Here is a 115,343-nt window from a genome sequence, read left to right as displayed (position 1 = left end):
CGAGTCGGCGGGATCCCGCGGCCGCCACGGCTGGCCGTTCAGCTCGCCGCGCTGCACCCGGCTTTTGCTGGCGCCGAACAGCGCTTTGCACAGCTCGGTTTTGCCCGCCCCGGCCAGCCCGGCGATCCCCAGAATTTCCCCCTTACGCAGGCGCAGCGAGATATCCTGCAGCAGCGCCTCATCGTGCAACCCTTCCACCTGCAGCAGCACTTCTTCACCGTGCGGCGGACGCGGCGGCGGGAAGATATCGCTCAGCTCGTGGCCCAGCATCTTATCGACAATCTGTTCCCCGCTCAGCGGCGCCATCGGGCCGCTCTCAATCAGACGCCCGTCGCGCAGCACCGTCAGGGTGTCGCAGATCGCCTTCAGCTCGTGGATGCGGTGCGAAATAAACACCACCCCGATCCCCTGCTGCTGCAGACGGCGTACCACCGCAAACAGGCGTTCGCTTTCATGCTGATCCAGCGGCGCGGTGGGTTCATCGAGGATCAGAAAGCGGCAATGGTGCGACAGGGCGCGGGCCAGCAGGATCTGCTGTTTTTCGGCGAGCGTGCAGCTGTCAATAGAGCGCCTGACGTCCAGCGCCACGTCCAGCTGCGCCAGCGCCTCGCGCGCCAGCTGCCGAACCCGCGACCAGCAGAAGGTCGTCCCCGGCTCCGCCAGCCTGTCCAGCATGATGTTTTCGGCAATGCTCAGGCCCGGCACCAGCGCCACGTCCACCTCCTGCTGCACCAGGTGGATCCCCAGCTGTTTGGCATCCCGCGGCGAACGAATGGTGACCGGCTGGTTATTGATCGTCACTTCGCCCTGATAATGGGCGTGGGTGCCGCACAGTACCGCCATCAGCGTCGACTTACCCGCGCCGTTGGCGCCGGTCAGGGCATGCACCGACCCGCCATGAAGGGTGAAGGCTACCTTGTTCAGCGCCTGAAAGCCGGAGAAGGCCAGGCTAATGTTATGCATCTCAAGGCGATTCGCGCTCATCACTGCTCCCGTGCGGCAATTAATCTTCTGATTTAACGAATTTTTCATAGCCGCCGCTGGCTGACAACTGCGTAAAAAGCATAAGATACAACGAAATAATATTAGCCATCTGGATGTCCAGACATAACATCAGGTTAGCCCAACACCTATAAGGACAGCTTTCATGAGCAACAGCGAGATCCGCGTCGTGCCCGGCCCGGCCAACTATTTCTCCCACCCTGGCAGCCTTCAGCGGCTAAGCGATTTTTTTAACGCCGACCAGCTGTCGCGGGCGGTGTGGGTCTATGGCGAGCGCGCCCTGGCCGGCGCCGAACCTTTTCTGCCGGCGGCCTTCCACCTGCCGGAAGCGAAAAAGATCCGCTTTACCGGCCACTGCAGCGAACGCGACGTGGCGGGGCTGGCGCAGGCCTCAGGTGACGATCGGGCGGTAGTGATTGGCGTAGGCGGCGGCGCGCTGCTCGACAGCGCGAAAGTGCTGGCCCGCCGCCTGGGGGTTCCGCTGGTGGCCATCCCGACCATCGCCGCCACCTGCGCGGCATGGACGCCGCTGTCGGTGTGGTACAGCGACGCCGGACAGGCCCTGAATTTTGAGATCTTCGATGACGCGAATTTCCTGGTGCTGGTCGAGCCGCGCATCATTCTCAACGCCCCGGCGGAGTACCTGCTGGCGGGCATTGGCGACACCTTAGCCAAATGGTATGAGGCAGTGGTGCTGGCGCCGCAGCCGGAGGCCCTGCCGCTCACCGTGCGGCTGGGGATTAACGGCGCGCTGGCGATCCGCGACGTGCTGCTGGCCAGCAGCGAAACGGCGCTGGCGGACCAGCGCCGCGGCGAGCTGAGCCAGGCGTTTCGCGATGTGGTGGATGCAGTTATCGCCGGCGGCGGGATGGTTGGCGGGCTGGGGGAACGCTACACCCGGGTCGCCGCCGCCCATGCGGTGCACAACGGGCTGACGGTGCTACCGCAGACGGATAAATTCCTCCACGGCACCAAAGTGGCCTACGGCATTCTGGTGCAAAGCGCCCTGCTCGGTCAGGATGAGGTCCTTGCGCAGCTGGTGCAGGCCTGGCAGCGCTTTAACCTGCCGGCGACGCTGGCGGCGCTGGAGGTCGATATCACTAACCGCGCAGAGCTTGACCGGGTCATTGCCCATACCCTGCGCCCGGGCGAGTCGATTCACTATTTACCGGTGACGTTAACCCCTGAGGTTCTGCGCGCGGCGTTTGAGAAGGTGGAATACTTCAGCCGTTAATCACCCCGACCGTCTATACCTAATGATGATTCTCACCACTCTCGCAACGAGGTCATCATGCAGATCGATTTAACAGGTAAGAAGGCGCTGGTTACCGGCGCCAGCCGTGGGTTGGGTCGGGCTATCGCCCTGTCGCTGGCGCGCGCCGGCGCCGACGTGGTTATTACGTATGAAAAATCGGCCGATAAAGCCCAGGCGGTCGCCGAGGAAATAAAGGCGCTGGGTAGGCACGGTGAAGCGGTGCAGGCCGACAGCGCCAGCGCGCAGGCGATTCAGGATGCCGTCACCCATGCGGCGCGTTCCCTCGGCGGGCTGGACATTCTGGTCAACAACGCCGGGATCGCGCGCGGCGGCCCGCTGGAGTCCATGACGCTGGCGGACATCGACGCGCTTATCAACGTCAATATTCGTGGGGTGGTTATCGCCATCCAGGAGGCGCTGGTGCATATGTCAGACGGCGGGCGCATCATCAACATCGGCAGCTGTCTGGCTAACCGCGTGGCGCAGCCGGGCATCGCGGTTTACTCGATGACCAAGTCCGCCCTCAACTCCCTTACCCGCGGCCTGGCGCGCGATTTAGGCCCCCGCGGGATCACCGTTAACCTCGTCCATCCCGGCCCGACCAACAGCGATATGAACCCGGAAGATGGCGAGCAGGCCGATGCCCAGCGTCAACTTATTGCGTTAGGTCACTACGGCCAGCCGGAAGACATCGCCGCGGCGGTCACCTTCCTCGCCAGCCCGGCCGCCGGGCAGATCTCCGGCACCGGGCTGGACGTGGATGGCGGTTTGAACGCCTGATCGCACATTTTCTGCAAGCCTCTGTCGCCCGGCAGAGGCCTTTTCGAGCCGCCTCGACGCGTTGCGTTTTGCCGCTTACCTGCGTTTTTTCTCCGCTCTACCCTACCCCATAAGAAATTCGGAATTTATCTAATAGTCTTATTATTTCCTTATATTTTGTGTGGTCGTACAGTGGAGGTACGGATGAAGATTGTCTGGTCAAAAACGGCAGATAAGCCATTTTCTAAAATCGATAGTGGCGGTTAAACGCCGAACCACCACCACCTACCTGCATGAGGAGCATGCCGAATATGACTATTCAGTACATCAAGGATGAAGAAGGAAAAGACCAGTATGTCGTCATTCCTTACAGTGATTACTTTCGTATGCGCCTGGCTCTGCTGGAGTACGACGACGAGGATGAAAGCGACTGGGAAGATATTCCTTATGAATCAGACATCTATGATAACGTCATGCTGCCAGGCGAAGTATGCGACGTGATGCATAAAGAAAACGTCAGCCTGCAGGCTGCGTGGCGCATCCTGCGCGGGATGTCCCAGCAGGAGGTCGCCGAAAAGCTCGGCATCAGCCAGTCCGCCGTGTCACAGCTGGAAGCGCTGGACTCCCGTCCGCAGAAGCGCACCCGCGAGAAGCTGGCGGCGCTCTACGGCTGTAAGCAGGAGCAGATCAGCCTCTATCTGCCGAAAGAGGGTTAACAGCACTTCGCCCCGCCCTTGCCGCCGTAGCGGGCGTCCTGGCGTTCGCGGAAAAATGCTTCGTAGGTCATTGGCGTCTGATCCGGATGGTTGACGCGCATGTGCTCGACGTAGTTGTCGTAATCCGGCACGCCGATCATCATTTTGGCGGCCTGGCCCAGGTACTTACCTGCTTTGGAAAGGGTGTCGAACATAATTCTGATCTCACAGAAAAAGTACGCCGGGTAAGGCGAAGCCGCCACCCGGCACACAGGTTAATGCGCCCCTTTCGCCTGGGTCACTATCGCGTCCAGGTTTTCAGGCATTGGCTCATACGGTGTCTCTTTCGCCGTCGGTTTATTCTCTTTCAGCGCCGCCAGCGCGGTTTTAATCGAGAACAGCGCCAGCACCACCACCACGATCATAAAGAAGATGGTCAGCCCGGCATCGAGACGGTTGTTAAACACCAGCTGCGCCAGCTGCGACTCGGTATACTGCGCCGGGATTTTGCCGCTGTCGATCATCGCCTGGAACTTGTTGGCAATCGCCAGGAAGCCCACTTTATTGTCCGGGCTGAAGGCCTTCTGCCAGCCGGCGGTGAGGGTACAGATCAGCAGCCAGGCCGTCGGCACCAGCGCCACCCACGCATAGCGCTGACGTTTCATCTTGAACAGCACCACTGCGCAGAGCATCAGCGCCATCCCCGCCAGCATCTGGTTGGCGATACCGAACAGCGGCCACAGGGTGTTAATGCCGCCCAGCGGATCGACCACTCCCTGATGGAGGAAGTAGCCCCACGCCAGCACGCACAGCGCCGTCGCCAGCAGGTTAGCCGGTAACGAGTCAGTACGCTTCAGGTTCGGGGAGATCACCCCCAGCAGATCCTGCAGCATAAAGCGCGCCGCACGGGTGCCGGCATCCACCGCCGTCAGGATAAACAGCGCTTCAAACAGAATGGCGAAGTGGTACCAGAACGAGACGTCCATCAACCCGCCCAGCGCGCCGTGGAGAATGTAGGCCATGCCCACCGCCAGCGTAGGCGCCCCGCCGGCGCGAGAGATGATGGACTGCTCGCCCACCTCATTGGCGATATGCGTCAACGTTTCCGGGGTAATCGCAAAGCCCCAACCGCTCACCACCTGCGCCGCCGAGGCCACCACATCGGTGGTTCCCGCCGGCGCCAGCACCGCCATCGGGCTGTTCATCGCGAAGTAGACGCCCGGGTCAATGATACAGGCGGCCACCAGCGCCATAATCGCCACGAAGGATTCCATCAGCATGCCGCCGTAGCCGATAAAGCAGGCCTGATTTTCATTCGCCAGCATCTTCGGCGTGGTACCGGAGGCAATCAGGGCGTGGAAGCCCGACACCGCGCCGCAAGCGATGGTGATAAACAGGAACGGGAACAGGTTGCCAGTCCATACCGGGCCAGTACCGTCAATAAATTTGGTCAGCGCCGGCATGGTCAGGGTCGGACGCATAATCAGAATGCCGATCGCCAGACCGACGATAGTGCCGATTTTCAGGAAGGTGGAGAGGTAGTCGCGCGGGGCCAGCAGCAGCCAGACCGGCAGCACCGCGGCGACAAAGCCGTAGCCCACCAGCATCCAGGTGAGCTGGACGCCGGTAAAGTCAAAGAACGGCGCCCAGGTCGGGCTTTCCGCTATCCAGCCGCCGGAGATAATGGCGAACACCAGCAATATCAGCCCAATCACCGACACTTCGCCAATGCGCCCCGGGCGCAGATAGCGAATATAGATCCCCATAAACAGCGCCAGCGGAATGGTAAAGGCCACGGTATAGGTTCCCCACGGGCTGTGGGTCAGCGCTTTCACCACGATCATCGCCAGCACCGCGAGGATAATCACCATGATCATAAAGGTCGCCACCAGGGCAATCACCCCGGCGGTCGCCCCCATCTCCTCTTTCACCAGTTCGCCCAGCGAACGGCCGTCGCGACGGGTGGAAACGAACAGCACCATAAAGTCCTGCACCGCCCCGGCCAGCACTACGCCGGCGAGGATCCAGATCATCCCCGGCAGATAGCCCATCTGCGCGGCGAGCACCGGGCCCACCAGCGGCCCCGCGCCGGCGATGGCGGCAAAATGGTGACCGAACAGCACTTTTTTGTCAGTCGGGACATAGTCGAGGCCATCGTTATGCCGCACCGCGGGCGTCATGCGCGTCGGGTCGACGCCGAGCACGGTTTTGGCGATATACAGGCCGTAAAAACGATACGCGATCAGATAAACGCAGACTGCCGCGACGACAATCCACAGCGCGTTGATCTGCTCACCCCGGTTTAAAGCAATGTAGCCGAGGGCAAAGGCTCCGATCACGGAGAGCAGTGCCCAGATAAGGTATTTCCCTGAATTATTCATTGTTGTGGTCCACCGGTAGGGTAATCAGGATGTTACAGTTTGTTTCTAGAACACAACGCAGAATTTAACAACATCGAAACAGCGCAGATGCCGTCCACCCACAGAGATTTGTCTCACATTGCTAGCGAGATCACTTAAGGCAGGAAAATGAATGAAAGGATTATCGTGAACGGTGCCGTTTGTTTGTCGGGTGGCGGCTAACGCCTTACCCGACCTACAGATCCGTAGTCCGGCTAAGCGCAGCGCAAGCCGGGGAAACAGCGGCTTCCTGACCCAGAAACCGTAGCCCTGCTAAGTACAGCCGAGCAGGGAGATTCCCGGATGGCGGCGCGCTGCGCCTTATCCGGGCTACCCATTGCGCCGATACGTAGCCCGGCTCAGCGCAGCGCAAGCCGGGGAAAGCGTGGCTGCTTAGCCCAGCACCGCGGTGCCCAGACGACAGGTGCAGCAGCGCCGCCCCTTCTCGTCATACACCACAATCTCCCAGCTCTGGCTCTGCCGGCCAAGATGCAGCGGGCGGCACTCGCCGCGCACTTTCCCGCTGGAGACCGCCCGGTGATGGGTGGCGTTCAGCTCGGTGCCCACCACGCACTGCCCCTCTTCGGTCATCAGCCAGCCGGCCATCGACCCCAGCGTCTCCGCCAGCGCCGCTGAAGCGCCGCCGTGCAGCAGGCCAAACGGCTGATGGGTGCGGGCATCCACCGGCATCTCCGCCTCCAGCAGCCCCGCCTCCAGCCGGGTGTAGACGATCCCCAGATGCGCCACCAGGGTGTTTTCGCTGCTGGCGTTCAGCGCCGCCAGCGTGAGCGCTCGTTTCCAGGCCATTTACGCCCCCAGCGTCGAGCCGCCGTCCACCACGATATCCTGCAGGGTGATATGGCTGGCATGAGCAGAGGCGAGGAACAGAATGGTATTAGCAATCTCCTGCGGGCGGGCAATTTTACCCAGCGGGATGCCGAGCTTAAACTGCTCGCCGAAACCGCGGATCCGTTGCTGCTCCGCATCGTCGCTGACCCACAGCGTGCGCTGCATATCGGTATCGGTAGAACCCGGCGAGACCAGATTACAGCGCACCCCGCTGCCCGCCAGCTCAAGGCCGACGGTCAGCGCCAGGCTTTTCAGCGCCGCCTTCGAGGCGCCATAGGCGCTCATGCCGATGCGCGGCGTGTGCGCGGCATCGGAGGCGACGGTGACGATGGCCCCGCCCCGCTGGCGACGGAACTGGGCCATCGTCTGCTGAAACAGGTTGAACGCCCCGCCGACGTTGACCGCGAAGGTCTGCTGCCAGTCTTCCGCGCTTAGCTGGTCGGTGGCGCCCATGCGCAGGATCCCGGCGGCGTTCACCAGCACGTCTAACCGCTCGGTATTCGCCAACAGGCGGCTGCACACCTCGCGCACCCGGTCGGCATCGGCGACGTCCAGCGTTTCGGTCGCAAACGGGTAGCGTTCGCCGTCAAAGGCGAGGTCGAAACCGGTGACGTTGGCGCCGGCCTCCACAAAAGCCAGCGCGGTGGCATAACCGATCCCTTTACCTGCGCCGGTCACCCACACGGTCTGACCGCGAAAATCCAGCGCCGCCATTATCGCACCTCGCGGGAAAGCAGCGCCCACCAGGCGTCGATGGTCGGGTTTTTCGCCAGCATCACGAAGTCGATATCGCCGTGCACTTTGCGCCAGCGGGCGGCCAGGGCCATCATCCGCACCGAATCCAGACCGTAGTCGATCAGATTTTCATCATCCAGCGGTTCGTCGGATTCGTCGAGCAGCGGCAGGATCAGCGCGCGCAGCGCCGCTTTGGAGACCGGCAGCGGCAACAGCGCTTCGGTCATCACCACGCGGCCGGAGCGGCCGGCGACGTATTTCAGCGCCATCAGGTGCTCTTCGCGGCTGAAGTCCGCCAGCGCGTCGGCGACAAAGAACGGTTTGATATCGCGCATAAAGGCGTCGGTGGCGGTGGTCATGCAGCCGATATGGGCATACACGCCGGTGATGATCAGCTGGTCGCGGCCGCTCTCCTTCAGCATCGCCTCCAACGGCGAGCGATGAAACGCGCTGTAGCGCCATTTCACCAGCACGGTGTCGTCTTCATCCGGCGCCAGGGCGGCAATCACCTGCTGCTGCTCCGGCGAACGGGTCAGCCCCGGCCCCCACATATCATTCAGCAGCGCGCGATCTTCATCGCTCTGCTCTTTCGGCTGGGCGGTGTAGTACACCGGAATGCCGTTCTGTTTGCAGAAGTCGCGCAGGGCGGCGATATTGACCACCACTTTCTCCATCATCGCGCTGTTTTCGCCCCAGAAATTGAGGAAATACTCCTGCATATCGTGGATCAGCAGCGCGGCGCGGGAGGGCTCAAAGGCCCAGCTGACTTTGTTCGCCGGGATATCGCTGGCTTCCGGCAGCGCGTAAGCCTGTAATTTAGGGATTGCCATTTTCTGTTCTCCTTCAGCCCAGCTTGCCTTCGGCCAGCCACTGACGTAATTGTTTCTTATCGACTTTGCCCACCGGCGTCAGCGGCAGCGCGGCAACGCACTCCACGCGGTCCGGCAGTTTAAATTCAGCCACTCCCTGCTCGCGCAGGAAGCGGCGCACCGCGACGGCGCGCAGCGGCGAGGTCGCCACCAGGTAAGCGCAGCTCTTCTCGCCCAGCAGGTTGTCCTCAATACTGACCAGCGCGGCGTGGATCACCGCCTCATGGCGCAGCAGCAGGTTTTCGATCTCTTCGGCGGCGATCTTCTCGCCGCCGCGGTTGATCTGGTCTTTTTCCCGGCCCTGGACGGTGATATACCCGTCTTCATCGATCGATATCAGATCGCCGGAACAGTAAAACCCGTCGGCGTCAAAGGCTTCCGCGTTATGCTGCGGGCTGTTGTAGTAGCCGCGGAAGGTGTACGGCCCGCGAGTCATCAGACGGCCCACTTCGCCGCGCGGCAGCGGGTTGCCGTCGGCATCCGCCACCCACACTTCATCATCCGGGCACATCGGGCAGCCCTGGGTATGAATGATCCGCTCAGGGCTGTCGTTAAGGCGGGTGTAATTCACCAGCCCCTCCGCCATGCCGAACACCTGCTGCAGCTGGCAGCCAATTTCCGCCGGGATGCGCGCGGCAAGGGTCGCCGACAGGCGCGCGCCGCCGACCTGCAGCAGCTGCAGCGACTGCAGCTGGGCATTGCCGCCCCATTCATGGATCGCCTGCAGCCACAGGCTGACCGCCGGCGGCACCAGCGAGGCGACGTTGATCTGATGTTTTTCAATCAGCGGGAAACAGAGGGTGGCGCTGGGGTCGGCGGCGAGGATCACCCGCCCGCCGGCGAGGAAAACGCCCAGCGACCCCGGGGAGCTCATCGCATAGTTATGCGCCGCCGGCAGCGCGTTGAGGTAGCGCGTCTCAGCGTTAATCCCGCAGATCTCGTTGCTGCGGCGAATGCTGTAGTCGTAGTCGTTATGGGTACGCGGGATCAGCTTCGGCGTCCCGGTGCTGCCGCCGGAGAGCTGGAAAAAGGCCACTTCGTCGGCAGGGGTTGGGTTAGCGATAAAGTTATCCGCCGGGCGGTTAATCTCCGTCGCCAGGTCGCGCTCGCCGCCGTCGTTACGCAGCAGCGCCACGCGCAGGGAGGGATGTTCAGCGATAAACGCGTGAAGAAACCTATCGTCGGCAAACAGCGCGTGCTCGCGGTCGGCGATCAGCAGCGCCGGTTTAATCTGCGCGGCGTAGGCGTTAAGCTCGCTGCGCTGGTGGCTGAACAACGCGTTCACCGGCGCGACGCCGATACGCAGCAGCGCGAAGAAGGTGATGTAAAACTCGGCGACGTTGCCGAGCTGCACCAGCGCGGTTTCCCCGCGCTTCAGTCCCTGACGCTGCAGAGAGCAGGCAAGGTTGTCCACCCGCTGGTTAAACTGGCGGTAGCTAATGTGTCGATCGCCATCGATAATCGCCACGGCGTCGTTTTCCGCGTGACGGGTGATCAGATTGGTTAATGGCAGATCCTGCCAGTAGCCTTTTTGGCGATAGCGGGCCGCGAACTCATCCGGCCAACGGGTAAATGCAATCATCCTTGCCTCTTAATTCAAGCCAAATACGTTAAGCATGGTGGTCAGTTTGACGCCGGTTTCGCGCCATTCGCCCAGCGGCGAGGAGGCTGGAACGATGCCCGCGCCGGCAAACAGGCGCAGCGTACGCTGCTGCAGACGCGCGCAGCGGATGGTCACCACCCATTCGCCGTTGCCTTCATCGTCACACCAGCCGACGATACCGCCGAACAGCTGGCGGTCGAAGGGTTCCAGGTCGGCAATCAGGCGCTTCGCCGCCTGGTGCGGGAAGCCGCTCAGCGCCGGAGTCGGGTGCAGCAGGCAGGCCAGCGACATGGCGTTTTCTTCCGCCAGCGCCGTGCCCTCGATCGGCGTCGCCAGATGCCAGAGCGTCGGGGTGGTGATCAGCTGCGGCGATGCCGGCAGCGACAGCTGGCTGCTGCGCGGGCCCAGCACGCTCTTCATCGCCTGGGTCACCAGTTCGTGCTCGTGGCGATCTTTGCCGGACGCCAGCAGCCTGTTGCCCGCTTCGCGGTCCAGCACATCGTCCGGCTGGCGGCGGGCGGAGCCGGCCAGCGGCAGCGAGCTGAAGTGCGGTCCTTCTTTACGCAGCAGCATCTCCGGGCTGGCGCCCAGCAGCACGCCGCCGTCGGAGAGCGGCACATGGAAGTTGAAGCTGGCGGGGTTCTGGGCGATCAGTCGCTCCATCAGGGCGCCGCTATCGACAGGATCGCGGGTGGTGATATCGATAAGTCGTGATAGCACCACTTTGTCCACTTCCGGCGTGGCGGTCAGCGCGGCGGCGCGTTCCACCATGGCTAAAAACGCATCCTGTTCCGGGATCTCCCGGCGCTCCACCACCTCCATCGCCTCCAGCGGCGCGGCATAGCGGGCGGAACGCTGTTTTTCCGGGCGCGAGAACGCTTCCCAGCGCTCCGGGATATAGAGCTCGGAAGGCTGACAGGTGTCGAACGGGATGGCCCCAACCATCACCGGCTTGCGGATCCCCGCCGCCCGGGCCTCGGCAAAGGCGGCGGCCATCTGCTGCTGGAACTCGCCATTCAGCGCATCGCCGCCGTCGGCGGGCGCTGAGAAGCGGCGGAAGCAGCCTGAGGTGCTAAAACTGCGGTACGGCGACATAAAGAAGAAGCTGTCCGGCGACAAGGTCCGGGTAGATTTCTGTACATCCTCAGCCAGTGACGTTTCCATATCATCCTCCAAAAACGATAAATATATTACGAATAATTATCATTTGTATTTTGGTTGGCTAACCTAAAAGGTATTGCCCGTCATGTCAACCGCGTTACGTCATCGCGCCGCCACTTTGGCTTGCATCCTGTCGGCGCAAAGTTGAAAATGAGACGCATTTATTACCCTTCGAATCAGGATGCGATGACGTGAACTTCTCTTCTTTTTACCGCCGCGGTGCGCTGGCCGGGATGCTGTTGTTTTTAGGAATTACCTCAGCCCAGGCGGCGGACTGGCCGCGCCAGGTCACCGACAGCTACGGGACGCACACCCTGCCGAGCCAGCCGCTGCGCATTGTCTCCACCAGCGTGACCCTCACCGGCTCGCTGCTGGCGATCGACGCCCCGGTGGTCGCCAGCGGCGCCACCACCCCGAACAACCGCGTGGCCGATAGCCAGGGCTTTCTGCGCCAGTGGAGTGAGGTCGCCAAAGCCCGCAAGCTGACGCGGCTGTACATCGGCGAACCGAGCGCGGAAGCGGTGGCCGCCCAGATGCCGGATCTGATCCTGGTGAGCGCCACCGGCGGCGACTCCGCCCTGCCGCTGTACGATCAGCTCAAAACGATCGCCCCGACGCTGGTCATCAACTATGACGATAAAAGCTGGCAAACGCTGCTTACCCAGTTGGGACAGATCACCGGCCATGAGCAACAGGCCAGCGCGCGCATCGCCGACTTCAATAAACAGCTCGTTTCGTTAAAAGAAAAAATGAAGCTGCCGCCGCAGCCGGTCACCGCCCTCGTCTATACCGCCGCCGCGCACAGCGCCAATATCTGGACGCCGGAATCGGCCCAGGGGCAGATGCTCGAACAGCTGGGCTTTAGCCTGGCGACGCTGCCGGGCGGCCTGCCCGCCAGCCATAGTCAAGGCAAACGCCACGATATCGTGCAGCTGGGCGGGGAGAACCTGGCCGCCGGTCTGAACGGCCAGAGCCTGTTCCTGTTCGCCGGCGACCAGAAAGATGTCGATGCCATTTACGCCAACCCGCTGCTGGCGCATCTCCCGGCGGTCGAAGGCAAACGCGTTTACCCGCTGGGCACCGAGACCTTCCGTCTTGACTACTACAGCGCCCTGCTGGTGCTCCAGCGTCTCTCCAGCCTGTTCGGCTAACGCGGGCCGTGCCATCGGGACGGGAACGCAGCCTGAACGCTTTGCCGGGCGGCGCTGCGCTTGCCCGGCCTACTGAGCTTGCACCGGCTTGCCGTATCGTAGGCCCGGTAAGGCGCAGCCGCCACCGGGCATCAGGACGGGTACGCGGTCGGAACACCTTGCCGGGCGGCGCTACGCTTGCACCGGCCTACAATGCTTACGCCCTCCAGGCCAGACCTTCGGCCCGGTAAGGCGCAGCCGCCACCGGGCATCAGGACGGGTACGCGGTCGGAACACATTGCCGGGCGGCGCTACGCTTGCACCGGCCTACAATGCTTGCGCCCTCCAGGCCAGACCCCAGGCCCGGTAAGGCGTAGCCGCCACCGGGCATCAGGACGGGTACGCGGTCGGAACACCTTGCCGGGCGGCGCGGCGCTTGCCCGGCCTACTGAGCTTGCACCGACCTGCCGTACCCCAGGCCCGGTAAGGCGCAGCCGCCACCGGGCATCATGACGAGTATGCGGTCGGGACGCTTTGCCGGGCGGCGCTGCGCTTGCACCGGCCTACTGAGCTTGCACCGGCCTGCCGTACCCCAGGCCCGGTAAGGCGCAGCCGCCACCGGGCATCATGACGAGTATGCGGTCGGAACGCTTTGCCGGGCGGCGCGGCGCTTGCCCGGTCTACTGAGCTTGCACCGGCCTGCCGTACCGTAGGCCCGGTAAGGCGTAGCCGCCACCGGGCAATCACACCGTACTCAGCTTTCGTTGACTATTTCCGGGCGCTGGAAACGGCGCAGCTCGCGTAGCAGCCCCACCAGCAGCACGCCGACGAGGGCCAGCGCCCAGCCGCTGGCGCTGGCGGAAGCGACCGGCGTCATCACCGCCCCTAACCCGCCGAGCAGCGCCGCGCCGATGGCGTCGCCGGTAACGTTCTGCGCGGTCCACAGACCGTTAATTCGCCCGAGCATATGTTCCGGCGTCTGGGTCTGGATCAGGGTGTACTGCAGCAGCGAGCTAATAGCGCTCAGCCAGCCAAACAGCGCCAGGCACAGCGCGCCCAACGCCCAGTGCGGCATCAGGCTGAACAGCGCAATGGCGACAAAGGAGCACACCGTCGTCGCCAGCATCAGCGCACCCGGCCGCACGGTCTGGGCCAGCTGGCCGCTGGTCAATGCCCCCAGCGCCGCGCCGAGCGGGATCGCGGCGTACAGCAGGCCAATCTGCCCTGCCGACATCTGCCAACTCCCGGCCAGCGCCGGATAGAGGACCCGCACCGCGCTGGCCATGGTCAGCAGGCCGCCGAGCAGCGCAATCCCGCCGATAAGCGGACTCTGGCAGAGGAAGGTCAGCCCCGCCAGCAGGGAACGCAGCGGATGCTCGCGCGGCTGCGGAGGCGGCGGCAGCTGTGGCAGACGCAGCAGGGTTAAGGTGGTGATAAAGGTCCCCGCCGCCGCCAGGCCGAAATTCCAGGCCACGCCGCCGGAGGCCAGCAGCAGGCCGCCGATCATCGGCGAAATCACCGAGCCCAGGCGCACCGTGAGCATAGTGATGGCCCCGGCCTGCATCAGATTTTCCCGCCCCACCAGCGCCGGCGTCGCCGCCAGCAGCGCGGTCACCCCCAACGAAGCGAAGAACCCATCCCAGATCCCCAGCAGGTAGATCGCCGCCAGCGACGGCTCCGGCAGCAGGGCGTTCAGACACAGGCCGACAAAGCCCACGCCGCAGGTGCCGCGCGCCAGCAGGATCAGGCGTTTGCGCTCATAGCGGTCGGCCAGTACGCCCCCCACCATCAGGCCAATAAACATCGACGCGCCGGTCAGCGTCACCGACAACCCGACCTGCCAGGTCGAATGGGTCATCATCTGGATCTGCACCGGGATGGCCACGCCCAGCAGGCCAAGCGACAGAATAGAGATAAAGCGAGCGATAAAAACGGCGCGAAACGCCGGGTGAGTTTTCAGCAGGCTGAGGTTGAGCAGCCAGGATTGTCGGTTCATTACAGCGCCTTGTCGTTATTTTTAATACCCTTTTTACTGTGGGTCATGCTACCATAGCTGAATAAAATCGATAACGATAATTACTATCATTATCATATCAGGGATGTCAGTTATGTCGTTTTCTACGACCGCGGTACGCTCTGTCGCCGTGCCCGGATTGTTGCTGTTACTCGCCTTAGCCGCCGCGCTTAGCCTGACCATCGGCGCCAAATCGTTGCCGATCGGCACGGTATTCACCGCCTTTAGCGGAACCTGTCAAAGCGCCGACTGCACCATCGTGCTGGACGCGCGCCTGCCGCGCACCCTGGCCGGTCTGCTGGCCGGCGTCGCCCTCGGCCTCGCCGGCGCGCTGATGCAAACGCTCACCCGTAACCCGCTGGCCGACCCCGGCCTGCTGGGGGTCAACTCCGGCGCCAGCTTCGCCATCGTCCTCGGCGCGGCGCTGTTCGGGATCACCTCCCCGCAGGAACAGCTGCTGCTGGCGTTTTGCGGCGCGCTCTGCGCCTCGCTGCTGGTGGCCTTCACCGGCAGTCAGGGCGGCGGCCAGCTGAGCCCGGTGCGCCTCACCCTCGCCGGGGTCGCCCTCGCGGCGGTACTGGAGGGGCTGTCCAACGGCATCGCCCTGCTCAACCCGGACGTCTACGATCAGCTGCGTTTCTGGCAGGCCGGTTCGCTGGATATCCGCACCCTGCAAACCCTGAAAATTGTCCTGCTGCCGGTGGCGATGGCGGGGATCGCCGCCCTGCTGCTGAGCCGGGCGCTTAACAGCCTGAGCCTCGGCAACGATACCGCCACCGCCCTCGGCAGCCGCGTCGCCCGCACCCAGCTGATCGGCCTGATTGTGATTACCGTCCTGTGCGGCAGCGCCACCGCCGTGGTCGGCCCGATCGCCTTTATCGGCCTGATGATGCCGCATATGGCGCGCTGGCTGGTGGGGGCTGATCATCGCTGGTCGCTGCCGGTCACCCTGCTGGCCACCCCGGCCCTGCTGCTGTTTGCCGACGTGATTGGCCGCCTGCTGGTGCCCGGCGAACTGCGGGTATCGGTGGTGAGCGCCTTTCTCGGCGCGCCGGTGCTGATCTGGCTGGTGCGGCGCCAGCCGCGCGGAGGTGACCTGTGATTGCCCCGTCCCGCCGCCTGATAGCCAGCTGTCTGCTGCTGTTGGCCGCCAGTCTGTTGATTTCCCTGCTCGGGCTGGCGCAAGGCCCGGTGCCGCTAACGATTGACCAGGTCTTCTCCGCCCTGTTCGGCGACGCGCCGCGCAACGTCGCGATGGTGGTGAACGAATGGCGGCTGCCGCGGGTGTTAATGGCGCTGCTCATCGGCGCCGCGCTCGGCGTCAGCGGCGCCATTTTCCAGTCGCTGACCCGTAACCCGCTCGGCAGCCCGGACGTGATGGGCTTTAACACCGGCGCCTGGAGCGGCGTGCTGGTGGCGATGGTTCTCTTCGGCCAGAACCTGACGGCGATTGCCCTGGCGGCGATGGCCGGCGGGGTACTCACCTCGCTGGTGGTCTGGCTGCTGGCCTGGCGCAACGGGATCGAGACCTTCCGCCTGATTATTATCGGCATCGGCGTACGCGCCATGCTGGTGGCCTTCAACACCTGGCTGCTGCTGCGCGCCTCGCTGGAGACCGCCCTTTCTGCGGGCCTGTGGAACGCCGGATCGCTTAACGGCCTGACCTGGGGTAAAACCTGGCCGTCGGCGCCGCTGATCCTGCTGATGCTGGTGGGCAGCGCCCTGCTGGTTCGTCGGATGCGGCTGCTGGAGATGGGCGACGATACCGCCTGCGCGCTGGGCGTGCAGGTCGAGCGTTCGCGCCTGCTGCTGATGCTGGTGGCGGTGGTGCTCACCGCCGCCTCGACGGCGCTGGCCGGGCCCATCTCATTTATCGCGCTGGTGGCGCCGCACATCGCCCGCCGCCTGAGCGGCACGGCCCGCTGGGGATTGACCCAGTCGGCCCTGTGCGGCGCGCTGCTGCTGGCGCTGGCCGATTACGGCGCCCAGCGGCTGTTTATGCCCTGGCAGCTGCCGGTGGGCGTACTAACCGTCAGCCTCGGCGGTATTTACCTTATTGCATTATTGATTCAGGAGTCCCGCAAAAAATGAGTGCTGTCCCCTCCCGTTTGCGCGGCGAGCAGTTAACCCTGGCCTACGGGAACAAGACCATCGCCGAGTCGCTGAACGTGACCATCCCTGACGGCCACTTCACCGCCATTATCGGCCCCAACGGCTGCGGCAAGTCGACGCTGCTGCGCACCCTCAGCCGTCTGATGACGCCGGCCAGCGGCCATGTCTGGCTCGACGGCGCGCAGATCCAGCAGTACGCCAGTAAAGAGGTCGCCCGCCGCATCGGCTTGCTGGCGCAAAATGCCACCACTCCTGGCGATATTACGGTGCAGGAGCTGGTGGCCCGCGGGCGCTACCCGCACCAGCCGCTGTTCACCCGCTGGCGCAAAGAAGATGAAGCGGCGGTGAATAATGCGATGCGGGCCACCGGGATCAGCGACCTGGCGCTGCAGAGCGTCGATACGCTTTCCGGCGGCCAGCGGCAGCGGGCGTGGATTGCGATGGTGCTGGCCCAGGAGACGGCGATTATGCTGCTGGATGAGCCGACCACCTGGCTGGACATCAGCCATCAGATCGACCTGCTGGAGCTGTTGAGCGAGCTGAATCGCGAGAAGGGCTATACCCTGGCGGCGGTGCTGCACGATCTTAACCAGGCCTGCCGCTACGCCACCCACCTGATCGCCCTGCGCGACGGTAAGATCGTCGCCGAGGGGGCGCCGAAGGAGATCGTCACGGCGGATCTGATTGAACGGATTTACGGTCTGCGCTGCACGATCATTGAGGATCCGGTGGCGCATACGCCGCTGGTGGTGCCGCTGGGCCGCCGGTAATTTCCCCTTTCCCCGGCTTGCGCGACGCTGAGCCGGGCTACCTGCTGTAGCCCGAACTCAACCGTTATCCCAGAATCTCCCTGACCACCGGGCCGATGGCTTCAAAGGCCTGCGGGGAGATAATGTCGACGTGGGCGCAGTTCTGGCTGAACACCTCCAGCTCGCCCACCCACGGGCCCCATACGACCTGCGGATCCATCCCCGCCTGCCGCGTCTTCTCCGCCACGAACAGCGTCGCCTTGCCGTCAAACTTCGCGCTGTGCGCGGTGGTTAACAGCCGCACCGCGTCGGCATAGTTGCCTTCGATGGCGCTGAACAGCTCGCCGGAGGCTTGCCCCTGCTGGGCGGCGAGGAACGCTTCGCGCTCGCGGGCAATTTCCGCCAGCACCGCCGGATCCAGCCCGTTCGCTTCTTTCTCCGCCCAGTTTTGCGTCTCCGGCGGCCAGGTATCCAGCAGGCCGAGGAAGGCCACCGCTTCGCCGCGCTGGCGCAAGCGGGCGGCAATGCCCTGGGCTAAGGTACCGCCGAGCGAATAACCGAACAGGTAATAAGAACCGTGCGGCTGCTGCGCCAACAGCGTTTGCAGATGATGCTCGCACACCTCGTCGAGGCTGGCGGCGCCGGCCATCGGCCCCTGCGGGCGCGGCGACTGAATACCGGTAATCGACCAGCGCGGGCTGAGATAGCGCGCGAGCACGCTGAACTGCCAGGCGAAGCCGGAGGCCGGATGGAAACAGAACAGCGTTGGGCCGTCGCTCTCGCGCAGCGGCAGAAGCGCATCCAGCCCCAGGCGCTGAGCCTGCTCATCGCTGAGATCGGCGGCCAGCAGCGCGCTCAGTTTGCCCACCGTCGAGGCCACCATCACCTGCCCCGGGGTCACCTGCCGCGCCAGCTGGCGGCTGAGCTGCGCCGCCAGGCGCATCGCCAGCAGCGAATGGCCGCCGAGGGCGAAGAAATCAGCGTCGATATCATTCACCTCGCAGCCCAGCAGCTGACTGAAGGCGGCTGCGACAACGGTTTCCATCCCGGGCTCCGGCGGCCGGCCGCTGCGCTCGCCGCCGAGGGTCGGCAGCGGCAGCGCTTTGCGGTCCAGTTTGCCATTGGCACTGAGCGGCAGGTCGGGGAGCTGCATCAGCACCACCGGGACCATATGCGGCGGCAGCTGTTCCGCCAGCCGCGCTTTCAGCGCCGCGGTATCCAGCGGCAGGCCGGAGTCAGAGACCAGATAGCCCACCAGCTGCCGGGCATCGCCGCCGGTCGCCGCCGCCTGGTTGAAGACACAGGCGTGACTCACCGCCTGCGCCACGTCCGGCAGGGCCGACATCACCCGGTCAATCTCGCCAAGCTCGATGCGCTGCCCGCGGATCTTCAGCTGATCGTCGCTGCGGCCAAGATACTCCACCGCGCCGTTCGCCAGCCAGCGCGCCACGTCGCCGGTGCGATACATCCGCTCGCCGGGGGCAAACGGGTCGGCGATAAAGCGGCTGGCGGTGAGGTCCGGACGCCCCAGATAGCCCTGCGCCAGCTGAATGCCGGTGAGATAGAGATCCCCGGCCACCCCCGGCGGCACCGGGCGCATCGCGGCATCAAGAATGCGCAGCCCGGTGTTCCATACCGGCCAGCCAATCGGCACGCTGCTGCCAGTCACCGCCGCCAGCTCAGGCCCGCAGGCCGGATACCAGCTGACGTCCACCGCCGCTTCCGTCGGGCCGTACAGGTTATGCAGCGGCGCGCCGGTCAAGCGCTCCCATTCGCGGCACAATTCTGTCGGCAGCGCTTCGCCGCTGCAGAATACCCGCCGCAGCGTGCGGCAGGCGGCCACGCTGTCGGCATCCAGCGAGGCGACAAACGCCGCCAGCATCGACGGCACAAAGTGGGTGGTGGTCACGCCGTAGTGGGCGAAGAACTGCTGCATCGCCTGCGGGTCGCGGTGCGCCTCCGGCTCGGCCATCACCAGCTGCGCGCCGGCGATAAACGGCCACCAGAACTCCCACACCGAAACGTCAAAACTGCACGGCGTTTTCTGCGCCACCACGTCGTCGGCAGATAACGGATAACGATCCTGCATCCACAGCAGGCGGTTGACGATGGCGGTCTGGCCGACCATCACCCCTTTTGGCCGCCCGGTGGAGCCAGAGGTAAAGATGATATAGGCGGTATGCTCCGGTTTTGACAGCGCCAGCGGCGCGTCATCCGCAACGGCCAGCGGCTGCTGGTAGCAGAGGCTCTCCAGCCCGGGGATATCGCTGAAGCGGGCCAGCTGATCCTCCGTGGCGATCAGCAGCGACGGCCGGGCGTCTTCCAGCATCATCCGCAGGCGGTCGTCCGGGTAGCCAGTGTCCAGCGGCAGCCAGGCGGCTCCCGCTTCGACAATGCCATGCAGCGCCAGGGTCAGGAACACCGAGCGCGGCAGGGCCACCGCCACGCTGTCGCCCGGCTTCACGCCGCGCTGACGCAGCAGCTGCGCGAGCGCCACCACCTGCTGACGCATCTCACGATAGCTGAACTGCCAGTTAGCATCCGCCAGCGCCGGAGCATCCGGGGTCTTCCGCGCCTGGTCGGCCACCAGCGCGCTGAGGGTGGTGGCGGGCAGCGGCATAGCGGTATCGTTGACCGCCGCCAGCCGGGCCTGCTCGTCGGCGGAGAGCATCTCCGCTTCGCCGCAGCGTAGCGTCGGATCGGCGGCAAACTGCGCCAGCAGCGCGGTCAGTCGCGCCATGTGGCGACGCAGCTCGGCTTCATCGTACCGGGCCTTGTTAGCGAGGATCTCCAGCGACAGCCCGCCGGTCTCATCCGGGAACAGCGCCAGCTCGAGGTCGTTGACCGGGCCGGTGGCGAGGGTGTGAGTCACCGCCTCGACGCCGTCGATATCCACCTGGTAATCAAAGACTTTGACGTTCAGCACCGGGCCGAACAGCGGTTCGTCCCCGGCCGCTTTGCCGCTGTCGCGGACGATCTGCTCGGCGTCATAGCGCTGATGGCGGCGCATCTTTTTCAGCTGCGCGGCGAGGCGCATCGCCAGGTCCGCCAGCGTCTCCTGGGCGTCAATATGCACCGCCAGAGGCAGGACGTTGAGCACCGGCCCCGTCGAGGTCAGCGCCGCTGAGCCCATCCGGCGCATAAAGATAAAGCCCGCCGCGTAGTTCATCCGGTTGCACAGGCGGCCCAGCCACAGCGTGGTGAGCGCCAGCGCCAGGTCAGCGGGCTGACACTGCGGCGCATGGCCGGCCAGGCGGCGGAAGGCGTCGGCGTTCATCGCCAGCTTCATCCGCCAGATATCGCTCCCGGCGGCGCGCCCGCCCAGCGGGGCGGCAGAGAGCGAGGCGGGAGCCGGTAACGCCTGGCGCTGGGCCTGCCAGAAGGCTTTATCCCGCTGCCAGGCCTCGCTGCCGGCGTAGCGCTGGTACTCGTCCACCACTTCAGCAAAGGGGGTGAAAGGCGATTCCGGGGTGGCTTCTCCACGCTGCCAGGCGCGGTAAATGGCGGCGATCTGTCGGGTAATCGCCGGGAAACTGAAGCCATCCACCAGCAAGTGGTGATAGCGCTGATACCAGTACCAGTGGTCGTTGCCGACGCGCAGCAGCTGATGGCACACCAGCGGGTTGCCGCCGTCGACGCGCAGATCCTGCGCCAGATCCGCCTGCATCCGCTCCGTGGCGGCGCGGTGCGGATCCGGCGCCGTACGCAGGTCAACGATCGGCGGTTCGCCAAAGGTGCGTTCCGCCGCCAGCCACTGCCAGACTTCCCCTTCCTCTTCCTCAAAGCGCAGGCTGAGGGTATCCGCCTGCTGCAGCCCGGCGACAATCGCCTTACCCAGCAGCGCCGGGTCGAGCGCGCCGCGCAGTTCAACATAGTGGGCCACGCTCCAGGCGCCAGGCAGAGTGGAGAGGCGCTCGGCCATCCAGATCCCCGGCTGCGCGGCAACCAGCGGTAAACGAGTGGTCATGGTCAGCTCCTTATGCCGCATGATGGGCGGGGGTCAGTGTCGGCCAGTTGGCCGCCAGCCAGGCGTTGCACGCCTCGACCGACTGCGGAGGACACACCACCGTCCAGCCGGCAGGCAGCGCGCAATGCCCCGGCCACAGGCTGAACTGCCGCTGGTCATTGCGCAGAATGTAAAACTGCCCTTGCGGATTGTCGAAGGGGTTACTGAATTGCATATCAAACTCCTGTCGTAAAGCGCTGTGCTAAGGGGGCGACAGCAGAGGCTGCCAGAGCTGGATCAGCCCCGCCGTCAGCCCGCCGCGCCAGCAAAGCGCATCATGCCCGCCGTCAACCTGACGCCAGAAAATCGTCTGCTGCGTTGTGGTAAGTTGCGCCAGCAGCGCCTGGTTGGCGCGAAAAATAATCGGTTCACGCTGGCCCGCTTCCAGCCAGATGCGCAGCCCGGCCGAGGACGCCTCGCCCTGGCGGAGACGTTCGCCGATAAAGCCCGTCCCGCTGCCATCGCGATGCGGCCACCAGTAGGAGCCTGACTGGCTGAGCACGCAGCCAAAGCGCTGCGGCCAGTTGAGGGCGGCGAACATTGCCGCCAGGCCGCCGAAGCTTTGCCCGGCCACCACCGTCCGCTCCGGGCGGTCGCTGAACGGGACGTGACCACGGACCAGCGGCAGGAGCTCCTCCTGCACCGCCAGCCAGAAATCGCGATGACAGGGCAGCTCAACCCCGCGGCGCTGGTTGTCGATCGCGTCGATCAGCAGGTAGACCGCCGGCGGCAGCCTCCCCTCGCGGGTCAGCGCGGCCAGCGGTGACCACACCGGCATGCTTTCGGCCCAGAACTGGCCGTCAAGCAGGATCGCCAGGGGCCGCGTTTGCGGGTCGACGGCCTCGCCGGGGGTGTAGATCCAGACCCGGCGATGGTTGCCCAGACGCGCGCTGCGCCACTCAAGGCAACGGGCGGGAGGATGCGCCTCATTAAGCAGATCCCAGCCGGGTTGCGCCGGCGCCTGCGGCATCTCCAGGGCGGAGACGCCATGGCCGCGTCCGCCCCGCCAGCTGTGCGGGTTCAGCGGATCGGCTATCGCCCGCGGCAGCAGTTTGCGCCAGCCTTCGCGCAGCAGCGCGCGGTCCGGCTTATCGGCGCTGAACACCTCAGGGGAAAAATCATCGTCACGGTCGGAGGGAATAAAGCAGTAGCTGCCGCGCCAGGTCGGCGACAGCGTGGTTCGCCAGCACCAGGCGTCGGTCCCGGGCAGACGTTGCAGCGATTGCGGTCGCGCATTTTGATGGTGGTCGGTCACGCCGGTGATATAGAGCCATACCCGACGGCGTGGAGAACGCGTTTCATCCCCCGCCGGATCCCGCCACCAGAACGTCACCTCGATGGCGTCATCCACCGCCCGGGACTGCGGTCCCTGCAGGGTTCGCCACCACTCCTCGCTTCCTGTCGTTAACATTCAGTCATTAACCCTATGTATCGCGTGACTTTTTTAATTAATTGTCATTCTTTATTGATAATATTATTGATAACTATTTGCATTTGCAATAGCGTATTAGCGCGCCGTGGGAAGCGCGTCTTTCACAACACATGTCGAAGAGAGCTTATTCAGCTAGCGACGGAGTGCCTTTGCCCTCTTCCGGCAACATTTATGCCGCCTCCCCTCCCGGTGGGAAGGGGCGTTTGGGGAACGTGGCGACAAAAAAGCAGGAATAACAATGAATAACAGGATCAAATCCCTGGCCTTGCTGGTCAATCTGGGAATTTACGGGGTTGCTTTTCCGTTAAGCGCAGCGGAAACCGCCACCGACGATAAAAACAGCGCCGCGGAAGAGACCATGGTGGTCACCGCCGCCGAGCAGAACCTGCAGGCGCCGGGCGTCTCCACCATCACCGCCGATGAGATCCGCAAACGTCCGCCGGCGCGCGACGTCTCGGAGATCATTCGCACCATGCCGGGGGTCAACCTGACCGGCAACTCCACCAGCGGCCAGCGCGGGAATAACCGCCAGATTGATATCCGCGGCATGGGCCCGGAAAATACCCTGATCCTGATCGACGGCAAGCCGGTCACCAGCCGCAACTCCGTGCGTCTCGGCTGGCGCGGCGAGCGCGACACCCGCGGCGACACCAGCTGGGTGCCGCCGGAGATGATCGAACGCATCGAAGTGATTCGCGGCCCGGCCGCCGCCCGCTATGGCAACGGCGCCGCCGGCGGCGTGGTGAATATCATCACTAAAAAAACCGGCGATGAGTGGCACGGCTCCTGGAACACCTATATGAACGCCCCGGAGCACAAAGACGAAGGCTCCACCAAGCGCACCAACTTCAGCCTCAGCGGCCCGCTGGGCGGCGATTTCAGCTTCCGCCTGTTCGGTAACCTCGACAAAACCCAGGCCGACGCCTGGGACATCAACCAGGGCCATCAGTCCGAACGTACCGGGATCTATGCCGACACCCTGCCGGCCGGGCGCGAAGGGGTAAAAAATAAAAACATCGATGGTCTGGTGCGCTGGGAATTCGCCCCGATGCAGTCGCTGGAGTTTGAGGCCGGCTACAGCCGCCAAGGCAACCTCTATGCAGGCGACACCCAGAACACCAACTCCAACGACCTGGTAAAAGAGAACTACGGCAAAGAGACCAACCGTCTGTACCGCAACACCTACTCGGTCACCTGGAACGGCGCCTGGGACAACGGGGTGACCACCAGCAACTGGGCGCAGTACGAACGTACCCGCAACTCGCGCAAAGGCGAAGGCCTCGCCGGGGGGACCGAGGGGATCTTCAACAGCAACCAGTTTACGGATATCGATCTGGCGGATGTGATGCTGCACAGCGAAGTCAGCATCCCGTTCGACTATCTGGTTAATCAGAACCTGACGCTGGGCAGCGAGTGGAACCAGCAGCGCATGAAGGATAAGGCCTCCAACACCCAGGCGCTGTCGGGGGGAGAAATTCCGGGCTACGACAGCACCGGCCGCAGCCCCTACTCGAAGGCGGAGATCTTCTCCCTGTTCGCTGAGAACAACATGGAGCTGACCGACACCACCATGCTGACCCCGGCGCTGCGTTTCGATCATCACAGCATCGTCGGCAACAACTGGAGCCCGTCCCTCAATCTGTCTCAGGGCCTGTGGGACGACTTCACGCTGAAGATGGGTATCGCCCGTGCCTATAAAGCGCCGAGCCTGTATCAGACCAACCCGAACTACATTCTCTACAGCAAAGGCCAGGGCTGCTACGCCAGTAAAGACGGCTGCTATCTGCAGGGGAATGAAGATTTAAAAGCCGAGACCAGCATCAACAAAGAGATTGGCCTCGAGTTTAAACGCGACGGCTGGCTGGCGGGCGTCACGTGGTTCCGCAACGACTATCGCAACAAAATTGAAGCGGGCTACGCCCCGGTTTATCAAAATAATAAAGGCACCGACCTCTACCAATGGGAAAACGTGCCGAAAGCGGTGGTGGAAGGCCTGGAAGGTACGCTGAACGTCCCGGTGAGCGAGACCGTGAACTGGACCAACAACATCACCTACATGCTGCAGAGTAAGAATAAAGAGACCGGCGATCGGCTGTCGATTATCCCGGAATACACGCTGAACTCCACGCTGAGCTGGCAGGTACGCGATGACGTTTCGCTGCAGTCGACCTTTACCTGGTACGGCAAACAGGAGCCGAAGAAGTACAACTATAAGGGTCAACCGGTCACCGGCAGCGAGAAGAACGAGGTCAGCCCCTACAGCATCCTCGGCCTGAGCGCGACCTGGGACGTGACCAAATACGTTAGTCTGACCGGCGGCGTGGATAACGTCTTCGACAAGCGCCACTGGCGCGCGGGCAACGCCCAGACCACCGGGGGCGCCACCGGCACGATGTACGGCGCCGGCGCCGAGACCTACAACGAATCGGGCCGCACCTGGTATATGAGCGTCAACACCCACTTCTGATAGCGGGTTCTCCCTCCCCCGCCCTTGCAGGATAAAGGGCGGGGACAACCGCGGTATACTTGCCTTATGCGCATTCTTCACTCCACCCTGCCGCTGGCCGGCTATCGCTTGCAGCACGTCGACTTCGACCCGGCGACTTTTCAGGCTGCCGATCTGTTGTGGTTGCCCTATCACGCCAGCCTGAGCGGCTGGAGCCGCAAGCGGCAGGCGGAGCACCTGGCCGGGCGCATCGCCGCGGTGTACGCCCTGCGCGAGGTGGGAGAAAAACAGCCTCCCGCGATTGGCGATCGGCGCCAGCCGCTGTGGCCCGCGCCCTGGTTCGGTAGTATCAGCCACTGCGGCCAGCGCGCGCTGGCGGTGGTCGCTGACCGGCCGGTGGGCGTCGACATCGAGCGCCGGTTTACTCCACAGCTGGCGGCGGAGCTGCAGAGCAGCATTATCAACGAGGCGGAAAAAAAGGTGCTATTGCACAGCGGCCTGCCCTTCCCGCTGGCGCTGACGCTGGCCTTTTCGGCGAAAGAGAGTGGGTTTAAGGCCTGGTCCTCTCACGCTTTAGCCCTGCCCGGCTTCCACAGCGCCCGGATTGTGGCACTCACTGCGCAGGAGATCCATTTACGTTTTACCGCCAGCTTCTCCGTACAGCTTGCTCATTTCACCTTGCAAATCAACCATCTGATAGAAGACGATTTCGTTATTACCTGTACCTGCCCGCCTCGCGAAGCGTGATCCTTTTCGCTTTTTAAGAAATTACCTGTGCAAACCGTAGACAGTTCTGGCTGGCCGCTTTATGGTTACATTGAATAATAAATCATTATTGAATATATATTCAATGCGGAGATAATAATGAAAACTACCCTGATAAAGTCTGTTCTGTTTGCCTCCATGATGGCCGCATCTGGCTCACTTTTCGCCGCCGATAATGGCCTGATCGCAATCATTACCCCTTCACATGATAATCCGTTCTTTAAAGCCGAGGCTGACGGCGCAGCGGCGAAAGCGAAAGAGCTGGGTTACAGCACCCTGGTCGCCTCACACGACGATGACGTCAACAAACAAAACCAATTGATTGAAACGGCTATTGCGCGGAAAGCCAAAGCCATCATCCTGGATAACGCTGGCGCGGATGCCACCGTCGGCCCGCTGGAAAAAGCAAAAGCGGCAGGTGTGCCGGCATTTTTAATCGACAGAGAGATCAATAAAACCGGCGTCGCCGTGGCGCAGATCGTCTCTAACAACTATCAGGGCGCCCAGCTTGGCGCGGAAAAATTCGCCAGTCTCCTCAACGGTAAAGGCAAGTATGTCGAACTGTTAGGTCGTCAGTCCGACACCAACGCCAGCGTCCGCTCGCAGGGTTATCACGATGTGCTGGACGACTATCCGGAAATGAAAATGGTCGCCCAGCAGACGGCGAACTGGAGCCAGACGGAAGCCTTTACCCGTATGGAAGCTATTCTGCAGACGAATCCGGATATCGTCGGTGTGATTTCCGGCAACGATACCATGGCGCTGGGGGCGGAAGCGGCGCTGAAAGCCGCAGGTAAAAACGACGTGATTGTCGTCGGCTTCGACGGCAGCGACTACACGCGCGACTCGATACTCAAGCAGGGCAACATTAAAGCCACGGTTCTCCAGCCTGGCTGGAAGCAGGCGCAAATGGCCGTGGAACAGGCGGACTTTTTCCTCAAGAACGGGAAAGCCCAGAAAGAAGAGAAGCAGTTGATGGACTGCATCCTCATCGATAGTGGCAATGCGAAAAAACTCAACATGTTCAACCTCAGCGAGTAAGGCGGAAATGATGCGGTTAAAACAATGGGGCGCCGTGCTGATGGGCTGCGCCGCCCTGTTGCTGACGGCCTGCACGGTGGTGGACTTAGATGAGAATGGCAAGCCAGTGCTGCCTGCCGACCCGAACGCGAAACCCAGCTTCGACCATCTCACCCCGCAGCAGATCGCGCAACAAACCTGGCAATCTCGTGTGATTGACGCAGCGAACCAACATGCGCTGGACGCGACTGCGCTGGAAAAAGTGCGCCAGGCGTCTGGCGCTACGCCACAGAGCGTCTTTGTCCGCCTGAACAGCGAGGTGACCGGGATTGACGTCGGCAACCCACGCGAGCAAAAGCTCAAACTTACGCTACACGGCCAGCCGTTGGTCGTGCAATTAGGTCCTGTCATGCGAGGCAATGCCATCCGCGATGCCAGCGGTTTCAAATTTGAAGACTTTACCAACCAGGTGCAGTTTGCACAGCTTTCACGCGCCTACAACCGGGAGGCGATAAAATCGTTGCCGACAGTGGACGCGAGCTGGACAGGCAAGCCTGTCGATATTCTCTTTGCGGTCACGGTTATTAACGGCAGTCTGCAGGATGCGGCCGCTCTTCAGCTAAAACAGGAGGCGCGCTGATGGCCAGTTCACCCGCAGAGGATATCATTTTACGCACCCGTGGTATTTCGATGTTGTTCCCCGGCACGGTGGCGTTGGATAACGTCAACTACAACGTCTGGCGCGGCAAAGTTAACGTGATCATTGGCGAAAATGGCGCCGGTAAATCAACGCTCATGAAAATTCTCGCCGGTGTGCAACAGCCGAGCCTGGGTGAAATGGAGCTCAACGGCAACATAGTCCATTTCTCCAGCACCCGCGAGGCCGCCGCCCACGGCATTGGTATGGTCCACCAGGAGCTGAACCTGTTTGAAAATCTTAGCGTCGCGGAAAATATCTTTCTTGGTCGCGAGCTACAGCGCGGGCTGACGCCAATTAACGAAGCAGAGCAGGAACGACAAGCCGCGGAGCTGTTGCAGCGACTCGATCAGCCGATCTCGCCGCGGGAGCTGGTGGGTAACCTGAAGGTCGGTCAGCAGCAGTTGGTCGAAATAGCCAAAGCGCTGGCGGAAAATGCGGACATTCTGATCCTTGATGAGCCCACCTCAGCCTTAAGCAAAACCGAGGTGGATATTCTGTTTCGGGTCATCCGCGAACTGACGCGTCAGGGGGTGTCCATTATCTACATCTCACACCGTCTGGAGGAGCTGATGGCCATCGGCGACGTCATTACCATACTCCGTGACGGCAAATTCCAGGCGGAGGCCAGGGTGAGTGAAATTGATGTGCCATGGATCGTCCGTGAAATGCTGGGCAGCGATCCGGTAAGCCATTTTCTTCCCCCGGATCGCCGCTTCGGCGCCCCACTGCTGGAAGTGGAGAACCTGACCTGCGTGAATGCCGCGGGCAATACGGTGGTGGATAACGTCAGTTTTAAAGCACATGCCGGTGAAATTATTGGGATCTACGGTCTGATGGGCGCCGGACGAACCGAGCTGTTTGAATGTCTGCTGGGGACAGCGCGCCACTACTTTGGCAAGATCTGGCTGGACAGCAAACCGGTTCCCCAGCGGTTAACCACGGCCGAACGTATCCGCATGGGCATGAGTCTGGTGCCGGAAGATCGTAAGCGGACCGGGATTTTTCCCATCTCGTCAGTCGCCAGCAATCTGACCATTGCCAGCCTGTGGCGTCGTCTTCAGCGCGGGTTAACCATTGCCAATAAAGAGGAAGAGGCCGTCGTCGCCAGCACGATTGGCAATCTCTCTATTAAGGTCTCATCACCAGAGGTCGAGATCCAGGCGCTCAGCGGCGGCAATCAGCAAAAGGTGGTTATTGGCCGTTCGCTGTTAACCAATCCGAAGGTGCTGTTTCTTGACGAGCCTACGCGCGGAATCGACATCGGCGCCAAGGGGGATGTGTTTCGCATGATGGTGCAATTGTCGCAGCAGGGAATGGCGGTGGTGTTCTCCACCTCCGATTTAAAAGAAATCATGGCGGTCTCTGACCGTATCCTGGTGATGTCAGGCGGCAAACTGACCGCCGATATCGTTCGTGACCAGGCCGAAGAGTCGGCGCTGGTTTCAGCAAGCGCTCAGGGGTTCTAAGATGAAAATGACACAATCGGTCGCACTGGCGCCGCGCGGCGGAGCCTCTCTCTCCCGTGAAAATATCCTGCTGTTGTTATTAAAACTGCGCACCTTTATCGCGCTGTTCCTGATTGTCGGCTTCTTCACGATGACCGTGCCCGGTTTTTTATCCGCTGGCAGCATGGTGATTATGATTAAACACATTGCGATTAACGCCTTTCTGGCGTTGGGGATCACCTTTGTCATTATCACTGCCGGTATCGACCTTTCGATTGGCGCTACGCTCGGTCTCTGCGGAATGATAGCCGGCTGGCTTATCACCAAAGGGATCGTCTTGCCGATGTTCGGCATCGCCATTTTTCCAAGCGTGTGGGTCATTGTGCCCCTGGTGCTGCTGATAGGCGCGCTGATTGGCGCCGTTAATGGCTGGATCATTACCCGCTACAATGTGGCGCCGTTTATCTGCACCCTCGGTACCATGTATGTGCTCCGCGGAGCCGCGATGCTGACCTCTGATGGCCAAACCTTCCCCGGGCTCGCGGGCAATCCGCAGCTGAGCAACACGGGTTTCGATGAAATTGGCGCAGGTGCGCTCTTTGGCATCCCGTGGGCCATCTGGCTGATGATCCTGCTGGCGCTGATCATCGCCTATATCGCGCGGCGTTTGCCCTTTGGCCGCCATGTTTATGCGATCGGTGACAATGAGCGCGCCGCCGAGCTCTCCGGCGTGAAAGTGAAGCAAATTAAAGTGCTGGTCTACACGCTGTCCGGTTTTTGCGCCGCCATTGCCGGGATAGTGGTCTCCGCGCAGCTGCTGGCCAGCCATCCGGCTAACGGTACCGCTTTTGAGATGAATGCTATCGCCGCCGTCGTACTGGGCGGAACATCGCTGGCCGGCGGCCGGGGAACCATCCTGGGTACGCTGATTGGTGCGTTTGTCATCGGTTTTCTCGCCGACGGACTGGTGATGATGGGGGTGAGCGAGTTCTGGCAGATGGTCATCAAAGGGATCGTGATTATTGTGGCGGTCATTATCGATCAGATGCAAAACCGGATGCAGCAGAAGGCGGCGGTGGTCGCCCAGAAAGCGGTCATGGAGAATAAGTAACCGCAAGACCTCCTGTGGCTCAGGCCACAGGAGGCGAGACTGACTCACGATGCGCCTTTCTCCGAGGCGCTTCGCAAAACCTCATCGAAAAATCCTGCCCGACGGCAAGCGGTGGTAGCATCCCGCCACTCTGCTCTGCCAGGCAAGGAAGCCATGAAAAAACGTCCTCACTCGACCCCGCACGACAGTCTGTTTAAGCGCTTTCTGCGCGACAGCGAAACCGCACGCGATTTTCTGGATATTCATCTGCCGCCCGCGCTGCGGCAACTGTGCGACTTAAGCACTCTGCACCTGGAATCCGGAAGCTTTGTTGAGGACAACCTGCGCGCCAGCTATTCCGATATTCTCTACTCTCTGCAGACCAGCAAGGGAGAGGGCTATATCTATGTGGTCATTGAGCATCAGAGCACCCCGGACAGCCATATGGCATTCAGACTCCTGCGCTATGCCCTCGCGGCCATGCAACAGCATCTTGATCGCGGCCATAAAGCGCTGCCGCTGGTAATTCCCATGCTGTTTTATCATGGCAGCATTTCTCCCTATCCCTTTTCACTGTGCTGGCTGGATGAGTTTCCACCTGACTCACCGGCAAAACAGCTTTATCTCGGGGCCTTTCCGCTCGTCGATGTGACCGATATTCCCGACGACGCCATATTACAGCATCGGCGGATCGCGCTTCTGGAACTGGTCCAGAAACACATCCGTCAACGCGATCTCAGCCATATCCTCCAGCAGTTGGTGGAGGTGGTGCTGATGGGATACACTGACCACCAGCAGTTCAAAACGTTATTTACCTATATGTCGCTGCATGGCAATAGCGCCGACCCGGATAACTTTATCGACCAGCTGGTCGAACGTCTGCCGCAATATGAGGATACCCTGATGACGATTGCCGAGTACCTGAAGCAGAAAGGTCGCGAAGAGGGAAAACAACGCTGGTTACAGCAAGGCCAGCAAGAGGGGCTTCAGGAAGGTTTACAGGCGGGCGAGCATCGCGAAGCCTGCCGCATCGCGCTGATGATGTTAGAGAACGGTATGGACACTGAAACCGTGTTGCGGATGACTCGCCTCAGCGCGGACGAACTGGCGACGCTGGCGCGCCAGGCACGCCAGTCTCCCCCCCCGCTTAGCCCTTAATTAACGCGCGCGCGGTCGGGAAGTCGGTGATCAGGACATCAATATAGTCGCCCTGCAACGCGCCGCGGATGGCGTTCTCTTTGTCCACGCCGCCGGCCAGCGCAATCACCTGCGGACAGCGACGAATTTGCTCAAGCTCCATCCCGATCACCGGATCCTCATCCTGGCTCAGTACCGGTTTGCCCGCCGCATCATAGTAATGCAGGCAGATATCCCCCACCGCGCCGCGCTCCGCCAGCAGCTGGAGCATGCTTTCATTATAATAGTTACCGGAGTTTTTCAGCAGCTGCGAAGGCTCCAGTTCACCAATACCGACGATGGCCACATCCACTTCGGCAAATTTCGCCACCACCGCCGCGACGTCCGGGCTGTTTACCAGACGGCTGCGCTCCTCCACGGAATGCTCAATACTCTGCGACGGCAACAGCCACGCCGGGCAGCCTAAATGTGCCGCCAGCTGCTGGGTTAAAATGGTAGCCTGCACGTTGCCGTTGGGACCGACGCCGCCCAACAGCTGAATCACCCCGGCGGCGCGAATGTTCTGCGGATGCATCTCATCCACCATGCAGCGGATCGTACTGCTCCAGGACGAGATCCCCACGAGGTCTTCCGGCCGCAGCCGCGTTTCGACATAGTGCGCCGCCGCGCTGCCGATGGCATGCTTTACCTGGCTGTAACTAGCATTCTCGCCCACATCCACGACTATCGCTTGTCGAATGCCAAAACGCTCCTCAATCGCCTTTTCCAGATCGACAAAAATGTTTGTCGGCTGGACCACGGTAATTTTCACCAGCCCCTCTTTCTGACAGCGGGTAAGCGCCCGTGAAACAAAAGACTGGGACAGATGCAGCAGCGAGGCGATCTCGGACTGCTTTTTATTCTCGCTGTAGTAAAGCGTGGCGATCTTCACCAGCAACCGCTGTTCATCCTGCTTCGACATGGCATTCCCCTCTGTTTTCTGCTCGTTATTTTTATGCATCATTGAATAGATAACAAGCGCAGCGCCCTTTTCCCGACGATCCAAATGTGATCGTTTTCTCCTTTTTTAGAAAATAGGCCGTACAAATCGTGGACAAACCCCGTCACAGGGCATATCTTACCTATGTGAATAATAAATCAGTAGTGAATATATATTCAATCACTTATTAATACCTTGTTTTGTCGACGATAAAAGGTAGTCAGGATGGAAAGTGTTTTTTTACCCTGCTGGAATATTTATTCATACAAGAATTTACTTTCAAGAGGTGTTTTATGAATCCGTTTTCACTCTCCGTTAAGGAGTTAGAACAAAAAGCACGCGCCATCCGCCGCCGCATCATCGTCTTAAATGCGGAAAGCCCGGCAGGCGGCCACACCGGTGCAGATTTGTCACAAGTCGAACTTCTGACCGCCCTCTACTTTCGCATCCTTAACTGCTCTCCTGCGCTAGAAAAGAGCGACGAGCGCGATATTTATATTCAATCGAAGGGGCACGCTGTCGGCGGTTACTACTGCGTGTTGGCCGAGGCAGGCTTTATCCCCCTTGACTGGCTGGCAACCTATCAACACGCCGACTCGCATCTGCCTGGACATCCGGTGAAGCACAAGACGCCGGGTATTGAGCTCAATACCGGCGCATTGGGCCATGGTCTGCCCGTGGCGGTAGGCATTGCGCTGGCAGCGAAACGCGATAACAACCCGCGTCGCGTATTTGTCGTCACCGGCGATGGCGAACTGGCGGAGGGCAGCAACTGGGAGGCCGCGCTGGTCGCCGCCCACTACCAGCTGGATAACCTTATTATTATCAACGACAAAAATAATCTGCAGCTGGCCGGTGCGACCAAAGAGATCATGAATACCGACCCGCTGGATGAAAAATGGCGCGCTTTCGGCATGGAGGTCACACAGTGCAACGGCAACGATATGGCGGAGGTGGTCGCCACCCTTGAGCGCTTGCAGCTGAACGGGAAACCACACGTCGTGATTGCCAATACCACCAAAGGCGCAGGTATTTCTTTTATTCAGGGAAGGCCCGAGTGGCATCACCGGGTACCGAAAGGAGAAGAAATTGAACTGGCGCTGGAGGAACTGAAAGATGAGTAATAGCGAACATCTCGCCACGGTGATGGTGAATGCCTTTATTGATGCCGTAGACCGCGGCGTGGATCTGGTGCCAGTAGTGGCTGACTCCACCTCAACGGCGAAAATTACCCCATTTATCAAAAGATTCCCTGGCCGGCTGGTCAACGTCGGCATCGCCGAGCAGACGCTGGTTGGCGCTGCCGCCGGCCTGGCGCTGGGGGGGAAAGTGGCCGTGACCTGCAACGCGGCGCCATTCCTTATCTCACGTGCCAATGAGCAGATTAAGGTCGACGTTTGCTACAACAACACCAACGTCAAACTGTTCGGGCTGAACGCGGGCGCCAGCTACGGTCCGCTGGCCAGCACTCACCATAGCATTGACGATATCGCCGTTCTGCGCGGTTTTGGCAATATTGAAATTTACGCGCCGTCCAGTCCCGGCGAGTGCCGACAGATTATCGATTATGCCCTTGCCCACATCGGGCCAGTGTATATCCGCCTCGATGGTAAAGCGCTACCGGAACTGCATGACGAACATTACCGGTTTATTCCGGGCAACATTGATGTGCTGCGTTCGGGGCGCGATGTTGCGTTGGTTGCCATGGGCTCAACGGTACATGAAATAGTGGAAGCCGCCGCACAACTCGCTGCAGAAGGTATTGACGCCACCGTTATCAGTGTCCCATCTATTCGTCCTTGTGATACCCAGGCGCTACTAAAGGCAATACAGTCCTGTCCGGTCGCGATCACGGTGGAAGAACACAACGTCAACGGCGGCGTCGGGAGTCTGGTGGCGGAAGTGCTGGCCGAGGCCGGGTGCGCTATCCCGTTGAAACGCTTAGGTATCCCTGACGGGCAATACGCCATTGCCGCCGATCGCGCCGCCACGCGCGCGCGCCATGAAATCGATGCCGCCGGGGTGGCGAAGCACGCCCGCAAGCTGCACACAAAAAAAGCATCCTGAAAAATAACAAGAACATCTTACTGGAGAGAACGCAATGTCCCGTATTCCTCAACAACTCACCATGGGCGTCATTATTGGCAATCGGGGATTTTTCCCCAGCTATCTGGTCGCCGAAGCGCGCGAACAGGCGGTAGCCCTGTTTAGCCGCCTTGGGATTAACACCATTATGCTTGATCCATCCCAGACGGAACTGGGTGGCGTGGAAACCCGGCAGGATGCCAAAATTTGCGCCGAGCTGTTCCGCACCCACCGCGACAACATTCACGGTGTCGTGGTGCTGTTACCCAACTTTGGTGATGAAAAAGCCATCGCCGAGACGCTGCGCCTCTCCGGTCTCAACGTCCCGGTGCTTATTCAGGCCGAAGAGGATAATCTGGATAAAATGGGGTTGTCGACGCGCCGCGATAGCTTCTGCGGCAAAATTTCCCTTTGCAACAACCTGCGCCAGTACGGTATCCCGTTTACGCTGACCACCCAGCACGTTTGCGCACTTAGCGGCGAGGTGTTTGAGCAGGATCTCCGGCGCTTCACGCAGATATGTCGCGTGGTAAACAGTATGCGCGGTGTACGCGTTGGCGCGATTGGCGCCCGTCCTGCGGGCTTTAACACCGTGCGCTACAGCGAAAAACTGCTCGAACGTTTGGGCATCGCAGTGGAAACGTTAGATCTATCCGAGGTATTTACCCGGATTAAGTGCCTGCGTGATGACGATATTCGTGTGGATGAGAAGCGCCGCCTGCTGATCGATAATGCCGACGCCAGCGGTATTCCGGCAGATAAACTGAATACTATGGCAAAACTGTTTGTGGTCCTGAGCGAGTGGATTGTTGCCAACGATATCGACACCACCGCGATTCAGTGCTGGACCTCGCTACAGGAAAATCTGGGGATTAACGTCTGCTCCATCATGAGCGTGATGTCCGGACAACTGATGCCAAGCGCCTGTGAAGTCGATGTCATGGGCGCGCTCTCCATGTACGCGCTCGCCAGCAGCAACCTGAGCCCCGCCTCGATCGCGGACTGGAATAATAACTTCGGCGACGATCGCGATAAATGTGTGCTGTTCCATTGCGGGAACTTTGCCTCGGCCAGTCTCGAGTCGCCGCACATGGGAACGGCCGATATTATCGGCACCACCGTCGGCAAAGAAAACACCTGCGGTGCCGTGCATGGTCGCATGAAAAGCGGCGCGCTGACCTATTTTCGCCTCAGCACTGACGACCTGACTGGCGAAATCAAGGCCTACGTCGGCGAAGGCCAATCGGTTGACGATCCCCTGGATACGGTAGGCTGTCGGGCGGTCATTCAGGTTCCCCACCTGGAAAATCTGCTGTCGTGGATCTGCCGTAACGGCTTTGAGCACCATGTCGCGATGAACCATTCTGCCAGTGCTTCAATTCTGCACGAGGCGTTTACGCGATACCTGGGCGTGTCGACCTATCTCCACCAGTAAGGCCGGAGGCCGCTATGTCGGTAAACAAGGATATTATTATTGCCCTCGATGAGGGCACGACCAATGCCAAAGCCGTTGCCTTCGATAGCCACGGGCGGGTGATCGCGCAATTTTCCCGCGCGCTTGAGATCGCTACGCCTCAGGAAGGATGGGTAGAACAGTCAGCGGAGCTTCTGCTTGCCGCGTCGCTGGAGGTGATTTCTCGCACAGTGGCCGCCGTTGGCGCGGAGCGTGTGGCTGCCCTGGCGATCAGCAACCAGCGCGAAACCGTCGTGGGCTGGTATCGGGAAACGGGCGAGGCCATAGCGCCCGCCCTGAGCTGGCAATGTTCACGTAGCGCCACATTTTGCCGCTCGCTGCGTGAACAAGGTCATGAGCCGCAGATCAAGGCGGTAACCGGCCTGCCAATCGCCCCGCTCTTTTCCGCCTCGAAAATGCGCTGGCTGTTGGACCACACGCCGGATGGCCTCAACCGGGCGAAAGATGGCGAGATTTGCCTCGGTACGGTGGATAGCTGGCTACTCTGGCACCTGACGCAAGGCCAGCAATTTTGTTGTGATTACGCGAACGCGTCTCGTACGCAGCTCATGAATCTGCAAACAGCGGACTGGGATACCGATATGCTCGCCCTGTTTGGCATTCCGCGTGCAGCACTCCCGGTGATAAAACCATCGAGCGGCCTGTTTGGTTACACCGCTGGTTTAGCCACCCTCCCTGATGGGATCCCGGTAATGGCGATGATTGGCGATTCGCATGCCGCCCTTTTCGCCCACGGTCTGGGCGCCGCCGGTTGCGTTAAAGCTACTTACGGTACAGGAACCTCGGTGATGGCGCCCGTCGATTCGGTGGCGTGTCACGTCAGCAATCTCGCCACCACGGTGGCCTGGCACGACGGAGAAAGGCTGGTCTATGCACTAGAGGGGAATATTCCCCATACCGGCGATGCGGTGGCGTGGATGGCCGACAGTACGGGCTTGAGCGAACTCTCTCCCGTTGAGCTGGCCCAGGCGCTGAATGCTCTGCCTCGCTCGGTAGACTCCACCTTAGGCGTCTTTTTTGTACCCGCCCTCACCGGCATGGGGGCGCCCTGGTGGGACGATAATGCCCGCGGACTGATCCATGGGTTAAGCCGGGGGGTGAAGCGTGCCCATCTCATTCGTGCCGCGCTCGAGTCCATTACCTACCAGATTGCCGATGTAATCACTGCGATGCGTGCCCATCATGGCTTTACGCTCAACACGCTGCTGGTGGATGGGGGCCCCACCAAAAACGACTGGTTAATGCAGTACCAGGCCGACCTGCTGGGTTGTCCGGTGATGCGCAGCGATGTGGCCGAGCTGTCAGCGACCGGTGCGGCACTGCTGGCGCGTAAAGCGTTGCACAAGCTGACGGTGGCAGAGCTTCAGCCCTTTTTGCCAGAACACATCACTTATGCGCCAGACCTGCTCCGGCATCATCGCCTTGTGCAGCGATGGCAGTCCTGGCAACACGCGGTGACGCTGGCAAGACGCTGAGCGCAACCCAGCCGGGCGATAAGGTCTTCGTCCGGCTGCAATCCAACGCGCCATCCCCGCCGTTAACTCAGCGGATACTGTTGAAACGCCGGCAGCGCCTCTCCTTTCTCCGCCAGCGCGCGGATATGCGGAAACGCCGTTGCCGGCACCACCGTCGGGATCATTAACTGGATAAAGGACCAGACCACCGTGCTGGTGACCAACACCTGGTCCGGCTGCGCGGCGGCAACGCGGTCTGCCAGCCGGGCGTCCCATTCCCGACAGGCGGCGAGCAGTTGACCGGTCACCCGGGCTATCCACGGCTGATGCTGCTTCTCCTCCGGCCGCAGACGGTGCTCATAAACATGCTGGACCGCTTTTTCACTGGCGGCGAGGATCACCCCCAGCAGGTGCAGGTCGCGGGCCAGCGCCTCGGGATGCGCGGGAAGCAGCCGGCGTCCGCCGGGATGGGTCGTTTCGAAATAGTGGAGGATCAGCGTGGAGTCCATCAGCTGTGTCCCGTCATCGAGAACCACCGTCGGCGCCTTGACCACCGGATTAATACGGGAGAATTCATCAAAGCCGCTAAAGACCGACAGCGGCAGGCTCTCAAATTCCACGCCATAGAGCGCCAGAGAAACCGCCACGCGTCTTACATAAGGTGAATCCATCATACCAATGAGTTTCATCGTCACTCCTGCCTGCGATAAAGGGGTTGCTGGCTTACCTTACTGGAAAACCCGCCCCGCGAATATCAGGGGATGCTTACCGCAAAGGTTAGAAAAACTAACAAATTGGCGCCACGGGATAGTCCGCCTGTCTCCCCTGTGCTATACCGACTGAGAGCGCCTGAAGCCCGTCCACTGTCTGCTCGCGGCGGCTTTAAAACCCGCTAACCCGGTAGTAACGTTAACGTATTGACGCCCTGACAAGAGAGATCACCATGGCAGATTTTCCCCCTGTCGCCAGCCTGCGCAGCTTTGAGGCGGTGGCGCGCCTCGGCAGCGTGACGCAGGCCGCCCACGAGATGAGCGTGACCCATTCGGCGGTCAGCCAGCACATCAAACAGCTGGAAGCCCTGGTCGGCGTCACACTGTTTGTCCGCCACGGCCGCGGGGTGCGCATCACGGAAGAGGGGCGGCTCTATGCCCTGCAAATCCGCGAGGCGTTACAGCACATCGCCGACGCCACGCGGATGGTGCAGATCAAACCCCGCACGATGGAACTGACCCTGGCGACGCTCCCCTCCTTTGGCTGCCACTGGCTGCTGCCGCGGCTGGCGCGCTTTCAGGCGCGGCATCCGCAGATCGCGGTGCGCCTGCTGACCAGCCTGGCGGTGGTCAACCTGCAGCAGGAAGGTATCGATCTGGCCATTCGCATGGGGCAAGGCGACTGGGAGGGGATGGAAAGCCGTCATCTGTTTGCCGATGAACAGCTGGTGGTGGCCGCGCCGCACTATCGCGGCGGCGACCTGCCGACCACCCCGCAGGCGATCGCCGCCAGCGATATCGTTTTTTCCATGGAGTCCTGGAACGCCTGGTGCAGCCAGGCGGGGCTGGAAAAGACAATCATCCCTGCGGGCCTGCGCCTGAACGACTCCAACCTGGTGCTGGAGGCGGTTCGCCTGGGAGCGGGCGTGGCGCTGGAGCGGCGCTCGCTGGTGGCGGGGGCGATAGCCCGCGGCGAGCTGGTGCAGCTCACCGCCGTCACCGTCCCCTACCCCTGGCACTACTGGCTGACCGTCTCCCCGCAGGCGGAGAACCGCCCGGAAGTCGCCCGGTTCATCGCCTGGCTGGAGGAGGAGATCGCCCTCTGGCGCCAGCAGCTCAGCGCTTAGCCTTCCGCCGACGGCGGCAGGCCCGCCCGGGCGGCGTGCTCCTGGGAGAGACGCCAGAAATCGTGCCCGGCGGGATACTGATAGAGGCGCAGGGAAAATTGCCCGGCCACCGCGGTAATGTACTCAAATATCGCCGACTGGGTATTCTCGTAGTCTTTCCACAGCGTCGAAGAGGTAAAGCAGTAAATCTCTAACGGGATACCCGACGGCGACGGTTTCAGCGTCCTCGCCACAATATACATCTCCTTAATAATATCCGGTCGCTCGGCGAGATAGTGCATCAGGTAGTGGCGAAACAGGGTCAGGTTGGTCAGGCCGTTATCGACAAACCAGCGGTCCGCCACGCCGCCGGGATCGCGACCGTCAAGCAGCGTGGTCAGAGGCTCGCTTACCCCGCGGATGGTCAGCATCGAGGAGAGCATCTCCTGGTTGAGAAAACGCACCGAGTGCTGATCGATGGCGATGCTGCGCATGATCCGCCGCGCCCCGGAGGAGAACATCGCCTGCCAGTTGGTATAGGTCTCGGTGAGGAAATTCTTGGTGGGAATACGGGAAATGGTATTGTCCCAGTTACGGATAGTAATGGTGTGCAGCGCGATATCCGTCACCTCACCGCTGAGGTTCTTGTCAGGCATTTCAATCCAGTCCCCAAGCTGGAGCACGTCGTTGGACGACAGCTGAACGTTCGCCACCAGCGACAGCAGGGTATGCTGGAAGACGATCATCAGCACCGCCGCCACCGCCCCGAGACTGGAGATAATAATGATCGGCGATTTGTTCGACATCACGGCGAGGATCATAATCGCCGCCAGGATGTGGACTAAGATTTTGCCTATCTGGATATAGCCCTTAATGGAATGATTTTTACGTTTGGTTTTTCGCAGATAAGAGCTGTTGACAATATCCAGCATCTCGTTGAAAAACACCGACATAAAAATAAAAAACAAGATCCCGCAGATGGTATTAATCGCCGTCACCAGCGATGCCGGCATCGCCGGCATAAACTGCAGAACGTAATAGACGATAATAACCGGAATGAAATTGGACAGCTTTTCGGCGATGCGTCGATCCTTCTCCAGCGGCACGTCCTGTTTATGGCTACCAAAGAAGACCTTACGCACCACTTTAATCAGCAAGAACTTGCATAAAAGGTGGGCAAATATGCCAGAGAGCAGCAGCAGAATAAGGTTAAATCCCACCGCCAGCGCCGGATTACTCTCAATAAACGTCAGTAGATGATTCACATACGCCATGCTTTATCGCCTGAATAACTATGCCATTTCGCTAACTGCTTTATCACAAGGGCATATATTGGAAAATTTTAATCAATCCGCATCATGGCATATCGCTTAGCGTAACGTCCATGCGCGCACCGCTGCTAATCATTCGCGGGATTTATGTCATAGTTTGCATTAATCATTATCTACGCTCACTATAAAGAGGCTTGTTATGAGGACGGAATAAGTCCAGGAGGAAACATGTTTAAAACGCTTACCGCTATTATCGCCTTAGCCGCCTCCGCCAGCGTCATGGCGCAAGGCGACGTCACGCTGAACAGTCTGGCCCACGATACCGCCACCCGGGCGTCGTTTAACCAGATGGTCAAAGGCCATCAGCTGCCCGCCTGGGTGACCACCGGCGGCACCGGGTCGCCGGCGCAGACGGTGAAGCTGGGTAGCGAATCCTGGCAGGTGTTAAGCGCCTGCAAACCCCACGACTGCGGCCATGAGCGTATCGCGGTGATCTGGTCGGAAAAAACCAAACAGATGTCAGGCGTATACTCGGTGGTCGATGAAAAAACCGACCAGGAGAAGCTGACCTGGCTTAACGTCAGCGACGCCCTGTCCATTGATGGCAAAACCGTGCTGTTTGCCGCCCTCAGCGGCAGCCTCGACAACCATCCGGACGCTTTTAACTACCAGTAACGGCCCGTCGCCCCCGTCAGTCTTTCCCCGACGGGGGCTCCCCTGACTAGCCATCCGGGAACATCACGCTGTTCCCCGGCGCTTCCCTGTGCAGATGGATAAAGTTCAGGTGCCGCTCGTACTGGTCGAGAATATCGGTGATCACCTGCTCTTTGCTGTAATCCATCAGGTCGTTACCCTGGCTGCCCTCCAGCAGGAAGGTCTCCAGCCGGTAATAGGTGGATTTCCCGCTGCGCGCCCGATAGGTAAAGCCCGGCACCGAGTACTGCTGCGGCCAGATCTTGTAGATAAAGTTCTGCTCGTCGCCCATGTGCACCAGCAGATCGAGGTGACCAAGGTTCTCGCCCTCTTCCGGCGGCAGGCTCTTCAGTTCCACCGCGGCGCCGCGCAGCCGTAGTTCCTGGGCAACCTCCTCCATCGCCGGGAAGCACACCGTCTCCATCATCTGTTTGGTATAGCGCGTGCCCGGGTAATTCATCAGCCGCGACAGGCGCTTCTTCCAGCTCAGCCGATCCTGCAGGCCGAGCGGGCGCGGGGCAGTGTCGCGGCTGGCGCTGACCCGGCGGTAATCTTCCACCTTCAGGGACTTATACAGTCCGGCCATCACGAAGAAAATCACAAAGCTGAACGGCAGCCCCATGATCACCGTGGTGTTCTGCAGCGCCGAGATGCCATTGGTCATCAGCATCCCGAGGGTCAACAGACCGATAGCCACCGACCAGAAGATGCGCAGCCAGTTCGGGGAGTCGCTGTTGATGTCCTTCAGCTTCGAGGTAAAGTTTCCCAGCACCAGCGCGCCGGAGTCGGCAGAGGTGACGTAGAACAGCAGACCGGTAATGGTCGCCACCGACGCGCTAAAGGTAAACGCCGGATACTGCGCCAGCAGGCTGTAGAAGCCGCGCTCCGGGTGGAGCATCGCCTCCCCGGCAAAGGCCGCGTCGCCGTGGATGATCTCATACAGCGCGCTGTTGCCGAACACCGACAGCCACAGCAGGGTAAAGGTGAACGGAATAATCAGGGTGCCCATCACAAACTGGCGGATGGTGCGCCCGCGAGAAATGCGCGCCAGGAACAGGCCAACGAACGGCGACCAGGCCACCCACCACGCCCAGAAAAAGAGCGTCCAGTTGTTCATCCACTCCACCGGGCGGTCGAAGGCGAAGCTGTTCAGCGTCATGCCCATAAAGCGGTTGACGTAGTCGCCGACGTTCAGCACTAACGCATTGAGCAGGAAGGAGGTATCGCCCATGAACAGCACGAACAGGATCAGCCCCAGCGCGAGGGCGACGTTCAGCTCGGAGAGCACGCGGATGCCCTTGTCCACCCCGGAGGTGACCGAGATGGTGGCGATGATCACCGACAGCGCTATCAGGGCCGCCTTCGCCGCCAGCGAGTCAGGAATATCGAACAGCACGCTCAGACCGTAGTTGAGCTGCACCACGCCAATGCCGAGGGTGGTGGCGATGCCGAAGATGGTGCCGATCACCGCCGCGATATCGACGCTGTGGCCGATGGGGCCATTAATCTTTTTCCCGAAGATAGGATAGAGCGCCGAGCGGATGGTGAGCGGCAAATTATAACGATAGCTAAAGTATCCCAGCGCCATGCCCATCAGGGCATACATCGACCAGCCGGTGAGTCCGTAGTGGAATAGTGTCCACACCATCGCCTGGCGCGCCGCCTCGATGGTCTGCCCCGCCCCTTCCGGCGGCTGCATATATTGCGTCACCGGTTCGGCGACCGAGAAGAACATCAGGTCGATGCCGATCCCGGCGGCGAACAGCATCGCCGCCCAGCTCAGCAGGCTGAACTCGGGCTTAGACTGCTCCGGCCCGAGCTTCACCGAGCCGAAGCGCGAACAGGCAATGCAGACGACGAAGACGATATACAGCGTCGCCGCCAGCAGATAGTACCAGCCGAAGGTTTTCGACACCCAGTCCAGGGTGCGCCCAATCCACTCGGCAGAAAAATCGCGAAAAAAGATCGTCATCAGGGAAAACAACAAAATCAGTCCGGCCGAGGTATAAAAAACCACCGGATTGATTTTGTCCTTTTCTCTGTTTTGCGAAAGATCTGTCATCCAGTATCCCCACTGTTTTTGTAACTATTAAAATTCAATAACGTAACAATTAAGACACATTTTATATTGAACGTCCAATCAAAAACCGCTTTAATAGTTAACCAACGCTGATGAATGGAGTGGCAAAAATGCCCAAACTGGGGATGCAGCCAATCCGGCGCAGGCAACTGATCGACGCCACGCTGGACGCAATAAATGAAGTCGGAATGCACGACGCGACCATCGCGCAGATCGCCCGGCGGGCGGGCGTATCGACGGGGATCATCAGTCACTATTTCAAAGACAAAAATGGTCTGCTGGAAGCGACCATGCGCGACATCACCAGCCAGCTGCGCGACGCGGTGCTTAACCGTCTGCACGCCCTGCCGGACGGCAGCGCCGGAGAGCGTCTGCAGGCGATAGTCGGCGGCAACTTTGATGAGACGCAGATCAGCAGCGCGGCGATGAAGGCCTGGCTGGCCTTCTGGGCCAGCAGCATGCACCAGCCGATGCTCTACCGTCTGCAGCAGGTGAGCAGCCGCCGCCTGCTGTCAAACCTGGTGTACGAGTTCCGCCGCGAGCTGCCGCGCGAGCAGGCCCAGGAGGCCGGCTACGGGCTGGCGGCGCTGATAGACGGCCTGTGGCTGCGGGCGGCGCTCAGCGGCAAACCGCTGGATAAGACGCTGGCGCAGTCGCTGACCAGCCACTTTATTCGTCAGCATTTACCGAACCCATAACCGAGGAGGCGTTATGTCCCGAATGGCAGAACAGCAGCTTTATATTAATGGTGGTTATACATCGGCCACCAGCGGTCGCACCTTCGAGACCATCAACCCTGCCACTGGCGAGGTGCTGGCGACCGTTCAGGCTGCCGGACGCGAGGATGTCGACCGCGCCGTTGAGAGCGCGCGGCGCGGGCAAAAAATCTGGGCGGCGATGACCGCCATGGAACGCTCGCGCATCCTGCGTCGCGCCGTCGATATCCTGCGCAAGCGCAACGACGAGCTGGCAAAGCTGGAAACCCTCGACACCGGTAAAGCGTATTCCGAAACCTCAACCGTGGACATCGTCACCGGCGCCGACGTGCTGGAGTATTACGCGGGGCTGATCCCGGCGCTGGAAGGCAGTCAGATCCCCCTGCGCGAGACGTCGTTCGTCTACACCCGCCGCGAACCGCTGGGTGTGGTGGCCGGGATCGGCGCGTGGAACTATCCGATCCAGATCGCCCTGTGGAAATCGGCGCCAGCGCTGGCCGCCGGCAATGCAATGATTTTCAAACCGAGCGAAGTCACCCCGCTCACCGCCCTCAGGCTGGCGGAAATTTACAGCGAAGCGGGCCTGCCGGACGGGGTGTTTAACGTCCTGCCGGGCGTGGGTGCGGAGACCGGCCAGTACCTGACTGAACATCCGGGCATCGCTAAAGTCTCCTTTACCGGCGGCGTCGCCAGCGGCAAAAAGGTGATGGCCAACTCCGCAGCCTCATCGCTGAAAGAGGTCACCATGGAGCTGGGCGGTAAATCGCCGCTGATTATTTTCGACGATGCGGATCTCGATCTCGCGGCCGACATCGCCATGATGGCCAACTTCTTCAGCTCCGGCCAGGTGTGCACCAACGGCACCCGAGTGTTCGTTCCCGCGAAGGTTAAGGCAGCGTTTGAGCAGAAAATCGTTGAGCGCGTGGGCCGCATCCGCGCGGGCGATCTGTTCGATGAAACCACCAACTTTGGCCCGCTGGTCAGCTTCCCGCACCGTGACAATGTGCTGCGCTACATCGCCAAAGGCAAAGCAGAAGGCGCGCGCCTGCTGTGCGGCGGCGACGTGCTGAAGGGCGAAGGCTTTGACAACGGCGCATGGGTGGCCCCGACGGTGTTTACCGACTGCACCGATGAGATGACCATCGTGCGCGAGGAGATCTTCGGCCCGGTGATGTCCATCCTCAGCTACGCGTCCGAAGAAGAAGCGATCCGCCGCGCCAACGATACCGACTACGGTCTGGCGGCGGGTATCGTCACTGCCGACCTGAACCGCGCCCACGGCGCCATTCATCAGCTGGAAGCCGGCATCTGCTGGATCAACAGCTGGGGGGAATCCCCGGCGGAGATGCCGGTCGGCGGCTATAAGCACTCCGGTATTGGCCGCGAGAACGGCGTGATGACCCTGCAGAGTTACACCCAGGTGAAGTCCATCCAGGTTGAGATGGGTAAATTCCAGTCCATATTTTAACCGGGAGGTTTTTTTGCAATTTGACTACATCATTATTGGCGCCGGCTCCGCCGGCAACGTTCTGGCGACACGACTGACTGAAGATCCAACCACCACCGTCCTGCTGCTGGAGGCCGGCGGCCCGGACTACCGGTTCGACTTCCGCACCCAGATGCCCGCCGCGCTGGCTTACCCGCTGCAGGGCAAACGCTACAACTGGGCCTACGAGACCGAACCGGAGCCCTATATGAACCACCGCCGCATGGAGTGCGGGCGTGGTAAAGGGCTCGGCGGCTCCTCGCTGATTAACGGCATGTGCTACATTCGCGGCAACGCTCTGGACCTCGATAACTGGGCCGCCGCCCCGGGACTGGAACACTGGAGCTATCTCGACTGCCTGCCCTACTACCGGAAAGCGGAAACCCGCGATATCGGGCCCAACGACTATCACGGCGGCGATGGCCCGGTGAGCGTCACCACGCCGAAGCCGGGCAATAATCCGCTCTTCGAGGCGATGGTTGAAGCCGGGGTGCAGGCGGGGTATCCGCGCACCGACGATCTCAACGGCTACCAACAGGAAGGCTTTGGTCCGATGGACCGCACCGTGACGCCGCAGGGCCGTCGCGCCAGCACCGCCCGCGGCTATCTCGACCAGGCGCGCGGTCGCCCCAACCTGACCATCCGCACCCATGCGCTGACCGATCACATTATTTTTTCCGGCAAGCGCGCGGTGGGCGTCGAGTGGCTGGAGGGGGAAAGCACTATCCCGTCAAAAGCGACGGCCAACAAAGAGGTGCTGCTGTGCGCCGGGGCGATTGCCTCGCCGCAGATCCTGCAGCGCTCCGGCGTCGGCAACCCCGAGCTGCTCAGGCAGTTCGATATCCCGGTGGTCCACGATCTCCCCGGCGTGGGTGAGAATCTGCAGGACCATCTGGAGATGTACCTGCAGTACGAGTGCAAAGAGCCGGTGTCGCTCTACCCGGCGCTGCAGTGGTGGAACCAGCCGAAGATCGGCGCCGAGTGGCTGTTCGGCGGCACCGGGATCGGCGCCAGCAACCAGTTTGAAGCGGGCGGTTTTATCCGCAGCCGCGCCGAGTTCGCCTGGCCGAACATTCAGTACCATTTCCTGCCGGTGGCGATTAACTACAATGGCTCCAACGCGGTGAAAGAGCACGGCTTCCAGTGCCACGTCGGCTCGATGCGCTCCCCCAGCCGCGGCCACGTGCGTCTGAAGTCGCGCGACCCGCACGCCCATCCGGCGATCCTGTTTAACTATATGTCCCATGAGCAGGACTGGCAGGAGTTCCGCGACGCCATTCGCATCACCCGGGAGATCATGAACCAGCCGGCGCTGGACAAGTATCGCGGCCGCGAAATCAGCCCGGGTATTGACTGCCAGAGCGATGCCGAGCTGGATGAGTTTGTGCGCAACCACGCCGAGACCGCCTTCCACCCGTGCGGGACCTGTAAGATGGGTTACGACGAGATGGCGGTGGTCGACGGCGAAGGCCGGGTCCACGGTCTGGAAGGAGTGCGGGTGGTCGATGCGTCAATTATGCCGCAGATCATCACCGGCAACCTGAACGCCACCACCATTATGATCGGCGAGAAGATGGCTGACGCCATTCGCGGCCGCCAGCCGCTGCCGCGCAGCACCGCGGCGTATTATGTCGCTGGCGACGCGCCGGTTCGCCGCTAATCGTTTAGGCCGGATGGCGGCTATGCCTTGCCCGGCCTACGATCCGGGCGGCCAGCGGTTAATGTAGCCACTTACGCTACCGGTATCGGCGGCGTCAAAATCGCAGAGGCGTTCCCGGAAGGTCGGGACAGCCTCTGATGTTAGCGAAACGCCTCCAGGCGTTTGATCTGCTGCCCGTCGGCAGCAAAGTTCTCCGCCGCCAGCCACGCCCGCAGCGCCGCATCGCGCGCAGGCCACTCGCCATCGATGATGGACAGCATATCGCTGTCGCGCGTCCGCCCTTTGCGCACCAGCCTCTGCCGCAGGCGCCCTTCCCAGCTAAAGCCCAGCCGCTCGGCGGCCCTGCGCGAGGCGACATTCATCGAATCGCATTTCCACTCCAGTCGACGGTAGCCATGATCAAAGCCGTTCTTCAGCAACAGCCAGACCGCTTCGGTACCCAGCGGGGTGTTTTTCATCCGTCGCGACCAGGTGACATGGCCGATCTCAACCGTGCCCATTTCCCGTTCGATCGCCATATAGCTGACGATACCCACCGCCTGCTCGCTACGCAGGTCAATCACCGCGTAGGGCACCAGAGCATCATCATTCACCTTGCCCGCGATCCAGTGGGCGGTCGCCGCCACGCTCTCCGGCCGCGTAGACGCCAGCCACGTCCAGTCGCTGTTGTCGCCGAGCGCATAGGCGGCAAACAGATCCGCCGCATGACGGTCAACGTCCAGCGGCTCCAGTTGACAAAAACGGCCATTTAACGCCGTTCGCCGCAGGACTCGCGCCCCCTGCCAGCCAGGGACAAGATCGTTCACCTGCTGGCCAAACTCATTGATTTCCGGCACACCCACCTCCTCGCAATAGACAATGCGTTATAGCAAGAAGCCAGCAGCCGAGAAAGGCGCTTCTGCACGCCTGGCAATAACCTGTCGTTCTTGATTATGCGTTTTTAGCATAAGGATATCCTTATTTTGACTTTACGCCTTTTGGCAAGCGGCCTAACGTAGCGAAGCATAAAAAATTAAAATAACCATTTTTCAGGGATTGCATATGACCAAGAAACTGTTGCCTTTACTGGTACTGACGGCGCTCTCCGCCGCCGTGCATGCCGCCACGCCGCCCAACACGCTGGTGGTCGCCCAGGGTCTCGACGATATCGTCAGCCTCGACCCGGCGGAAGCGAACGAACTCTCCAGCATTCAGACGGTGCCCAGCCTCTACCAGCGCCTGGTACAGCCGGACCGCAACAACCCTGAAAAAATCGTGCCGATCCTCGCCGAAAGCTGGCAGGCCGACCCGGCGACGAAAACCCTGACCATCAAACTGAAGCCGGATGCCAAATTCGCCTCCGGTAATCCGCTGCGCCCGGAAGATGTGATTTTCTCTTACACCCGCGCGGTGACGCTGAATAAATCGCCGGCGTTTATTCTCAACGTGCTCGGCTGGCAGCCGGACAACATCGCCAGCCAGCTGAAAAAGGTTGACGACCATACCCTGACGCTGCACTGGACTGCCGACGTCAGCCCGGCGGTGGCGCTGAATATTCTCTCCACTCCCATCGCCTCTATCGTTGATGAAAAACAGGTGGCGCCGAACGCGAAAAATAACGACTTCGGCAACGACTGGCTGAAGATGCACTCGGCGGGCAGCGGGGCCTATAAAATGCGCGTCTACCAGCCGCATCAGGCCATCGTGCTGGAGGCCAACGCCAGCTCCCCCACCGGCGCGCCGAAGATCAAGAGCATCATTATTAAAAACGTCCCCGACCCGGCTTCCCGCCGCCTGCTGATCCAGCAGGGGGATGCCGACGTGGCCCGCGATCTCGGCGCTGACCAGATTGCCGCCCTGCAGGATAAACCCGGCGTGAAGGTGCTGAGCATCCCGTCCGCCGAACAGAACTATCTGGTGTTTAATACCGCCAACAGCGCCAACCCGCTGCTCAATAATCCGGCCTTCTGGGAGGCGGCGCGCTGGCTGGTCGATTATGAGGGCATCACCAAAAATCTGCTGAAAGGCCAGTACTTTATTCACCAAAGCTTCCTGCCGGCCGGCCTGCCGGGGGCGCTGGAGACCAATCCATTCGCCTTCGACCCGCAAAAAGCTAAGGCTATCCTTGATAAAGCGGGCATTAAGGATGCGCACTTCACCCTCGACGTGGAGAACAAACCGCCGTTTATCACCATCGCCCAGTCGCTGCAGGCCAGCTTTGCCCAGGGCGGGGTGAAGGTGGATCTCCTGCCGGCCGCCGGCAGCCAGGTCTATGCCCGGGTGCGCGCGAAGCAGCATCAGGCGGCGATCCGCCTGTGGATCCCCGACTACTTTGATGCCCATTCCAACGCCAGCGCCTTCGCGTGGAACGATGGTAAATCCAGCACCGTGGCCGGGCTCAACGGCTGGCAGATCCCTGAGCTGAATAAAGCCACCCTCGCCGCGGTGGCGGAGCCGGACCCGGCGAAACGCCTCGACCTGTACAAAACGATGCAGGAAACCCTGCTGCAGCATTCGCCATACGTCTTTATTGACCAGGGGAAAATCCAGATCGTGGTGCGCGATAACGTGAAGGGCTATCAGCAGGGGCTGAACGCCGACATGGTCTGGTACGATAACGTGACCAAGTAAGCGGGTTATGTTACCGGGCACGGCGGTCTCGCCCTGCCCGGATGACCGTTTTTCCACCCGGACCCGGTGGGCGTCGCGCCGCCGGGAACCATGTTGATATACCAGGAATTTCCATTTTCCATGCCATCGTTTTCCACTCATCTTACCCGCCTGCTGCAGGGGCTGTTGACGCTGCTGCTGACGCTGTTCGGGCTGCTGCTGGTCACCTTCTCGCTCTCCGCGCTGTCGCCGGTCGACCGCGTACTGCAGATCGTCGGCGACCATGCCAGCCAGTCGACCTATGATCAGGTTCGCCATCAGCTGGGCCTCGACCAGCCGCTGCCGGTGCAGTTCTGGCACTATCTGGTCAACCTGGCCCATGGCGATCTCGGTATCGCCAGCGCCACCGGCCAGCCGGTGCTCCACGATCTGCTGGCGGTCTTCCCGGCGACCCTTGAGCTGGCGACCCTGGCGCTGATCGTCGGCGCGATACTGGGCATCGTCGCCGGGGTGCTGTGCGCCCGTTACGCCGGTTCGCCGTGGGATCTGGCGGTGCGCACCTTTACCCTGTTGGGCAACTCGGTGCCGATATTCTGGCTCGGCCTGCTGATGCTGGCCCTGTTCTACGCCCGGCTGCAGTGGGCGCCGGGCCCGGGTCGTCTCGACGATATTTATCAGTACACCGTCGAGCCGCGCAGCGGTTTTGCGCTGATCGACACCTGGCTCTCCGGCGATACAGCGGCTTTCAAAAATGCTATCGGCCATCTGCTGCTGCCGGGGCTGGTTCTGGCCTATTACTCGCTGGCGAGCATCACCCGTCTGACCCGCTCCGCCTGTCTCAGTGAAATGAACAAAGAGTACATTCTGCTGGCGCGGGCCAAAGGGGCCGGTGAGATGACGATTCTGCTGCGCCACGTCCTGCCCAATATCCGCGGCACCCTGCTGACGGTGACCGCCCTCGCCTGGACCTCAATGCTCGAAGGGGCGGTGCTCACCGAAACCGTCTTCTCATGGCCGGGGATCGGTCGCTACCTCACCACCGCGCTGTTCGCCGGGGATACCACGGCGATCATGGGCGGCACGCTGCTGATCGGCGTGAGTTTTGTGCTGATCAATAACCTGACCGACCTGCTGGTGCGGTTAACCGACCCGAGGGTGCGCTGATGCCGACTTATCTGTTTTTGCGCCGTCTGCGCCGCTCACCCGCCGCCTTCAGCGGCCTGACCCTGGTGATCCTGCTGGTGTTGACCGCGCTGTTCGCTCCGTGGCTGGCGCCGCACGATCCTAACTGGCAGGATGCCGCCGCCCGCCTGCAGGGCCCGGGCGCGGGGCACTGGCTCGGCACCGACAGCTACGGCCGCGATCTGCTGTCGCGCCTGCTCTACGGCGCCCGTCCGGCGCTGGGTCTGGTCGCGCTGGTGACCGCCATTACCCTGCCCGTCGGTCTGCTGGTGGGTATTCTCTCCGGCTACTATGGCGGGTGGCTGGAGCGGATACTGATGCGCTTTACCGACGTGGTGATGTCGATGCCGCGGCTGATCCTCGCCTTCGCGTTCGTGGCGATGCTCGGCCCGGGGCTGGTCAACGGCGCGCTGGCGTTAGCCCTGACTACCTGGCCGGCCTACGCCCGTCAGGCGCGCAGCGAAATTCAGCGCCTGCGCCATAGCGACTATCTCGCCGCGGCGGAGATGCTGGGCATCCGCGGCCGGCGGCTGCTGGTCGGCCATATTCTGCCGCTGTGTCTGCCGTCGGCGATTGTCCGGCTGGCGCTCGATCTGGCTGGCATTATCCTCGCCGCCGCCGGGCTCGGCTTTCTCGGCCTGGGCGCCCGCCCGCCGATGGCGGAGTGGGGAGCGATGATTGCCGACGGGATGCAGGTGATTTTCGATCAGTGGTGGATCGCCGCCATCCCCGGCGCGGCGATCCTGCTCGCCAGCCTGGCGTTTAACCTGCTGGGCGATGGCCTGCGCGATATTCTGGAGCCGCAACATGACTGACATCCGACTGACCGTCCAGGGACTCGCCGTCGACTACCCCACCGCCCGGGTGGTGGACAACGTCAGCTTCACCCTCGGCAACGAGCGGCTGGCGCTGGTGGGGGAATCCGGCTCCGGCAAATCGATGACCGCCCGGGCGCTGATGGGCCTGGTGCGCAAGCCCGGGGTGGTGAGCGCCGAACGGCTGGAGGTGCTGGGGCGCGATGTGCTGACCCTCAGCGCCCACGGCTGGCGCGAACTGCGCGGCAACGATATCGCCATGGTGCTGCAGGATCCGCGCTATGCGCTGAATCCGGTGCAGTCCATTCAGACGCAGCTGGAGGAGGCGTTAACCCTGCATCAGCGTCTCCGCCGCCGCGCTCGCGCCGAGGCGGTCAAAGACGCCATCGCCGCCGTCGGTCTGGATCTCCCGGTCCTCAGCCGCTATCCCGGCGAGCTCTCCGGCGGGATGGGGCAGCGGGTGATGATCGCCCTCGCGCTGCTCAATAACCCGAGGGTGCTGATAGCCGACGAGCCGACCTCGGCCCTTGACGCCCGCCTGCGCAACCAGATCCTCGAGCTGCTGGTGGAGCAGTGCGCGCAGCGGCAGATGGCCATGTTACTGATCAGCCACGATCTACCGCTGGTGGCCGCGCATTGCGATCGCGTGCTGGTGATGTACCAGGGGAGACAGGTCGATGAGATGCCGGCGCGGGCGCTGCCGACCGCGACGCACCCTTATACCCGCACCCTGTGGACCTGCCGGCCAAATGCGCAAACCTACGGTCAGATGCTGCCGACCCTCGACAGAACCCAGGACTTTACGGAGACGACCCATGGCGATCGTTAATCTTAAGGATCTACAGGTAACATTCGGCGCGAAGACGGCGGTTTCCGCCGCCAGTTTCCGTGTCGACGCCGGGGAAACCTTCAGCCTGATCGGCGCCTCGGGCTGCGGCAAATCGACGATTTTGCGAGTGCTCGCCGGATTACAGCGCGAATGGCGCGGCAGCGTGGCGCTGCTGGGCCAGGCCATCGCGCCGGGCGCCCGCTTTCAGGGCGAGCTGCGACGCAATGTGCAGATGGTATTTCAGGATCCGTATGCTTCGCTGCATCCCAACCACACCCTGTGGCGCACCCTGGCGGAGCCGCTGCAGATCCACGGCATCCGCGACGTTGCCCCGCGGGTAACCACCGCCCTTGAGCAGGTGGGTCTGGCCGCCGACGCCGCACGCCGCTATCCGCACCAGCTCTCCGGCGGTCAACGGCAGCGCGTGGCCATTGCCCGTGCCCTGCTGCTGCGTCCGCAGATCCTGCTGCTGGATGAGCCGACCTCGGCGCTGGATATGTCGGTGCAGGCGGAAATCCTCAATCTGCTTAATCGCCTGAAACAGGAGCACGGCATGACCTATCTGCTGGTCAGCCACGATGCCGACGTCATCGCCCATATGTCCGATCGGGCGGCGTTTATGGCGGAGGGTGTGATCCAGCGCTTTTTCGATCGCGAAGCGCTGCTCAACGGGGAACACCGGATGAAGTGAGGTCAGCGGAGGAGCCATCGTTTTGTCGGTGGCGCTTCGCTTACCCGGCCTGGAGGGTTCGTGCGACCTGTCGTTGATTTACCCACTTGTGCGACTGAAACTGCCGGTGCTGACGGCCTCAAAATCGCTGAGACGTTCCCGGAAGGCCGGGGCAGCCCGCATGGATGCGGGCTGAGGGCCGTGTTTTGCACGGACGCTGCCTCGGCCCGACCCGAAGCCTGCAGGGATAAGTCGAAGGGACCGCGCAGCGGCGATTTTGCTGGCCGGAGCCCGGGGGTACAGGGGGCGGCGGCGACTGGCCGCCCCCTGTGCGCTCCCTGCGCCGTAAGAGACATAACGCAGAAAATTAACCGGGAGCGCAATCTGCCCGGAATTAACATAGAAGTTGTAGCCCTGCCAGGCGCAGTGCGAACAAGGACATTTCCGGTTGTGCCGTTATTTTGCCGGGTGGCGGCTGCGCCTTACCCGGCCTACGTTCTTACGACCTGTCGTTAATTTATTCACCATTGTTGCTGAAACTGCCGGTACTGGCGGCCTCAAAATCGCTGAGACGTTCCCGGAAGGCCGGGGCAGCCCGCATGGATGCGGGCTGAGGGCCGTGTTTTGCATGGACGCTGCCTCGGCCCGACCCGAAGCCTGCAGGGATAAGTCGAAGGGACCGCGCAGCGGCGATTTTGCTGGCCGGAGCCCGGGGGTACAGGGGGCGGCGGCGACTGGCCGCCCCCTGTGCGCTCCCAGCGCCATAAGAGACATAGCGCAGAAAATTAACCGGGAGCGCAATCTGCCCGGAATTAACATAGAAGTTGTAGCCCTGCCAGGCGCAGCATGCACAGGGAAATTGACGCTGGTACCGTTATTCCGCCGGGTGGCGGCTGCGCCTTACCCGGCCTACGTTCTTACGACCTGTCGTTAATTTATTCACCATTGTTGCTGAAACTGCCGGTGCTGGCGGCCTCAAAATCGCTGAGACGTTCCCGGCAGGCCGGGGGTACAGGGGGCGGCGGCGACTGGCCGCCCCCTGTGCGCTCCCTGCGCCGTAAGAGACATAACGCAGAAAATTAACCGGGAGCGCAATCTGCCCGGAATTGACATAACGCAGACGATTAGCCGGGAGCGCAAACTACGCTGAAGCCACAGATAACATAAAAAACCACACGGCAGCGCTTCCCCTCCCCCTGGCCCTCTCCCGGAGGGAGAGGGAACCGTCCGGCGGTCGCTTCCGCTACCCTCCCCTACTTCGCCAGGCTGGCAAAGCGGGCGAAGACCGCATCAAAAATCCCCAGCCCCTGCGCCACCTGCTCAGCAGTAATGGTGCACGGCGGTACCACATGAATGCGGTTCTCCACCACAAAGGCCAGCAGCCCGGCTTCGGTCAGGGCCCCTTTGATCGCGGCCATGTCGGCGGCGGTCAACGGCGTTTTTTGTTCACGGCTGCTCACCAGCTCCAGCGCCTGGAACAGGCCGCGACCGCGCACCTCGCCGATAATGGCGTGCTTCTCCGCCAGCGCCTCGAGACCGGGGCGCAGCACCTCGTTGCCGATATAGGCCGCGTTCTCAACCACCTTCTCCTCTTTCATCGCGTCGATAGTGGCGACAATCGCCGCCATCGCCAGCGGATGGCCGGAGTAGGTCAGCCCCCCGGCGAAGAAGTGATCGTCAAAATAGCGGGCAATCGGCTCGCTAATCAGCACCCCGCCCGCCGGCACGTAGCCGGCGTTAACCCCCTTGGCAAAGGTCACCAGATCCGGCACCACGCCATCCTGTTCGAAGGCGAACCAGCTGCCGGTACGACCAAAGCCGGCCATCACCTCATCGAGGATCAGCACGATGCCAAACTCGTCGGCCAGCGCGCGCACGCCCTGCATATAGCCTACCGGCGGCACGAGGATCCCGGCGGTGCCGGGGATAGACTCCAGCAGGATCGCCGCGATAGCCGTCGGCCCCTCGCATTCAATGATCCGCCGCAGATGGGCCAGCGCGCGCTGGCACTCCTCCTCCTCGGTTGCGGCGTTGAACTCGCTGCGGTAAAGGTAAGGATTGAAGAAGTGCACATGGCCGCGGGAAAACTCATTCGGCACCCGGCGCCAGTCGCCGGTGGCGGCGATCGCGCTGCCGGTGTTGCCATGGTAGGAGCGATAGGCCGACAGCACCTTGTCGCGTCCGGTATACAGCCGCGCCATGCGAATCGCGTTCTCATTGGCATCCGCCCCGGCGTTGGTGAAAAACACCTTGCTGAAGCCCGCCGGCGCCAGGTCGACGATGCGCTTCGCCGCTTCGCCGCGGGCAAGGTTGGCGGTAGCGGGCGCAATGGTGACCAGGGTCTCCAGCTGCGCCTTCATGGCCGCCAGCACCCGGGGATGTTGATAGCCAATGTTGACGTTCACCAGCTGGCTGCTGAAGTCGAGCCAGGTGTTCCCCTCATAATCCCATAGCTCGCAGCCTTGCGCCCCGGCGATGACCAGCGGGTTGAGATTGCCCTGCATCGACCATGAATGAAACACATAGGCGCGATCCAATTGCCGAACTTCGTCATTGCTTACCGCGACCTCGTTGTGAATTGCCAGCTTCATACCCTGCCCTCTCTCATGTCGTAGTGGTTGACTTCATCATTGGCCGCGGCCGCGCAAATGGGATAGAGCCAGTGTGCGCAAAACGATGTGACACGGTGTCACATCCCCGCCCGTCGTCTGGCCCTGTGCCTTGCCGTCCGGCGTTTTTATAGTGAAGGGACAACCGCACAGGAGAATGAGATGGCAACGAGCAACGTAGTGTTTATCACCGGGGCGACCTCGGGTTTTGGCGAAGCGGCAGCGCAGGTGTTTGCCGATGCGGGCTGGTCGCTGGTGTTGAGCGGGCGCCGCTATCCGCGACTGAAGGCCTTGCAGGACAGACTCGCCGCCCAGGTGCCGGTGCATATTATTGAGCTTGACGTTCGCGACAGCGAGGCGGTGGCTGCGGCGGTGGCGTCGCTGCCCGCCGATTTCGCCGATATCACCACCCTGATCAACAACGCCGGGCTGGCGCTGTCGCCGCTGCCGGCGCAGGAGGTGGCGCTGGAGGACTGGAAAACGATGATCGACACCAACGTCACCGGTCTGGTGACGATGACCCACGCCCTGCTGCCGACGCTGATCCGCCATGGCGCCGGGGCGAGCATTATCAATATCGGCTCGATCGCCGGGCAGTGGCCCTATCCCGGCAGCCATGTCTATGGCGCCAGCAAGGCCTTTGTAAAACAGTTCAGCTATAACCTGCGCTGCGATCTGCTTGGCACCGGCGTGCGGGTCACCGATCTGGCGCCGGGGATTGCCGAGACCGAATTTACCCTGGTGCGCACTAAGGGCGACCAGGCGGCATCGGATAAGCTCTATCGCGGCACCACGCCGCTGAGCGCGCGCGATATCGCCGAGCAGATGTTTTATATCGCCACGCTGCCGGCGCATATGAACATTAACCGGGTGGAGGTGATGCCGGTGCGCCAGGCGTGGCAGCCGTTCGCCATCGACCGGGATTAAGCGAAACCCGACGCTCCCCCTGCCGGCGCTGCCGGCAGGGGGCACAGGCCGGTCTAGCGGCTGCTTTGCAGAAACTGCCTGACGCGTTCGGAGTCAGGTTGCGTGAAAAACTTCTCCGGCGGCGCCTTCTCAATCAGCAGCCCCTTCTCCAGAAACACCACCTCATTGGACACCTGGCGGGCAAAATCCATCTCGTGGGTCACCACCACCATGGTGTAGCCCTCGGCGGCAAGGGCTTTCATCACCCCTAACACCTCGTTCACCAGTTCCGGATCCAGCGCCGAGGTCGGTTCGTCAAAGAGGATAACTTCCGGCGACATCGCCAGCGAACGGGCGATCGCCACCCGCTGCTTCTGCCCGCCGGAGAGGGTGATCGGGTAGACATCGGCTTTGTGCGCCATGCCGACTTTCTCCAGCTGCTGCATGGCCATGGCCTGCGCCTCGTCTCGTTTCATGCCCTTAACGCGCAGCAGCGCCTCGCTGACGTTCTGCTGCACGGTCAGGTGCGGCCACAGGTTAAAACTCTGAAACACCATCCCCACCCGCTCGCGAATTTTCGCCAGCTGGCGGTGCGACATCGCCCGGCCGCGCTGCTCATCAATCCCCAGCCGCTGACCGCCGATATGAATTTCGCCGCGGTCCGGCTGTTCCAGCCAGTTCATACAGCGCAGCAGGGTGGATTTTCCCGACCCGGACGAGCCGAGAATACTCACCACGGTCCCCTTCTCCACCGTCAGGTTAATATCCCGCAGGACTTCCACATTATCGAACTGCTTGGAGACGTTTTTGACGCTTACGGCAATAGACTCAGGCATGGCTCATTCCTCTTTTGGCTCCCCAGGCGGTCAGGCGCTTAATCAGCAGCTCCAGCAGAATGCTGATCGCCCAGTAAAGCCCAATGGCAACGATAAAGGCGTTAAACGGAATAAAATAGGTCGCCTGGACGCTGTTGGCGGCGGCGGTGATCTCCTGAACGGTAATAATGCTCAGGAAAGCGGTGTCCTTCAGGCAGATAATCAGCTGATTGCCGATCAGCGGTAAGGCGGAAGAGACGATATTGGGTAAAATAATCCGCCGAAAAATGGCATAGCGAGAAAAGCCCTGAGCAATGGCGGCTTCAATATACCCGCCGGAAAATACCCGCCGCTGACTGCGCAATATTTCAAAAAAATAGGCGCCATGATAAATAATCAGGGCCAGTAAACCGGCGGTCCACGGCTCCATGCTAATACCGAGCTGCGGCAGTCCGTAATACAGCAGATAGGCGAGGATCAAAAAAGGGATCGCGCGCATCAGGCTGACGAAACCAATGATAACCCGGTTAAGGACTTTCTTTTGATATTCGCTAAAATAACACAGCGCAATACCGATAATAAGGGCCGCGAGGGCGGCGGTAATAAACAGTTCGAGGGTCGCGAATAACCCGGCAATAAAGCTATCGCGTACCGACCAGATAACGCCCCACTGATTCATAATACCTCCCGTTGCTAGCGCGCCAGGCGCCTGGCTTTCCGTTCCGCGATCCCCTGCAGCTTCAATAAACAGCCGATGATCGCCACATACAGCAGGCCGGCGGCGAGGATCGGCGACAGCGGCTCGTAGGTGACCGAGGAGATACGGTTGGTCACCCGGGTGAGATCCACCACGCCGATCACGGCGATGGCCGGGCTACCTTTGATCAAAAACGACATCTCATTGACCAGCGCCGGCAGGCTCTCGATCCACATCTGCGGCAGCATGATGTAGCGGAAGTAGGTCCAGCGGCGCATTCCCACCGATTCCGCCGCCTCCCGCTGTTCGCGCGGAAAGGTGCGGAAGGCGTTGCGCCAGATCTCAGCGTTAAACGCCGAGGTGTTAAGCGTCAGCGCCACGATGGCGGCCACGTTCTTGTCGAGGTTAATGCCCATCGTGGGCAGGGAAAGGAACAGAAACAGCACCAGCGTCACCAGCGGCGTCGCGCGGGCCAGGCTGATATAGACCACCAGCAGCTGGTCGATAACCGGCAGGCGCAGCATCCGCACCAGGGCGATCAGCAGCCCCGCCACCACCCCGAAGGCGATAGCGATGGCCGAAATCCAGAGGGTCGTCCATGCGCCTTCGATTAATAACTGCCAGGAAATTGCATCCATGAGGCCCTCCTTCTCAGCAACAGGCGGCGGTCGCCCGCCGCGGAACATTACAGACCGGCAAGCTTATGAAACTGTTCCGGGCTGGTGATCGCCTCGGTGGGCAGGTTGTCATAGGTTTCGCCAAACCACTTTTTCTGCAGCTCGGCGAGCTTGCCGGTCTCCTTCATGTGGTTCATAAACTTGGTCATATAGGCCAGCAGCTGCGGCGAGTTTTTCGGGATCGGCCACGCCATATAGCCCGGTCCGGAGACGGCCAGCCCTTTGGCGAAGACCTTCGGTTTGGCTTTCGCCAGGTCGTTCACCGAGATCACCACGTTAATCACGTAATCCAGCCGCTTATTCGCCAGGTCGGCGTAGGCTTCCGGATAGGAGGGGTACTCCACCACCGGCCCCAGCTTGCCGCCGGTCTTCTCCAGCATCGCCTTCAGCTCCGGCAAACGCGCCAGCAGCGCGCTGCCCGCCTGCACGCCCACTTTTTTGCCGCTGAGATCGGCAATGGTGTTTAGCGAGGTATCGCCAGCGCGTTTGACGAAATAGTGCTGCGCGGAGGCCCACGGCGGGGTGAAATCAAAGACCTTCAGCCGCTCATCGGTAATAACCGCCCCGGTCAAGGCCATATCGTATTGTCCGGTGGAAACCGCCGCTAATAATCCGGTCCACGGTAATATGCTCTGGTCGACATGAAATTTGGCGTATTTACGTAACTCCTCAAGCATATCTTTGTTAAAGCCATCGGCCTGACCATTATTCATAAAGTTAAATGGCGCATAATCATCTTCCGTCGCCACTTTCAGGGTGCCGGATTTTTCTATTTCCGGCAGATCGGCCGCGACGGCGTGATAAGAAAAAGCAACCGTTAATACAGCGCTCAGACACATTGATGCCAATGATTTTTTCATTATTTCACCCCTGATGGATGGGCCAGACGGGTTCATTCCAGAACGCGAAAAGGTTTATGCAAAATAGAGGCCGGGAGGTTCCGGTCCGCGGCGGCTGAATGCGTTTTTAATGTGGGAGCGTTTTGCAATTCCGTATAGAGCCAGATGGGCCGCATCGCTGTGTCAGATGGCGGAAGGGTGGTATGGAATTTGCTGAGCTTATGGGGTGGTCGCGATGCGTTATTGCCAGAGGAGCCCCGTATGATCCGTCACCTGTTACACGTTGATTTTGAGCCTGGCCGCGGTTTGCAGGAGCAGGTGCGAGAGACGCTGGTGAATGCCATTCTCAGCGGGATCTTCGCCGCCGACACCCCGCTGCCCTCCTGCCGCCAGCTGGCCAGCCAGCTACGCGTCTCGCGCAATACCACCGCCCTGGTGTTCGAAAGCCTGGTCAACGAGGGCTATCTGATAAGCCGCCCGCGAAGCGGTTACTACCTGCATCCCGACTATCACGACGCTTCGCCTCCTGCGGTCGAGAGTGCACCGCAGCGCGAAGCGGCTGCACCACGCTGGGGCGACCGGCTGCAGATGACCCCCAGCCAGCAGGAGTCGATCCTCAAACCGGCGGGCTGGATGCACTACCGCTACCCGTTTATCTACGGCCAGCCCGATACCCGACAGTTCCCGCTGGCCACCTGGCGCTCGGCGGCCAACTGGCTGCACGGCGGGGTGCGCGATCCGGCGTGGGTGGTCGACCATATTGACCAGGATGTGCCGATGCTCATCGAGCAGATCCGCACCCGGGTGCTGCCCAAGCGCGGCATTGTCGCCGCCCCGGACGAAATTCTCATCACCCTGGGCTCGCAAAACGCCCTCTACCTGCTGACACGGCTGCTGCTCTCTTCCACCACCCGCATTGGCGTCGAAAACCCCTGCTTTCGCGAAGCCATCAACACCTTTCTGCTCGCCGACGCCGAGGTAGCGCCGCACCCGGTGGATGAAGAGGGGATCGTGCTTAATGAGCGTCCCTGCGATTACTACTATGTCACCCCCGGCCACCAGGTGCCCACCGGAGTGGCGATGAGCAGCGCGCGCCGCCGCCAGCTGCTGGAGTATGCCGCCCGCCATGACGCGGTGATCATTGAAGATGATTATGACTCGGAGAGTAACTTTACCCAAAACCCGCTGCCGGCGCTGAAGGCCAGCGATCGCAGCGGCCGGGTGGTGTATGTCAGCAGCCTGTCAAAGGCGCTGTCGCCGGGGCTGCGGCTGGGGTTTATGGTCGCCGACCCGGACCTGATCGACGAGGCGCGCGCCCTGCGCCGGCTGGTCTATCGCCATCCGCCGACCAACATTCAGTACCAGATGGCCCACTTCCTCGCCCAGGGCCATTATGAAACCCATCTGCGGCGCTACCACTACGACTCCGCCCAGCGCTGGGAGCGCCTGCACGCCGCCCTGCAGCGCTACCTGCCGTCGTGCCGCGCGCTGGCGGGGAGCGAACACGCTAACGCCTTCTGGCTGCAGACCCCGGCGCAGATCAACACCCAACAGCTTACCTGGCGCGCCGCCCACGCCGGCGTGCTGATTGAGCCCGGGGCGCGCCATTTTCTCAACGCCGCGCCGCCGGATAACTACTTTCGCATGGGATTCCACGCCATTAACCCCGACGCCATCGCCCGGGGGGTGGAAGTCCTGCGCGGCCAGCTGGAGCAGATGGGTTAGCGGGATTGCTCATACTCGACGGCGTCACGCACGTTGAGCAGCGCCGGGCGCAGGCTGTCGAAAGGCACCGAACCGAGCGCGATGCGCAGCGCCTGTGGGATCGTGGCGGAGACGCAGAACGGCTCGGCGGTCGACACCGAAATACGGCGTTCCATCAGCGCATTCGCCAGCCGGTCGGCCCGGCTCTCTTCGCCCAGCGGCAGCCAGACGAAGTACGAATCGGGATGACTCACGACGGGAAGGCCGCAGAGCACCTCGCGGGCCACCTGCTGCCGCTGTCGCGCATCCTGTCGTTTCTGCGTTTCAAAGCGGGCCACCGTGCCATCTTCAATCCAGGCGCAGATCAGCGAGCTTATCAGCGTCGGCGTATTCCACGTCGTGGCCCGGATGGCGCGCTCAATCTCCGGTCGATAGCGCGGCGGAGAAATCACCACCCCCACGCGCAGTCCGGTGGCGATATTTTTTGAAAATCCGGTGACATACACCGTTCTTTCCGGCGCATAGCTGACCACCGGCGGCGGCGGACGGCTCACCAGCCGGGCGTAGGCGGCATCTTCGATAATCAGCAGATCGTGCTGGCGCGCGAGGTCGGCCAGCGCCTGCCGCTGCCCGGCGTTGAGCACCCAGCCCAGCGGATTGTGCAGCGTCGGCATGGTATACACCGCCCGCACCCGCCGCTGCTGGCACAGCGTGTGAAGCGCCTGCAGGTCCGGCCCCTCGGCCCGACAGGGGATCGCCGCCAGCTCCAGATGATAGAGCGCCGCCAGCACCTTGAAGCCCGAATAGGTCAGCGCATCCACCGCCACCACATCCCCCGGACGTAACAGCCCCATAACGGTCACCGCCAGCCCGTGCTGCGCGCCGTTGACGATCAGGACATTTTCCGCGTCCGGCGCAAAGTGCCGGCAGGTCAAATGGCGGGCGATGATTTCCCGCTCGGCGAGCCGCCCGGCGTGAGGCTGATAGCGCAGATGCGAGTCAATATCGCCCGCCATCGCCAGCTGCCTGAGCGCCTCGCGCAGCGCATCGCCCTGCGCCGGCAGCGAAGGGTAGTTGAAGTTAAGATCCACGACGTCGGCGGCCACCGCCTGCTGGTCGACCCCATGCCCCGGCGGCAGCGAGAGGTCCCGCACGAAGGTGCCGCGCCCGGTTTCGCCACTGACCAGCCCCATCTCCTCCAGTTCACGGTAGACGCGGGTGGCGGTGGCCAGCGAGAGGCGTTCCTCGGCGGCCAGGGTACGGTGCGTCGGCAGACGGGTGCCGGCGGGCAGCTGCCCGCTGCGGATCGCCTGCGCGTATCGGTCGACAACGGCTTTGTATCGGGCTTTCATCGTGAAATGTATCTATGACAATAATTTGATTGTATCAGATTGGCCACATTACCATCGCCGCTGACGATGCTCAAGCGGGCGCAGCCCATTCAGATAACGCGAGGTTAACGTGGTAGATTCAACACTGGATAAATCGGCGCCCGGCCCCTGGTCCGGATGGCTTCATGGTTTACTGGGGGTGATCATTTTCAGCGGTTCGCTGCCCGCGACGCGGCTGGCGGTGCAGGATATGGATCCGTTGTTATTGACCTTTCTGCGCGCCTCCATCGCCGGGCTGCTTGCCGTCGCCCTGCTGGTCGGCTTTCGTCAGAAACGCCCGCGCCTGGCGCAGCTTGTGCCCCTGATCATCGTCTCATCCGGGGTGGTGATCGGCTTTCCCCTGCTCACGGCGCTGGCCCTGCAGCGCATCACTTCGGCGCATTCGATTGTGTTTATTGGCCTGCTGCCGCTGATGACCGCCCTCTTCGGCGTACTGCGCGGCGGCGAACGTCCGCGGCGGGCTTTCTGGATCTTTTCGCTGCTGGGCAGCCTGCTGGTGATGGGATTCGCCCTGACGCAAAGTGCGGCGGCGTCGCTCAGCGGCGATCTGCTGATGCTGGCGGCGGTGATCGCCTGCGGCCTCGGCTATGCGGAAGGGGCAAAGCTGACCCGGGAGCTCGGCGGCTGGCAGGTGATTTGCTGGGCGCTGGTGATAGCCCTGCCGTTGATGCTCCCCGCCTCGCTGATGGTTCAGCCCGCCTCCTGGCGCGCCATATCGACCTCCTCCTGGGCCGCGCTGGGCTATGTGTCGCTCTTCAGCATGCTGATTGGTTTTATCTTCTGGTACAAAGGGCTGGCCGCGGGCGGGATCGCCGCCGTCGGCCAGCTCCAGCTATTGCAGCCGTTCTTTGGGCTTGGCCTGTCGGCGGCGCTGTTGCACGAAACCGTCAGCCCCTTGATGTTGGCGGTCACCCTCGGGGTGGTGCTGTGCGTGGTGGGCTCGCGCAAATTTGGCCGCCAGCGGGTTGGCGCAGGGAGCGGGAGCCGCGCTTGACCTGACGCGTCGCCCCACCGGGGGGGATGACCGCCTACACCGGCCGGGCGTACTGGAGCATCACCTGCAGCAGCACGTTGGCCCCGGCGGCGACGTGCTCCGGCGAGGCATACTCCATTTCGTTATGGCTGATCCCGTCCTTGCAGGGAATAAAAATCATCCCGGTCGGCGCCAGGTAGCTCATATACACGGCGTCATGCCCGGCGCCGGAGACAATCGGTCGCGCCGGGTAGCCCAGCCGCTGCGCGGCATCGGCAATGGCCTGCTGGCATTCGCCATCGAACGGCGCCGCCGGATAGTGGCTCACCTGCTTCAGGGCCACCTGCAGACCGCTCTCCCGCTCAACCTCCGTGATAAACGCCCGCAGCTGGCGATCCATTTCATCCACCAGCGCATCGCTGAGATTGCGCATATCAATGGAGAAGGTGACCTCCCCGGGCACCACGTTGCGGCTGTTGGGCCACACCTGCACGCTGCCGACGGTGCCGCGTCCCTCTTCGCTGCGCCCGGCAATGGCGACCACCTCCTGCATAATGCGGGTCGCCACCTGCAGGGCATCCTGACGCAGGCGCATCGGCGTGGGTCCGGCGTGCGACGCCTGGCCGGTCACCACGCAGTCGTACCAGCGGATCCCCAGCACGCCCTGCACGATACCGATGGTTTTCGCTTCATCTTCGAGAATCGGTCCCTGCTCAATGTGCGCCTCAAAATAGGCGCCGATGGGATGCTCTCCCGGGGTCTGCTCGCCGATATAGCCGATCTGCGCCAGCGCCTCGCCGACGCTGACGCCCTCTTTATCCGTGACGGCCCAGGTCTCCTCCAGCGGGAAGACCCCGGCAAAGACCCCGGAGCCCATCATCACCGGCACGAAGCGCGACCCCTCTTCGTTGGTCCAGAACACCACCTCAATCGGCGCCTCGGTGGCAATCTGCCGATCGTTGAGCGTGCGCACCACCTCCAGCGCCGCCAGCACGCCGAAGTTGCCGTCAAATTTGCCGCCGGAGGGCTGGGTGTCGATATGGCTGCCGGAGACGATGGGCGGCAGGCTGGGGTTGCGCCCTTCCCGGCGCATAAACACATTGCCGATTTTATCGATGGTGACGCTCAGCCCGGCCTCCCGCGCCCAGCTAATCACCCGGTCCCGCCCCTGGCGGTCGAGGTCGGTGAGGGTCAGACGGCGGCAGCCGCCCTTCGGCGTGGCGCCGATCTGAGCAAGGTCCATTAACGACGCCCACAGGCGGTCGCCATTGATGCGCCAGCGGGTGGTGTCGGTGGCGGGGGTAAAAAGTACATCACTGCTCATGGTGGTCTCCTGACATCAAGGTCGCCGCCAGCGCAACCGGCGGTGGGAAATAAGGCATCAGCGCCTGGCCTTCATCTGTAGAGTGTGTTGCCGTCGGTCAGACGGCCAGGGCCTGCGCGTGGGCGTCAATCGCCAGCTCGCGCCAGCGGTGGCAACTCACCGTGTGGCGCTCCGCTGCAGCCTCCGTCGGCGGCAGGCTCTGCTCGCAGACCGGGCGACGGTGCGGGCAGCGCTCGGCAAAGGCGCAGCCGGGTGGCAAGCGCGCCAGATCCGGCGGCGCGCCGGGAATGCAGTGCAGGGCATCGCCTTTCTTGAGCCCCTCTTTCGGCCGGCTGCCCAGCAGCACCCGGGTATAAGGATGGCGCGGGTGGCGCAGGATCTCGCTCATGGCGGCCTCCTCGACGATCCGCCCGGCGTACATCACCGCCACCCGGTCGGCAATCTCCACCGCGGCGCCGATATCGTGGGTCACAAACACGATCGACAGCCCGCGCTGCTTTTGCTGCTCGCGCAGCAGGATCAGGATCTGGATTTGCACCGTGGCGTCGAGGGCGGTGGTTGGCTCATCCGCCAGCAGCAGCTGCGGGTTACAGGAGAGCGCAAGGGCGATCATCGCCCGCTGGCGCATCCCGCCGGACATCTCGTGCGGGTAAGCCTCCAGCCGCCGTTCGGGGCTGGGAATGCGCACCTGGCGCAGGGCCTCCAGCGCCCTGTCCCGGGCCGCCTGGCGCGACAGCCCTTCGTGGCGGCGCAGCCCTTCTATAATCTGCTGCCCGACGGTGTAGACCGGATCGAAGGCCAGCAGCGGCTCCTGAAAAATCATCGCGCAGCGCCCGCCGCGATAGCGCCGCAGCTGGCTGGCGTTCATCGTCAGCACCGCGTCGTCCCCCACCCGCAGGGTGCCGGAGAGCTCACTGCTCCCCGGCGGGTGCAGGCGCATCAGCGCCCGCAGGGTCACGCTCTTGCCGGAACCCGACTCGCCAATCAACGCCATCACCTCCCCCTTTTGTACGTCAAAGGAGACCCCGTTGACCGCGTTGATGGTCTGTCCGTCGCGGCGAAAGACGACCCGCAGGTCGCGCACATGGACAAAGGCGTTATGCGACATGGCTGACCTCCTTAAGAGGGATGCTCTGATGCCAGGGCGAGGCCGGCTGCGCCATCAGGCAGGCGCTCTGGTGCCCCTCCCCGACCGCCTCCAGCCGCGGTTTCACCTCGGCGCAGACCGCCTTCGCGTGCGGGCAGCGGGTGTGAAAGCGGCAGCCGCTCGGCGGCGCGATGGGGCTGGGGGGATCGCCGCTCAGCGGCGAGGTCAGGGTGCGGTTTTGCGGATCCATGGAGGGCATGGAGCTTAACAGCGCCCGGGTATAGGGATGGGCGGAGGCGGTAAACAGCTGCTCCGCCGGGCCGATCTCCACCACTTCGCCAAGGTACATGACGAGGATCCGATCCGACAGCCAGCGCACCACGTGCAGATCGTGGCTGATGAATACGTAGGTCAGCTCGAGGGTCCGCTTCAGCTCCTGCAGCAGCTGCAGCACCTGAGCTTCCACCGATTTATCCAGCGCCGACACCGCTTCATCAAGAATCACCAGCCGCGGCTTCATCGCCAGCGCGCGGGCGATATTCACCCGCTGCCGCTGGCCGCCGGAGAGCGCATGGGGATAGCGGTCGGCAAAGCGCGCCGGCTCAAGGCCAACGTGCGCCAGCAGATAGCGGGCGTATTCGCTGGCCTCTCTGGCGCTGACGCCGTGGACCCGCTGGCCGAAGGCGATGCTCTCCTCCATGGTCAGGCGCGGATTGAGCGAGGCATAGCTGTCCTGGAAAACCATCTGCACCTGGCGACGGTAGGCTTTCAGCGGCAGACGCGACGAGCCGACCCCCAGCCCGTCGAAGATCAGTTCGCCGCTGTCCTGGGTGAGCAGCTGCATCAGCAGCCGGGCGGTGGTCGATTTGCCGCAGCCCGACTCGCCGACCACCCCCAGGGTTTCGCCTTTCATCACCGTGAAGCTGATATCGTCCACCGCCTGGACCACCTCCCGGCCTTTGCCGCCGCGGAAGTACTTCAGCAGGTGATTGACCTTCAGCAGCGGCTGCGCCGGCCCGCCGAGGTCGATATTGGTAAAGGGTTGCATCGCTTACTCCTTAATCGCCATTGCCGCACGCAGGCGGTCCGCGAGGATATTGAACGAAATGGAGGTGATAAAAATCATCAGGCCCGGCAGGGCGGCCACCCACGGCTGGGTATAGATTGCCGTGCGCAGCGTATTGAGCATCAGCCCCCACTCTGGCTCCGGCGGCCGCACGCCGAGGCCGAGAAACGACAGGCCGGAGGCGAGGATCATGCACACCGAAATCAGCCCGGTGGAAAAGACGAAGATCGGCCCGAGCACGTTACCCAGCACCTGGACGCGGATAATGGTCAACGCGCTGGCGCCGGTGGCCCGGGCGGCATCGATATAGTCCATATGCCGTACCTGGGCGGTCACGCTCTCGGCAATCCGCGCCACCTGCGGGACAAACACCAGGGTCAGCGACAGCAGCGCATTGCCGATGCCCGCCCCCAGCGCCCCCGACAGCGCAATCGCCAGCAGGACCGAGGGAAAGGCATAGAACACATCCACGGTGCGCATGATCAGGGTATTGATTTTGCCGCCCATGTAGCCAGCGATGATCCCGATGGCGCCGCCGATAAAAAAGGCGAACACCACCGGGACAATCCCCATAAACAGCGACAGCCGGGTGCCGAGGATCAGTCGCGACAGCATGTCGCGCCCCAGCTCATCAGAGCCCAGCGGAAAACCGTCGGTGCCGATGGGCTTCAGGCGCAGGAACATCGACGTTTGATAGGGGTCTTTGACGATAAGCCACGGCCCGAACAGCGCCAGGGCCAGCAGAACGAGAATGATCGTGCCGACGAATACCCCGCCCGGGTCGCGCAGCAAGCGGCGCAGCACGCCACGCCAGTAACCTTGCCGGGAAGCGTTGGCCGGCGCGTCCGGGACCGCTTTCGTCGTTGCCGTATCCACCATGGTCAGCTCCTCTTAATGCGCGGGTCGAGGGTGGTCTGCAGAATATCCACCAACAGGTTGAGCAATACGAAAAACAGCGCCAGCACCCAGATGGTGCCCTGCAGCAGGGGCAGGTCGCGCTGAAAAATGGCGGTGTTGAGCAGCAGTCCGGTTCCCGGCCAGGAGAAGACGGTCTCCACGAGGATCGAGCCGCCCATCAGATAGCCCACCTGCAGCCCCATCACCGCCAGCGCGGTTGGCGCGGCATTTTTCATGACGTGGACAAAGATGCGCGACTCGTTGAGCCCGCGAGCGCGCAGGCCAACGATGAACTCCTGGCTGAGGATATCGGCGACCTGCGAGCGCACGGTGCGGGCGATAATCCCGGTCGGGATCACCGACAGCGTGATGGCCGGCAGCAGCATGAACTGCAGGTGCGCCCAGTCCCATTGCCAGCCCACCTCGCCTATCGGCCCGCCGCCGGTGGCCGGTAGCAGCGCGAACTTGACGCTGCAGAGGATCACCAGCAGCATCCCCAGCCAGTAGTGCGGCACGCTGACGCCAAACACCGACAACACCGAGGCCAGACGGTCAATGACGCTGTTGCGAAAATAGCCGGCGACAAAGCCGAACAGACTGCCGAGGACGAAGCCGATCGCCGTCGCCAGCAGCGCCAGGCGCAGGGAGTAGCTTACCGCGGTCATCACCTCGTCAATAACCGGGCGGCCGGTGGCGACCGACATACCGAGGTCGCCGTGCAGCGCCCGCCACAGCCAGTGGATAAACTGCAGGGGCAGCGGCTTATCAAAGCCGTAGGCCTGCATCAACGTCTGGCGCAGCGCCTCCGAGGCGTCCGGCGGCATTACCGACACCAGCGGGTCGCCAGGCGCTATCTGCACCAGCATGAAACAGATCACCGCCACCCCAAGCATGGTGGGGATAGCCAGCAGAATGCGGTATAGCAGCGTATTGATCATCGGTCGCCCCTTTCGCGATTACTCTTTTTTGCTCACCAGACTGAGGTCGATAAACCAGCTCTGCGGTTGCACCACCCCGGTCACCGCGGGCGAAATCGCGCGCGGCCCGACGTCGTGGGCGACAAACAGGAACGGCACCTGATCCACCAGCGCGGCGTGCAGCTCGCCGGCGGCTTTATTCATCGCTTCCGGGGTAAAGGCGTGCTTGACGGCGGCGGCCAGTTTTTCCGTCTCCGGGGTGGAGAAGTAGCCCCAGTTGGTCGCCACCGGCGGAAACGCTTTGGCGGTGGAGAAGCGGATCAGGCCAAAATAGGGATCGTTGACCGCGGCGCTGACGTTGATCGCGTCGATCCCTTTTGCCGAGGGATCCCGGGCGCCCAGACGCCAGTTGGTGAACAGGGTGTTCCATTCCACCACTTTGATATCCACATTGAAGAAGCAGCTCTTCAGGCTCTGCTGGATATACTCGTTCATCGGCAAGGGCTGCATCTGCCCGGAGCCGGAAGCCGAGGTCGCCACCGTGATGTGCAGCGGCTTGCCGGCGCTGTATCCGGCCTCGGTCATCAGCTGACGGGCGGCGTCCGGGTCATATTTGATCTGGAAGGTGGGTTTGCCATGCCACGGGCTGTCGGCCTCGTAGACCCCGGTGGCCTCGGTCATATAGCCGCCGAGGTAGCTCTTCAGCTCGGCGCGGTTCAGACACAGGTTGGCCGCTTTACGCACCCGAATGTCCTGCCACGGGGATCCTTTTTCAAAGGAGAACTGCCAGGGCCACAGGTGCGGCTGGGTGTTGGCGTAGAGGTGAAAACCCTGAGACTTGATCTGATCGATGGCGTCCGGCGCCGGGGCTTCAATCCAGTCCACCTGCTTCGACAGCAGCGCCGCGGTGCGGGCGTTAGCCTCCGGCAAGGGGATCAGCACCACCTTATCCACCCGGGGAATGCGATCTTTATTCCAGTAGTCGGGGTTTTTCGCGAGGATCAGCTGCTGACGCGGCACCAGCTTCTCCAGTTTGAACGGGCCGCTGCCCACCGCATGGGCGGCGAAGGCGGTCCACGCCTGTTTGCTGCGCGCGGCGCTATCGCCCGCGCTGGCCGGCACCGCGTCATACTGCTTCTGCCACGCCGTGGGCGAGACAATAAACAGGTTGGTAATGTTGTACGGCAGCAGCGCGTCCGGTTCCGAGGTGGTCAGCGCCACGGTGTGATCGTCAATTTTCTCCGCGCCGGCGAGGGTCGGCATCCGCGACAGGGTGTTGCCGATCTGACCCGGGGCGTACTGTGGCGCTGCTTTATTGAGCACCTTATCCACGTTCCAGACGATGGCGTCGGCGTTCACCTCGCTCCCATCATGAAATTTCACCCCCGGACGCAGGGTAAAAATCCAGCGGCGGGTGTTCTGCGGATCGATGTGCCACTCGGTCGCCAGCCCCGGCACCAGACCGCTGGGCTTTTCCCCTTGCGACAGATCCCACTCCACCAGCGCGTCGTACAGCGGGATGCCGGTAAAGCGGTTGCCCTCATAGCCCTGATCCGGCTGGCCGAGGGTCAACGGAATATCCGCGGCGGTCATGGCGATCCGCAGCGTGGAGGCGTTGGCAGGTAAGGCGGCGCCCGCCAGGGCCAGTGCGCCGCTCACCGCCACGGCGAGACGACCGGCACGCGAAAATAACGTCGTTTTGTGCATCACATGATCCCTGTTAAATAAAGTGTCACTGATTAACAGGCAAAATGCGTACCAGCTCTGGTGCGGGCGGAAATAGGCCGAAACCGACCGATAAAATAAGAAGGACTTATATTATCACCATGATAATTATGGGAAAATAATTCAACCTTATTCTGCCGCACCGCCAGCGGGAAATATGTTGCAGAATTGCACCAGTCGCTATATCGCAAAATTTAAATAATCACGTCGCGTCACTTTTTATGCTTCCCCCTCCCCCGCCGCGGCGTATTCTCCGCCGGGAACAATCCCTTCTATACTTCAGAGAACACATCGACCGGGAGAGACTATGCCTTTAGCCGATTTTCACCGCTCCGATCCGTTTACCCTCGGTATCGAACTGGAGCTGCAGGTGGTAAACCCGCCGGGTTACGACCTCAGCCAGGATGCCTCGACTCTGATTGCCGACGTCCAGCATGAACTGACCGTGGGAGAAGCCAAGCACGATATCACCGAGAGCATGCTGGAGATCGCCACCGGGGTGTGTCGCGACATCAGCCATGCGCAAGCCCAGCTCAGCGCCATCCAGCAGGCGGTCCAGCGCGCGGCGCTGCATCATCATCTGCAGATCTGCGGCGGCGGTTCGCACCCCTTTCATGCCTGGCAGCGCCAGCAGATCAGCGACAATCCGCGCTATGTCAAAACCGTCGAGCATTTTGGCTATCTGGCGCAGCAGGCGACGGTCTTTGGCCAGCATGTGCACGTCGGCTGCCAGAGCGGCGACGACGCCATCTATCTGCTGCACGGCCTGTCGCGCTTTGTGCCGCATTTCATCGCCCTCAACGCCGCCTCGCCGTGGTTCGACAGCACCGACAGCCGCTTCGCCTGTTCGCGCCTCAACCGCTTCTCCTCTTATCCCGACAACGGCCCGATGCCGTGGGTGGCCGACTGGCAGGGGTTTCGTCGCCTGTTCCGCCAGCTGAGCTACACCAGCATGATCGACAGCATGAAGGATCTGCACTGGGATATTCGCCCCAGCCCGCAGTTTGGGACCGTCGAGGTGCGGGTGATGGATACCCCCCTGACCCTCGCCCAGGCGATCCACATCGCCGGCTTTATTCAGACCCTGGCCTGCTGGCTGTTGACGGAGCGTCCTTTTAAGCACCAGCCTGACGATTATCTGCTGTACCCTTTTAACCGCTATCAGGCCTGCCGCTACGGGCTGGACGGGACTCTCACCGATGTGCGCGGCGGGGAGCAGCGCAGCATCCGCCAGGAGATCCTGCAGCTCGCCGACCGGCTGGCTCCTTTCGCCCATCAGCTGAAGGCGACGGCGGCGCTGGAGGCGGTGGTTCGCCAGGCGAAATCGTCGCACAGCGAAGCGCAGCAGATGCGCGAGTTTATCGCCAACGGCGGTTCGCTTTCCGGGCTGGTGCAAAAACACTGTGAGATTTGGGCGGCATAAGACAGCGAGGCGGGTATACTCGGCGCAGACCATAGAAAGGACCGCCCATGTTATTACGCTGCCTGCTCCCCCTGGCGCTGCTGCCCCTGGCCACCCTCGCCAGCGCCGCCTGTACCCTCACCGACCCGACGCTGACCCTGCAGAGCTATCGGGTGGATGCGCAGAAAGAGCGCATTGCGATGTACTGGCAGGATCGGCACGGCAAAGCCTGGGGTTCCCTGCGTTCGCTGCTGGCGGGTATCGATGGCGATGGCCGGGTGCAGATGGCGATGAACGGCGGCATTTACGATAAGGCCTACGCGCCGCTGGGGCTGTATATCGAAGACGGCAAGCGCCTGACGCCGGTAAACCGCTCCGCCGGCGGCGGGAACTTCTTTATCCGCCCCGGCGGCGTATTCCTGGTGGAGAACGGCCGGGCGAAAATCGTGCCGCTGCCGGCGTTTAAACGCTCTCCCGCCATCCGCTATGCGGTGCAGTCCGGCCCAATGCTGATTGAAAATGGCGCTATCAACTGGCGGCTGAAGCCCTCCGCCAGCTCGCGCAAACTGCGCAACGGCGTTGGCATCGATAAGCAGGGCCGGGTGGTGTTTATGCTCAGCGAGCGCGAGACCAACTTCTATGATTTTGCCTGCTATGCGCAGTCAAAGCTTGGGGTACGGCAGATGCTTTATCTCGACGGCACCCTGTCGAAGATGTACCGCAAAGGCGGCAGCGTGCCGTGGCAGTATCATCCGTTCGTGACCATGATAACGGTGGAGAGGAAATAGCGGGCGCGTTTGGGGGCGGCCATTCCAGCCAGGAGAGTGAATAAATTAACGACAGGCCGGGCAAGGGATTGCCGCCGTGCCCGATGTCCTTGCCCGGTGGCGCTGCGCTTACCGGGCCTACAGAGTCTGCTCGCTATGGTATGGCCCCTGAAAACTACGGGCGTGCAGCGGGGCCGATTCCCGCTGAAATCGGCTCTCCCCCAGAGGAGAGAGGACCGCCCGGTAGTCGTTGCAGCCCCGGTATACACAGCGGGGCCACGGAGAAAGGCACATACAATTTTTAACGTATATATTCTGATCGCTATGGTATGGCCTCTGAAAACTACGGGCGTGCAGCGGAGCCGATTCCCGCTGAAATCGGCGAACCGGAGGTCGGCAGACAAGGGCTGGCCGCCACGGAGGGCGGCCAGAGGCGATTCGAGACACGACAAAATTGCCGGGAGCAATTTTGAACAGCGCTTGCGCTGGCCCCGCAGGGGCGAGTCCCAGGGATGGGACGAGTAGTATCGAGTTGAGCCGACCGCAGGCGGACGACCGGGAGGTGAGCGTAGTGCGCAGCACCGATTTCTCTGCGGGACCGGGGGGATTGTAAAGGGGGAGACGGTTTTCTCCCCCTTTACCCGTTCACCAGCGAAGGACTACCCTTTTCTGCCAAACGCAACGTGAACGGAAAATTCCCCCTAACCCCGGCTCTCCCCAAAGGGAGAGGGGACCGCCCGGTAGTCGTTGTAGCCTGGGGTATCCCCGTTACCGACCGGTAGCGCCGCGCTTACCCCCGCCGATGCGCCCACTCGCGCATACGCTGAAACAGCACATACAGCGAAGGAATAAACAGGATGCCAACCATCGTCGCCACCAGCATCCCGCTGAACACCGTGGTGCCGATGATCCGCCGGCTCTGCGCCCCGGCGCCGGTGGCGAGCATCATCGGCATGATGCCGATAATAAACGACACCGCGGTCATCATCACCGCGCGGAAGCGGCGGGTGGCGCCCTCGCGCGCGGCGTCGACTATCGACAGTCCCTCCTCGCGCCGGCTGCGGGCGAACTCAACGATCAGAATCGCATTCTTCGCCGCCAGGGCGATCAGCAGCACCAGCCCTATCTGGACATACACATCGTTGGCATAGCCCGCCGTCCACAGCCAGACCAGCGCTCCGCCGATGGCGAACAGCACCGAGAGCATGACGCTCGCCGGCAGCGTCCAGCTTTCATACTGCGCCACCGGGAACAGCCACGCCATCGCCACTGCCGCCAGCACGATCCACACCGCCTGATTGCCGGTCTGCTGCTCCTGCCAGGAGATCCCGCTCCAGGCGTAGTCATACCCCGGCGGCAGATGGGCCTGCAAAATCTGCTCCATGGCCGCCATCGCCGTGCGGCTGCTGACCCCCTCGGCCGCTGAACCGCTCACCGACACGGACGGGAACTGGTTGTACTGCTGAATAAACGGCGCCCCCACCGTCGGCGTAATGGTGACCAGATTGCTCAGCCGCACCCGCTCGCCGTCGCGGCTGCGGACGTACAGCTCGCTAATCTGCTCAGCCCGCTCGCGCCACTGCATCTCATTTTGCATCACCACATGATAGACACGGTTGTTAAGACTGAAATCGCCGGCGCGCGTGCCGCCGAACGCCGTCTGCAGGCTGCTGAAGATCTGCGCCACCGGCACATCCAGCAGCGCCGCCCGATCGCGGTCGACCGTCAGGGTCAGCTGCGGCACGTTGCTGCTCCAGGTGGTAAATACCCGGCTCAGCTGCGGATGCTGGTTCGCCAGCTGAAGGATCTCCCGCGTCACCTGCTCCAGCTCCGCCGACGACTGACCGGCCTGCGCCATAATGCGCAGATCAAACCCCGAGGCATTGCCCAGGCCCGGCAGGGTCGGCGGCGCGAAGGTCATGATCGTCGCCTCCGGCAGCGACAGCAGCTGTCGCTGAATATCCGCCATCACCGTATCCAGCGGCGGCCGCTGATGCCAGTCCTTGAGCATCACCGAGATAAACCCGCCGTTAGCGGCGCTGGTGCCGTTGAGAATGTTGAAGCCGGACACCTGAATCACATCCTCCACCGCCGGGTTAGCCGTCAGCAGCTTGCGCGCCTGGGCCATCACCGCTTCGGTACGCTCCAGCGACGCCGCCTCCGGCAGCTGCACACTGGCAAACAGGTAGCCCTGATCTTCCTGCGGCAGGAAGCCTTTCGGCATCGAGGTGAAGCTGAACGCCACCAGCGCGCCCGCCGCTACCGTCGCCGCCAGCGCCAGCCACGGGCGGCGGTTCATCCAGCCCACCAGCCGGCCATAGCCGTCGCGGGTGCCGTCGAGAAGACGGTTAAACGCCCGCCACACTGCCGCCGGCCGGGCGGGTCGCGGGCGCAGCAGCAGCGCGCAGAGGGCCGGGGTCAGGGTTAACGCCACCAGGCTCGACAGGGCCACCGCGGTGGAGAGCGTCACGGCAAACTGCCGATACAGCTCGCCGACGATCCCCGGGAGCAGCGCCACCGGCACAAACACCGCCAACAGCACCAGGGTCGTGGCGATCACCGGCCCGGCGATCTGCCGCAGCACCTGGGCGGTGGCCTGCAGGCGATCCAGTCCTTCCGCCATTTTGGTTTCGACATTCTCCACCACCACAATGGCGTCATCCACCACCATCGTCAGGGCAAGAATAATCGCGAACAGGCTGAGGGTGTTGGCGCTGTAGCCCAGCAGATAGAGCACCGCAAAGGTGCCGATCAGTGACACCGGGATCGCCAGGGCCACGATCAGCGTCGCCCGCCAGCTCTGCAGGAACAGCGACACCACCACCACCACCGCCAGCAGGGTCAGCGCCAGCGAGACGCCGATCTCTTTGATCGTCGCCGCCACAAAGCGGGTGGTATCGAACTTCACCTCCCAGGTGAGATCCGCCGGAAAGCGAGTGTGCAGGCGGTTAAGCTCCGCGCGCACCGCGCTGGCGACCTGCAGGGCGTTGGCGGTAGGCGTCGGATAGATCCCCAGATAGGCCGACGCTTTACCGTTCAGCTGCGCGCCGGAGCTGTAGCTGCGGGCGCCCAGCTCGATGGTCGCCACGTCGGCGAGGCGCACCAGCTGCCCCTGCGCGCCGCGACGGAGGATAATCTCGCCAAAGCTGGCCGCCTCGTTCAGACGCCCCAGTCCGTTGATGGTCAGCGTCTGCTGCTGGCCGTTGAACACCGGCGGGGTACCCACCTGCCCCGCCGCCCCCTGCACATTCTGCTCGCGCAGCGCCTGGGCAACGTCATCCGTAGTGATGTTAAGGGCGTTCATGCGGTCAGGGCGCAGCCAGATGCGCATGCTGTAATCCCGGGCGCCAAACATCTGCACCTCGCCGACGCCGGGCAGGCGGGCCAGCGCCTCGCGCACCTGGGTGCTGGCGTAATTGCTGACAAACAGCGGCGACAGCGTGCCCAGCGGCGAGTAAAGGCTTACCCCCATCAGCAGGTTGCTGGCGCGCTTGCGCACCTGGACGCCATTCTGCTGCACTTCCGCCGGAAGCTGCGCCAGCGCCTGCGCCACCCGGTTTTGCACGTCGATCGCCGCCAGATCGGCATCGGTGCCTGCCGCGAAGGTGATACTCAGGCGGTACGTCCCCTCGTCCGAGCTGGTGGACTCCATATACAGCATATGATCGACGCCGTTGAGCTGGGTCTCCAGCGGGGCGGCGATGGCCTCCGCCACGTCTGACGCGCTGGCGCCCGGCCAGCTGGCGGTGACGTTCACCACCGGGGGCGTGATCGCCGGGTACTGCTCCACCGGGATCAGCTTCAGCGATACCGCGCCGACAAAGGTCAGCAGCAGCGCGATCACCATCGCAAATCGCGGACGACGGATAAAAAAGGTCAGCATCCCCTCTCCTTAGCTAGTTCAGCACCTGCACCGCGGCGCCTTCGCGCAGCCGCTGCGCGCCGTCAGTGATCACCTGCTCGCCCGCCTGCAGCCCTTTCTCGACCGCAAACTGCTGCCCCTGTTGCCCCGCAAGGGTCAGACGACGCTGCCCGGCGGTGTGGTCCGGCTTCAGCACCCAGCTGAAAAAGCCCTGCGGATCCTGCTGCACGGCGGCAGCCGGGATCATCACCCGCGACGACAGCGCTTGCGGACGGAACAGGATCGTCACGCTGCCGCCCGGCAGCAGACGGTGCTGCGGATTGGCAAACTCCGCCCGCACCGCCACGCTGCCGGTGCGGGCGTCGATCCGGTTATCGATGGAGGTCAACACGCCGTCGCGCCGTTTGCCATCCACGTCAATTTGCGCCAGCCATGCCTGCTTCAGGGCGTGGATGTCGGCATGCTGGCCGGTTTTGCTGAAAAACGCGGCTTCGTCGAGGGCAAACGACACCCGTACCGGATCGAGCTGCACGATGTCCGCCAGCACCCCGCTGGACGGGTTGACCAGCGTCCCGACGTGAAAGGCGCTGTGGCCCACCCGCCCGGTCACCGGCGCCGCAATCCGGGTATAACCGAGCACAATCTGCTGAGCCTCGACGCGGGCTTTCGCCTGCTGCACGGCGGCGGCGGCGACGTCGCGCTGCATCCGGGCCGTGTCGAGGTCGTTGCGGCTGATGGAGTGGTTGTTGATGAGCCGCTCATAGCGAGTGAGCAGCTGCTGCGACTGGCGTAACGAGGCTTCGGCGCTTTTCAGCTCGGCCTGCGCCAGGGCCAGCGCCGCGCGGGGCTGCGCGTCGTCGAGGGTAAACAGCAGGTCGCCCTCGGTCACATACTGCCCGTCCTGGAAGTGGCGCTGAACAATCACCCCTTCGGTGCGTGCGCGAATGTCGACGGCGCGGATCGCCTCGACCCGCCCGGGGATGGCGCGTTCTTCAGCGTGAGGAGCCCGTTCTACCGTGGCGACGCGGACCGGCACCGCCGGCGCGGCGGTCGCCGTCAGGGCGCTGCCGCCCAGGACGCAGGCCAGCAGCGCAAAGCGAAAGGTGTTAATCATAGAGGATCCTTGCGAAAGTAACGCGCGCCTGCAGCCAGGCGCGCGAGATCGATCAGGCCGTTTTGCGGAACCTGCGCGTCAGACGCTTCTCGACTTCCACCACCAGGAACATGGCGATGCCGATGACCAGGGTGACAAACCAGTAGCGCAGCGGCAGCGCTTCCGTGCCAAACATGTTCTGCATCAGCGGGACATAGATAATCACCAGCTGCATCAGCAGCAGGACACCGGTCACCAGCCAGATGCCTTTATTGCGCAGCAGGCCCATGCTCAGGGAGAAGCTGTCGCTGCTGCGGCAGTTGATCATGTAGACCCACTGCGCCGTCACCAGCATCTGCAGCAGCACGGTGCGGATAAACTCCGGACTGTGGCCGCGCGGCGCCAGCCAGGCCTCAAGGATAAAGGCGGCAATCGCGATCATCGACCCGACGAAAGCCACCCGCCACACGGCGAAACCATCCATCACGTGCTGGCCGGTTTTACGCGGCGGGCGGTTCATCACGTTGCGCTCCGCGGCCTCAAAGGCCAGGCCGAAGGAGAGGGTCGCCGACGTCGCCATGTTCATCCACAGGATCAGCACCGGGGTCAGCGGAATCATGTTCCCCGCCAGCAGGGCGATGATGATCAGCAGTCCCTGCGCCAGGTTGGTCGGCATGATGAAGAGGATGGTCTTCTTCAGGTTGTCATAGACCCGACGGCCCTCTTTTACCGAGCTGGCGATGGTGGCGAAGTTATCATCGGTCAACACCATGTCAGCCGCCTCTTTGGTGACTTCGGTGCCTTTGATGCCCATGGCGATACCCACGTCGGCCTGGCGCAGCGCCGGCGCGTCGTTGACGCCGTCGCCGGTCATGCCGACCACTTCGCCGTTATCCTGCAGGGCTTTCACCAGGCGCAGCTTATGCTCCGGGCTGGTGCGGGCAAAGATGTCGTACTCCACCGCCGCCTTCGCCAGCGCCGCATCGTCCATGTGCTCCAGCTGGTAGCCGGTCATGGCCTGGCTGCTGTTGGTGATCCCCAGCATCTGGCCGATGCTCATCGCCGTCTGCGGGTGGTCGCCGGTGATCATCTTCACGCGGATGCCGGCGGTCTGGCAGGCGTGGATAGCGTCAATCGCTTCCGGACGCGGGGGATCCATCATCCCGGCGATGCCGAGGAAAATCAGTCCCTCCTGCAGGTCCTCATGGTTCAGCGTGGTGGCATCAACGCTGGCCGGCTTACAGGCCGCCGCCACCATGCGCAGCCCCTGACGGGCGAAGCGCGCCATCTCCTCTTCCCAGTACTGCGCCTCGAAGGGCACCGCGCCCTGGCGGGTCATCTGCTCGCGGCACATGGCGAAGATGACGTCCGGCGCACCGGTGATTAACACCCGGGCATCGCCATCAATGTGCTGCAGCGTCGACATATATTTGTACTGCGAGTCAAAGGGGATCTTGGCCACCAGACGGGCCTCCGCCGCCGGGAGCTGCGCTTTCGCCGCCAGCACCTTCAGCGCCCCTTCGGTCGGCCCGCCGGTGATCCCCCACAGGCCGCGCTCATCCTGGGTAAGCTGGCTGTCGTTGCACAGGTCGATGGTGCGCAGCCAGGTCTCCAGCACGGTACCCGGCTGAACCTGCACGGGCTCATCGCTCCCCTCAAGGAAGATCCTCCCCTGCGGCTCATAGCTGTCGCCTTCCACCCGATAGCAGCAGTCGGCGGTGATGATCGCCTTGACGGTCATTTCGTTCATCGTCAGGGTGCCGGTTTTATCCGAGCAGACCATGGTCATGGCGCCGAGGGTTTCCACGGTCGGCAGCTTACGGATAATCGCCCGCTTGCGCGCCATCGTCTGGACGCCGAGCGACAGAATAATCGAGATGATCGCCGGCAGCCCCTCCGGTACCGCGGCCACCGCCAGGCTAATCAGCGACAGCAGCAGTTCGCCCATCGGGATGTCCCGCAACGCGAGGCTGAAAATAAACAGCGCTACCATCATGGCGAGGATAATGACGAAAATCGCTTTGCCGAGCTTATCCATCTGCACCAGCAGCGGGGTGCGGTGCTTCTCAATGCCCGCCATCATCTGGTTGATATGGCCGAGTTCGGTCTGCGCGCCGGTGGCGGTCACCACGCCGACGCCGCCGCCGGCGCTGACGGTGGTCCCGGAGAAGACCATATTCACCCGGTCGCCCAGCGGCAGGTCGCCCTCCAGCGCGTCGGTGATTTTATCCACCACCGTCGACTCGCCGGTGAGGATCGCCTCTTCCACCCGCAGGTTGTGCGTTTCAATCAGCCGCATATCCGCCGGCACGCGGTCGCCGGCGCGCAGAATAACGATATCCCCCGGAACCAGGTCGCGCGTCGGGATAGTCTCATGTTTGCCGTTACGCTGGACGCGGGCATCGCTGGAGAGCATGTTGCGGATCCCCTGCAGGGATTTTTCGGCGTTGCTCTCCTGGATATGGCCGATCAGGGCGTTAATCACCGTCACGCCAAGGATCACCAGGGTATCGACCCAGTGACCCATGATGGCGGTGAGCGCCGCGGCGGCCAGCAGCACATAAATCAGTACGTCGTTAAAGTGGGCGAGAAAGCGCAGCCAGGCCGGTTTTCCCTTCTTTTCCGGCAGTGCGTTCGGCCCGCAGGTATTCAGGCGCTCGGCGGCATCTGCGGAACTTAACCCAGCGGCCTGGCTTTTGGTCTGCGCCAGCACTGCGTCAACGGTCTGCTGCCAGACCTGCCGTGGCGCGGTGTCGCCCGAGGGCGTCGTAAACTTTGGGTTATTCATCTTGGTCAAATTACATTTTCCTTATAAATTCCGTGAGTCGGAAAGCCTGAAATCATTCCTGGCCAATGCAATAAAAGGTGGCGAAAAAGCCGATAAAAATGTGAACCATTACAAGCCTAAATTTTTCGCAAAATAAAAAATATGTGGTAAGTTAATTCCACAAACCAACTATTACAGAATATTAATAAACCAAAACTAAACGAGGTCAAATATGTTTGGAATCTACCGCGGACGCCGTCTGGCGCTGTACATCCTGCTGGCCAGCATCGCTGCCACGCTGGTTGGGTATAGCACTTATAGTTTTGTAAAAGCGCTGGCATAATAATGACGTTAATTTACAAGCAACGAATTTTAATTTAATTACAAATTATTTCAGATTAATTAACACGAGAAGACAATGCAGGCAATAATATTAAAAAGAGGCGTATTAAGGCGAGTAAAATACAAAGCATATTGCGTTAGGTGTTATTTTGCCGGACAATATGTTTTTTAACTGATGATTAACATGACATGAAACATCCGCTGGAAACGCTCCTCTCCGCCGCCGGGATCTTACTGCTGGCCCTGCTCTCCTGTCTGCTGTTGCCCGCGCCGTCGCTGGGCCTGACGCTGGCGCAAAAGCTGGTTGAGACATTCCATATGATGGATCTCAACCAGCTTTATACCGTGCTGTTTTGTCTGTGGTTCCTGGCGCTGGGCGCCATTGAGTATCTGGTGCTGCGCTGGGTGTGGCGTCGCTGGTTTTCCCTCGAACGCTAAATCAGGAAGGGCGCGCCTCAGTGGGCGCGGCTGTGGTTCTCTTTACGGTAGGCGCCCGGCGGCAGATTGAAGGTCCGGGTGAAGACGCGGGTAAAGGTCTGTTGTGAATCGAAGCCATACTTCAGGCAGATATCGTAGACCCGCTGATCGGTGTCGCGCAGATCGCGGGCGGCCAGCAGCAGCTTCCTTTCGCGTATATAGCGCCCCAGGCTCCCCCCTTTATACTGTAAAAACAGCCGTTGCAGATGCCATTTCGAATACCCGGCATGGCGAGCGATATCATCAATACGCAGCGGTTGATGCAGGTTGTCATCAATCCACTCGACGATAGTGTCAATCACCTGAGCGGAAATCGTCATATGCTCTCTCCTCTGATACTGCACTGGCGCTTAGCGCCACCAGGCGTTAAATGATTGCGTCTTATCGGCGACCCACACCGGCTCGCCCTGCACAGGCGTCAGCAGACGCCAGGCCCTTCCTTCGCTGGCAGCCGCCAGCCGTTGATACGGTTCATCCCAGCTGTGTTTCGCCAAAACGAATCGTCCTGCATGCCCAGGCAGCACCGCGCGAGCGCGCAGGTCGTCAGCAGCCTGAGCCGTTTCATCCGGCATCATGTGGATATATTTCCAGTCCTGGTCATACTGTCCGTTCTCCATGATCGCCAGATCGATCGGACCGAACTCATCGCCTATCGCTTTAAAGTGCGGCCCATACCCGCTGTCGCCGCTGTAATAAATCTTTTGCTGCGGGGTAACGAACAGAAAACTGGCCCACAGCGTCTGGTTGCGCTTCAGCCCACGGCCGGAAAAGTGCCGCGCCGGCAGGACGTGGACGGTGAGCTCATCGCTAACCGGAATCGCCTGCTGCCAGTCCGCTTCGGTAATCAGCGCCCCGTCCATTCCCCAGTAGCGCAGGTGCGACCCAACCCCCAGCGGCGTAATGACCCGCTTAATTTTCGGCAGCAGAGCGCGGATGGTGGCGTAATCCAGATGGTCGTAATGATCGTGGGAGACGATCAGCAGATCGATCTCCGGCATCCCTTCCGCCCGCCACGGATAATCGCCGGGGAAGGCTTTATTGATAAAGGAGAACGGCGCCGCGTAATCGCTGAACACCGGGTCGATCAGGATGCGTTTTCCCGCCAGCTGCAGATACCAGGAAGAGTGGCCGAGCCAGACCATCACGTCCTGCCCGAGGGGCAGCGTCGCCAGGTCGGTTTTCACCAGCGGCAGCGGCTGCGCGGGACGGGCGTTTTCCCGTTTGGTCATCAAAAAATCCCACCACGCCGCCAGCATATTTTTCTGCCCGGTAAATCCCGGCGTGGGCAGCTGGTTATGGAACTGGCCGTCCCGGTAGTGGGGAGACGCTTCCACCTGGCTAAGCTGTGCCCCCTGCGGCGCCTTACCAAAACCGGCATTGAGGACAAACGGCAATGTCGTTGCTGCTGCGAGTAACATGATGGCGACCACGCTGAAAGTGACACGGTTCATATCCTGACCAGACAAAAGCCCCCATCCCGGAGGCTTTATGATATAACTTGATTATGAGTGAGTACGCACTCATTATTAGGAATGTGATGAAAGTCGTCAAGACGATTTTCAATTTTTGCGTTCCGCCGTTGCAGCGACCTGGTCAGACGTGCAAAGATCGGCGGTTTGTTTAAACCTGCGTGAGGAAAAATGTAGTGGCTCGTCCAAAGAGTGAAGATAAAAAGCAAGCGTTACTGGAAGCTGCCGCCGCGGCTTTCGCCCAGTCCGGCATCGCCGCCTCAACGTCGGCCATCGCCCGCAGCGCCGGGGTTGCCGAGGGGACGCTGTTTCGCTATTTCGCCACCAAGGATGAGTTGCTCAACGAACTGTACCTCGCCATTAAGCTGCGCCTGGTGCGGATGATGATCGCCGGGCTGGATCCGGACGAAAAGCGCCCGAAAGAGAACGCGCGCAATATCTGGAACAGCTATATCGACTGGGGTGTGCGCAACCCGATGGAGCACAAGGCGATCCGCCGGATGGCGCTCAGCGAGCGCATCACGGACGAAACCCGCCGCCAGGTGAAAGAGAGCTTTCCGGAGCTCAACGAAATGTGCCAACTGTCGGTGAAAGAGATATTCCTCAGCGAAGCGTATCGCGCCTTTGGCGATGCCCTGTTTCTGTCGCTGGCGGAAACCACTATCGAATTCGCCAGCCACGATCCGCAGCGCGCCCGGGAGATTATCGCCCTTGGCTTTGAAGCCATGTGGAACGCCCTGCATGAGGCGGATGCCAAATGACGCCGGAAACGCTGCACCCCTGCGCCCACCGTATCGCCCTGACCTACCCGTTTACCGAGCACTGCTGGCCCTTTGGGCCGGAGTACGACGTGTTTAAGGTCGACGGCCGCATCTTTATGATCACCATGACCATTCGCGGCCGGGCGCTGGTCAACCTCAAGGCCGAGCCGCAGAAGTCGCTGCTCAATCAGGAAATTTATCGCAGTATCGAACCGGGCTACCATATGAACAAGAAACACTGGATCACGGTGGTGCCGGGTGACGACATCAGCGAGGATCTGCTGGCCGAGCTGATTGACGACTCATGGCATCAGGTGGTGAACAAGCTGAGCAAAAAAGCCCAGCAGCGCCTGCGTCCGCGCTGATTTTCAGCCAAACGCGATAAGTGTTATCGCATTTTTCACCCTTATCATTTGGCGATCTTCGCTATACTCTTCCTCTCCTGAACGCACCGGTAAGGTGCTGTAAACTGTGAGGAAGAGTTATGGATATCGTATCGGTCGCTTTGAAGCGCTATTCCACCAAGGCCTTTGACGCCACGAAAAAGCTGACTGCCGGGGAAGCGGAACAGCTGAAAACGCTGCTGCAGTACAGCCCGTCTAGCACCAACTCCCAGCCGTGGCACTTTATCGTCGCCAGCACCGATGAAGGGAAAGCCCGCGTGGCGAAAGCCGCCAGCGGTACCTACGTGTTCAACGAACGTAAAATTCTCGACGCCTCGCACGTGGTGGTGTTCTGCGCGAAAACCGCGATGGACGACGCCTGGCTGCAGCGCGTCGTGGATCAGGAAGAGGCCGATGGCCGTTTCGCCACCCCGGACGCAAAAGCCGCTAACCACAAGGGTCGCACTTTCTTTGCCGATATGCACCGCAAAGAGCTGAAGGATGACGATCAATGGATGGCGAAGCAGGTGTATCTCAACGTCGGCAATTTCCTGCTGGGCGTGGCGGCGATGGGTCTCGACGCCGTGCCGATTGAAGGGGTTGATTTTGCGATCCTCGATGAGGAATTTGACCTGAAAGCCCAGGGCTACACCAGCCTGGTGGTGGTCCCGGTCGGCCATCATAGCGTTGAAGACTTTAACGCCTCCCTGCCGAAGTCGCGTCTGCCGCAGTCGACGACCATTACCGAGATCTAATCTCCCCACAAGGCGCCTTTAACCGGGCGCCTGTGGTGTCGCTTGTCAGTGCCGGGTGGCGGCTACGCCTGACCCGGCCTACATAACCATGTCTATATCAGCTGGTTAGCCCTCACCTTAGGCCCGCGCAAGCGCAGCGCCGCCGGGCGCGTTAATTTAATAAAGTAAAACTTGCGGGTGCTTTATACCGCAGGCTAACGCGTATCGCGTTAAGGTATCCAGACTGGCGCGGGTGATATTGGCTTCCATTCTGGAGACCGTTGGCGCACTCACCCCCATCCTCTGCGCCACCTGGGCTCGGGTCAGCCCCGCCTGCTCGCGCCATTGCGCCAGCATAGTACGTAATCGATGTTGACGTTCTTGCGCATCGAACGCAGCCTGAACCTCAGGCTGGCTGAGCAGTTCCGTTTTTAACGTATCCCAGTCAATGATCTTTTTACTCATTGCGCATCTCCTCTAATCGCTTCAGCGCCAGGCGAATTTCCGATGACGGGGTTTTTTGCGTTTTCTTGACAAAAACCCGTAGCAGAAAGAGCGTCTTGCCTTGCTGAAAAACGTAAATCCCCCGCCCCTGTACCGAACCTAACGCCCGAATTTCGAATAGCCCCTACCCCAGCGGTTTACTATCAGGTTCTCTCAGCGCGGTGGGATTTTGGCGTAACTTGTCTAATTGCCTGATCATCTTCGCCTGGACAATGGCCGGAAGCGCCTGCAATTCCTTTTTAACGTCCACGTGCACAACCATTCTGAACATCAGACTCCCTTCCTCTAAATGTTAGCATATAAGGCAAATTGCCTTAAAGGCTAATTTTGCCGATGCCCGGCAAGCGTATGCGCATTTGCTGCCAATCGCAGAAAAACGTGCTGAAACTGGAATCATGGACGAAAAAAAGCCGCGACTTAGCGCGGCCTGAGTGGTTAGCGTTCTCAAAGCGAGGTTAGTTGTTCTCCACCTGCCTTTCACCCGCGTGCCAGATACGCTCGGCATAACGGCCAATCACCGCCAGCGAGACGGCAAGGATCAGGAAAAACAGCACCTTGTGCATCCCGTTCCAGAAAAACTCAAAGAAGCGGGTATAGAGATTGATCGCCAGGAAGGTTAACCCGAAGCCGCGCAGCATTGCGTCATCGGTTTTCAGACTGATAAAAATGCAGACGCCGGCCGCCGCGGCAAACAGCAGCCCCCACGGCAGGAGTCGCGCCTGGCTCACGTTGTACCAGCTGTCAGCGTCGTAATTGCCGAAAATCGACAGGATCCACAGCGCAATAAACAGATACGTGAGGCCCATCGCCTTGCTGACGGTAAACAGCTGCCGCTGGCGAAGCAGGGACTGCGCGCCGTAGCAGAGCGCCAGCAGCGCGCCGCCGAACAGGACGAAGCGAATCGGGTAGTTCATGCCCAGCCAGTAGGCGCCCCACCCCGAGATATAGCCGGTTTCCGCGCCAAACCAGTTGCCCAGCGCCAGCAGAAAAAAGAGCCACACCAGCCCGGAGCGGGCAGCATAGCCGATAGCACCGTAAATCACGCATCCGACCAGAAACAGCGGCGCGATATGGCCGCTGCCGTTATCCAGTCGTTCACCAAGCTGCCATAGCGCCACCGCGGTAAAGACAACGCCCAGAAACAAAATCGCCTCGGTGCTGTAGTGCCACTGCGTCTCCCGCCGCTGGCGGCGAAAACCCCAGGCGTAGCAGGCGACAGCCAGCAGCGCAGGCAGCAGGATCCGCGTCAGCGCCGAGCGGCTGAACAGGCTCAGCAGCCACGCCACCAGTTCATTGTCGGCGAACAGACTGCCCAGAGCAATCAGCACGCAGGTCAGCGCGGTCCAGAAGGCATAGCGGCTCAGACGCCGCCAGTCGAAGGGGGAGACGCGCAGCGTTTGCGCCAGCCGCTGGCTGTCCGCCGGGGTTAACTCCCCGCTGGCCTGCCAGGCGTTCAGCGCGCGCTGAATAATGCGCTGCTCTTTTCGGGTTACGTTCATAGGCATTCCTTGAGACTGATGACAAACCTGTTTTCGCTAATGTGCTCGCCTTTCTGCGGGTGGCAGTTGCGCCTGACCCGGCCTACGGTCCCAGCCTGGGGCTGCTGAAACTGCCGGTGTTGCGGCCTCAACATCGCTGAGACGTTCCCGGCAGGCCGGGGCAGCCCGCATGGATGCGGGCTGAGGGCCGTGTTTTGCACGGACGCTGCCTCGGCCCGACCCGAAGCCTGCAGGGATAAGTCGAAGGCACCACGCAGTGGCGATGTTGCTGGCCGGAGCCCGGGGGTGCAGGGGGCGGCGGCGACTGGCCGCCCCCTGTGCGCTCCCTGCGCCATGAGAGATATAACGCAGAAGACTAACCGGGAGCGCAATGTGCGCTGAAGTCGCAGATAACATACAGGACTTCCCGACAGTGCTTTCCCTCCCCTATTCCCGGGGGGAGAGGGAACCGTCCAGCAGCGCCAGCCGGGCAATACCCGAAGATGGCACATTGCCAGCCATCTGATTCCTTGTGATTAATGTTGGTCCAGCCACGCCAGCGCCTGCTCGCCCGCCTCGTCCATCGGCAGGTAGACCAGCAGGCGCGAACCGTTGCGCGGCGCCGAATACCAGTACATCTGCTGCAGGCTGAATCGCCCGAGCTGCGGGTGGTTAAAATGTTTAATCTGGTTTTCCACGCCGCGCACCTCGTAGCGCTGATGCCACAGCGCTTCAAACTCCGACGAGGCGGCGAAAAAGCGCGCCAGTTTGTTTTCCCATGCCGGATCGCCGCGGTGCTCGGCCATCGCGGCGCGGAAATAGGAGACGAAGGTCGGCAGCACATCGCGATTTTCGATCCGGCTGCGCCAGGTCTCATGGGTCAGATACAGATAAATGCAGTTGCGATCTTCTTCCGGGAGGGTGGCGAAATCGATGCCCATCAGGCGGCAGAAGCTGTCGTTCCAGGCCACAATATCAAAGTTCGGTTTCTGAATACTGGCGGGCTGCGGCATCAGGCTGTCCAGCATTCGCCGGGTGCCGGGGCTGATGCCTTCGCATACCGTCACCTGGGTCGCTTCCGGCGGGGTCAGCCCAGCGAGCACGAACAGGTGCCGGGTCTCGAGCGGGCTGCACTGCAGGGCATTCGCTACCCCCACCAGCACCGCTTCCGACGGATTCACCTCCCGCCCCTGCTCCAGCCAGGTGTACCAGGTGACGCCGACGTCGGCAAGCATCGCCACCTCCTCCCGGCGCAGACCCGGCGTGCGCCGGCGGCCCACCCGGGGCAACCCCAGGCGCTGCGGATCGAGGCTCTCACGCCGGGCGCGCAGAAACGCCCCCAGCTGTTTGCGCCGATCGTCCGGCACGGCGAACGTCGACTCTCGTTGCGGCATCGTGGTCATCACCCCTCCAGCATGGTAGTTCCAGTACCAGTATAGACAGGAACTGGTACCCGTTTAATTTATCGGTAATGCTACGTCGGTCTGCTGAATGACGCAATGGAGAACCCCATGAAAACGTCTGCTGTTTCACCCGGCCGCGCCGGTCTGTGGCTGCTGCTGGGCGGCCAGATGCTGCCGCTTATTGATACCTCGATCACCAATGTGGCGCTGGACGCCATCACCCACACCCTGGCGGCCAGCGCTACGCAGCTGGAGCTTATCGTCGCGCTCTACGGCGTCGCCTTTGCCGTCTGCCTGGCGATGGGCAGTAAGCTTGGCGATAACTATGGCCGCCGTCGCCTGTTTATGTGGGGCGTCGCTCTCTTTGGCATCGCTTCCCTGTTGTGCGGCATGGCGAACAGCATCAGCGCCCTGCTGGCCGCCCGTACCCTGCAGGGCGCCGGGGCGGCGCTGATTGTGCCGCAGATCCTCGCCACCCTGCACGTCACCCTCAAAGGCCCGGCCCACGCCCGGGCCATCAGCCTGTATGGCGGGATCGGCGGGATCGCGTTTATCGTCGGTCAGATGGGCGGCGGCTGGCTGGTATCGGCGGATATCGCCGGGCTGGGCTGGCGCAACGCCTTTTTTATCAATGTGCCGATCTGCCTGCTGGTGCTGGCCCTGAGCCGCCGCTATGTGCCGGAAACCCGTCGTGAGACGCCGTCGCGGATTGACTGGCAGGGTACCCTGTACCTCGCCCTCATCCTCTGCTGCCTGCTGTTCCCGATGGCCCTCGGTCCGGAGCTGCACTGGCCGCTGTGGCTGCAGCTGATGCTGGTGGCGGTCCTGCCGCTGCTGTTCGCCATGCGTCAGAGCGCCCTGCGCCAGCAGCAGCGCGGCGACCATCCCCTGCTGCCGCCGCGTCTGCTGCAGTTGACCAGCATCCGCTTCGGGATGGCCATCGCCCTGCTGTTCTTCAGCGCCTGGTCCGGCTTTATGTTCTGCATGGCGCTGACCATGCAGGAGGGGCTGGGGATGGCGCCGTGGCAGTCCGGCAATAGCTTTATCGCCCTCGGCGTGGCCTATTTTATTTCGGCGCTGTATGCCCCGCGGCTTATCGCCCGCTACAGCATGGGGCGGATCCTGTTGACCGGTCTGACGGTGCAGATCGCCGGGCTACTGCTGCTGTGCGCCACCTTCTCCCGCTTCGGCATCGCCACCACCGCCCTGACGCTGGTCCCCGCCACGGCGCTGATCGGCTACGGTCAGGCGCTGATCGTCAACAGCTTTTACCGGATTGGCATGCGCGATATCAGCGCCAGCGACGCCGGGGCCGGGAGCGCCATCCTCAGCACCCTGCAGCAGGCGACCCTCGGTCTCGGGCCGGCTATACTCGGATCGCTGTTCCTGGCGCTGGCCCGCCGCGGCGGCGGAAACTATCCGCAGGCGCTGATTGATTTTCTGCTGGTCGAGGTGGCCATGATGCTGTTGCTGGGGGCCATCGCGCTGTGGCTGCGCCATCATCTCAACCGACAGCCGGCGACGGCGGCGTCGTAATACCGGCGGCGGTAATTTGCATAATCGTTATCCAGCGGTCATCATACCCGCTGGATATTCAGGAGACGTTATGCAGGAATTAATATCGCAAATTGCCGCCTTAGGAATCGAAATAACCCCCACCCGCTCGCTGATGATTATCTTCGGCATTATCTTGTTCACCGCCGTCGTCGTGCATCTGATATTGCACAAAGTGGTCCTGCGCGCTTTTGAAAAACGGGCGTTGGCCAGCAGCCATCTGTGGTTGCAAATCATCACGCAGAATAAACTCTTTCACCGACTGGCCTTTACCCTGCAGGGGATCATCGTTAACGTGCAGGCGGTGCTGTGGCTGCAAAAAGGCAGCGAGGCCGCAGAAATATTAACCACCGTGGCTCAGCTATGGGTGATGATATATGCCATGCTGTCCTTCTTCTCGCTGCTGGATGTGATCTTAAAGCTGGCGCAGAAATTTCCCGCCGCCTCTCAGCTACCGCTGAAGGGGATATTCCAGGGAATTAAGCTGGTGACGGCGATTATTATCGGCATCCTGATTATTTCCCTGCTGATAGGCCAGTCGCCAGCGATCCTGATTAGCGGGCTCGGCGCCATGGCCGCGGTACTGATGCTGGTATTTAAAGATCCGATCCTTGGTCTGGTGGCCGGTATCCAGCTCTCGGCCAACGATATGCTCAAGCTTGGCGACTGGCTGGAGATGCCGAAGTACGGCGCCGACGGCGCGGTGATCGATATCGGCCTCACCACGGTCAAGGTACGCAACTGGGATAACACCATCACCACCATTCCGACCTGGTCGCTGGTCTCCGACTCATTTAAAAACTGGAGCGGGATGTCGGCCTCCGGCGGCCGCCGCATTAAGCGCAGCCTCAACATCGACACCACCAGCATTCATTTCCTCGATGAACAGGAGCAGCAGCGCTTGATCCGGGCGAAGTTGCTTAAACCCTATATGGATTCGCGCCACGAGGAGATTAGCGCCTGGAACCAGCAGTATGCCGGGGAGCAATCGGTCCTCAACGAGCGCCGAATGACCAATGTCGGCACCTTCCGCGCCTATCTGCAGGAGTATTTACGTCATCATCCGCGCATCCGCCAGGATATGACCCTGATGGTGCGCCAGCTGGCGCCGGATGCCAACGGCTTGCCGATCGAGATCTACTGCTTCACCAACACCGTGGTGTGGGCGGAATATGAGGGGATCCAGGCGGATATTTTCGACCATGTCTTCGCCGTGGTGGAGGAGTTTGGCTTACGCATTCATCAAACGCCCACCGGCAACGACATTCGCGCGCTGGCGGGGGCCTTCCCCCGCTAACCTCAGGCGCTGGCGCGGGCGATCACGCGCCAGTCCATCATCACCCGCTCGACGGCGGCGTCGGGATCGTCGATGCGTTTCATTAACAGATCCACCGCCGTGCGGCCGATCGCCCGGGAGGGCTGTTCAACGGTGGTCAGCTGCGGGGAGACCACTTCCGCCAGCTCGGTGCCGTCGAAGCCGATCACCGCGATATCCTCCGGCACTCGCAGCCCGGCCTGGTCAATCGCCCGCAGCGCCCCGGCGGCAAGGGAGTCCGATACGGCAAATACCGCGTCGGGCTTCTCATCTTGCGACAGCAGCTGCTCCATCGCCCGTTTACCGGCCGCCGCGCTAAGATCCTGCGCGTAGGTTACCTGCTGATACGCCAGACCGTGCACGTGCAGCACGCTTTTATAGCCGCGCTCGCGCAGACGAGCGTAGCGATAGCTGAGGTCGTGATTAATGAGCGCAATGCGCCGGCGGCCGCCGTCGGCCAGCCGGGACACCGCCCCCTGGGCCGCCTCGACGTCGTTAATCCCGACGCAGGAGATGCTGCCGGTGTCGGCATACTCCGCACACTGCACCCAGGGCGCATCGCCAATCATGGTGGTCAGTTCCGGCAGGCTGGAGAGCGCGTTCATGGTGATAATGCCATCGACCATTTTGCCGGAGAGCAGCTGCAGGCCGGAGGTCGAGCGGGCCAGATCCGACCCGGAGTTACACAGCAGAATGCGGTAGCCGTTCTTTTCCGCCTCTTCTTCTATCCCTTTCACCACCTCGGCGCAAAAGGGGTTAGCGATATTGGAGACCATCACCAGGATCATATTGCTGCGGGCGGTTCGCAGCTGTCGCGCCAGCAGGTTCGGCTGATAGTTGCTCTCTTTGATCGCCTGCAGCACGCGCTCACGGTTTTTGGCTTTTACCGTATCGCTGTTGTTCAGCACCCGCGACACCGTGGCCACCGAAACGCCGGCCAGACGAGCAATTTTCTGAATAGACATAAACCCTGCACTTCCTGCGATAGAGGTGGATCCTGCAGGCTATCATAAATGACCTCTGGTTGGCCTGCCAGCCTGGCGCGCAAGCGCGGCTCAGTAAGACGGTGTCTCGGGAAACTATTAATAATCAGGGCTTCTCTCCCGCCCCGTTAACGCGCATCCTTTTGCCGTTTCATATGCTTATTAGCGCAGGAGGCGCAACAGACCGCCTGCGCCCCATTTGTGCTTTTATGATTAAGGATGATATCCCCATGAGGCTCTCCACCGCGATTCTCGCCCTCAGCTGTGCCCTGGTAACGATCACCGGCTGCACCTCGTCAAAATCGTCACCGGAACGCCACGCCTATGCGTTCGTCGCCCACCGCTCCGATTTTGTCGGCGGCAACTTCACCGTCAACCGTCAGGAAAATTACCGTTTAAACCTGCCGACCTTCACGGCGATGTACGCCCGCGGCCAGCAGGATAAAGCCGCTGGCATGAGCGAAAGCGACGCCCGCCGCACCGCCGAGGCCATCAAACAGCAGGCGGCGCAGGGCACCCGCACCGAGCACGCTTTTACCGGCAACGCCAGCGACAAATGGGATAATGCGATGGAAAATAAAGATGCCGTCCTGTTCGGCAATGAGCTCTCCGGGGCCTATCTCGACGGCTATCTTGGGGTGAAATAACCCGGCGGCGCGCGTCCTGCGCCCCGCCAGAATTCAGCGTTCGACGCTCACCCAGCGCTGCTGCTGATGGCTTTTGACGATCGCCTCGATGATGTACATCACATCGGCGCCGTCGTCGAAAGCGGCGAAGCGCCGGGCCCCGGCCTCCGGCATCTTCCCGGCGCGCACAGCCTGATAAAAATGGCCCATCATATTCTTAAAGGCGTCCGGCCAGCCCTCAATATGGCCGCCGGGGTAATGGGCGCTGTCAGCGATCTCCGGCCGCAGCAGGCTGGGGTCGTCGCTGAGCCGCCGATCCGGCTGCTCGCGGTGGCCAATCCACAGCCGCTGGGGCACTTCCTGATCCCAGGCCAGAGAACAGCGGCTGCCGTTAATCTCCACCGCCAGACGGTTTTTCCGCCCGGCGCTCACCTGAGAGACCATAAAGCTGCCTTTGCTGCCATCGTCAAAACGCAACAGCACCGAGCCAAAGTCCTCGGTATCGACAGGCCGGGTTTCATATCCCTGCGCCTCGTGAACGGCGCTGAAGGTCGCTTTGCCATTCACTGGCGCTTTACGCGTCGGCCAGACGATAGACAGATCCGCCATCACCTCGACAATCCGCCGACCGGTCATAAACTGCACGGTATCGCACCAGTGGGAGCCGATGTCGGCCACCGTCCGCGACGCGCCGCCCTGCGCCGCATCAACCCGCCAGTTGTAGTCGGTCTCCAGCAGCATCCAGTCCTGTAAATAGCTGCCGTGCGCCGCGAAGATTCTGCCGACATCGCCATGGCGGATCATCGCCGCCGCCTGCTGGACCATGGCGAACTGGCGATAGACGAAGCTGACGCCGTGCACCACGCCGGCCCGGGCGGCAAACGTCACCAGCTCCCGCGCCTCCTCCGCCGTCATACACAGCGGTTTTTCGGAGAAGACGTGCAGCCCGGCGGCGAGGATCTGCCGGTTAATCTGGGCATGCAGATGGTTCGGCGTACAGTTATGCACCACCTGCAGCCCCGGGTGGGCCAGCAGCGCCTCCACGCTGTCGTAGGCATGGGCAATATTCAGCGCTCGCGCCTTGCGCTGCGCCGCCTCAAGGCTGCTGTCGCACAGCGCCACCACCTCGATATCCCCCAGCCGCCGCAGCGCCTCCAGATGCGCCGGACCAATAAACCCTGCCCCAATAATCGCGACCTGAATCATATTATTCCCTCCCGCCGGCGGCAAAGTCATCGAAGGCCCGCCCGGCAACGGGAATGATATGGCGACGAATAAACTCGCTGCCCTCGCGCGCGCCGGTCTCAGCGTCCTTCAGGCAGCACTCCCACTCCAGCACCGCCCAGCCGTCAAAATCATATTCGGTCAGCTTACTGAACACCCCTTTGAAGTCGATCTGCCCGTCGCCGGGAGAGCGGAACCGGCCAGCCCGCTGCTGCCAGGGCTGATAGCCGCCGTAGACGCCATTGCGCCCGTTGCGGCGAAATTCGGCGTCCTTGACGTGAAACGCTTTAATACGCGAATGATAGATATCGATATAGGTCAGGTAGTCCATCTGCTGCAGATGCAGGTGGCTCGGGTCATAGAGCATATTGCAGCGCGGATGGTTATCCACCCGCGCGAGAAAACGCTCAAAGGTCACGCCATCATGCAGGTCTTCGCCGGGGTGGATCTCATAGCAGACATCAACGCCCTGCTCGTCGAAGAGGTCCAGCAGCGGCCGCCAGCGCCGGGCCAGCTCGGCAAAGGCCTCATCCAGAAGCGGCTGATTATGCGGCGGCCATGGATAAAAAAAGGGCCATGCCAGCGCCCCGGAAAAGGTCGCATGGGCCTTCAGCCCCAGGCGACCGGAGGCCACCGCCGCCTGCTTGACCTTCTCCACCGCCCAGCGCTGGCGCGCCTGCGGATCGCCATGCAGCGCCGCCGGAGCAAAGGCGTCAAACGCTGCGTCATACGCCGGATGCACCGCCACCAGCTGTCCTTCAAGGTGGGTGGACAGCTCGCTGATCGCCAGCCCATGCTCCGCCAGGACACCGCTGACCTCGTCGCAGTAGGTCTGGCTCGCCGCCGCCCGCTCGACATCGAAAATCGCCGGGTGGTTGCAGGGGATCTGCAATGCCTTGTACCCGAGGCCGGCGGCCCACTGCGCTACCCCCTCCAGCGTGTTGAACGGCGCCTGCGGGCCGATAAACTGCGCCAGAAAAATGCCCGGTCCCTTAATCGTTTTCATACCCCCTCCTGAAAAATTAGTGCGGCTCTTTCTCGTTGTACTGGAAAGAGAAAAGGAAAATCAGTGCGATAACCGCAGCGGCCACCGCCGGGATCCACCAGAAGGTCACCCAGGCCTGCGGCACGCTCTGCCCGGCCACCAGATGGTTATACAGCGCGCCGGAGATCTGCGAGCCCAGCAGCATGCCGATCCCGTAGGTGAACATCACAATCATGCTCTGCGCCTGGCCTTTGACCTTCTCGCCCGCCACGCGGTCGGTGTAGATAAAGCCGACGACAAAGAAAAAGTCATAGCACACGCCGTGCAGCAAAATGCCGAGATAGAGCAGGAAGCGCCCCTCTTCGCTGACGCCGAGGGCGAAAAAGGCATAGCGCACAAACCACGCCGCCATGCCGATAAGCAGCATGTATTTCACCCCGAGGCGACGGAACAGCAGCGGGATCACCAGCATAAAGACGATCTCTGACATCTGGCCGAAGGACATCGCGGTGCTGACATCCTTAACGCCGGCATCCGCCAGATACGACGCGGTATAGGCGTAATAGGTACCTAACGGCACGGAAATTAAGGTGGCGCAGAGGGAGAAAATCAGGAAATGGCGCGTTTTCAGCAGCGCGAAGGCGTCCGCGCACAGCAGATCGCGAAACTGAACCGGCATGCCTTTGGCCGGCGCCGGGGTGTGGGGCAGCGTCAGGCTGTAGATCGCCAGCGCCACCGAACAGAGCGCCGCCAGGGTGAAGATGCCGGTGGTGTCAGAGATGCCGGTCACCCCGATGCAGATCCCGGCGATAATCCAGCCGATGGTGCCGAACACGCGGACCACCGGAAAGGTTTTATCGACGTTAGCCAGGCTGTGGAAGGCGATATTGTTGGTCAGCGCCAGGGTCGGCATGTAGCACAGCGTATAGCCGAACAGCAGGCCAATCAGCAGCGCACCGTTCTGCGCCACCAGCGCCTGGGGGACAAACCACAGGATCGCCGCCCCGGCCAGGTGCATCACCGCCATCACCTTCTGCGAGGCGAAAAAGCGATCCACCAGCATCCCCAGCACAAAGGGAGACAGGATGGAGGCGATCGGCCCGGCGGAGAACGCATCGCCGATCAGCAATGACATCTCATAGCGGGTCATGACCAGCCCCAGGGTCACCGACCAGCTGCCCCAGATAAAGAACTGCATAAACATCATTAACGACAGCCGCGGCACCAGAAAACGGTGGCTCACGCGGACACTTTCCCGACCTTCTGTTGTTGTGACCATGTTGCTCGCCCTCAGAAAAGTAATCGATTACAAAATCGCTCAAAACAAAAGTAATCGATTACAAAAAGAAGATCGCCAGGCAAATGCGCCACCTGCGAAGAGGATCACAATAAAAAGGCAGGCAGCCCCGCCGGACGGCGGGGCATCTCGCTTACGCCGGGCGGCGCAGCAGTTTGAAGGCGATAAACAGGAACAGGATCCACACCGGCAGCAGGATCGCCGACAGGCGCATCCCGTCGATCGTGCACATCAGCGCCAGAATCAGCCCAAGGAAAGCAATGCAGAAGTAGTTGCTGGCGGGCGCCAGCAGCGCTTTAAACTTCGACTCACGCCCTTTGCGGCGCTGGGCGGCGCGGAACTTCAGATGCGCCATGCAGATCATGATCCAGTTCAGCAGCAGCGTCGCCACCACCAGGGCCATCAGCAGTCCCAGCGCTTCATGCGGCAGCAGGTAGTTCAGCACCACCACCAGCGAGGTGATAATCCCCGAGAGCAGCAGAGAGTTCACCGGCACGCCGCGCTTGCTGACGCGGGCGAGGAACGTCGGCGCATTGCCCTGCACCGACAGGCCGAACAGCATCCGGCTGTTGGAGTACACGCCGCTGTTATACACCGACAGCGAAGCCACCAGAATGACGAAGTTCAGCGCGGACGCCACCAGGTTGCTGTCGAGATGATGGAAAATCATCACAAACGGGCTGCTGTCGGATTTGATCTCCACCCATGGGTAGAGCGCCAGCAGCACCACCAGCGAACCGATATAAAACAGCAGGATACGATAAACCACCTGGTTGACCGCTTTCGGAATGCTCTTTTCCGGATTTTGCGCTTCCGCGGCGGTGATACCGATAAGCTCCAGCCCGCCGAAGGAGAACATGATCACCGCCAGCGACAGGATAAGACCGTGCCAGCCGGTGGCGAAGAAACCGCCGTGCTTCCACAGATTATCGAAACCCGCCTTGCTGCCGCCGTGGCCGCCAAACAGCATCCACAGGCCAAAGGCAATCATGCCGATAATCGCCAGCACTTTTATCAGCGCGAACCAGAACTCCGCTTCGCCATACAGGCGCACGTTGACGAGATTGACGGCGTTAATAATGAGGAAGAAGGCCGCCGCCCAGATCCAGGTCGGAACGTCGGGCAGCCAGTACTGCATGTAGATCCCGGCGGCGGTCAGCTCCGCCATTCCCACCAGCACGAACATCACCCAGTAGTTCCAGCCGGACAGGAAGCCGGCGAATGGGCCCCAATATTTGTAGGCAAAGTGGGCAAAGGAGCCGGATACCGGCTCTTCCACCACCATTTCGCCCAGCTGGCGCATGATCAGAAAAGCGACAATCCCGGCCACCGCGTAGCCCAGCAAGACCGCCGGGCCAGCCATTTGAATCGCCGGACCAATGCCGAGAAACAGGCCGGTGCCAATCGCGCCGCCAAGGGCGATAAGTTGAATGTGTCGGTTCTGTAAACCGCGATGAAGCGTCGGGCCGCTCTCTTCTACGGCATCCGACGACGTTGACGCGTCTTTCACGTCGTTCCCCTGTGTGTTTTTGCGAAGGGGCACCTTTTATCACTTAGGGGGGATTGTCGCAAGTTGCGTGGGGCTATGGCGGCGGCTAGATTCCCCCCACGCTTGCACGATCCCAGGCCGGGCAAGGCGTCGTCGTCCGGCACATACGCGGCTGACTACCCGCTCTCTTTGCCCGCTGGCGCTGCGCTTACCGGGCCTACGTAGACGCCTGTAGCCCGGTCAGGAAAACTTAATATCGCACCATCACCGACTTCAGCTCCGTGTAGTCATCGATAAACGCGCTGCCGAATTCGCGACCGATGCCCGAGCCCTTCATGCCGCCGAACGGCACCGCCGGGTCGAGGAAGGTATGCATATTGACCCACACGATGCCGGCGTCTATCGCCTCCGAGTAGCGCAGCGCCAGGCGAATATTATCCGACCAGACGCTGGCCGCCAGGCCATACGGCGAGGCATTCATCCGCGCCAGCGCCTCGTCTTCACTGTGATAGCCGATAAAGCTGCACACCGGGCCGAAGGTCTCCTCGCGCATCAGGGTGCTCTCTTCACTGCGCACTTTGACCGCCGTCGGCTGCAGGAAATAGCCCTCCCCCGGCAGGGCTTCGCCGCCGCAGACGATGGTATCGCCCTCGTCGCGTGCGGTCTGAATGAGCCGCAATACTTTTTCATGCTGCTGGCGGTTGGCCAGCGGCCCCATCAGCGTGCGCTCATCCAGCGGCGATCCCGGCGCGAAGGCGCTGAGTCTTTCTTTCAGCAGCGCCAGCACCGCATCCAGTTTGCCCTGCGGCAGATAAAAGCGCTCCGCGGCGGCGCAAATCTGCCCCTGGTTCAGGTAGCCGGCTTCAAGAATGCCGTTGACCATCGCCTCCGGCGTCAGGTCGTCAAGAAACAGCGCGGCGTTTTTGCCCCCCAGCTCAAGGGTGACCCGTTTACCGAAAGCGCCAGCCGACTGCTGGACTTTCTCGCCAGTAGCCACCGAGCCGGTGAAGCTCACCTTGGCGCAGGCCGGATGGGTAATCAGCCGCTGAGCAATCTCGCCGCCGGCGCCGTTGACCACGTTAATCACCCCGTCAGGAATACCCACCGCTTTCGCCAGCTCCGCCACGCGCAGCAGCGTCAGCGGCGTATACTCACTCGGCTTGAGGACGATGGTGCAGCCGCAGACCAGGGCCGCCGCCAGCTTCCAGACGGCAATCATGATGGAGAAGTTCCACGGCACGATGCCCACCACCACCCCCAGCGGCTGGCGGCGGGTGAAGGCGGTATATTTCTCCCCGGCCATCGACGGCAGCGACACATCCAGCGTTTCGCCGGTCACCTTACCTGCCCAGCCGGCGAAGTAGCGCAGGAACGCGACCGATTGATCCAGCTCTAACATCCGCGCCAGGGTGATGGTCTTACCGGAGCAGAGACTTTCCAGCTGCGCCAGCGCTTCGCGATGCTCAGCCAGGGCATCCGCCAGCTTCAGCAGCAAGGTTCCGCGCGCCAGCGTCGGCATTTCGCGCCACTGACTAAACGCCAGGCGGGCGCTCTCTACCGCGCGGTCCGCCTGGTCGCTATCCGCCGCGGTGACCTCGGCGATCGCCCGCCCGGTGGCCGGGTTGATCACCGCAAACGGCGCGCCGCGGCCCGCCTCTCGCTCACCGGCGATAAACTGCCCGTGCGGCTGGCGTAAAAAGGCGGTCACTTCCGCCAGTAAGGTTATCTCGCTCATCGTCAGTACCCGTTTTTTCAGCAACGTTGGCCCATCACAGCACGGCTTCCCGCCGCCGCCCATCGTTCTAAAGAACGTCATTCTTCCGGACGATATTCAACGCCCGCGCGGCGTGCTGTGATGAGGAACTTGAGCGAGGCAAGACCACAGGGTAACGCGATGAACATCAAAATCGATGCGCTGAACTACTACGGCGCGACGAAGAAATACCACCTCCATTTTCCGGCGCTGCGGGAAGATATTGAAGCCGACGTGGTGATTATCGGCGGCGGCTTCTCCGGCATTAACACCGCCCTTGAGCTGGCGGAACAGGGCATCACTAACGTGGTGGTGCTGGAAGCGCGCCATCTCGGCTACGGTGGCACCGGGCGCAACGGCGGCCAGGTGATGGCCGGTATCGGTCACGATATCGAAGCGGTAAAAAAGCACGTCGGCAAAGAGGGGCTGGAGACGCTGTTTAAAATCGCCAACCTCGGCGCAGGCATCATTCGCGAGCGCATCCGCAAATACAACATCGACGCCGATTTCGTCCCCGGCTACGGCTACCTCGCCTATAACCAGCGGCAGCTCAAAACGCTGCGCCAGTGGGAGAAAGAGTTTAAGGCCGCCACCCCGGATGAAGATATCGAACTGTATACCGGGAAAGAGGTGCAGCAGGTGGTCGGCTCCGAGGTCTACTGCGGCGCGCTGAAACATATGGGCGGCGGGCAGATCCATTCGCTCAATATGCTCCTCGGTTCGGCGCAGGCCGCCCATTCGCTGGGGGTAAAGATCTTCGAATCCTCGCCGGTGGTGGAGGTGAATTACGGCAAACAGGTGCGGGTACGGACCGCGATGGGCAGCGTCAAAGCCGCCAAACTGCTGTGGGCCTGCGACAGCTTCCTCAACAATATGGAGCCGGAGATCTACAACAAAACGCTGGTCACCTACTCCTACCAGGTATCGACCGAGCCGCTCTCCGATGAACTGATCGAGCGCATCAGCCCGCTGCGCGGCGCCTTCAGCGATATTCGCCCGGTGATTAACTACTACCGCGTCACCCGGGAAAACCGCCTGCTGTTCGGCAGCGCCACCCGCTTTGTGGAGTATACGCCGAACGATTTCGCCGCCTGGAACCGCACACTGCTGGCGGAGGTCTTCCCCTATTTGAAGGATGTGAAGATCGATTTCGCCTGGGGCGGGCCGATGGCCTGTAGCGCCAACCTGTTCCCGCAGATCGGCACCCTACGCGATCACAACAACGTCTTTTACGTCCAGGGGTACTCCGGCTTCGGCGTCACCCCGTCGCACATCGTGTGCAAAATCCTCGCCGAAGGGATCAACGGCGGTTCCGACCGCTATCGTCTGCTGAGCAGCATCCCCCACGCGACCATCCACGGCCGTGACAGCCTGCGCTTGCTATTAGTCACCGCCGGAAAACTGATGCATCAAACCGCCGGTTTCTGGAAAGGCCGGAGTTAACCAGGAGAACGCTATGCACGCTTTTAAACTTAAACACCCGGTGCCCGACCTGCAGCCGATCGGCAGCGTCAGCCTGCTCGGCGCGACGCCGACCGCCGGCGACCCGCAGGTGGCAGGGGCGATGATCTACGGCGAGCCGCAGGATGCCTTTACCTGCGGACTGTTTTCGTCCACTGAGGGGAGCTTTACCATGACCTATCCGTTTACCGAACACGCCACCGTGCTGGAAGGCGAAGTGGAGCTGACCGTCGCCGGCGGCGAGCCGCAGCGCTTTGCGCCGGGCGACAGCTGGTTTGTTAAACAGGGTACCGAAGTGGAGTGGAAAATCCTGACGCCGCGCTTTGTGAAGCACTACCTGGCGAACGTCGAGACGCGCTAACGCGCTGCGCTTGCCCGGGCCGGGGGGACGAATGCCGTCGCCAGGCCGGGTCAGGCGCCAGCCGCCACCCGGCAGAAACAGGCGCAATGTGGCAAGACGGATGGCCCCGGTTTTCGGGGTCATGTTGTTTATCCACCCTCACATTCATCGACGGCGTCACAGAATCATGCGCCGCCCTCCACCTTCCGGACGATATTCGTTGAGCAGGATGCCCGCCTAAATTATGACTATCCGGGAGTGGCGCTGGCTATTCCCTGCCCTCCCCCACTATTGTGCAGAGGTTGACTATGTTTAGTAACAGACTTGCCAGCCATCTTGAGCGCGGGGTCGTCGGCTTCCCGACCACTCTCGCCAGCTCCGTCGGGCTGATTATGGCCAGCCCGGTGATCCTGACGGTCACCAGCGGCTTCGGCATGGGCGGTGATACCTTCGCGCTGGCGGTGCTGCTGGCCTTTATTATGATGCAGGCGCAGGTCACCACCTTTGCCGAGGCGGCGACGCTCATTCCTACCACCGGTTCGGTGTACGACTATATCTCCTGCGGCATGGGACGCTTCTTCGCCATTACCGGCGCGCTGTGCGCCTATCTGATCGTGCATATTTTCGCCGGGACGGCGGAGACGATCCTGGCCGGCATTATGGCGCTGGTGAACTTCGAATCGATCAACGCCCAGATGGCCGCTCACCAGAACACCTGGATGGTGGGCGTCGGCATGGTGGTGGTTTTCGGCCTGCTGAACGCCATCGGCGTGGAAATCTTCGGCAAGGTCGAAGTGGTTCTGACCTTCGGCATGTGGACCACGCTGACCATTTTCGGCCTGTGCGGCATTTTTATGGCGCCGGTCACCCACCTTTCCGGCTGGTTCGGCACGCCGCTGAACGTCAGCGATATCCATGGCCTGTTCGGCTATATCGGCATGGCGATGTTTATGTTCGTCGGTTGCGAACTGGTGACGCCGATGGCGCCGGAGATCAAACAGGCTCACCGTACCATTCCGCGGGCGATGGCGCTGGGCCTGCTGGGGGTCGCCAGCTGCATGTTTATCTACGGGGCGGCGATCAACCGCCAGGTGGAGAACACCGTGCTCGACGCGGCCAACAACGTCCATCTGCTGGATACGCCGATGGCGATCCCGGCCTTCGCCGAGCGGGTGATGGGCCACGCCGGCCAGTACTGGCTGGGGGTCGGGCTGCTGCTGGCGGGCTGCGCCACCATCAATACGCTGATGGCCGCGGTACCGCGCATTATTTACGGTATGGCGCTGGACGGCGCGCTGCCCCGCTTCCTGACCTGGCTGCATCCGCGCTTTAAAACGCCGGTGATCGCCATCGCCATCGGGGTGGCGATCCCCTGCCTGCACGCCTGGTATCTGAACGGCGATCTGGACCGCATCGTGCCGCTGATCCTCGCCGCGGTCTGCGCCTGGGGCGTCGCCTATCTGCTGGTTACTCTGTCGGTGGTGATGCTGCGCATTCGCCGCCCGGACCTGCCGCGCGCCTACCGCTCGCCGTGGTTCCCGCTGCCGCAGATTATCTCCAGCGTCGGAATTATCATCGCTATCGTCAATATCACCCCGCCGGGGATGGACAGCCGCCAGGTGCTGGTGCCGTTCGGCATTATGCTCGGCCTGACCGCCGCCTACGCCCTGTTCTGGACGGTGTGCGTACAGCGCGTCAATCCGTTCAAGCCGCTGGTGGTGGAAGAGGTGGTCGACCGCGCCATCAGCAACTACGAAAAACAGACCCGCGGGGAGATGACGCCAGATGTCCTCCGTCCCCTGGTTTGAGACGCCGTTAATGAACGCGGTGCAGCGCGATCTGGCCGGCTGGCCCTGCGAAAAGCTGAGCGAGCGCAGCGCGCTGCTGCGATTGAACGACGCCACCGCCGTCACCTTCAGCGTGCGTCAGAAGCGGCTGTTTATGGCCAGCATTCACAGCTGCGAATTTGTCGTCGCAGGGCCGGTCACCCGGCCCGTGCGCGGTCACATTCGCGCCCATCAATCCGGCTGGTGGAAACGCCAGCCGATCCGCTTTATCGGCGGCAAAGGCAGCGAGGAACTCGCCGGCTATCTCAACGGGTTTCCTAATCTCCAGCAGACCCTAAGCGAACTGGACTACCGCCGCTTTTCGTTGACCTTTGACGGTAACGGCTGGCGCTGCAGTATTGAACCCTGGGCCGCCAGCGAAGTGGTCTGTAAAATGCCGCCGCTGCGCCGTTATCTGCGGCTGGAAGCGCAGCAGCGGATGCTGCTGCTCAGCGTGCTGGCGATGATCAATCAGGCAGTCAGTCAGTGGATGCGCGGTGAAATCGTAGATGAGAAAGCATTTTCTTCCCCGCCATCACAGCGGGGAAGCTGAGCCGGTTTACTGCAGGCCAAACCGTTGCGCCAGCCGATCGATGGCCTGCCTCTGGAACTGCGCAAACTCCGCCCGCGGCTGCTGCTGCTGAATAAATTCCAGCAGCGGATCCTGGACCGCGGTGCGAATGCCGCTCAGGGCCTCCATCACCGCCAGGCCGCAGAACGGCACGTAGGATTCGGCGTAGCCGCCCTCGTGCACCATCACCAGTTTCCCGCCGCACAGACGATCCGCCGCCTGCTGCACCAGCCCGGTCATCGCCCGGAAGCTGTCGCTGTGCAGCTGCATCCGCGCCAGCGGGTCCATGGCGTTGGCATCATAGCCGCAGGCGATAATAATCAGCTCCGGCTCAAAGCGCGCCAGCGCCGGAATAACGATGGTTTCCAGCGCATAGCGCCAGCTGTCGTCCCCCGCCCCGGCCAGCAGCGGAATATTGATGTTGTAACCTTCGCCCGCGCCCGCGCCGCGATCGTCCTCACCGGCATAACCGGGTGGGAAGCAACCGTCCTGATGCAAGGAGATAGTCAGCACGTCGTCGCGCTGCAGGTAGATATGCTGGGTGCCGTTGCCGTGATGAACGTCCCAGTCAATGATCGCCACCTTGCCGAGCCCCAGCAGCGCTTTCGCCCGCTCGACGGCAATCGGAATATTGGCGAGGAAACAGAAGCCCATCGACTGGTCCGGCAGGCAGTGGTGTCCAGGCGGTCGCGACAGCGAATAGGCATTATCCAGCTCGCCCTTCAGCACCGCTTCCACCGCCGCGCAGGCCAGGCCGGCGGAGAGACAGGCGATTTCATAACTGCCCGGCCCCAACGGCGCCTCTTTGCCCAGCATGCCGCCGCCGTTATCGCTTATCGCCTTGAAGCGCTCAAGATAGCTGTCGGGATGGATCCGCCGCAGGTCCGCAAGGCTTGCCGGCGCCGCGCTGCGCAGCGCCAGCTGCGGCGTCAGCCCGGAGACGTCCATCAGGTTTTTCATCCGCCGTTTGGTCTCCGGTGATTCGGCATGACCGCCGCCGGCGGGCGGTTGCACCCACCCGCCCACCGGCAGCGTCACCGCGTGCAGACCGGTACTGTGCCAGAAACAACGTTCATCAAAGAAGAAACCGGTTTTTCTTTTCACTCTATCCTCCCGTTGGCTAAGCCTTTGCCGGCGGCCGACGCCGCCGCAATCAAAATCAGTGACAGCAGCGCGCAGCCCCCTGCCGCCAGCAGCAGCGGATCGGCGCTGGCAAAATGCTGCAGTAAAGCCCCGGCTAATGCCGGACCGGCCGCCATGCCGCCGCCGATCACCAGATTAATGCTGTTCATCAGCCGGCCGTTGTTATCGAGCCCGGCGACGCGGGCGAGAATAAAGGGCAGCACGAAGGTCCAGGTGAACTTAAACAGCAGCGCCGCGATGGCGTAGCGCGCCAGCAGCGGCTGGCCGATCAGCAGCCCGACGCTGAGGATCAGCAGGCCGTAGCCCAGCCACACCGGCAAACGATCGGCCCGCCGGGTGCCGCGCAGGGCCGCGCCCCCCGCGCCGATAATGCCGCACACCGTCGCCGCCGCCAGCACCAGGCCGACCTGCGTCGGGCTCAGGCCCGCCGCCGCGCCGAGGGTGCCGATAAAAGTCCACACCGCGCTAAGGCTGATATAGAAGGTCAGCACCGCGAGGACCGCCAGCGCCTGACGCCACAGCGCCGTCGGCGGCTGCTGGCGTGAGACGGACAACGGTTGAAAGCGCGGCGGGAAAGCCGACACCAGCGGCAGGCAGCAGAGCATAATGGCGGCGAGGATCAGATAGACCACCTTGAGGCCAAAGCTGGCAAACAGCCCGGGCAGCACCAGCAGGCCAAGCATCCCCAGCAGCAGTTGCCCAAGCACCCAGAAGGCGTAGACTCGCGACGGGTTCGAGGTTCCCGCCGCGCAGCTGATGCACAGAATCATCAGCGTGCCGCCCGCCAGCGAGGCGAGAAAGCGCACCGCCAGCAGCGTCTCATACTGGGTCACCGCCGCCGAGGCGAGATTGGCTGTCAGAAACACGACCCCGGCCGTCAGGGCGACCCGCCGCCAGTCGAGGCGACTCATCCACCACCACGCCGGCAGCGTCGCCAGGCTCATCGCCCCCAGTTCCGCCGAGAACAACCAGCCGATCTGGCCGGGTTTTAGCTGCCATTCGCTGGCCAGCTGCGCCGCCACCGCCGGCGCGGTCATCAGAATACCAGGCGCAATAGCGGCGAAAATCACAATCGCCGCCAGCAAACGCAGGGACACGACCAGCCCGGCGGGCCGGGAAAGCGCATGTTCAGTGAGAGGGGTACTCGACATCGTAGGGCGTGCTCCGGTCAAAAAAGCCTCCCCCCGGAGGGGTCTCCAGGGAGTGATACCCACAGGCATCAGGAAAACGCCGTGCTGCCACGGCGCGCGCGGGATGCGATAGTCAGATCACAGATGCAGCGTACGCTGAGCGGCCGGCATCCAGGTTCGGGAAACGAGTTCAGTACGATTGACCACTTCGGTCTTAGCGAAAATATTGCGCAGGTGCGTTTTCACCGTCGAGAGCGAGATATCCAGCCGGCGGGCAATCAGCTTATTGCTGGCCCCTTCGCGCACCATGCCGACGATTTCCCGCTCTTTGGCCGTCAGGATGGCGGGCAGGTCATCTTCGTCCTGCAGGCAGTCGCGGATCGCCAGCTCCACCAGCGGCAGCACCGCCTGGGCCCGATGACGCTCTTCGCTGGAGAAAGGCACGTCGCGCATCAGCGAGATACCGGCGACGATCCGCCGCTCGCGGCGAATAAAGATCTCGGTCATGTCGCGCACATTATTCGGCAACATAAATTCATGATAATAATGCCGGTTGCGGTCGCAGAGCCGCGGCGTCATCGCCGCCATGGTGGTGTTCTGGTGGCTAAAGCGCGACGGCAGCAACGGATCCAGCGGCTGGAAGTTTTCCAGATATTGTTGGTGCGTATTATCAGAAATATTATGCAATATATAGTTTTCGGGTTTTAACCGATTATTTACTCGATAAAATACCGCCGAAGACAGTGGAATTAACTGGGAAATAGTCTGTAAACAACGGGCTATTATCGCATCATTACGGCTGGCTTTTAACAAAGCAGACATGATAGGGCCTCCCCGTCGAGGTGCTGGTACATGAAACATGAATGACTACCGATTATTGAAGCATACATTTCACATTTAAGTAACACAATCATTAACATATTAACAGTGTGATAGCCGTTACAAAATTTTCAGCAATCCATTGTTATATAAAGCATTTAAAAAACACACCCGCCATGCTTTACGATAGCGGCGTTAAAACATAAACAAAAAAGATTAACACCCGGCGGACAGGCCCCAGGTGATAAAAAAACCCTATCCCGGACGCGTCTCTCTCATCCTTAAGAACGATGGATTTCTGTTTTTTTTCACTTATACCTCTAACAGGATGCAATTAATTTTCGCCGCGGCTTAATCATGTGATTACGCCTGACCCGCTGTTGCCAAAATAATATCAACAGCGCCGGTCATTAACCGAGGATAAGCCGATGCTGAATATCGCCGCCCTGCGCCAGCAGCAAATTCCGCTGGCCGCTGAGCCGCGCTCGCCGGTGCCGTTTCATATTCTGATGAAGCCGATTGGCCCCGCCTGCAATCTCGCCTGCCGCTACTGCTATTACCCACAGGATGAAACGCCGGTCAACAAGATGGACGAGGCGCGGCTGGAGCAGTTTATCCGCCGCTATATCGCCGCCCAGCCCGCCGGCGCGCGAGAAATCAACTTTGTCTGGCAGGGCGGCGAGCCGCTGCTGGCCGGCCTGAGCTTCTACAAAAAAGCGCTCGCCCTGCAGGCGCGTTATGCCCCCGACGGCGTCACCATCAGCAACAGCCTGCAGACCAACGGCACGCTGATCAACGACGCCTGGTGCCGGCTGTTTCGCGAGCATCGCTTTATTATCGGCTTGAGCCTCGAAGGCAGCGAAGCGCTACAGGACCAGCATCGTCCGGATAAACGCGGCCGGGCCACCTGGCCGGCGGCGCTGCGCGGCATCGACCTTCTCCACCAGCATCAGGTGGAGTTTAACCTGCTGGTGGTGGTGCATAACGAGATGGCGGCGCACGCGGCGGCGATTTATGACCGGGTGGTCAGCCTCGGCGCGCGCTATCTGCAGTTTCAGCCGCTGATGAGCGAAGGCGCAGCGCTGCGCGAGGGCTATCAGCTGAGCGCCGATAACTGGGGGCGTTTTATGGTCGGCATCTGGCGGCAGTGGCAGAAGCGCTGCGACAAGGGGCGGGTGTTCGTCATCAATATCGAGCAGGCGTGGGCGCAGTACTTCACCCACACCAGCGGCAGCTGCGTGCACAGCGCCCGCTGCGGCAGCAATCTGGTGATGGAGCCCGACGGAGAGCTCTACGCCTGCGATCATCTGATCAACGCCGAGCATCGGCTGGGCCGCCTCGATGAGCAGACGCTCGCCGCCGCGGTCGACGCCTCGGTGCAACTGCCTTTCGGTCAGCAGAAAAGCCTGCGCCGCGAATGCCAGACCTGCGCGGTCAAAATGGTCTGCCAGGGCGGCTGTCCGGCGCATCTCAACGCCGCGGGCAACAACCGCCTCTGCGGCGGCTACTACCGCTTCTTTAGCGAAATTCTTGCGCCCGTGCGCCCCTTTTCCCGCGACCTTCAAGGGCTGCAAGCCTGGCGGGCCGCGTTTGTCGGGGCCGCGCATCCGGCGTAGCCCGTTGCTCTGAAGCTATCCCTTTGAAACAGGAGAATCCGTTGTGAATAAAACAGCCATGGCCGCGGCGGTCAGTGTCATCCTCGCCGGCGGCGCGCACGCCGCGCAGCAGGAGCGTCCGAACGTCATCGTCATTATCGCCGATGATATGGGCTACTCGGACATTAGCCCCTTCGGCGGCGAGATCCCCACCCCCAACCTGCAGGCGATGGCCGAGCAGGGGATGCGCATGAGCCAGTATTACACCTCGCCGATGTCGGCCCCGGCGCGCTCCATGCTGCTCACCGGCAACAGCAACCAGCAGGCCGGGATGGGCGGCATGTGGTGGTATGACAGCACTATTGGCAAGGAGGGCTACGAGCTGCGGCTGACCGACCGCGTCACCACCATGGCCGAGCGCTTTAAAGACGCGGGGTATAACACTCTGATGGCCGGCAAGTGGCACCTCGGTTTTGTTCCCGGCGCCACGCCGAAGGACCGCGGCTTTAACCACGCTTTCGCCTTTATGGGCGGCGGCACCAGCCATTTTAACGACGCTATTCCGCTGGGTACCGTTGAAGCGTTTCACACCTACTACACCCGCGACGGCGAGCGCGTCTCCCTGCCGGACGATTTCTACTCCAGCGAGGCCTACGCCCGGCAGATGAACAGCTGGATTAAAGACACGCCGCAGGAACAACCGGTCTTCGCCTGGCTGGCCTTTACCGCCCCGCACGACCCGCTGCAGGCGCCTGACGAATGGATCAAGCGCTTCAAAGGCCAGTATGAGCAGGGCTACGCCGAGGTCTATCGCCAGCGTATCGCCCGCCTGAAAGCGCTGGGGATTATCCATGACAACACCCCGCTCCCGCACCTTGAGCTGGATAAAGAGTGGGACGCGCTGACCCCGGAGCAGCAGAAATATACCGCGAAAGTGATGCAGGTCTACGCGGCGATGATCGCCAATATGGACGCGCAGATCGGCACCCTGATGGAAACGCTGAAGCAAACCGGTCGCGATAAAAACACCCTGCTGGTGTTCTTAACCGACAACGGCGCCAACCCGGCGCAGGGCTTCTACTACGAATCCACCCCGGAATTCTGGAAGCAGTTTGACAACAGCTATGACAACGTTGGCCGCAAAGGCTCGTTTGTCTCCTACGGTCCGCACTGGGCCAACGTCAGCAACGCCCCTTACGCCAACTATCACAAAACCACCAGCGCTCAGGGCGGCATTAACACCGACTTTATGATCGCCGCCCCCGGGATTACCCGCCACGGTAAAATCGACGCCTCGACGATGGCGGTGTATGACGTGGCGCCGACCCTGTATGAATTCGCCGGTATCGATCCGAACAAATCGCTGGCGAAGAAGCCGGTGCTGCCGATGATCGGCGTCAGCTTTAAGCGCTATCTCACCGGCGAAGTGCAGCAGCCGCCGCGCGGGAACTACGGCGTCGAGCTGCATCATCAGGCGGCGTGGGTCGATGGCGAATGGAAGCTGCGGCGGCTGGTGCCGCGGGGCTTCACCGCCGGCGACGCGCCGTGGCAGCTGTTTAATCTGCACGACGATCCGCTGGAAACTCATGACGTCGCGGCCCAACACCCCGATCGGGTCAAAGCGATGAGCGAAGCCTACGAGGCGTTCGCCAGACGCACCATGGTCACCCGGGCGCAGGGCAAAATGATCGATTACGTCGGCATCGACAGCAAGACCGGACGCTATCTGGCGGTCGACCCCGCCACCATGAAGCCGGTTCCGGCGCCGCAGGCGATCCCGGTGAGCGAGCTCCATTAACCGACCCGGCTATCGTTCTTCCGGGCGATAGCCGGGAGCTGGCGCGCTTTTTAAGGTAACCGGAAACCCCATTACAGGAGAGAGCGAATGGCGAGAGTCGTGGTGATCACCGGCGGCGGAACCGGAATTGGCGCCGCCTGCGCGCGGCTGATGCGCGCCGCGGGCGACCGGGTGTTTATTACCGGACGGCGCGAGGCGCCATTGCGGGCGGTCGCCGATGAGACCGGCGCTACGGCGCTGATGGGCGATGCCGCCGACGGCGAGGCGTGGCGCCAGCGGCTACTGCCGGCCATTCTCGACCAGGCCGGCGGTATTGATGTCCTCATCTGCAGCGCCGGCGGGATGGGCAACAGCCCCGCCGCCGATACCAGCGACCGCCAGTGGCGCGAGGCGCTGGACGGCAATCTCACCAGCGCCTTCGCCAGCGTTCGCGCCTGCCTGCCCTCGCTGATTGCCCGCCGCGGCAACGTGCTGTTTGTCGCCTCCATCGCCTCGCTGGCCGCCGGTCCGCAGGCCTGCGGCTACGTCACCGCCAAACACGCCTTAATCGGCCTGATGCGCTCCGTCGCCCGCGATTACGGCCCGCAGGGGGTGCGAGCCAACGCCGTCTGCCCCGGCTGGGTCACCACGCCGATGGCGGATGAAGAGATGCTCCCGCTGATGCAGGCGGAAGGGTTGTCGCTGACTGAGGCGTATCAGCGGGTCTGTCGCGACGTTCCGCTGCGCCGACCCGCCAGCCCCGAGGAGATAGCCGAGGTCTGTCAGTTTCTCTGTTCGCCGCAGGCCGCCATCATCAGCGGCGCTACGCTGGTCGCCGACGGCGGCGCCAGTATCGTCGATGTTCCCACTCTGGCGTTTGCCTAACGCCCTACTCTGTTCAGGAGCCCCTATGACTTCAGAAGCCGTATTTATCCAGGTCGGCGCGCTGGCCGATGGTTTTGCGCCACACGGTAATTTACTCGCCACCGCCAGCCTGCCCGCAGACGAGCGCTTTACCTTTTATGTCGCCGGGAGCGAGCCGCAGCAGTTGATCATCGAAGATGAGCAGACGCTAAGCTGGAACGGCACGCGCACTCCCTGGCGGGCGACCGCCCTGCGCCCGGATATTCTGTTTATCGACTTCCTTGACCCGGAGCGGGATAACGCCAGCATCAGCGCGGTATGCAACCTGACGCAGCGCAACGCTACCCTGGTCTATGGCCAGCTGCCGGACGAAGCCGCCGCGCGGCTGGACGCCTTCAGCCGGGTGGAGCGAGGCCTGCCGCTGACCGCGGTAGAAGCGCGCTTTGTCTTCGCCCGCCTGGATGCGCAGCCGGGGCCGCTGCCGGGCTTTACTCCTGCGCTGGTCGGCATGCGCAATCAGTACACCTACAGCCCGACCGAGCGCTATGAGCACATCTATCTCAACGATAATTTTTACGCCTGGCAGTGTCTGGACGGCGTGGAAAAGGGGCTGGCGGATGTCGACCGCTGCCACTATGTGCTGGTGGCGGAGGATCTCTATCTGTTTGTCTGGCGCGAGAAAATCATTCCGACGCTGGGGGTGATCCTGATCGATCTTCAGCAAATGCGCACCGACGGCAAGATCATGGGCTATCAGGGCAGCGACTTCGGCGCCCTCAGCAATTTCCCGGTCGGCGCCAGCGCGAAGATCCTAAACATCACCCGCCACCAGGAATAAAGGGGCGCCGTCGGGCACGCTTTCAGGCACCACGCCCGTCCTATTGCCGGGTGGCGGCTGGCGCCTTACCCGGCCTACGGGGTCCTCTCACAGGCTGACACATCGTAGGCCCGGCAAGCACAGCGCCTCCGGGCGATGACAGCAGGCACAGAGCCGCTTTTATGCCGGGTGGCGGCTGCGCCTTACCCGGCCTGGAGGGTCCTCTCACAGGCTCATACCTCGTAGGCCCGGTAAGCACAGCGCCACCGGGCGATGACAGCGGGTACGGAGCCGCTTTTATGCCGGGTGGCGGCTGGCGCCTTACCCGGCCTGGAGGGTTCGTGCGACCTGTCGTTAATATATTCACCATGGTTGCTGAAACTGCCGGTGCTGGCGGCCTCAAAATCGCTGAGACGTTCCCGGAAGGCCGGGGCAGCCCGCATGGATGCGGGCTGAGGGCCGTGTTTTGCACGGACGCTGCCTCGGCCCGACCCGAAGCCTGCAGGGATAAGTCGAAGGAACCGCGCAGCGGCGATTTTGCTGGCCGGAGCCCGGGGGTACAGGGGGCGGCGGCGACTGGCCGCCCCCTGTGCGCTCCCTGCGCCATAAGAGACATAGCGCAGAAGACATATCGGGAGCGCAATCTGCCCGGAATTGACATAGAAGTTGTAGCCCTGCCAGGCGCAGTGCGAACAAGATATTTCCGGTTGTGCCGTTATTATGCCGGGAGGCGGCTGCGCCTTACCCGGCCTGGAGGGTCCTCTCACAGGCTGACACATCGTAGGCCCGGTAAGCGCAGCGCCACCGGGCGATGATAGCGGGCACGGAGCCGCTTTTATGCCGGGTGGCGGCTGCGCCTTACCCGGCCTGCGGGGTCCTCTCACAGGCTCATACCTCGTAGGCCCAGTAAGCGCAGCGCCACCGGGCGATGACGGCAGTCACGGAGCCGCTTTTATGCCGGGTGGCGGCTGCGCCTTACCCGGCCTACGTTCGTACGACCTGCCGTTAATTTATTCACCATTGTTGCTGAAACTGCCGGTGCTGACGGCCTCAAAATCGCTGAGACGTTCCCGGAAGGCCGGGGCAGCCCGCATGGATGCGGGCTGAGGGCCGTGTTTTGCACGGACGCTGCCTCGGCCCGACCCGAAGCCTGCAGGGATAAGTCGAAGGCACCACGCAGTGGCGATTTTGCTGGCCGGAGCCCGGGGGTACAGGGGGCGGCGGCGACTGGCCGCCCCCTGTGCGCTCCCTGCGCCGTAAGAGACATAACGCAGAAAATTAACCGGGAGCGCAATCTGTACGGAAATAACATAGAAGTTATAGCCCTGCCAGGCGCAGTATGCACAAGGAAATTGACGCTTGTACCGTTATTCCGCCGGGAAGAGGGAGTGACTCAGGCGCTGGCGCTGTCCAGCCGCGCCACCTGCTCCGCGCTCAGGCTCAGCGCCGCCGCGCGGGCAAAACTTTCCACCTGGGCCACGGTGGTGGCGCTGGCGATCGGCGCGGTCACCCCTTCGCGGCCGATCAGCCACGCCAGGGCCACTTCCGCTGGCTTCGCCCCCAGCTCCTCCGCAACCGCCACCAGGGTATCGATAATCCGCATCCCGCGCGGATTCAGGTACTTACCAATCTTTCCTCCGCGCTGACTCTGCGCCAGATCCGACGGCTGACGGTACTTACCGGTTAAGAACCCCGAGGCCAGGCTGTAGTAGGTCACCACCCCGATATCACGGCTGACGCAGAGATCGCACAGCGCGCCTTCAAAGGCGGAGCGGTGGTAAAGGTTATATTCCGGCTGCAGCACCTGCCAGGCAGGCAAGCCGCCCTTGCGCGCCACCTCCAGCGCCCCCGCCAGCTGCATCGCATCGAGGTTAGAGGCCCCCATCGCGCGAATTTTCCCCGCCTGCTGCAGGCTGTGGAAAGCCTCCAGCGTTTCCGCTACCGGAGTTTGCGGATCCGGCCAGTGGGAAAAGTAGAGGTCGATGTAGTCGGTATTAAGGCGGCGCAGGGAGTCGTCTACCGCCTGCTGGATCCAGGCTTTGCTGAGTCCCTTATGGCCAGGAAGGCCGAGATCGGAGCCGACTTTGGTGAAGATTTTGACCTTATCGCGCATGCCGGGACGCGCCTGCAGCCAGCGGCCGATTATGGTTTCGGATTCGCCGCCCTGGTTGCCCTCCGCCCAACGGGAATAAACATCCGCCGTGTCGATAGCGTCAAAACCATGGTCAACAAAAGCATCAAGAAGGGCAAAACTGGTTTTTTCATCAATGGTCCAGCCAAAGACGTTACCGCCAAACACTAACGGGGCGATGGAAAATCCGGTTTTGCCCAAGGGACGTGTCATCATGCCGAGTACTCCTTAGCTTTTATTCTGCTTCCCTCAGATAACCACAGGGGTCAGGAGAGGAGGTCGATTGGATAATCAGAAAAGGAATCTTACGGCGGGCGATCCTTGCCCGCGGGTACACTCAGACATTATGTCCCGGAATAAACATCAAAGCTAAAATATTTGCTGGCTAATTTTTTATAGGTGCCGTCGGCAAGGATCTTCGCAATCGCGCCGTTTATTTCCTGACGCAGCGCCTCATCGTCTTTACGCAAGCCGATCGCCGCCCCGGCGCCAAACAGCGTATCATCCTGCAGATGGCCGCCGACAAAGGTGAATGCCTTACCCTGCGGCTGCTGCAGGAAGCTGTAGTCGGCCATCATCCCGGAAAGCACCGCGCCGTCGATGCGCCCGGCCTCCAGATCGCGCACCACGCTATCGGCCCCCTGGTAGGCCACAATGTTGATCCCCTGCGGACGCCAGTGCTGATTGACGTAAGTCTCCTGCGCCGAACCCTGCTCGACGCCGATGGTTTTGCCTTTCAGCTGCGCCGGCGTATTGCCTTGCAGGGTATTTTTACGCGCCACGAGGAACACCGGCCCGTTATACAGCTTGTCGCTAAAGGCAATCTGCGCTTTACGCTTCTCGGTCATGTACATCCCGGAAAGGATGGCGTCGAATTTCCGCGCCTTCAGCGCCGGGATAATGCCGTCGAAATTGCTTTCCACCCACACGCATTTCGCCTGCAGCTGCTGGCAAATGGCGTTGCCTAGATCGATATCAAACCCCGCCAGCTTGCCCTGCGGATCCTTCCATTCAAACGGCGCGAAGGTCGGGTCGACGCCGAAGCGGATCGCCTTTCCCCCGTCGGCCAGCGCCGACGTCGACGCCATTAACGCCAGCCATAGCAACAGTGATTTTTTCATTCCAGTTCTTCTCCAGAGGTTAACGGCAGTGCTTTTCCACCAGGCGGGCGAACAGCGTCGCGCCGGTGGTGATAATGTCATCGTTGAAGTCGTAGCCGGGGTTATGCACCATGCAGCCGCCCTTCTCCCCCTGCTCGCCGTTGCCCAGCAGGAAGTAGCAGCCCGGACGTTCGCGCAGCATAAAGGCGAAGTCCTCGCTGGCGTTCATCGGCGAGACCGACTCCAGAACCCCCTCGCGACCAAACACCTCCAGCGCCAGCGCCCGGGCGAAATCAGTCTCT

The 115,343-nt window shown here is 61.7% G+C and carries 97 protein-coding genes and 2 pseudogenes (2 of these 99 only partly in view); 49 read left to right on the top strand and 50 right to left on the bottom strand.

The genetic code is table 11. The features are described 5' to 3' along the window. Window positions 1-984 carry the 5' portion of a sugar ABC transporter ATP-binding protein gene (locus ACOI7Z_RS00765; protein ID WP_087849776.1) on the bottom strand. The gene continues 519 nt to the left of window position 1, outside the view, so 984 of the gene's 1,503 nt are visible here — the first part of the coding sequence; it begins with the start codon at window positions 982-984; the stop codon falls past the left edge of the window. Between the two features lie 163 nt (window positions 985-1,147). Here ACOI7Z_RS00765 and ACOI7Z_RS00760 point away from each other — a divergent pair, with 163 nt between their 5' ends. The 4 genes and pseudogenes from ACOI7Z_RS00760 to ACOI7Z_RS00745 all read left to right on the top strand — a co-directional run bounded on the left by ACOI7Z_RS00760 (window position 1,148) and on the right by ACOI7Z_RS00745 (window position 3,732). Beyond that, window positions 1,148-2,236 (top strand): oxidoreductase, encoded by a 1,089-nt coding sequence (locus tag ACOI7Z_RS00760; protein ID WP_087849777.1) that lies wholly within the window; start codon window positions 1,148-1,150, stop codon window positions 2,234-2,236. 57 nt (window positions 2,237-2,293) lie between these two features. Then, the gene (locus tag ACOI7Z_RS00755) at window positions 2,294-3,037 is read left to right on the top strand and encodes an SDR family NAD(P)-dependent oxidoreductase (protein ID WP_004885764.1); all 744 of its coding nucleotides are present in this window, start codon (window positions 2,294-2,296) and stop codon (window positions 3,035-3,037) included. Between the two features lie 232 nt (window positions 3,038-3,269). Further along, window positions 3,270-3,353 (top strand): annotated as a pseudogene (locus ACOI7Z_RS00750) (type II toxin-antitoxin system RelE/ParE family toxin); the annotation flags it as partial. After that, window positions 3,328-3,732 carry a helix-turn-helix domain-containing protein gene (locus ACOI7Z_RS00745; protein ID WP_032455082.1) on the top strand — a complete coding sequence of 135 codons (405 nt, stop codon included), beginning with the start codon at window positions 3,328-3,330 and terminating at the stop codon, window positions 3,730-3,732. The pseudogene ACOI7Z_RS00750 and the gene ACOI7Z_RS00745, both read left to right, overlap by 26 nt. On the opposite strand, the gene ACOI7Z_RS00740 is transcribed toward ACOI7Z_RS00745, so the two are convergent. From ACOI7Z_RS00740 to entC, 7 genes are all read right to left on the bottom strand, one after another. Further along, window positions 3,729-3,926, bottom strand: a complete 198-nt coding sequence (locus ACOI7Z_RS00740) for a YbdD/YjiX family protein (RefSeq protein WP_023288790.1) — start codon at window positions 3,924-3,926, stop codon at window positions 3,729-3,731. The genes ACOI7Z_RS00745 and ACOI7Z_RS00740 overlap by 4 nt on opposite strands. Before the next feature lie 60 nt (window positions 3,927-3,986). Next, window positions 3,987-6,092: a pyruvate/proton symporter CstA gene (gene cstA, locus ACOI7Z_RS00735; protein WP_087849778.1), complete on the bottom strand. Its 2,106-nt coding sequence runs from the start codon at window positions 6,090-6,092 to the stop codon at window positions 3,987-3,989. 411 nt (window positions 6,093-6,503) lie between these two features. After that, window positions 6,504-6,917 (bottom strand): proofreading thioesterase EntH, encoded by a 414-nt coding sequence (gene entH, locus ACOI7Z_RS00730; RefSeq protein WP_023319943.1) that lies wholly within the window; start codon window positions 6,915-6,917, stop codon window positions 6,504-6,506. Further along, on the bottom strand, window positions 6,918-7,664 hold the full coding sequence (entA, locus tag ACOI7Z_RS00725; protein ID WP_087672169.1) for a 2,3-dihydro-2,3-dihydroxybenzoate dehydrogenase EntA: 747 nt from the start codon (window positions 7,662-7,664) through the stop codon (window positions 6,918-6,920). 8 nt (window positions 7,665-7,672) lie between these two features. After that, window positions 7,673-8,524, bottom strand: coding sequence for an enterobactin biosynthesis bifunctional isochorismatase/aryl carrier protein EntB (gene entB, locus ACOI7Z_RS00720; protein WP_087849779.1), 852 nt, complete (start codon window positions 8,522-8,524; stop codon window positions 7,673-7,675). A gap of 13 nt (window positions 8,525-8,537) precedes the next feature. After that, window positions 8,538-10,145, bottom strand: coding sequence for a (2,3-dihydroxybenzoyl)adenylate synthase EntE (gene entE, locus ACOI7Z_RS00715; protein WP_087849780.1), 1,608 nt, complete (start codon window positions 10,143-10,145; stop codon window positions 8,538-8,540). 9 nt (window positions 10,146-10,154) lie between these two features. Next, window positions 10,155-11,330, bottom strand: coding sequence for an isochorismate synthase EntC (gene entC, locus ACOI7Z_RS00710; protein WP_087849781.1), 1,176 nt, complete (start codon window positions 11,328-11,330; stop codon window positions 10,155-10,157). A gap of 188 nt (window positions 11,331-11,518) precedes the next feature. On the opposite strand from entC, the gene fepB reads away from it, so the two are divergent. Further along, a complete protein-coding gene (gene fepB / locus ACOI7Z_RS00705; RefSeq protein ID WP_032455076.1) occupies window positions 11,519-12,478 on the top strand; it encodes a Fe2+-enterobactin ABC transporter substrate-binding protein in 960 nt (319 codons plus the stop codon). A gap of 733 nt (window positions 12,479-13,211) precedes the next feature. Here the strand turns inward: fepB and entS are convergent. Next, the gene (gene entS, locus ACOI7Z_RS00700; protein ID WP_048334354.1) at window positions 13,212-14,453 is read right to left on the bottom strand and encodes an enterobactin transporter EntS; all 1,242 of its coding nucleotides are present in this window, start codon (window positions 14,451-14,453) and stop codon (window positions 13,212-13,214) included. 112 nt (window positions 14,454-14,565) lie between these two features. Between entS and fepD the strand changes: the two genes are divergently transcribed. The 3 genes from fepD to fepC are packed head-to-tail and all read left to right on the top strand — an operon-like array spanning window position 14,566 to window position 17,353. Next, complete coding sequence (fepD, locus tag ACOI7Z_RS00695) at window positions 14,566-15,573, top strand: Fe(3+)-siderophore ABC transporter permease (RefSeq protein ID WP_087849782.1); 1,008 nt, start codon at window positions 14,566-14,568, stop codon at window positions 15,571-15,573. Further along, complete coding sequence (gene fepG / locus ACOI7Z_RS00690; RefSeq protein WP_044521544.1) at window positions 15,570-16,562, top strand: iron-enterobactin ABC transporter permease; 993 nt, start codon at window positions 15,570-15,572, stop codon at window positions 16,560-16,562. The genes fepD and fepG overlap by 4 nt, the downstream gene beginning before the upstream one ends. After that, window positions 16,559-17,353: an iron-enterobactin ABC transporter ATP-binding protein gene (fepC, locus tag ACOI7Z_RS00685; RefSeq protein ID WP_032455067.1), complete on the top strand. Its 795-nt coding sequence runs from the start codon at window positions 16,559-16,561 to the stop codon at window positions 17,351-17,353. The genes fepG and fepC overlap by 4 nt, the downstream gene beginning before the upstream one ends. A 64-nt stretch (window positions 17,354-17,417) precedes the next feature. Here fepC and entF read toward each other — a convergent pair whose 3' ends face one another. The 3 genes from entF to fes are packed head-to-tail and all read right to left on the bottom strand — an operon-like array spanning window position 17,418 to window position 22,749. After that, window positions 17,418-21,299 carry an enterobactin non-ribosomal peptide synthetase EntF gene (gene entF, locus ACOI7Z_RS00680; protein ID WP_087849783.1) on the bottom strand — a complete coding sequence of 1,294 codons (3,882 nt, stop codon included), beginning with the start codon at window positions 21,297-21,299 and terminating at the stop codon, window positions 17,418-17,420. Between the two features lie 10 nt (window positions 21,300-21,309). Then, the gene (locus tag ACOI7Z_RS00675; RefSeq protein ID WP_032455062.1) at window positions 21,310-21,513 is read right to left on the bottom strand and encodes an MbtH family protein; all 204 of its coding nucleotides are present in this window, start codon (window positions 21,511-21,513) and stop codon (window positions 21,310-21,312) included. Between the two features lie 27 nt (window positions 21,514-21,540). Next, on the bottom strand, window positions 21,541-22,749 hold the full coding sequence (gene fes / locus ACOI7Z_RS00670) for an enterochelin esterase (RefSeq protein ID WP_087849784.1): 1,209 nt from the start codon (window positions 22,747-22,749) through the stop codon (window positions 21,541-21,543). A 259-nt stretch (window positions 22,750-23,008) separates the two neighbouring features. Here fes and fepA point away from each other — a divergent pair, with 259 nt between their 5' ends. From fepA to ACOI7Z_RS00635, 7 genes are all read left to right on the top strand, one after another. After that, complete coding sequence (gene fepA / locus ACOI7Z_RS00665) at window positions 23,009-25,237, top strand: siderophore enterobactin receptor FepA (protein WP_087826796.1); 2,229 nt, start codon at window positions 23,009-23,011, stop codon at window positions 25,235-25,237. A gap of 66 nt (window positions 25,238-25,303) precedes the next feature. Then, window positions 25,304-25,963, top strand: a complete 660-nt coding sequence (gene entD, locus ACOI7Z_RS00660; RefSeq protein ID WP_087849785.1) for an enterobactin synthase subunit EntD — start codon at window positions 25,304-25,306, stop codon at window positions 25,961-25,963. Window positions 25,964-26,080: 117 nt separating this feature from the next. Continuing rightward, entirely contained in the window at window positions 26,081-27,022 is a 942-nt protein-coding gene (locus tag ACOI7Z_RS00655) for a D-ribose ABC transporter substrate-binding protein (RefSeq protein ID WP_004178959.1), read from the top strand. Window positions 27,023-27,032: 10 nt separating this feature from the next. Beyond that, window positions 27,033-27,641: a DUF2291 family protein gene (locus tag ACOI7Z_RS00650; protein ID WP_170927866.1), complete on the top strand. Its 609-nt coding sequence runs from the start codon at window positions 27,033-27,035 to the stop codon at window positions 27,639-27,641. Continuing rightward, a complete protein-coding gene (locus tag ACOI7Z_RS00645; protein ID WP_170927867.1) occupies window positions 27,641-29,167 on the top strand; it encodes a sugar ABC transporter ATP-binding protein in 1,527 nt (508 codons plus the stop codon). The genes ACOI7Z_RS00650 and ACOI7Z_RS00645 overlap by 1 nt, the downstream gene beginning before the upstream one ends. Before the next feature lies 1 nt (window position 29,168). Continuing rightward, entirely contained in the window at window positions 29,169-30,257 is a 1,089-nt protein-coding gene (locus tag ACOI7Z_RS00640; protein WP_087849787.1) for an ABC transporter permease, read from the top strand. A gap of 153 nt (window positions 30,258-30,410) precedes the next feature. Then, window positions 30,411-31,394 carry an Rpn family recombination-promoting nuclease/putative transposase gene (locus ACOI7Z_RS00635; protein ID WP_048296995.1) on the top strand — a complete coding sequence of 328 codons (984 nt, stop codon included), beginning with the start codon at window positions 30,411-30,413 and terminating at the stop codon, window positions 31,392-31,394. On the opposite strand, the gene ACOI7Z_RS00630 is transcribed toward ACOI7Z_RS00635, so the two are convergent. Then, a complete protein-coding gene (locus ACOI7Z_RS00630; RefSeq protein ID WP_004885703.1) occupies window positions 31,384-32,334 on the bottom strand; it encodes a sugar-binding transcriptional regulator in 951 nt (316 codons plus the stop codon). The genes ACOI7Z_RS00635 and ACOI7Z_RS00630 overlap by 11 nt on opposite strands. Before the next feature lie 311 nt (window positions 32,335-32,645). Here ACOI7Z_RS00630 and ACOI7Z_RS00625 point away from each other — a divergent pair, with 311 nt between their 5' ends. The 4 genes from ACOI7Z_RS00625 to ACOI7Z_RS00610 are packed head-to-tail and all read left to right on the top strand — an operon-like array spanning window position 32,646 to window position 37,386. Continuing rightward, window positions 32,646-33,476 carry a transketolase gene (locus tag ACOI7Z_RS00625; RefSeq protein ID WP_087849788.1) on the top strand — a complete coding sequence of 277 codons (831 nt, stop codon included), beginning with the start codon at window positions 32,646-32,648 and terminating at the stop codon, window positions 33,474-33,476. Continuing rightward, entirely contained in the window at window positions 33,469-34,419 is a 951-nt protein-coding gene (locus ACOI7Z_RS00620) for a transketolase family protein (RefSeq protein WP_087849789.1), read from the top strand. The genes ACOI7Z_RS00625 and ACOI7Z_RS00620 overlap by 8 nt, the downstream gene beginning before the upstream one ends. Window positions 34,420-34,453: 34 nt before the next feature. Next, complete coding sequence (locus ACOI7Z_RS00615; protein WP_087849790.1) at window positions 34,454-35,872, top strand: L-fucose/L-arabinose isomerase family protein; 1,419 nt, start codon at window positions 34,454-34,456, stop codon at window positions 35,870-35,872. A gap of 14 nt (window positions 35,873-35,886) precedes the next feature. Continuing rightward, window positions 35,887-37,386, top strand: a complete 1,500-nt coding sequence (locus tag ACOI7Z_RS00610; protein ID WP_086076127.1) for an FGGY family carbohydrate kinase — start codon at window positions 35,887-35,889, stop codon at window positions 37,384-37,386. A 62-nt stretch (window positions 37,387-37,448) separates the two neighbouring features. On the opposite strand, the gene ACOI7Z_RS00605 is transcribed toward ACOI7Z_RS00610, so the two are convergent. Continuing rightward, window positions 37,449-38,054, bottom strand: a complete 606-nt coding sequence (locus ACOI7Z_RS00605) for a glutathione S-transferase family protein (RefSeq protein ID WP_086076126.1) — start codon at window positions 38,052-38,054, stop codon at window positions 37,449-37,451. Window positions 38,055-38,308: 254 nt separating this feature from the next. On the opposite strand from ACOI7Z_RS00605, the gene ACOI7Z_RS00600 reads away from it, so the two are divergent. Further along, window positions 38,309-39,202, top strand: a complete 894-nt coding sequence (locus ACOI7Z_RS00600; RefSeq protein ID WP_023288763.1) for a LysR substrate-binding domain-containing protein — start codon at window positions 38,309-38,311, stop codon at window positions 39,200-39,202. Here ACOI7Z_RS00600 and ACOI7Z_RS00595 read toward each other — a convergent pair. Then, window positions 39,199-40,455 carry a mechanosensitive ion channel family protein gene (locus tag ACOI7Z_RS00595; protein ID WP_023288762.1) on the bottom strand — a complete coding sequence of 419 codons (1,257 nt, stop codon included), beginning with the start codon at window positions 40,453-40,455 and terminating at the stop codon, window positions 39,199-39,201. The genes ACOI7Z_RS00600 and ACOI7Z_RS00595 overlap by 4 nt on opposite strands. A 225-nt stretch (window positions 40,456-40,680) precedes the next feature. On the opposite strand from ACOI7Z_RS00595, the gene ivy reads away from it, so the two are divergent. Beyond that, window positions 40,681-41,127, top strand: coding sequence for an Ivy family C-type lysozyme inhibitor (gene ivy, locus ACOI7Z_RS00590; RefSeq protein WP_023288761.1), 447 nt, complete (start codon window positions 40,681-40,683; stop codon window positions 41,125-41,127). A 46-nt stretch (window positions 41,128-41,173) separates the two neighbouring features. Here the strand turns inward: ivy and betT are convergent, their stop codons facing one another. Then, entirely contained in the window at window positions 41,174-43,207 is a 2,034-nt protein-coding gene (gene betT, locus ACOI7Z_RS00585; RefSeq protein ID WP_023288760.1) for a choline BCCT transporter BetT, read from the bottom strand. 128 nt (window positions 43,208-43,335) lie between these two features. On the opposite strand from betT, the gene betI reads away from it, so the two are divergent. The 3 genes from betI to betA are packed head-to-tail and all read left to right on the top strand — an operon-like array spanning window position 43,336 to window position 47,087. Then, window positions 43,336-43,923 carry a transcriptional regulator BetI gene (gene betI, locus ACOI7Z_RS00580; protein ID WP_023288759.1) on the top strand — a complete coding sequence of 196 codons (588 nt, stop codon included), beginning with the start codon at window positions 43,336-43,338 and terminating at the stop codon, window positions 43,921-43,923. Between the two features lie 13 nt (window positions 43,924-43,936). Further along, entirely contained in the window at window positions 43,937-45,409 is a 1,473-nt protein-coding gene (gene betB / locus ACOI7Z_RS00575) for a betaine-aldehyde dehydrogenase (protein ID WP_137916298.1), read from the top strand. 13 nt (window positions 45,410-45,422) lie between these two features. Further along, entirely contained in the window at window positions 45,423-47,087 is a 1,665-nt protein-coding gene (betA, locus tag ACOI7Z_RS00570; RefSeq protein ID WP_085551163.1) for a choline dehydrogenase, read from the top strand. A gap of 140 nt (window positions 47,088-47,227) precedes the next feature. On the opposite strand, the gene ACOI7Z_RS00565 is transcribed toward betA, so the two are convergent. Continuing rightward, window positions 47,228-47,923 (bottom strand): GNAT family N-acetyltransferase, encoded by a 696-nt coding sequence (locus tag ACOI7Z_RS00565; RefSeq protein ID WP_023288756.1) that lies wholly within the window; start codon window positions 47,921-47,923, stop codon window positions 47,228-47,230. 205 nt (window positions 47,924-48,128) lie between these two features. Here ACOI7Z_RS00565 and ACOI7Z_RS00560 point away from each other — a divergent pair, with 205 nt between their 5' ends. The 5 genes from ACOI7Z_RS00560 (at window position 48,129) to ACOI7Z_RS00540 (ending at window position 53,193) form a co-directional block, all read left to right on the top strand. After that, window positions 48,129-49,697, top strand: a complete 1,569-nt coding sequence (locus ACOI7Z_RS00560) for an ABC transporter substrate-binding protein (RefSeq protein WP_087849792.1) — start codon at window positions 48,129-48,131, stop codon at window positions 49,695-49,697. Between the two features lie 120 nt (window positions 49,698-49,817). Beyond that, window positions 49,818-50,840, top strand: a complete 1,023-nt coding sequence (locus ACOI7Z_RS00555) for an ABC transporter permease (RefSeq protein WP_065882575.1) — start codon at window positions 49,818-49,820, stop codon at window positions 50,838-50,840. Then, the gene (locus tag ACOI7Z_RS00550) at window positions 50,840-51,673 is read left to right on the top strand and encodes an ABC transporter permease (RefSeq protein WP_065882576.1); all 834 of its coding nucleotides are present in this window, start codon (window positions 50,840-50,842) and stop codon (window positions 51,671-51,673) included. Before ACOI7Z_RS00555 ends, ACOI7Z_RS00550 begins: the two co-directional genes overlap by 1 nt. Further along, window positions 51,666-52,502, top strand: a complete 837-nt coding sequence (locus ACOI7Z_RS00545; protein WP_087849793.1) for an ABC transporter ATP-binding protein — start codon at window positions 51,666-51,668, stop codon at window positions 52,500-52,502. Before ACOI7Z_RS00550 ends, ACOI7Z_RS00545 begins: the two co-directional genes overlap by 8 nt. After that, window positions 52,489-53,193 carry an ABC transporter ATP-binding protein gene (locus tag ACOI7Z_RS00540; protein WP_032455040.1) on the top strand — a complete coding sequence of 235 codons (705 nt, stop codon included), beginning with the start codon at window positions 52,489-52,491 and terminating at the stop codon, window positions 53,191-53,193. Before ACOI7Z_RS00545 ends, ACOI7Z_RS00540 begins: the two co-directional genes overlap by 14 nt. 1,232 nt (window positions 53,194-54,425) lie before the next feature. Here the strand turns inward: ACOI7Z_RS00540 and ACOI7Z_RS00535 are convergent. Then, window positions 54,426-55,763, bottom strand: a complete 1,338-nt coding sequence (locus tag ACOI7Z_RS00535; protein WP_087849356.1) for an aspartate aminotransferase family protein — start codon at window positions 55,761-55,763, stop codon at window positions 54,426-54,428. A 180-nt stretch (window positions 55,764-55,943) separates the two neighbouring features. Between ACOI7Z_RS00535 and ACOI7Z_RS00530 the strand changes: the two genes are divergently transcribed. Next, window positions 55,944-56,708 (top strand): SDR family NAD(P)-dependent oxidoreductase, encoded by a 765-nt coding sequence (locus tag ACOI7Z_RS00530; protein WP_023288749.1) that lies wholly within the window; start codon window positions 55,944-55,946, stop codon window positions 56,706-56,708. A 53-nt stretch (window positions 56,709-56,761) separates the two neighbouring features. On the opposite strand, the gene ACOI7Z_RS00525 is transcribed toward ACOI7Z_RS00530, so the two are convergent. From ACOI7Z_RS00525 to ACOI7Z_RS00510, 4 genes are read right to left on the bottom strand one after another with little or no spacing between them, the layout of a single operon-like run. Beyond that, the gene (locus ACOI7Z_RS00525; protein ID WP_032455037.1) at window positions 56,762-57,523 is read right to left on the bottom strand and encodes an amino acid ABC transporter ATP-binding protein; all 762 of its coding nucleotides are present in this window, start codon (window positions 57,521-57,523) and stop codon (window positions 56,762-56,764) included. Next, on the bottom strand, window positions 57,516-58,181 hold the full coding sequence (locus ACOI7Z_RS00520) for an amino acid ABC transporter permease (RefSeq protein WP_048296980.1): 666 nt from the start codon (window positions 58,179-58,181) through the stop codon (window positions 57,516-57,518). The genes ACOI7Z_RS00525 and ACOI7Z_RS00520 overlap by 8 nt, the downstream gene beginning before the upstream one ends. Before the next feature lie 14 nt (window positions 58,182-58,195). Continuing rightward, window positions 58,196-58,837, bottom strand: coding sequence for an amino acid ABC transporter permease (locus tag ACOI7Z_RS00515; RefSeq protein WP_002893187.1), 642 nt, complete (start codon window positions 58,835-58,837; stop codon window positions 58,196-58,198). Window positions 58,838-58,884: 47 nt separating this feature from the next. Then, window positions 58,885-59,736: a transporter substrate-binding domain-containing protein gene (locus tag ACOI7Z_RS00510; protein ID WP_022631237.1), complete on the bottom strand. Its 852-nt coding sequence runs from the start codon at window positions 59,734-59,736 to the stop codon at window positions 58,885-58,887. A 240-nt stretch (window positions 59,737-59,976) separates the two neighbouring features. Between ACOI7Z_RS00510 and ACOI7Z_RS00505 the strand changes: the two genes are divergently transcribed. Then, on the top strand, window positions 59,977-61,440 hold the full coding sequence (locus ACOI7Z_RS00505) for a PLP-dependent aminotransferase family protein (protein ID WP_087849357.1): 1,464 nt from the start codon (window positions 59,977-59,979) through the stop codon (window positions 61,438-61,440). Here ACOI7Z_RS00505 and ACOI7Z_RS00500 read toward each other — a convergent pair. Further along, window positions 61,437-62,771 carry a PLP-dependent aminotransferase family protein gene (locus tag ACOI7Z_RS00500; RefSeq protein ID WP_087849358.1) on the bottom strand — a complete coding sequence of 445 codons (1,335 nt, stop codon included), beginning with the start codon at window positions 62,769-62,771 and terminating at the stop codon, window positions 61,437-61,439. The genes ACOI7Z_RS00505 and ACOI7Z_RS00500 overlap by 4 nt on opposite strands. A gap of 124 nt (window positions 62,772-62,895) precedes the next feature. Here ACOI7Z_RS00500 and ACOI7Z_RS00495 point away from each other — a divergent pair, with 124 nt between their 5' ends. Beyond that, on the top strand, window positions 62,896-63,804 hold the full coding sequence (locus tag ACOI7Z_RS00495; RefSeq protein WP_032429109.1) for a DMT family transporter: 909 nt from the start codon (window positions 62,896-62,898) through the stop codon (window positions 63,802-63,804). A 34-nt stretch (window positions 63,805-63,838) separates the two neighbouring features. Here the strand turns inward: ACOI7Z_RS00495 and ACOI7Z_RS00490 are convergent, their stop codons facing one another. The 6 genes from ACOI7Z_RS00490 to ACOI7Z_RS00465 form a co-directional block, all read right to left on the bottom strand. Further along, window positions 63,839-65,107: a Zn-dependent hydrolase gene (locus ACOI7Z_RS00490; protein ID WP_065804681.1), complete on the bottom strand. Its 1,269-nt coding sequence runs from the start codon at window positions 65,105-65,107 to the stop codon at window positions 63,839-63,841. Between the two features lie 97 nt (window positions 65,108-65,204). After that, the gene (locus ACOI7Z_RS00485; RefSeq protein ID WP_044521499.1) at window positions 65,205-66,215 is read right to left on the bottom strand and encodes an ABC transporter ATP-binding protein; all 1,011 of its coding nucleotides are present in this window, start codon (window positions 66,213-66,215) and stop codon (window positions 65,205-65,207) included. Next, the gene (locus ACOI7Z_RS00480) at window positions 66,205-67,242 is read right to left on the bottom strand and encodes an ABC transporter ATP-binding protein (RefSeq protein ID WP_048334323.1); all 1,038 of its coding nucleotides are present in this window, start codon (window positions 67,240-67,242) and stop codon (window positions 66,205-66,207) included. The genes ACOI7Z_RS00485 and ACOI7Z_RS00480 overlap by 11 nt, the downstream gene beginning before the upstream one ends. 3 nt (window positions 67,243-67,245) lie before the next feature. Next, window positions 67,246-68,139 carry an ABC transporter permease gene (locus ACOI7Z_RS00475; RefSeq protein WP_087849359.1) on the bottom strand — a complete coding sequence of 298 codons (894 nt, stop codon included), beginning with the start codon at window positions 68,137-68,139 and terminating at the stop codon, window positions 67,246-67,248. A 2-nt stretch (window positions 68,140-68,141) separates the two neighbouring features. Beyond that, complete coding sequence (locus ACOI7Z_RS00470) at window positions 68,142-69,095, bottom strand: ABC transporter permease (protein ID WP_023288740.1); 954 nt, start codon at window positions 69,093-69,095, stop codon at window positions 68,142-68,144. A gap of 18 nt (window positions 69,096-69,113) precedes the next feature. Beyond that, on the bottom strand, window positions 69,114-70,781 hold the full coding sequence (locus ACOI7Z_RS00465; RefSeq protein ID WP_087849360.1) for an ABC transporter substrate-binding protein: 1,668 nt from the start codon (window positions 70,779-70,781) through the stop codon (window positions 69,114-69,116). Between the two features lie 325 nt (window positions 70,782-71,106). Here ACOI7Z_RS00465 and ACOI7Z_RS00460 point away from each other — a divergent pair, with 325 nt between their 5' ends. Together ACOI7Z_RS00460 and ACOI7Z_RS00455 are read left to right on the top strand one after the other, a co-directional pair. Continuing rightward, entirely contained in the window at window positions 71,107-72,222 is a 1,116-nt protein-coding gene (locus ACOI7Z_RS00460; protein WP_023288738.1) for a YbdK family carboxylate-amine ligase, read from the top strand. Between the two features lie 47 nt (window positions 72,223-72,269). Further along, window positions 72,270-72,989 (top strand): phosphodiester glycosidase family protein, encoded by a 720-nt coding sequence (locus ACOI7Z_RS00455; RefSeq protein WP_023288737.1) that lies wholly within the window; start codon window positions 72,270-72,272, stop codon window positions 72,987-72,989. Between the two features lie 769 nt (window positions 72,990-73,758). Here the strand turns inward: ACOI7Z_RS00455 and ACOI7Z_RS00450 are convergent. From ACOI7Z_RS00450 to ACOI7Z_RS00440, 3 genes are read right to left on the bottom strand one after another with little or no spacing between them, the layout of a single operon-like run. Beyond that, entirely contained in the window at window positions 73,759-76,851 is a 3,093-nt protein-coding gene (locus tag ACOI7Z_RS00450; RefSeq protein WP_087849362.1) for an efflux RND transporter permease subunit, read from the bottom strand. A 13-nt stretch (window positions 76,852-76,864) separates the two neighbouring features. Then, on the bottom strand, window positions 76,865-77,944 hold the full coding sequence (locus ACOI7Z_RS00445; RefSeq protein WP_023288735.1) for an efflux RND transporter periplasmic adaptor subunit: 1,080 nt from the start codon (window positions 77,942-77,944) through the stop codon (window positions 76,865-76,867). A 52-nt stretch (window positions 77,945-77,996) separates the two neighbouring features. Next, a complete protein-coding gene (locus ACOI7Z_RS00440) occupies window positions 77,997-80,720 on the bottom strand; it encodes a cation-transporting P-type ATPase (RefSeq protein WP_170927850.1) in 2,724 nt (907 codons plus the stop codon). Window positions 80,721-81,221: 501 nt separating this feature from the next. Between ACOI7Z_RS00440 and ACOI7Z_RS00435 the strand changes: the two genes are divergently transcribed. Further along, window positions 81,222-81,470 carry a DUF1158 domain-containing protein gene (locus ACOI7Z_RS00435; RefSeq protein ID WP_002893037.1) on the top strand — a complete coding sequence of 83 codons (249 nt, stop codon included), beginning with the start codon at window positions 81,222-81,224 and terminating at the stop codon, window positions 81,468-81,470. Between the two features lie 17 nt (window positions 81,471-81,487). Here ACOI7Z_RS00435 and ACOI7Z_RS00430 read toward each other — a convergent pair whose 3' ends face one another. Together ACOI7Z_RS00430 and ACOI7Z_RS00425 are read right to left on the bottom strand one after the other, a co-directional pair. Next, window positions 81,488-81,829, bottom strand: a complete 342-nt coding sequence (locus ACOI7Z_RS00430) for a RamA family antibiotic efflux transcriptional regulator (protein ID WP_420701886.1) — start codon at window positions 81,827-81,829, stop codon at window positions 81,488-81,490. A 30-nt stretch (window positions 81,830-81,859) separates the two neighbouring features. Continuing rightward, a complete protein-coding gene (locus ACOI7Z_RS00425; protein WP_162543091.1) occupies window positions 81,860-82,975 on the bottom strand; it encodes an MBL fold metallo-hydrolase in 1,116 nt (371 codons plus the stop codon). A 179-nt stretch (window positions 82,976-83,154) separates the two neighbouring features. Between ACOI7Z_RS00425 and ACOI7Z_RS00420 the strand changes: the two genes are divergently transcribed. The 3 genes from ACOI7Z_RS00420 to nfsB all read left to right on the top strand — a co-directional run bounded on the left by ACOI7Z_RS00420 (window position 83,155) and on the right by nfsB (window position 84,877). Continuing rightward, window positions 83,155-83,739: a TetR/AcrR family transcriptional regulator gene (locus ACOI7Z_RS00420; RefSeq protein ID WP_023288732.1), complete on the top strand. Its 585-nt coding sequence runs from the start codon at window positions 83,155-83,157 to the stop codon at window positions 83,737-83,739. Beyond that, window positions 83,736-84,104: an MmcQ/YjbR family DNA-binding protein gene (locus tag ACOI7Z_RS00415; RefSeq protein ID WP_004202487.1), complete on the top strand. Its 369-nt coding sequence runs from the start codon at window positions 83,736-83,738 to the stop codon at window positions 84,102-84,104. Before ACOI7Z_RS00420 ends, ACOI7Z_RS00415 begins: the two co-directional genes overlap by 4 nt. Before the next feature lie 119 nt (window positions 84,105-84,223). Beyond that, window positions 84,224-84,877: an oxygen-insensitive NAD(P)H nitroreductase gene (nfsB, locus tag ACOI7Z_RS00410; protein WP_023288731.1), complete on the top strand. Its 654-nt coding sequence runs from the start codon at window positions 84,224-84,226 to the stop codon at window positions 84,875-84,877. 156 nt (window positions 84,878-85,033) lie between these two features. On the opposite strand, the gene ACOI7Z_RS00405 is transcribed toward nfsB, so the two are convergent. The 4 genes and pseudogenes from ACOI7Z_RS00405 to ACOI7Z_RS00390 all read right to left on the bottom strand — a co-directional run bounded on the left by ACOI7Z_RS00405 (window position 85,034) and on the right by ACOI7Z_RS00390 (window position 88,241). Further along, the gene (locus ACOI7Z_RS00405) at window positions 85,034-85,321 is read right to left on the bottom strand and encodes a helix-turn-helix domain-containing protein (protein WP_049013658.1); all 288 of its coding nucleotides are present in this window, start codon (window positions 85,319-85,321) and stop codon (window positions 85,034-85,036) included. Continuing rightward, window positions 85,314-85,631 (bottom strand): annotated as a pseudogene (locus tag ACOI7Z_RS00400) (type II toxin-antitoxin system RelE/ParE family toxin). The gene ACOI7Z_RS00405 and the pseudogene ACOI7Z_RS00400 overlap by 8 nt, the downstream one beginning before the upstream one ends. A gap of 184 nt (window positions 85,632-85,815) precedes the next feature. Further along, complete coding sequence (locus tag ACOI7Z_RS00395; RefSeq protein ID WP_087849364.1) at window positions 85,816-86,859, bottom strand: DUF2157 domain-containing protein; 1,044 nt, start codon at window positions 86,857-86,859, stop codon at window positions 85,816-85,818. Between the two features lie 515 nt (window positions 86,860-87,374). Beyond that, on the bottom strand, window positions 87,375-88,241 hold the full coding sequence (locus ACOI7Z_RS00390; RefSeq protein ID WP_023288725.1) for a helix-turn-helix transcriptional regulator: 867 nt from the start codon (window positions 88,239-88,241) through the stop codon (window positions 87,375-87,377). A gap of 108 nt (window positions 88,242-88,349) precedes the next feature. On the opposite strand from ACOI7Z_RS00390, the gene ACOI7Z_RS00385 reads away from it, so the two are divergent. After that, complete coding sequence (locus ACOI7Z_RS00385; RefSeq protein ID WP_048296961.1) at window positions 88,350-89,777, top strand: MFS transporter; 1,428 nt, start codon at window positions 88,350-88,352, stop codon at window positions 89,775-89,777. A gap of 70 nt (window positions 89,778-89,847) precedes the next feature. Further along, window positions 89,848-91,092 (top strand): mechanosensitive ion channel family protein, encoded by a 1,245-nt coding sequence (locus ACOI7Z_RS00380; protein WP_023288723.1) that lies wholly within the window; start codon window positions 89,848-89,850, stop codon window positions 91,090-91,092. Between the two features lie 2 nt (window positions 91,093-91,094). On the opposite strand, the gene ACOI7Z_RS00375 is transcribed toward ACOI7Z_RS00380, so the two are convergent. Further along, entirely contained in the window at window positions 91,095-92,075 is a 981-nt protein-coding gene (locus tag ACOI7Z_RS00375) for a LacI family DNA-binding transcriptional regulator (RefSeq protein WP_017900840.1), read from the bottom strand. Between the two features lie 248 nt (window positions 92,076-92,323). Between ACOI7Z_RS00375 and ACOI7Z_RS00370 the strand changes: the two genes are divergently transcribed. Then, window positions 92,324-92,740, top strand: a complete 417-nt coding sequence (locus ACOI7Z_RS00370; RefSeq protein WP_023288721.1) for an Exc2 family lipoprotein — start codon at window positions 92,324-92,326, stop codon at window positions 92,738-92,740. Window positions 92,741-92,773: 33 nt separating this feature from the next. Here ACOI7Z_RS00370 and ACOI7Z_RS00365 read toward each other — a convergent pair whose 3' ends face one another. The 5 genes from ACOI7Z_RS00365 to ACOI7Z_RS00345 form a co-directional block, all read right to left on the bottom strand. Continuing rightward, window positions 92,774-93,925, bottom strand: a complete 1,152-nt coding sequence (locus ACOI7Z_RS00365) for a Gfo/Idh/MocA family protein (protein WP_087849365.1) — start codon at window positions 93,923-93,925, stop codon at window positions 92,774-92,776. Window position 93,926: 1 nt separating this feature from the next. After that, window positions 93,927-94,949, bottom strand: coding sequence for a sugar phosphate isomerase/epimerase family protein (locus tag ACOI7Z_RS00360; RefSeq protein WP_023288719.1), 1,023 nt, complete (start codon window positions 94,947-94,949; stop codon window positions 93,927-93,929). A gap of 16 nt (window positions 94,950-94,965) precedes the next feature. Continuing rightward, window positions 94,966-96,171: an MFS transporter gene (locus ACOI7Z_RS00355; RefSeq protein ID WP_072096478.1), complete on the bottom strand. Its 1,206-nt coding sequence runs from the start codon at window positions 96,169-96,171 to the stop codon at window positions 94,966-94,968. A 187-nt stretch (window positions 96,172-96,358) separates the two neighbouring features. After that, window positions 96,359-97,735, bottom strand: a complete 1,377-nt coding sequence (gene pheP / locus ACOI7Z_RS00350; RefSeq protein ID WP_023288717.1) for a phenylalanine transporter — start codon at window positions 97,733-97,735, stop codon at window positions 96,359-96,361. Between the two features lie 229 nt (window positions 97,736-97,964). After that, window positions 97,965-99,449 (bottom strand): aldehyde dehydrogenase family protein, encoded by a 1,485-nt coding sequence (locus tag ACOI7Z_RS00345; RefSeq protein WP_087849370.1) that lies wholly within the window; start codon window positions 99,447-99,449, stop codon window positions 97,965-97,967. Window positions 99,450-99,608: 159 nt separating this feature from the next. Between ACOI7Z_RS00345 and ACOI7Z_RS00340 the strand changes: the two genes are divergently transcribed. The 4 genes from ACOI7Z_RS00340 (at window position 99,609) to ACOI7Z_RS00325 (ending at window position 103,647) form a co-directional block, all read left to right on the top strand. Beyond that, window positions 99,609-100,910 (top strand): NAD(P)/FAD-dependent oxidoreductase, encoded by a 1,302-nt coding sequence (locus ACOI7Z_RS00340; RefSeq protein ID WP_023288715.1) that lies wholly within the window; start codon window positions 99,609-99,611, stop codon window positions 100,908-100,910. A gap of 13 nt (window positions 100,911-100,923) precedes the next feature. Beyond that, window positions 100,924-101,289 carry a cupin domain-containing protein gene (locus tag ACOI7Z_RS00335; protein WP_002892824.1) on the top strand — a complete coding sequence of 122 codons (366 nt, stop codon included), beginning with the start codon at window positions 100,924-100,926 and terminating at the stop codon, window positions 101,287-101,289. A 287-nt stretch (window positions 101,290-101,576) separates the two neighbouring features. Continuing rightward, window positions 101,577-103,076 (top strand): APC family permease, encoded by a 1,500-nt coding sequence (locus ACOI7Z_RS00330; protein ID WP_032454960.1) that lies wholly within the window; start codon window positions 101,577-101,579, stop codon window positions 103,074-103,076. Further along, on the top strand, window positions 103,054-103,647 hold the full coding sequence (locus tag ACOI7Z_RS00325; protein ID WP_087824407.1) for a DUF3156 family protein: 594 nt from the start codon (window positions 103,054-103,056) through the stop codon (window positions 103,645-103,647). Before ACOI7Z_RS00330 ends, ACOI7Z_RS00325 begins: the two co-directional genes overlap by 23 nt. A 6-nt stretch (window positions 103,648-103,653) precedes the next feature. On the opposite strand, the gene ACOI7Z_RS00320 is transcribed toward ACOI7Z_RS00325, so the two are convergent. From ACOI7Z_RS00320 to ACOI7Z_RS00310, 3 genes are all read right to left on the bottom strand, one after another. Next, window positions 103,654-104,769 (bottom strand): class II histone deacetylase, encoded by a 1,116-nt coding sequence (locus ACOI7Z_RS00320; RefSeq protein WP_023288712.1) that lies wholly within the window; start codon window positions 104,767-104,769, stop codon window positions 103,654-103,656. Further along, complete coding sequence (locus tag ACOI7Z_RS00315) at window positions 104,766-105,959, bottom strand: MFS transporter (RefSeq protein ID WP_023288711.1); 1,194 nt, start codon at window positions 105,957-105,959, stop codon at window positions 104,766-104,768. Before ACOI7Z_RS00315 ends, ACOI7Z_RS00320 begins: the two co-directional genes overlap by 4 nt. Window positions 105,960-106,076: 117 nt before the next feature. Continuing rightward, complete coding sequence (locus ACOI7Z_RS00310) at window positions 106,077-106,760, bottom strand: helix-turn-helix transcriptional regulator (RefSeq protein ID WP_032454931.1); 684 nt, start codon at window positions 106,758-106,760, stop codon at window positions 106,077-106,079. Between the two features lie 425 nt (window positions 106,761-107,185). Between ACOI7Z_RS00310 and ACOI7Z_RS00305 the strand changes: the two genes are divergently transcribed. From ACOI7Z_RS00305 to ACOI7Z_RS00290, 4 genes are all read left to right on the top strand, one after another. Continuing rightward, window positions 107,186-108,373: an anaerobic sulfatase maturase gene (locus ACOI7Z_RS00305; RefSeq protein ID WP_060589575.1), complete on the top strand. Its 1,188-nt coding sequence runs from the start codon at window positions 107,186-107,188 to the stop codon at window positions 108,371-108,373. A 43-nt stretch (window positions 108,374-108,416) separates the two neighbouring features. After that, window positions 108,417-110,150, top strand: a complete 1,734-nt coding sequence (locus ACOI7Z_RS00300) for an arylsulfatase (protein WP_087849367.1) — start codon at window positions 108,417-108,419, stop codon at window positions 110,148-110,150. 87 nt (window positions 110,151-110,237) lie between these two features. After that, window positions 110,238-111,014 carry an SDR family NAD(P)-dependent oxidoreductase gene (locus tag ACOI7Z_RS00295; protein ID WP_049013140.1) on the top strand — a complete coding sequence of 259 codons (777 nt, stop codon included), beginning with the start codon at window positions 110,238-110,240 and terminating at the stop codon, window positions 111,012-111,014. A 25-nt stretch (window positions 111,015-111,039) separates the two neighbouring features. Beyond that, window positions 111,040-111,831: a MoaF C-terminal domain-containing protein gene (locus ACOI7Z_RS00290; RefSeq protein WP_087849368.1), complete on the top strand. Its 792-nt coding sequence runs from the start codon at window positions 111,040-111,042 to the stop codon at window positions 111,829-111,831. A 1,372-nt stretch (window positions 111,832-113,203) separates the two neighbouring features. On the opposite strand, the gene ACOI7Z_RS00285 is transcribed toward ACOI7Z_RS00290, so the two are convergent. The 3 genes from ACOI7Z_RS00285 to ACOI7Z_RS00275 all read right to left on the bottom strand — a co-directional run. Then, a complete protein-coding gene (locus ACOI7Z_RS00285; protein ID WP_087849795.1) occupies window positions 113,204-114,157 on the bottom strand; it encodes an aldo/keto reductase in 954 nt (317 codons plus the stop codon). A 128-nt stretch (window positions 114,158-114,285) separates the two neighbouring features. Next, complete coding sequence (locus ACOI7Z_RS00280) at window positions 114,286-115,062, bottom strand: lysine/arginine/ornithine ABC transporter substrate-binding protein (RefSeq protein WP_087849796.1); 777 nt, start codon at window positions 115,060-115,062, stop codon at window positions 114,286-114,288. 19 nt (window positions 115,063-115,081) lie between these two features. After that, window positions 115,082-115,343: the 3' end of a M20 aminoacylase family protein gene (locus tag ACOI7Z_RS00275; protein ID WP_023288703.1), read on the bottom strand. The gene runs 917 nt beyond the window's last position; 262 of the gene's 1,179 nt are visible here — the last part of the coding sequence; its start codon lies beyond the right edge, outside the window; the stop codon is at window positions 115,082-115,084.

It is taken from the genome of Klebsiella sp. C283 (assembly GCF_048822555.1).
GTDB lineage: Bacteria > Pseudomonadota > Gammaproteobacteria > Enterobacterales > Enterobacteriaceae > Klebsiella > Klebsiella quasipneumoniae.
Note: the sequence above shows the minus strand (reverse complement) of the source record. Positions and strands in the feature narration are given on the sequence as shown.

Bases quoted from the DNA above. Each gene is read 5' to 3' on its own strand.
- ACOI7Z_RS00505 (WP_087849357.1), top strand. From the start codon at position 59,977: ATGATCCGTCACCTGTTACACGTTGATTTTGAGCCTGGCCGCGGTTTG.
- betB (WP_137916298.1), top strand. From the start codon at position 43,937: ATGTCCCGAATGGCAGAACAGCAGCTTTATATTAATGGTGGTTATACA.
- ACOI7Z_RS00450 (WP_087849362.1), bottom strand. From the start codon at position 76,851: ATGCTGACCTTTTTTATCCGTCGTCCGCGATTTGCGATGGTGATCGCG.
- ACOI7Z_RS00500 (WP_087849358.1), bottom strand. From the start codon at position 62,771: ATGAAAGCCCGATACAAAGCCGTTGTCGACCGATACGCGCAGGCGATC.
- ACOI7Z_RS00605 (WP_086076126.1), bottom strand. From the start codon at position 38,054: ATGAAACTCATTGGTATGATGGATTCACCTTATGTAAGACGCGTGGCG.
- ACOI7Z_RS00535 (WP_087849356.1), bottom strand. From the start codon at position 55,763: ATGAAGCTGGCAATTCACAACGAGGTCGCGGTAAGCAATGACGAAGTT.
- ACOI7Z_RS00375 (WP_017900840.1), bottom strand. From the start codon at position 92,075: ATGTCTATTCAGAAAATTGCTCGTCTGGCCGGCGTTTCGGTGGCCACG.
- ACOI7Z_RS00655 (WP_004178959.1), top strand. From the start codon at position 26,081: ATGAAAACTACCCTGATAAAGTCTGTTCTGTTTGCCTCCATGATGGCC.
- ACOI7Z_RS00600 (WP_023288763.1), top strand. From the start codon at position 38,309: ATGGCAGATTTTCCCCCTGTCGCCAGCCTGCGCAGCTTTGAGGCGGTG.
- ACOI7Z_RS00365 (WP_087849365.1), bottom strand. From the start codon at position 93,925: ATGATTCAGGTCGCGATTATTGGGGCAGGGTTTATTGGTCCGGCGCAT.
- ACOI7Z_RS00510 (WP_022631237.1), bottom strand. From the start codon at position 59,736: ATGAAAAAATCATTGGCATCAATGTGTCTGAGCGCTGTATTAACGGTT.
- ACOI7Z_RS00760 (WP_087849777.1), top strand. From the start codon at position 1,148: ATGAGCAACAGCGAGATCCGCGTCGTGCCCGGCCCGGCCAACTATTTC.
- ACOI7Z_RS00325 (WP_087824407.1), top strand. From the start codon at position 103,054: ATGTCCTCCGTCCCCTGGTTTGAGACGCCGTTAATGAACGCGGTGCAG.
- ACOI7Z_RS00305 (WP_060589575.1), top strand. From the start codon at position 107,186: ATGCTGAATATCGCCGCCCTGCGCCAGCAGCAAATTCCGCTGGCCGCT.
- ACOI7Z_RS00310 (WP_032454931.1), bottom strand. From the start codon at position 106,760: ATGTCTGCTTTGTTAAAAGCCAGCCGTAATGATGCGATAATAGCCCGT.
- ACOI7Z_RS00445 (WP_023288735.1), bottom strand. From the start codon at position 77,944: ATGATTAACACCTTTCGCTTTGCGCTGCTGGCCTGCGTCCTGGGCGGC.
- ACOI7Z_RS00295 (WP_049013140.1), top strand. From the start codon at position 110,238: ATGGCGAGAGTCGTGGTGATCACCGGCGGCGGAACCGGAATTGGCGCC.
- cstA (WP_087849778.1), bottom strand. From the start codon at position 6,092: ATGAATAATTCAGGGAAATACCTTATCTGGGCACTGCTCTCCGTGATC.
- ACOI7Z_RS00390 (WP_023288725.1), bottom strand. From the start codon at position 88,241: ATGACCACGATGCCGCAACGAGAGTCGACGTTCGCCGTGCCGGACGAT.
- ACOI7Z_RS00460 (WP_023288738.1), top strand. From the start codon at position 71,107: ATGCCTTTAGCCGATTTTCACCGCTCCGATCCGTTTACCCTCGGTATC.
- ACOI7Z_RS00540 (WP_032455040.1), top strand. From the start codon at position 52,489: ATGGCGATCGTTAATCTTAAGGATCTACAGGTAACATTCGGCGCGAAG.
- ACOI7Z_RS00470 (WP_023288740.1), bottom strand. From the start codon at position 69,095: ATGATCAATACGCTGCTATACCGCATTCTGCTGGCTATCCCCACCATG.
- ACOI7Z_RS00345 (WP_087849370.1), bottom strand. From the start codon at position 99,449: ATGAGCGAGATAACCTTACTGGCGGAAGTGACCGCCTTTTTACGCCAG.
- betT (WP_023288760.1), bottom strand. From the start codon at position 43,207: ATGACAGATCTTTCGCAAAACAGAGAAAAGGACAAAATCAATCCGGTG.
- ACOI7Z_RS00560 (WP_087849792.1), top strand. From the start codon at position 48,129: ATGACCAAGAAACTGTTGCCTTTACTGGTACTGACGGCGCTCTCCGCC.
- ACOI7Z_RS00525 (WP_032455037.1), bottom strand. From the start codon at position 57,523: ATGCCTGAGTCTATTGCCGTAAGCGTCAAAAACGTCTCCAAGCAGTTC.
- ACOI7Z_RS00415 (WP_004202487.1), top strand. From the start codon at position 83,736: ATGACGCCGGAAACGCTGCACCCCTGCGCCCACCGTATCGCCCTGACC.
- fepC (WP_032455067.1), top strand. From the start codon at position 16,559: ATGAGTGCTGTCCCCTCCCGTTTGCGCGGCGAGCAGTTAACCCTGGCC.
- entF (WP_087849783.1), bottom strand. From the start codon at position 21,299: ATGACCACTCGTTTACCGCTGGTTGCCGCGCAGCCGGGGATCTGGATG.
- ACOI7Z_RS00745 (WP_032455082.1), top strand. From the start codon at position 3,328: ATGACTATTCAGTACATCAAGGATGAAGAAGGAAAAGACCAGTATGTC.
- ACOI7Z_RS00625 (WP_087849788.1), top strand. From the start codon at position 32,646: ATGAATCCGTTTTCACTCTCCGTTAAGGAGTTAGAACAAAAAGCACGC.
- ACOI7Z_RS00395 (WP_087849364.1), bottom strand. From the start codon at position 86,859: ATGAACGTAACCCGAAAAGAGCAGCGCATTATTCAGCGCGCGCTGAAC.
- ACOI7Z_RS00435 (WP_002893037.1), top strand. From the start codon at position 81,222: ATGAAACATCCGCTGGAAACGCTCCTCTCCGCCGCCGGGATCTTACTG.
- entE (WP_087849780.1), bottom strand. From the start codon at position 10,145: ATGATTGCATTTACCCGTTGGCCGGATGAGTTCGCGGCCCGCTATCGC.
- nfsB (WP_023288731.1), top strand. From the start codon at position 84,224: ATGGATATCGTATCGGTCGCTTTGAAGCGCTATTCCACCAAGGCCTTT.
- ACOI7Z_RS00455 (WP_023288737.1), top strand. From the start codon at position 72,270: ATGTTATTACGCTGCCTGCTCCCCCTGGCGCTGCTGCCCCTGGCCACC.
- ACOI7Z_RS00280 (WP_087849796.1), bottom strand. From the start codon at position 115,062: ATGAAAAAATCACTGTTGCTATGGCTGGCGTTAATGGCGTCGACGTCG.
- ACOI7Z_RS00370 (WP_023288721.1), top strand. From the start codon at position 92,324: ATGAGGCTCTCCACCGCGATTCTCGCCCTCAGCTGTGCCCTGGTAACG.
- entB (WP_087849779.1), bottom strand. From the start codon at position 8,524: ATGGCAATCCCTAAATTACAGGCTTACGCGCTGCCGGAAGCCAGCGAT.
- ACOI7Z_RS00335 (WP_002892824.1), top strand. From the start codon at position 100,924: ATGCACGCTTTTAAACTTAAACACCCGGTGCCCGACCTGCAGCCGATC.
- ivy (WP_023288761.1), top strand. From the start codon at position 40,681: ATGTTTAAAACGCTTACCGCTATTATCGCCTTAGCCGCCTCCGCCAGC.
- ACOI7Z_RS00380 (WP_023288723.1), top strand. From the start codon at position 89,848: ATGCAGGAATTAATATCGCAAATTGCCGCCTTAGGAATCGAAATAACC.
- entH (WP_023319943.1), bottom strand. From the start codon at position 6,917: ATGGCCTGGAAACGAGCGCTCACGCTGGCGGCGCTGAACGCCAGCAGC.
- fepA (WP_087826796.1), top strand. From the start codon at position 23,009: ATGAATAACAGGATCAAATCCCTGGCCTTGCTGGTCAATCTGGGAATT.
- ACOI7Z_RS00430 (WP_420701886.1), bottom strand. From the start codon at position 81,829: ATGACGATTTCCGCTCAGGTGATTGACACTATCGTCGAGTGGATTGAT.
- ACOI7Z_RS00530 (WP_023288749.1), top strand. From the start codon at position 55,944: ATGGCAACGAGCAACGTAGTGTTTATCACCGGGGCGACCTCGGGTTTT.
- ACOI7Z_RS00615 (WP_087849790.1), top strand. From the start codon at position 34,454: ATGTCCCGTATTCCTCAACAACTCACCATGGGCGTCATTATTGGCAAT.
- ACOI7Z_RS00610 (WP_086076127.1), top strand. From the start codon at position 35,887: ATGTCGGTAAACAAGGATATTATTATTGCCCTCGATGAGGGCACGACC.
- entD (WP_087849785.1), top strand. From the start codon at position 25,304: ATGCGCATTCTTCACTCCACCCTGCCGCTGGCCGGCTATCGCTTGCAG.
- fes (WP_087849784.1), bottom strand. From the start codon at position 22,749: ATGTTAACGACAGGAAGCGAGGAGTGGTGGCGAACCCTGCAGGGACCG.
- ACOI7Z_RS00475 (WP_087849359.1), bottom strand. From the start codon at position 68,139: ATGGTGGATACGGCAACGACGAAAGCGGTCCCGGACGCGCCGGCCAAC.
- ACOI7Z_RS00285 (WP_087849795.1), bottom strand. From the start codon at position 114,157: ATGATGACACGTCCCTTGGGCAAAACCGGATTTTCCATCGCCCCGTTA.
- ACOI7Z_RS00330 (WP_032454960.1), top strand. From the start codon at position 101,577: ATGTTTAGTAACAGACTTGCCAGCCATCTTGAGCGCGGGGTCGTCGGC.
- ACOI7Z_RS00290 (WP_087849368.1), top strand. From the start codon at position 111,040: ATGACTTCAGAAGCCGTATTTATCCAGGTCGGCGCGCTGGCCGATGGT.
- ACOI7Z_RS00675 (WP_032455062.1), bottom strand. From the start codon at position 21,513: ATGCAATTCAGTAACCCCTTCGACAATCCGCAAGGGCAGTTTTACATT.
- ACOI7Z_RS00360 (WP_023288719.1), bottom strand. From the start codon at position 94,949: ATGAAAACGATTAAGGGACCGGGCATTTTTCTGGCGCAGTTTATCGGC.
- ACOI7Z_RS00490 (WP_065804681.1), bottom strand. From the start codon at position 65,107: ATGAGCAGTGATGTACTTTTTACCCCCGCCACCGACACCACCCGCTGG.
- ACOI7Z_RS00385 (WP_048296961.1), top strand. From the start codon at position 88,350: ATGAAAACGTCTGCTGTTTCACCCGGCCGCGCCGGTCTGTGGCTGCTG.
- ACOI7Z_RS00315 (WP_023288711.1), bottom strand. From the start codon at position 105,959: ATGTCGAGTACCCCTCTCACTGAACATGCGCTTTCCCGGCCCGCCGGG.
- ACOI7Z_RS00405 (WP_049013658.1), bottom strand. From the start codon at position 85,321: ATGAGTAAAAAGATCATTGACTGGGATACGTTAAAAACGGAACTGCTC.
- ACOI7Z_RS00555 (WP_065882575.1), top strand. From the start codon at position 49,818: ATGCCATCGTTTTCCACTCATCTTACCCGCCTGCTGCAGGGGCTGTTG.
- ACOI7Z_RS00485 (WP_044521499.1), bottom strand. From the start codon at position 66,215: ATGTCGCATAACGCCTTTGTCCATGTGCGCGACCTGCGGGTCGTCTTT.
- ACOI7Z_RS00550 (WP_065882576.1), top strand. From the start codon at position 50,840: ATGCCGACTTATCTGTTTTTGCGCCGTCTGCGCCGCTCACCCGCCGCC.
- ACOI7Z_RS00545 (WP_087849793.1), top strand. From the start codon at position 51,666: ATGACTGACATCCGACTGACCGTCCAGGGACTCGCCGTCGACTACCCC.
- ACOI7Z_RS00595 (WP_023288762.1), bottom strand. From the start codon at position 40,455: ATGGCGTATGTGAATCATCTACTGACGTTTATTGAGAGTAATCCGGCG.
- ACOI7Z_RS00340 (WP_023288715.1), top strand. From the start codon at position 99,609: ATGAACATCAAAATCGATGCGCTGAACTACTACGGCGCGACGAAGAAA.
- ACOI7Z_RS00480 (WP_048334323.1), bottom strand. From the start codon at position 67,242: ATGCAACCCTTTACCAATATCGACCTCGGCGGGCCGGCGCAGCCGCTG.
- ACOI7Z_RS00645 (WP_170927867.1), top strand. From the start codon at position 27,641: ATGGCCAGTTCACCCGCAGAGGATATCATTTTACGCACCCGTGGTATT.
- ACOI7Z_RS00630 (WP_004885703.1), bottom strand. From the start codon at position 32,334: ATGTCGAAGCAGGATGAACAGCGGTTGCTGGTGAAGATCGCCACGCTT.
- ACOI7Z_RS00635 (WP_048296995.1), top strand. From the start codon at position 30,411: ATGAAAAAACGTCCTCACTCGACCCCGCACGACAGTCTGTTTAAGCGC.
- fepD (WP_087849782.1), top strand. From the start codon at position 14,566: ATGTCGTTTTCTACGACCGCGGTACGCTCTGTCGCCGTGCCCGGATTG.
- entC (WP_087849781.1), bottom strand. From the start codon at position 11,330: ATGGAAACGTCACTGGCTGAGGATGTACAGAAATCTACCCGGACCTTG.
- ACOI7Z_RS00650 (WP_170927866.1), top strand. From the start codon at position 27,033: ATGCGGTTAAAACAATGGGGCGCCGTGCTGATGGGCTGCGCCGCCCTG.
- ACOI7Z_RS00640 (WP_087849787.1), top strand. From the start codon at position 29,169: ATGAAAATGACACAATCGGTCGCACTGGCGCCGCGCGGCGGAGCCTCT.
- ACOI7Z_RS00755 (WP_004885764.1), top strand. From the start codon at position 2,294: ATGCAGATCGATTTAACAGGTAAGAAGGCGCTGGTTACCGGCGCCAGC.
- ACOI7Z_RS00465 (WP_087849360.1), bottom strand. From the start codon at position 70,781: ATGCACAAAACGACGTTATTTTCGCGTGCCGGTCGTCTCGCCGTGGCG.
- ACOI7Z_RS00740 (WP_023288790.1), bottom strand. From the start codon at position 3,926: ATGTTCGACACCCTTTCCAAAGCAGGTAAGTACCTGGGCCAGGCCGCC.
- ACOI7Z_RS00515 (WP_002893187.1), bottom strand. From the start codon at position 58,837: ATGGATGCAATTTCCTGGCAGTTATTAATCGAAGGCGCATGGACGACC.
- betI (WP_023288759.1), top strand. From the start codon at position 43,336: ATGCCCAAACTGGGGATGCAGCCAATCCGGCGCAGGCAACTGATCGAC.
- ACOI7Z_RS00620 (WP_087849789.1), top strand. From the start codon at position 33,469: ATGAGTAATAGCGAACATCTCGCCACGGTGATGGTGAATGCCTTTATT.
- entS (WP_048334354.1), bottom strand. From the start codon at position 14,453: ATGAACCGACAATCCTGGCTGCTCAACCTCAGCCTGCTGAAAACTCAC.
- ACOI7Z_RS00520 (WP_048296980.1), bottom strand. From the start codon at position 58,181: ATGAATCAGTGGGGCGTTATCTGGTCGGTACGCGATAGCTTTATTGCC.